The sequence below is a fragment of the Deinococcus multiflagellatus genome, assembly GCF_020166415.1.
GTDB lineage: Bacteria > Deinococcota > Deinococci > Deinococcales > Deinococcaceae > Deinococcus > Deinococcus multiflagellatus.
The window spans coordinates 1-114,927 of the sequence record NZ_JAIQXV010000006.1 but is presented as its reverse complement, the minus strand read 5'-3'; the positions used below and the strand labels follow the sequence as shown (position 1 = coordinate 114,927).

Sequence of the window (114,927 nt, the reverse complement as noted above, 5' to 3'; positions counted from 1 at the left end):
GGGCGGCGCTTCATTCCCTGGATGCTGGCCCGGGTGGCGCGCCTTGGCTCGCGCGAACTGTTTACCCTGGCGGTGCTGGGCACAGCGCTGGGGATTGCCTACACCGCCGGGACGCTGTTTGACGTGTCGTTCGCACTGGGCGCTTTTCTGGCCGGGGTGGTGGCCAGCGAGAGCAAGTTCAGTCATCAGGTGGCCCAGGACGCCCTGCCCTTTCAGGACGCTTTTGCGGTGCTGTTTTTCGTCTCGGTGGGCATGCTGTTTAATCCTGCGGTGCTGTGGCAGTCGCCGCTGCAGGTGCTGGCCACCGCCCTGATCATCATTGTGGGCAAGACGCTGGTGGCGCTCTTGACCCTGCGGCTGCTGCGGGCCTCGTGGTCCACCGCGCTCACCGTGGCCATCTCGCTGGCACAGATCGGGGAATTCTCCTTCATTCTGGCCACGCTGGGCCGCGACCTGGAGCTGCTGAGTGCCCAGGGGCAGAACCTGATTCTGGCCGGGGCCATCATCTCGATTGTGCTCAACCCCTTTCTGTTTCGCCTTCTTCCTGTGTTTGAGGCCTGGGCAGCGCGCCGCACCCCGGCCGCCCACCCGGAGCTGCCCGCGCCCGTGGGCCTACAGGGGCACGCGGTCCTGGTGGGCTACGGCCGGGTGGGCCGCCTGATCGCCAGCCGGCTGCAGGCCCAGCAGGTGCCGTTTGCCGTGATTGAAGAAGACGAGCGGCGCCTTGAGGAGATCCGCGCGCAGGGCCTGCCGGCGGTCTACGGCGACGCCGCGCGGCGCGAGGTGCTGTCGCGCGCCGGGGTGACCCAGGCGCAGGCCGTGATTCTGGCCACGCCCGACAGCCTGCAGTCGCAGTTGATTCTGGAGCAGGTGCGCGACCTGAACCCGGCCGTTCATGTCACGGCCCGCACCCACGACGAGCACAGCCAGCAGGCCCTGCTGGCCCTGGGCGCCAGCGACGTGCTGTACGGCGAATACGAACTGGGGCTGGCCATGGGCGACCATGTGCTGGCCGCGCTGCGCGCCCCAGTGACGCCCACCGCCCCCTGATAAGGATTCCGGTTGATCAGTTGTTGCATAACTGATCAACCCGACCGGAGGGACTCGCAGAGCTGCGCAGTAGAGAAGGAAAAACGGTGACGGAGAGGCGTGGGAGCACCGAAGCGACGCGGAGGGGCTGGAACGGATGATCCGGAATCCGTATGACGGCAGCGGCCTACGCCCGTAGGGGCACGGGAGGCACGTTCGGCCGGCGCCGCTGGCCTTGACCGACACGGCCGCCGTTCAAGGCAGGGGCGAAGGAGAAAAACGCTGCTGCGCTTACGCCTTTTCCGACCAGCAGCTCGCAGGCGGCAAAGAGGGCGAGGGACAGCAGCGCCGCGCGGCAAAAGAAGCAAGGCGGGGTGGCGTACCAAAACCTGGTCTGCATGACCAAAAAGCAGGGGCCAGGGCCGTGGTGCTCTGGCCTTCAGCAGATTTCGCAAGGAGTGGGGGCAGGTGGTTGAGCCAATCACGCGGCAAAGTCACGCATAGACAGGCAGGGAGGTGGGCCGGCCCAGCGCCCGCACTGGGGCGCAGCCAGTTCTGTGCGGGGTGGGCCGGGCACTGGAGGGCCACCCAGAGGCGCCCCCTGTCCCGGACCACCATGAGTGCAGGGCCCCGGGAAGTCCCCCAGGGCCCTGCACCAGCGCAGAGGGCTACAGGCCCTGGAGGTAGGCCAGCAGCGCCGTCATCTGTTCTGGGGTGGCGGGGGCGCCGTCCAGGCCGGTCTGGGCAAACCGGGGCATCACGGTGCCCAGGGTGCGGCCACTGGGGTGTTTGCCGTTCAGCACCGCCTCACGGAAAGCGCCCTCGCTCCAGGTTTTCACCTCGGCCAGCCCGGGGCCCACCCCGCCTTCGGCCTGGGCGCCGTGACAGCCGGCGCAGTTGCCCGCGTACACGGCCTGCCCATTTACCGGGGCCCCGGCTGTGGGGGGCTGCATGGCCGCGCCGTCGCCACCGCCAGACATGCGCACCCCGGTGAAGTACGACCCCACCGCAATCGCCGCGGCCAGAGCCACGAAGCCCACAGCAGCGCTGAATTCACGCCCAGCGCCCATCAGTACAGCCTCCAGCCCGGCACCAGTTGCAGGTTGCCCAGCAGCTTCCCGATCACCGGACCGTACATCATCAGCACCAGCAGCAGCGAGATGATCCACAGCACCATCAGCGGCTCGGTCAGGCGCACCAGGGGGGTGGCGGTCGCCAGCTGCTCGCCCGCCGGGCTGATGGCCTCGCTGTAGGGAATGGGCGTACTTTCGGGGTCCTGCACCCGGGGCGAGAGCAGCATGCGGAACAGCACGTAGAAAAACAGCAGGGCGCTGACGAGCAGAATCACGCCGCTGAGGCCCGTCAAGGCTTTGGGCAGCGCCAGTTCGGCGGTCTGGTAAATGTCCTGGGCGGTGGCGCTCACCTGGGCGCGCCGGGTGACGCCCAGCAGGCCCTGCCAGTGCATGCCCAGCGCAAAGACCATCATGCCCACGAACCACGTCCACACCGCCGCCGAGGCCAGGCGCATGCTGGGCATCCGCTTGCCGGTGAGGTGCGGAATCAGCCACAGCGCAATGCCCATGAAACTGAGGGTGGTGGCGGTGCCCACCGTGATGTGAAAGTGCCCGGGAATCCAGGCGGTGTTGTGCACCACGGGCGCAAACGAGGCGCTGGCATTCACGATGCCCCCCGCGCCGCCCAGGATGAACGAGATCATGGCCAGCACCTGCGCGCTGAAAATGGCGTTGCCCCAGGGCAACTTGGTGATCCAGCCCAGCAGGCCCTGGCCACCCCGGGCGCGCGCGCCGTCTTCCAGGGCCGCCGCCACCGAAAACGCGGTCAGCAGGCTGGGCACGGCGATCAGGAAGGTCAGGAACATGTGGATGGTCTTCCAGAGGTTCGAGATGTTGGGGTCGGAAAACTGGTGGTGCAGGCCCACGGGCACGCTGTTGAGCAGGAAGATCACAAACACCAGCCGGGTGAGGGGCTCAGACACAATGCGCCCACCCGCATGCCGGGGCAAAAAGGCGTACCACGAGATGTAGGCGGGCAGCACCCAGAAGTACACGATGGCGTGCCCGGTCCACCAGAACAGCGTCTTGGACAGCAGCGGGTCCACGCCCGGCGTGAGGCCCAGCGACCAGGGAATCAGCAGCCCCAGCACCTCAATCACAATCCCCAGCGAGGCCACGAACCACATCATCCAGGTGGCCACACTCATGAACGTCACCAGCGGCGTCACGCGGCCGGGGTTGGCGCGTTTCCAGGCCCACCACATCGCCACCACCTGCCCCACCACCAGCAGGCTGGAGCCCACCATGATGGCCGCCCCGATGTAAAACAGCGCGTCACCCTGCATGGGGGGGTAAAAGGTGTAGAGCAGCGTGGCGTGGTTGGTCAGCAGCGGCACGGCGGCCATCAGCAGTCCGGCGGTCATCAGCAGGTAGGTGAACCACGCAAACTTCAGGTTAATCCGGGCGCCCAGGTCACGCGCGGGCAGGTACAGCATCCAGCCACTGATGAAAAACTGGGTGAACACCAGGGCATTGAGCACGCCGTGCAGCGAGAGGCCCTGGTAATAGGATTTGAGCAGCGCCTTGATCAGCGGAAAACTGTAGACATCTATGCCCGCGTAATTCAGCGCCTGCAGCGGCCCGATCAGCACGCCAATCAGCAGGGCCAGAAAGGCGGTCACGACGTAGTACTGCGTGACCTTCTTGAGGCCCGTGAGCGAGGCCGCGTCGATGGCGGGCAGGGTCCGAACCGCCGCCGGATGCTCGGGGGCCGGGATCATGGGCGGGGCGGGCGTGGGATGGGTGGTCACAGTGGGCAGCTCCTGGGGGTCATGGTTGGGCGGCCTCGACCACGACGCGGCCGAGCATGTTGTGGTGGCCAACGCCGCAGTATTCGTTGCAGACGGTGTCGTGCGTGCCGGCCGAGCGGAAGGTGGTGGTAAAGCTGGCCACCTGCCCCGGCACCACATTCACGTTGATGTTGGTGCCCTCAATGAGGTACCCGTGCATCACGTCGGCCGAAGTCACGTGGAAGGTGACTGGCCGCCCCGCCGGCACCCGCAGCACCGCCGGCTCGAAATTAAAGGCGCGCGCCACCACGAAGGCTTCAAGACTGCCATCGGCGTTCTCGCGCAGGCCCGGGGTGGCAAAGGGCGTGGCGGCCAGATTCTTGGGATCCAGGCGGCCGTTCTTCACCCCGGCGAGGTGATGGGCGCCGTCCCCGGACAGAGACGGCGTGGTGCCACTGAGGAAACTGGTCAGGACGCTGGCAAACAGCAGCACGGCGATGACGACGGCCATGCCCAGCCAGATGGTTTCCAGACGCTCCAGGGTGTGGTGTTCCAGGCGGGGCACTGGCCCCGGGGCACGCCTGCTCATCCGGCGCGCCCCTGCTGAATGCCCAGCACCAGCATCCAGAGCCAGACAATAGACAGCAGCACGGTGGCCACCACGGTCAGCGTGCCCACAGGCACCACATGCACCGGCCGCCGGGCAGGGCGCTCAGGCGCGGGTGGGGGCCGGTGCGGGGTCACGGCGCCCCCCACAGTGCGCGCGGCGCCCCAGCCCCCTGAAGCCGGAAGCAGGGCGGCAAAGGCGCTGGACAGCATAAATTTCGCATGGGCGCACTAAACCGTATCAATTCCGACAATGTATGTGAACGGCTTCAGCAACGCTTTGGATGGCACACATGACCCGGCGCCGGGCCCAGGGACACCCGGGGGGAGGGGCCGCGCCGCCTAGCGGCCCTGTGGGGGCGCTGGACACCGGCGCGCCTGCGGCCGGCGCAGCGCCCTCAGGGCCAACAGCCCCCAGACCGTGACCACGGCGCCCATAGCGTTCAGGGCCAGCGGCGTCACGGTCTCATTCACCATGGCCACATCCAGCAGACCGTGAAAGGCGGCCAGCACCAGCAGGCTCCCCTGGGCCCAGCGCCACAGCCACGTCATGAGCAGCGCGCCCATCAGCAGGCTGGCGTACCAGCCCAGCAGCGCTGCGAGCGACATGGCGGTAAAGGTCTCGTTGCGCAGCAGCAGCGGCAGGTGCCACAGCGCCCACGGCACGCTGAGCCACACCGGCGCCCACACGGGCCCAAACACCGGCAGCAGCCGGGGCAGCGCAAATCCGCGCCACCCCACCTCCTCGCCGTAGCCGTAAAACACCACCTCGGCCAGCAGCAGGGCCAGGGGGCCCAGGTGCGGGTATTCGGCCACCCGCAGCAGCCCGGCCCACCCCGGCCACGGCTGCCCCGCACCTGCGCTGAGCGCCACCCCCAGCCCCAGCAGCGCGGCGGGTGCCCCCACCGCAAATGCCCAGGGCCCCCAGCCAACCCGCCAGCGCCCCAGGGCCTGACCCAGCGGACGCAGTGAGGGCCGGTCCAGTGCAGCGGCGGTGATGATGGCCGCCGCCGCTGGCCCCAGACTGCCCCACAGGTGCAGGGCGGCCGGGGCTGGGTGCCCGGGGGCCAGCAGGGGCCACCACACCGCCCACGAGAAACCAAAGGCCAGGGCGAAGAAAGGAAGCAGGGGCAGAAGCAGGCGTCTGGGGGACATGGGGACCGCTGAACTGGGACAGCTGGAGGCCGGGCGGCCGGCACCTGAGACGCCACACTGCTGCCCGGGTGTTACCAGTGCGTTACCTGAATTAGAGCGTTTGACATAAAGATGATGGTGGTTCTTGACCCTCTCCCCTCGTGGGAGAGGGCCTCGCGCAGCGAGGGGTGAGGGGGTTCTTTGGTCAACCGCTCTAGACACAAGGGCGCGGAGCTCGCCTGACACGACTTCCGAAACCTTCCGTCAGGCGTCACGGCAGTTTGCTGACCGGGCTGCAATACAGAGGGAAAAAGGACGGCCTTCCGGGCATTGGACTGGTACAGCGCCGAAGGCAGGGACCATCCGGCTCTTTTCTGGCTGTCCTGGACATGGACGGCAGTTCGCATGAGCACTGGTGCAGACAGTGTTCACGCGTGGCGAGTCGCTCATGGAAGAAACGTCGTCTGCCACGCTTGACTCGCTTCTCCCCCTCCCGACCTCCCCCACGAGGGGGGAGGGGGAAAAACAGCGTGTTTGCCGGGCTACCCTCTGTGAAATGTTGAACCTAGCCGAACCATTGATGAGGCAGCTTTGCACCCCCAGGCCCCGCAGAGCGCTGCCAACAGAGCAGCGAATGCCGCACCTTTGAGCACCTGCCAGGGCTGAACGGGTGGAACCTGGAATCAGCTGGGCCAAACAGGTAAAAGGCGGCTTCTCATACGGCTTCCGAAAAATTCCGTCATACCTGACGGAATTTTTTCGACCGGAGGGAGAGGGAAAAGGACGGATTTCCGGGAATTGGAGGAACATCCAGTTCTTTCCTGGATGTTACGGAAATGGACGGCAGTCCGTATCAGCCGACTGCGGCTTCCCCAACCTGCGGCCCCTCGCCGCCACTGGCCTGGGCCTGGGGCAGCGTGAAACTGAAGGTGGCGCCCTGCCCTTCCACCCCCTGCGCCCAGATGCGCCCGCCGTGGCGCGTGACAATGCGCTTGACGATGGCCAGCCCCACCCCGTGCCCTGGCACCTCGGTGTGCAGGCGCTGAAACACGGCAAACAGGCGGTGGGCGTAGGTCATGTCAAAGCCCAGCCCGTTGTCGCGCACATGAACGGTCTGTTCGTGCTCGCCTGCCTCGGTCCAGACCTCAATGTGGGGGGGCCGCGCCGGGTCGGCGTACTTCAGGGCGTTGGTAAGCAGGTTGGTCAGCACCTGCCGCACGCCCAGCAGGTCACCGCACACCGCGCCCAGGTCGCGCAGGTCCCAGGTGGCGGCCTCGGCGCCGGGCAGTTCCGCGATGATCTCGCCCAGCAGGGCCCGCAGCTCGATGGGCTGGGGCCGCAGTTCGCTGCGCCCGGTGCGGGCGAACTCCAGCAGGCCGTCAATCAGGGCTTCCATCTTCAGGGCGCCGTCCTGAATGATGCGCAAGTAGCGCTGCCCATTGTCACCCAGGTCGTCGCTGGAGCGGGCCAGCAGGTCGGCAAAGGAGCCGATGTGCCGCAGCGGGGTGCGCAGGTCGTGCGAGATGGAATAGGCGTAGGCTTCCAGCTCGCTGTTCACGTCCTCCAGTTCGGCGGTGCGTTCGCGCACCCGCGCCTCCAGCGAGGCGTTCAGGGCGTGCAGCTGGGCTTCCATCTGCTTGCGGTAGGTCACGTCCTGGCTGGTGGCCACAAAGTGCGTGACCCGCCCGGCCTCGTCGCGGATGGGCGTGATGGTCTTTTCTTCGTGGTACTCGCCGCCGTCCTTGCGCCGGTTAATAAACTCGCCCCGGAACACCTCGCCGGAAAGCAGGGTGCGCCACAGGTCATCAAAGAAGGCCGCGTCCTGGCGCCCGGAGTTCAGCAGGGCCGGCGTCTGGCCCAGGGCTTCCTCCGCGGGGTAACCCGTGACCTGTTCAAAGGCGCTGTTCACGTATTCGATCACCCCGCTCCGGGTGGTGATCATCACCGGGTCGGCCGACTGGGCAATGGCGCCCCATAGCTTGGCCAGTTCGTGCTGGGCCTGCCGGCTTTCCAGTTCGCGCAGCCGCCGCTCGTGGGCCTGCACGGTCAGGGTCTTGAGGTGCAGCTCGACAAACACGTTGACCTTGGCGCGCAGCACCTCGGAGCGCACCGGCGAGAAGATAAAGTCCACCGCGCCCAGGGTGTAGCCGCCCAGCATGTCGGCCTCGGCGCGGTCGTGGGCGGTCACGAAGATGATCGGGGTGGTTTCGGTCTGGCGGCGGCTGCGGATCAGGCGGGCGGTTTCAAAGCCGTCCATGTCCGGCATCTGCACGTCCAGCAGAATCACCGCGAACTCGCCGGTCAGCAGCTGCCGCAGGGCCTCGCGGCCCGAGGCCACCATCACCACCTCCTGGCCCAGCGGTTCCAGCGCGGCAGCCAGCCCCAGGCGCTTGGCGTCCTGGTCGTCCACAATCAGGATCCGGGCGCGCGGGGTGCCGGCTCCAGCGTCCATCAGCCCACCCGCCGGTAGAGTTTTTCGGCCAGGTTCAGCGGCTCAAAGCGCACCGCCTGCGGGCTGAAGTCCAGGCTTTCGTGGTGCCCCAGGCCCAGCACGCCAAAGGGCATCAGGCTTTCCCACAGCAGGGCCTGCACGTGGTCCTGCAGCGGCCGGGTGAAGTAGATCATCACGTTGCGGCACAGAATCAGGTGGAACTCGTTGAACGATGAATCGGTAGCGAGGTTGTGCTGACCCCAAATGATGGGCTGGCGCAGGAAGGCCTTGACCCGCGCGTGGCCGTACTGCTGGGTGAAGTAGTCCCCGAACTCGGCCTGCCCGCCCGAGAGGTGGTAATTCTCCTCATGGGCCGCCAGTTTCTCCAGCGGGTAAATGCCCTGGCGGGCCTGCTGCAGCGCCGGGGCGTGCATGTCGGTGGCGTACAGGCGGCTGCGCGAGAGCAGCCCCGCCTCGTGCAGCAGAATCGCCAGCGAATACACTTCCTCGCCCGTGGAGCAGCCCGCGTGCCACACCCGCACGAACGGGTGGGTGCGCAGCAGCGGCAGCACCTGTTCGCGCAGGGCCCGGAAGAAGGTGGGGTCGCGGAACATCTCGGTCACGTTGATGGCCAGCGTTTCGCGCAGCCGCTGCATGGCTGCCGGGTCGTGCAGCGCCCGCGCCTGCAGCGCACTGATGGTCTCCAGGCCCTCTTCGGCCACCGCGTGCAGCACCCGGCGGCGGATGGTGGCGGTGGTGTAGGCCCGGAAATCGTGCCCGGTGACGCGGTACACGGCCTCCAGCAGCAGCGACAGCTCGATGTCCTGCAGGGGTTCTCTGGGAAACTCGCCGCTCACTTCGACAGCCACACCCGCAGCAGCGACAGCAGTTGCGCGGTGTTCACCGGCTTGCTGATGTAGTCGCTGGCCCCGGATTCAATGGACTGCTCGCGGTCGCCGGGCATGGCCTTGGCGGTCAGCGAGATGATGGGCAGGCTCGCGTAGGCCGGGTTGCGGCGAATCAGGCGCGTGGTTTCGTAGCCGTCGAGTTCCGGCATCATCACGTCCATCAGCACGAGGTCAATGTCGCCCTCGGCGTCCAGGGCGGCCAGGGCTTCGCGGCCGTTCTCGGCGGTCACAATCTGCATCTGGTGGCGCTCCAGCACCGCCGTCAGCGCAAAGATGTTGCGGATATCGTCGTCCACCAGCAGCACCTTCTTGCCGTGCAGCTCGGGTTCCTGCTGCCGGGCGCCGGCCAGGATCTGGCGTTTGCCTTCGGGCAGCGTGGCCTCCACGCGGTGCAGGAAGAGGGTCACCTCGTCCAGCAGCCGCTCGGGCGAGCGCACGTCTTTCACGATGATGGACTTGGCCGCCTTGCGCAGCTGCGTCTCCTGGGCGCGCGTGAGGTCCTGGGCGGTGTACACGATGATCGGAATGGCCCGGTAGGCGGGCGTCTCATTCAGGGTGGTCATCAGGTCAAAGCCGCTCATGTCGGGCAGGTGCAGGTCCAGCACGATGCAGTCGAAGGGCGCGCCCTGCAGGGCCTCCAGCGCCGCCGCGCCCGTGGTGACCGAAATGGTTTCCACGTCGGTGTCGCCAATCAACTCTTCGAGACTCTGGCGCTGCAGTTCGTCGTCTTCCACGATCAGCACGCGCTTGACCCGGCGGGCCAGGAAGGCTTCGAGGTTGGTGAACACCTCGCTCAGCTGCTGCCGGCTCCCCGCCTTGGTGGTGTGGTCCAGCGCGCCCAGCTTGCGGCTGACGATGCTGGGCTCCTGCCCGGAGATGATGTGCACCGGAATGTGCCGGGTCTGGGGGTCGTGCTTCAGGGCGTCCAGCACGGCCCAGCCGTTGGTGTCGGGCAGCGTGAGGTCCAGGGTGACGGCCGCCGGGCGGTAGGTCTGCGCGAGGTGCAGCGCCTGATCGCCGCGCGCCGCCACCAGCGCCATGAAGCCGCGTTCGTGGGCCAGGTCCAGCAGCACGCCCGCGTAGGCCGGGTCGTCCTCCACGATCAGCAGGATGCGGTCACCGGGTTGCAGCGCGGCGCGGTCATCCTGAATGACCGTGGCCTCGGGGGCCGCCGGCTCGGCGCCGGCCTGCCCACTACCGGCCTGCCCATTGGCGGACTGCCCACTGCCGAATTGCACTGGCGCGCCTTGAAGGCCAGCAGGGGCACCCACCGGCAGCGCGCGGGGCGCGCGCAGTTCCGGCGGCGCCTGGAACCGCAGCGGCAGGTACAGGGTAAAGCGGCTGCCCTGGCCCGGCGTGCTCTCCAGGGTGATCTCGCCGCCCAGAATGCGCGCCAGCTCGCGGCTGATCGCCAGGCCCAGGCCGGTGCCGCCGTACTTGCGGCTGGTGGAGCCGTCGGCCTGCTGGAAGGCCTCGAAAATCAGGCGCTGCTTGTCAGCGGCAATGCCAATGCCGGTGTCGGTGACGCGGAAGGCCACCACGCCGGCCGCACTGTTCAGCGCCGTCTGGTCGGGGCTCCAGCCGCCTTTGACCGGCGTGGCTTCCAGGGTCACGCTGCCCTCGGCGGTGAATTTAAAGGCGTTAGACAGCAGGTTTTTCAGAATCTGCAGCAGGCGGGTGTCGTCGGTGTACAGGCTGGCGGGCAGCTGCGGGCTGAAGTCCAGGCGCAGTTCCACGCCCTTTTCCGCCGCGAGGTGCGCGAAGGTGGTTTCCACCGCCTCACGGATGCGCGCAAAGGTGACCTGCGTGGGGTCGGCGTTCACGGTGCCGGACTCGATCTTCGAGAGGTCCAAGATGTCGTTGATGAGGTTCAGCAGGTCGTTGCCGGCCGCAAAGATGGTCTTGGCGTAGGCCTTCTGCTGGTCCGACAGGTTGCCCTGCGGGTCCTCGCGCAGCTGCCCGGCCAGCAGCAGCAGGCTGTTCAGCGGCGTGCGCAGCTCGTGGCTCATGTTCGCCAGGAACTCGCTCTTGTACTTGCTGGTCAGGGCCAGCTGGGCCGCCTTTTCTTCCAGGGCGTGGCGGGCCGATTCCACCTGCCGGTTCTTGTCTTCCACCTCGCGGTTCTGGTCGGCCAGCAGGCGGGCTTTTTCCTCCAGTTCCTCGTTGGTCTGCCTCAGTTCTTCCTGCTGGCTCTGCAGTTCCTGGGCCATGCTCTGCGACTGACGCAGCAGCGTTTCTGTGCGCATGGTGGCCTGAATGGTGTTCAGCACAATGCCCACCGATTCCGTGAACTGCTCCAGGAAGCTCAGGTGGGTGGCGCTGAACGTTTCAAAGGAGGCCAGCTCAATGACCGCCTTGGTCTGCCCTTCAAACACCACCGGCAGCACCACGATGGTGCGCGGCGCGCCCGCTCCCAGCCCGGAGTTGATCTGCACGTAATCGTCGGGCACATGGGTCAGGACGATCATTTCCTGTTCCAGTGCGGCCTGCCCCACCAGCCCTTCCCCCAGCGCAAAGCGGTTGGCCAGCCCCTTGCGCTCGCGGTAGGCGTAGCTGGCCTGCAGCTGCAGGGTGGTGGTGTCCTCGTCCATGGTGTAAAAGACGCCGTGGCGGGCCTTCACCAGCGGCGCCAGCTCCGACAGAATCAGGCGGCTGACCGTCAGCAGGTCGCGCTGGCCCTGCAGCATCCGGGTAAACTTGGCGAGGTTGGTTTTCAGCCAGTCCTGCTCGGTGTTCTTCTCGGTGGTGTCGCGCAGGTTGACGATCATCTCGTTGATGTTGTCTTTCAGCGCGTCCAGCTCGCCCCGGGCGTCCAAGTTGATGGAGCGGGTCAGGTCACCGGCCGTCACGGCGGTGGCCACGTCGGCAATGGCGCGCACCTGCGTGGTGAGGTTGGCGGCCAGCTGGTTCACGTTATCGGTGAGGTCCTTCCAGGTGCCACTGGCGCCGGGCACACTGGCCTGCCCGCCCAGGCGGCCTTCCACGCCCACCTCGCGCGCCACGCCGGTGACCTGCTGGGCAAAGGTCGCCAGCGTCTCGATCATGGAGTTGATCGTTTCGGCCAGCTCGGCAATCTCGCCCTTGGCTTCCAGGGTCAGCGTCTTTTTCAGGTCGCCGTTCGCCACCGCCGTCACCACGCGGGCAATGCCGCGCACCTGCCCGGTGAGGTTCGACGCCATAGAGTTCACGTTCTCCGTGAGATCCTTCCAGGTGCCGCCCACGCCGGGCACGTTGGCCTGCCCGCCCAGCTTGCCCTCGGTACCCACCTCGCGCGCCACGCGGGTCACCTCGCTGGCAAAGGCGTTCAGCTGGTCCACCATGATGTTCACGGTGTTTTTCAGGTCCAGAATCTCGCCCTTGACGTCCACGGTGATCTTCTTGCTCAGGTCCCCGTTTGCCACCGCCGTGGTCACAAAGGCGATGTTGCGCACCTGATCCGTGAGGTTCGAGGCCATGAAGTTCACGTTGTCGGTGAGGTCTTTCCAGGTGCCCGCGACCCCGCGCACGTCGGCCTGTCCGCCCAGCTTGCCTTCGGTGCCCACCTCGCGCGCCACGCGCGTCACCTCGCTGGCAAAGGCGTTCAGCTGGTCCACCATCGTATTCACAGTGTTTTTCAGGTCCAGAATCTCGCCCTTGACGTCTACGGTGATCTTCTTGCTCAGGTCCCCGTTTGCCACCGCCGTGGTCACAAAGGCGATGTTGCGCACCTGATCCGTGAGGTTCGACGCCATGGAGTTCACGTTTTCCGTGAGGTCCTTCCAGGTGCCGCCCACGCCCACGACCTGCGCCTGGCCGCCCAGCTTGCCTTCGGTGCCCACCTCGCGGGCCACACGGGTGACCTCGCCGGCAAAGGCATTGAGCTGGTCCACCATCGTGTTGATGGTGTTCTTCAGGTCCAGAATCTCGCCCCGCGCGTCCACGGTGATCTTCTTGCTCAGATCGCCGTTCGCCACCGCTGTGGTCACGTCCGCAATGTTGCGCACCTGCCCCGTCAGGTTGGCGGCCATGAAGTTCACGTTGTCGGTCAGGTCCTTCCAGGTGCCGCCCACGCCGCGCACGTCGGCCTGCCCGCCCAGGCGCCCTTCCGTGCCCACCTCACGGGCCACGCGCGTCACTTCGCTGGCAAAGGCGTTGAGCTGATCCACCATCGTGTTGATGGTGTTTTTCAGCTCCAGAATCTCGCCCCGGGCGTCCACGGTGATCTTGCGGCTGAGGTCCCCGTTGGCCACCGCTGTGGTCACGTCGGCAATGTTCCGCACCTGCCCGGTGAGGTTGTTCGCCATGAAGTTCACGTTCTCGGTGAGGTCGCGCCACACGCCGCCCACGCCTTCCACGTTGGCCTGCCCGCCCAGTTTGCCCTCGGTGCCCACCTCGCGCGCCACGCGCGTCACCTCGCCCGCAAAGGCGTTGAGCTGCGCCACCATGGTGTTCAGGGTGGTCACGATCTGCAGGAACTGGCCCTGCATGGGGCGGCCGTTGATTTCCGTGGCCATCGTCTGGGTCAGGTCGCCGTGGGCCACGGCGGTGACCACGCGGGTCATTTCGGTGGTGGGCCAGACCAGGTCATCCACCAGATCGTTCACGTTCTCGATCAGGGCGGCCCAGCTGCCGGTGGTGGTGCCCAGCGGAATGCGCTGTTTGGTGTTGCCTTCCTTGCCCACGGCGGCGCCCACGCGCGCCACGTCCTGGGCAATGCGCGCGCTTTCTTCCACGAGGTCGTTAAAGGTTTCGGCAATGCGGCCCTCAATGCCGTCCCAGGTCAGGGGCAGCCGCACGCCAAAGTCGCCGCGGCGGTAGGCACTCAGGGCCTGCAAGATGGCGGGGGCGTCCAGGCGCTCAGGGGCAGCGGTCACAGGGGCGCCTTGCCGGAAAGAGGGTGGACGGCTACGGAAAAGAGGCGCAACTGGGCCATGTCGGCGTCAGGATAGCGGCCCAGCGCACCCACAACGAAGGCCCACCCACCCTTCATCATGCGTTTATCCGCTGGGGAGACCGGGGAAGATAAAGCGTCCCGCAACCCGTCACAAGGCTTTGGGTTCATTCGGGCTCAACCCGGCTGGAGGGGCCCGCAGAGAAGAACAGGGAAGGTGAGGCGCGAACACACCGAAGCGACGCGCACGGGCTGAGGCGGATGATCTGGAATCGGTATGAGACCGGGCTTGAGGCGTCAGAGGGCCGCCTGTCAACCTCATAGCGGTCACCACATGGTCTGAAGGTGAACCCCTCCGGTCATGTGGTGCGAGCAGACTTGAAAAGCTTCGGAGCAGAGCGAGTGACCGCCGCAAACAGCGGTGGGAGTGGACTTGAGGGGGTGCTCTCCTCCCCTGGGCGGAACGGATGGCCGCTATCAGCCCACAGCCCTGGGCCCGGGGACAGCGCCATTCGCGTCCCCGGGCCCACCTCCGCTCCCGATCTGCTCTGGACGGGCCGCGCTGCAGGCGCTGCAAACCAGCACCCGGGCGGTAGCCGCCCCTTACCTCAGGCCGCTGTCAATCGCTTTGGCCAGCGTGCCCTGGGCGTCGTCGCCGTCCAGCGCCCAGGCCATCGCGCCGCCCAGGCCCTTTTGCTTCACATAGGCCATCTTCGTGGCGATCACTTCGGGGTCGTCGTAGCTCCAGAAGTTCGTGCCGTCGTACTTCCACATCTGCTTGGTGGCAGCGTCGCGGTACACCGTGCCCGGGGCGTTCTTGAGCACCTTGTAGTCCTCGTAGCCGGCTTCGTAGGTGCCGCGCGCCGCGCCGGTCGCGCTCTGGTACAGGCCGTTGTTGGTGCCCGGCACGCCGGTCCAGCCGCGGCCGTAGAACGGAATGCCGATCACCAGCTTGTTCGCAGGCATCCCGGCGTTCAGGAAGGCGTTCACCGCCGTATCTACCGAGTACGACTTCACCACACCCGTGCCCGGATCATTGGGGCTGGGGTACAGGTTGCTGTGGAAGTTGGTGGGCCCGGTGGCGTCCCAGGCGCCGCGGAAGTCGTAGGTCATGATGTTCACCCAGTCCACGGCGTTCTTGTAGGCGGCCGGGTCCTGGTTGGCAATCTTGTCCGGGCCGCCGGGCGCGGCGATGGTCAGCAGCAGGCCCGGCTTGTAGGCGTCCAGCTGGCGGCGGAATTCCTGCAGCAGCAGCGTGAAGTTCTGCTTGTCCTGCGGGCTGACCGTGTTGGTGGGCAGCCCGCCGCCACCGGGGTATTCCCAGTCAATATCAATGCCGTCAAACACCCCGGCGGCGGCGCCTGGACCGCCCGCGCCGTCGGCCACGGGGAGGTTGCCCTTGATGTACACGTCAATGCACGAACTCACCAGGGCCCTGCGCGAAGCGTCGGTCATGGCCGCCGCGCTGAACTGCTTGCTCCAGGTCCAGCCGCCCAGCGAGATCAGGGCCTTCAGGCCGGGGTACTTGGCCTTGAGCTTCTTGAGCTGGTTGAAGTTGCCCTTCAGCGGCTGGTCCCACTTGTCGGCCACGCCGTCCACGCTGGTGGCGGCGTCAAAGGACTTGCCGTAGTCTGCGAAGCCGTCGCCGCCATCGCCATTGCCGCTCTCGGCGCGGGTGACGATGTTGCAGCGGTAGGTGCCGTTCTCGTTGTAGATGTTGCCGAAGGCGTAGTTGATGTGCGTCAGCGTGGCGGCGGTGCCGCTGGTGTCAATGTTCTTGACCTGATAGTTGCGCCCGTAAATGCCCCACTGGGTGAAGTAGGCGACCTTCTTGAAGCCAGAGGTGGGCGGAGGAGGCGGGGGCGGGGTGGTACCGGCGATGTTGACCGTGACCGAGGCCGAAGCCGACTTGGTGTTCCCCGCTGCATCAAACGCTTTGGCCGTGTACGTCCGCGTGCCATTGTTCGCACTGCTGACACTCTCACTCGCCGTATACGGCGCGCTCGTATCGGTACTCAGCAAGGTCGAGCCCTGATAGAACTCCACCTTCGTCACCCCCACGTTATCCGTGGCACTTGCACTCAGATTCACGGCACCGGCACTGGTCACCGTACTCGGGCTCGCGGTCAGACTGACCGTCGGGGCGGTGGTGTCGCCTGTTGGTGGAGGCGTGGTCGTCCCACTGCAACCCGCACCGTTCAAGGTGCAGGTGTTGACGCCGGTGAGTTGCCCGGTGCCGTCGTAGTTGATGACCACGCTGCCGCCGGCGGGGATGGTGGCGCCGCCCCAGGTGTTGGGGGTGATGGTGTACAGCCCACTGCTGTCCTTAGAAATGCTGCCCCCGGCGCCCCAGACGGACGCACCGGCCGCGGCGTTGCCATTGAACTTGAACTTGAGGGTCCAGCCCTGAATCGCGGTCGGGCCAGGGTTGCTCAGGGTGATGCGGCCGGAAAAGCCGCTGTCCCACGCCCCCGTGCTGTCAAACGTCGCGCTCGGCCCTGTCGCCTGCGCCTGCAACCTCGGCCCGCTCTGCGCGGCAGGGCCCTCGCGCCCGCAGGCCCCCAGGGCCAGTGTCAGGGCAAGCAGGGCAGTGATACGAACGGCAGTCTTGTGCATACCTCACCTCATGGGTCAAGCAGGAATGGCGGCGCGAAGGCTTCGGTTGTGTGGACAGATGCATCATGCAAATCTTTTTTCAAACTGTCAAGCCCTGGGAAGAATTTTTTTCAAATTGATGAAAAGGCCGGTCCAGGTGGTGGCCCTTAACAACCACAAAGGAGGCCACTGCTCTCATGCAACGCCCCCCCTCTTCCTGTGCCACACAGCGGCAGACAGCCCATTCCGGCGAGCCTGAAAATCTACACCCCCATTTTCGGCATCTTGACAAAAATAATTTTCAGACCCAAGATACCTTCATCAACCGCACCGCCGACCCAGGCCAAGGAGGCCCATGAGTCAGACGCTTTCACGCCCAGCCCACACCCAGGGGGCGATCAGCCGCATTCGGCTGCATGCCCACAGCCTGTCTCCCTCGCTCAAACAGGTCGCCGACCACGTGCTGCGCGACGCCGAAACCGTCATCCACCAGACCATCACCGAACTGGCCGCCTCGGCGGGCGTGGGTGAAGCCACCATCACCCGCCTGTGCCGCAAGCTGGACTTTGCGGGCTTTCACGCCTTCAAGATTGCCCTGGCCGCCGATGTGGCGGGCCGCGACAGCAGCGCCCAGGCCACCGACACCGACCTGACCGGCCACACCGCGCGCCTGGTCAAGCAGAGCACCCTAACCCTGGAAGACACCGGCCGCCTGCTGGACCCCGATGTGATTGAAGCGGTGGCCGACCAACTGGCCCGCGCGCCCCGGGTGGACATCACCGGGCAGGGCAACTCCGGACTGGTGGCGCAACTGTTCGCGCACCGCCTGCTGCGCCTGGGCATCACGGGCGTGGCCTACACCGACCCCCACGTGGCGGCGGTCAGTATTTCCACCCTGCCCCGGGGCGGCGTGGTCATCGGCCTGACCAGCTCGGGCAGCACCATTGACACGGTGCAGCACCTGCGCCTGGCGCAGAGCCACGGCCACTACACCGTGGCGATTACCCACCGGGCCAGTTCGCCCGTAACCCGCTACGCCAGCAAGGTGCTGTTTACCTCACGCCAGGAAGAACCGCTGACCGACGCCGTGCTGGACACCCTGATCTCGCAGACGCTGGTGCTGGAAGTGCTGTACGCCGCGCTGCTGGCCCGGCGCCCCGAAGCCGCCGCCGTGCTGCGGGTGACAGCCGAAAGCGTCGTCGAGAAAAAGTACTAGAGCCCCCCACGTCCCCACAAGGAGAGACGCCATGAAACGAGCCCTGAGCATTCTGACCCTGAGCCTTGGCATGACCGCCCTGTCGAGCGCGAGCGCCCAGACCACCGTGACCTTCTGGACGTGGTACCTGAGCCCCAAGTTCGACAACTACATCAAGACCACCATCGCCGCTTTTGAAAAGGCCAACCCCGGCATCAAGGTGCAGTGGTTCGACAAGCAGGACTCCATGGTGCAGGACTTTATTGCCAGCGTGAACCTGGGCAACGCCCCAGACGTGGTGAACCTGAACATTGACGAAACCCAGAAAGCCGCCCAGAACGGCTTCCTGCTGGCGGCCAGCGACCTGACGCCCCCCGCCACCCTGCAGCGCACCTTCTACGGCCAGAGCCTGAAGAACTTCACCTCCGGCGGCAAGGTCTTTGCCTACCCCTGGTACGGCTGGCTGAACGAGGGCGTGCTGCTGTACAACCCGGACCTGCTGAAAAAGGCCGGCCTGACCCGCGCGCCGCGCTCCACCAGCGAGATGCTGAATTACGCCAAGACCATCAAGGACAAGACCGGCGCCTACGGCTGGGTGCCCGCCCTGAAGGACCCCAACACCGCGTCCTTCCTGGGGTACTTCTACGCCGAGGGCCTGCCCATCTACGCGGCCGACGGCAAGGCGGCCTTTAACACCGCCCAGCACGCCGCGCTGCTCAACCAATTTGTGACGCTGTACCGCGGCGGCTACATCCCCGAAGACGCCGTGCGCCGCGAGGCTTTCCAGCTGGCCACCGAGCTGTACGCGCAAAACCGCGTGGCCATGATTGTGGGCGGCCCCCAGGCCCTCACCCGCATCAAGGACACCAACCCGGGCCTGTACGCCAAGACGGTGGTCACCGAAGCCCCGGTGGGCCGCGCCAACGTGCAAACCGGCGGCAGCATGGGCCTGGTGATTCCCAAGGCCAGCAAGAACCCCGAAGCCGCCGCCAAACTGGCCGCGTTCTTCACGAACAACGCCAACCAGCTGGCCTTTGCCAAGGTGGTGCCCATCGTGCCCACCACCCTGGGCGCGCAGACCAGCGTGCAGTTCAAGGTCACCAGCCAGGACCCCGTGGCCAAGGCCACCGGTCTGGTGGGCGCCTCGGGCCGCTTTATCAACCCCGGCTACCGCGCCCCCGGCAACAGCGACGACCTGTACAAGAACTTCAACGACAACATTGAAGCCGCGCTGCTGGGCAAAAAGACCGCGCAGCAGGCCCTGAACGATTCGGTGACCTACTGGAACGCCAACATGAAGAAGTGAGGTGAGGGGCGCGCCGGCCTGAGCACCGGGCCCCGGCGCCCCACACCCCACCGTGCCGGGGGCCTGCTCGAACTTCCGGGCGGGCCCCCGGCTGCTTCCCCCGCCCGCCGCCCCGTTCAGCCCTCTTTTCCCCGAAAGGACACCGCATGCGAGTTCCCTGGCGCACGACGCTGCTGTCGTATACCTTCCTGGCCCCGGCCCTGATCCTGCTGGCCGTGTTCACCTTCTATCCGCTGCTGTACGGCTCGTATCTGGGCTTTACGGAGTACAACGGCGCCCGGTTCGCGCAGGGGCTGGACCCCAGGTGGGTGGGCACCGCCAACTTCGAGAAGCTGCTGGCCGATCCCCTGTTTCTCACCGCCCTGAAAAACAGCGTGAAGTACCTGCTGGTGGTGCCCGCCCTGCAACTGGCGGCGCTGGCGGTGGCGGTGCTGGTGAACAAGCAGCTGCCCGGCATGGCCATTTTCCGCGCCGGGTATTACGTGCCGGTGGTGACCTCGGTCTCGCTGGCCGCCGTGATGTGGGAATGGGTGTTTAACCGCGAGGGCACCCTGAACTGGCTGCTGCGGTCGCTGGGGCTGACCTCGCCCGAAGCCCAGTTCGGCTGGCTGAACTCGGAGGCCTGGGCGTTCTGGGCGGTCATGCTGGTCACCTTCTGGCGGGGGTTCGGCTACTACATGGTGCTGTACCTGGCGGGCCTGCAGACCATTCCCGAAGAACTGGAGGAGGCAGCGGTGCTGGACGGCGCCAGCGCGTGGCAGCGCTTCTGGAAGATCACGGTGCCCCTGATGCGCCCCACCATTTTGCTGTGCACGCTGCTGTCCACCATTGCCGCGCTGCGCGTGCTGGAAGAGGTGCTGGTGCTCACCAACGGCGGGCCCCTGAACTCCACCTACACCGCCCTGATGTACGTGTATGCCAAGGCCTTCCAGGGCTTCGACTTTGATTACGGGCTGGCCAGCGCGGCCGGTCTGGTGGTGGCGGCCGTGGCCCTCATCCTGTCTTTCGTCAATTTCAAGCTCTTTAACCGCCCCGAGGAGGACCAGGCATGAGTCTGACCGCCGCTACTCCGGCGCGAGCGGCCGGGCGGACCCTGGCGTGGCGCAAACCCGCAGCCGTGGTGCTGCGCTACGCCCTGCTGATCCTGATTCTGGTGTTCGCGCTGTTTCCCTTTGTCTGGACCCTGGCGATTGCCCTGACCGACAAGACGGCCGGCACGTCCATCTACGCCTTTCCGCAGAGCCTGTTTCCGGCGCGCGTGACCATCCACAACTTCGTGGATGTCTTCCGCTCCTTTGCGCTGGGCAAGGCGCTGTGGAACTCGGTGGTGATCACGGGCCTCACCGTGGCCGGCACCCTGCTCATCTCGGCGCTGGCCGCCTACCCGCTGGCGCGCTTCCGCTTTCCGGGGCGCGGCCTGATCTTCGGGGCGATTCTGGCCACGCTGGTGCTGCCCTCGGAAACCACCTTTATCGTGAACACGCTGACCCTTAAGAAGCTGGGGCTGCTGGGCACCCACTGGGGCGTGGTGATTCCCACCATCGCCGGGGCCTTTGGCATCTTTCTGATGCGGCAGGCGTTCGTGTCGGTGCCGGTGGCGCTGCTCGAAGCCGCGCGGCTGGACGGTGCCAGCGAACTGACCATCCTGACCCGGATCATGCTGCCACTCACCAAGCCCTCGCTGGCGGCGCTGGGCATCTTTACCACGGTAACCACCTGGAACGCCTACTTCTGGCCCATGCTGGTGCTGTCCGGCGCGCCCGACAAGGCCCCGCTGGCGGTGGCCGTGCTGAAACTCAAGGGGCAATTCAACTATGACCCGTTCAATATTGCGGCCGGGGCGATCATCATGATGCTGCCTGTTCTCATTGTGTTCCTGGCGGCCCAGCGGCTGTTCCTGCGCGGCATGGAAGGAGCGGTGAAATGACGCGCCCAGAAGCGGCGGGCGAGCCCCTGATGCTGCGCGAGGCCCGCGAGGCCCCGCAGGTGGTGGCCCGGCAGGCCCAAGACCGTGACGTCACGCGCGCCGCGCAGACCATCGCCGCCTTTGCGCCCGCGTTCGTGGTCACGCTGGCCCGGGGGTCTTCGGATCACGCCGCCACCACCCTGCGCTACGGCATCGAAACGCACCTGCGCCTGCCGGTGGTGAGCGCCGCGCCCAGCGTGGCCGGCGTGTACCACGCGGACGTGAGCTACCAGGGCGCGCTGGTGCTGGCCATCAGCCAGTCGGGGGGCAGCCCCGATCTGGTCGAGACGCTGGCCCAGGCGCGCCGGGGCGGGGCCCTGACCTGTGCGCTGGTGAACACACCCGGCAGTCCGCTGGCCCACGCGGCCGACCTCGTGCTGCCGCTGCACGCCGGCGAGGAACGCGCGGTGGCCGCCACCAAAAGCTACCTGGCGGCCCTGACGCTGGGCGCCCAGCTGCTGTGCGCGTGGCGCCCGGATGAGGGCCTGAGCGCCGCCCTGAACCGCCTGCCCGAGGCCCTGGCCCTGGTGCTCGAAGGCGAGGAGCGCGCCGCGCAGGCCGCCGGGCGCCTGACCGGCGACCAGACCACGCTGGTGCTGGGGCGCGGCCTGCACGCCGGGGTCGCCGCCGAAGCCGCCCTGAAACTGCAGGAAACTGCCGGTGTGGGCGCCCTGGCCTTTTCCACCGCCGAATTTGCCCACGGCCCCGCGCGGCTGGCCGAGCCCGGCACCCCGGCGCTGTTCTTTCAGGGGCGCGACGCCACCGCGCCCTTCACCGCCGACAGCCTGGAAACCCTGCGCGGCTACGGCGCCCAGGTCACCCTGATTGGCGACGATGTGGCGGCGCAGCGGGCGGACCTGCCCACGCCCCCCACCGGGCACGCCCTGACCGACCCGGCTGTTTCCGCGCTGGCCGCGCAACTGCTGATTGCCCACGCGGCCCTGCGCCGGGGCGAGAATCCGGACGCGCCGCCCCGCCTCGCCAAAGTCACCCGGACGAGGTGAGGGCCGTGATCTCCCCTGCCCGCACCCTGATCGTGGACCTGCCCGGCGCCGCCTTGACCGCCGCCCAGGCCCACTGGCTGCGCGCCCTGAACCCGGGCGGCGTGTGCCTGTTTGCCAGGAATATCACCACGCCCGAAGCCACCGCCCGGCTGGTGGCCGACATCCGCAGCGCGCTGGAACGCGACGTGCTGATTGCCACCGACCAGGAAGGCGGGGCGGTGCTGCGCCGCCTGGACGGCCCGCAGCCCCCCACCCCCCAGGGCCTGGGCGTGCTGGGCGATGAACAGGCCGCCTTTGAAGCTGGCGCGCTGGCGGCGCGGGGCCTGCTGGAACTGGGCATCAACTGGAACTATGCCCCCAGCCTGGACGTGAATGTGGACCCGCTGAACCCGGTGATCGGTGAGCGCTCCTTTGGCGCGGACCCGGCGCTGGTGGCGCGGCTCGGCGTGGCCTGGGCCCGGGGCAGCGAGTCGGCGGGGGTGCTGAGCGCCGTGAAACATTACCCCGGCCACGGCGACACCCGTGTGGACAGCCACCTGGCCCTGCCCGTGGTGAACAAGACCCGCGCCGCACTTGAAGCCTGCGAGTGGGTGCCGTTCCGGGCCGCCGCGCAGGCGGGCGTGGGCAGTGTGATGACCGCCCACATCCTCTACCCTGCGCTGGACCCCGAGCGCCCCGCCACCCTCTCCCCCGCCCTGCTGGCCGGGGTGCTGCGCCAGGCCTGGGGCTACGACGGCGTGATCGTGACCGACGCGATGGACATGAAAGCCGTGGCCGACCGTTACCCGCACGGGCAGGGCGCGCCGCTGGCCCTGGCGGCCGGGGCCGACGCCGTGCTCGTGTGCGGCCATGGCGACCAGCGCCTGCACGACGTGCACGCGGCGGCGCTGGACGCGGCGCTGCTGAGCGGCACCCTGGACCCGGCGCGCCTGGATGAAGCCGTGGCCCGCCTGGACCGGGCGGCGGCGCGCTTTCCCGGCACCCCCCAGCCCTACAGCCCCGCCCAGCGCGGCCAGGACGAGGCCGCCACCGCCCGTTGGGCCCTGGGCGCGCTGGAACGCCGGGGCGAGGTGCCCGCGCTGGACCCGGCCGCGCCCGCGCTGCTGTTTGCGCCCGACACGGGGGAGCTGGGGGGCCCCTACGGCGACCACCTGGGCCTGGGCGCCCTGGCCGAGGCCCTGCGCCCGGCCCTGCCCGGCCTGCACGCCGCCCCGGTTGAGGACCGCGCGGCCGTGGAGAATCTGCTGTCGCGGTTTCCCGGCGCCCCCGTGCTGCTGGCCACCACGGGCCGCTGGGGGGTGCCGGAAGCCACGCGGGCCCTGGCCACCCGGCTGGCGGGCCGCCCGGCTGTTCACCTCGCGCTATGGTCCCCGGACGCCGCGGCCGAACTGCCGCTGCCCGCCCTGATCACCCACGGATTTCGCCGCGCCCAGTTGCAGGCCGCCGCCCAGGCCCTGACCGGCCGCCAGCCCGCCCCGGCCTGAAGCGCCTGTCGGCGGCCGGGGCCAGCCGGGTGGCCCTTACGCGAGGTTCAGCAGTTCAGCGTAGGGGCCAGGGCAGCGGCCATCGCTGGTCAGCGGGCAGCTGCGCAGCAGGGGCGCGGCGGCCTTCTGGCCGTGCTCGCACAGGCGCTCGCCGCGCTTGATGCGCTCGGCGAGCACCACCGTTTCGGGCATGGGCGCGTCTTTGAGGTCGTCGCGCAGAAAGCGCACGAAGCGGCGGTAGTGCTCGGTGGCCGCGTATTTGTCTTCGACCACCGACAGGCAGGTCATCAGCTTCTGGTGGTGGTTTTCCCCCAGAAAGGGGTCGCGGCGCAGGGCCGCCACGAGGTCCTGCACCGCCAGTTCGCAGTGCAGATGCTCGCAGTGCAGCACCGAGCGCTCCAGGCAGGCCCGGGTGTAGGCGGCTTGGTGCTCCTCGCGCGCGGGCAGCACCCACTCGGCCTGAAGGTGCGGCAAAAAGTCGCCGCCATATTCCGCAATGGCCCGCCCCAGCGCCAGAAACCGGGCTTCGCCCTCGCTGTGTTCGGCCTCGGCCAGCGCGGCATACAGCCGGAAGACATCGCTGGCGCGCAGCACCTCGTCCGACAGGCGGTAGGCGCCGTACGCCTCGGTGATGCAGCCCGGCGCCCCCAGGCCAGCGCGGGCCCGGTGCAGGGTCACGCGGAAACGGTTGCCGCTGCGCGCCGTCTGGTCCTCGCGCCACAGCGCACTGATGATGTCCTCGCGGGTGCGCCCCTCGGGGTGGGCCATCAGGTAGAACACGAGGTCGCGCGCGCTTTCGGCTTCCCATTTCACAGGCTGGCCGCCGCGCAGCACCTCGGCGCGGCCCAGCGAACGCAGAATCAGTTGGGTCATGGACCACCTCGGCAGGGGGCGAACAGGCGGGAGCTGCGCAGCACCGGGGGTACCCTAACGGCCTTCATGGGCCCTTAATGTCACCCAGGCCAGCATCCATCGGCGGCGGCCTGCAGGGCCAGGCGCCCGCCTTCCCGAGTCTAGATTCTGTTAAATTGGATATCAAGCTCCGGATTCCGCCGCAGCGCGAGGTGTGCCTATGTTCTCCCAGACTGCTGAATACGCGCTGCGCGCCGCCGTGACCCTGGCGCGCCAGCCCGACACGGCGCTGAACGCCGCCGAACTCGCGCGCCAGACCGAGGTGCCGGGCACCTACCTGTTCAAGGTGATGGCGCAGCTGGCCCGGGCCGGATTGGTGAGCGCGCTGCGCGGCAAGCGCGGCGGGTACCGCCTGGGGCGCCCGCCCGCGCAGATTTCCATTCTGGACGTCATCAATGCCGTTGACCCCCTGCCGCGCCTGCGCGCCTGCCCGCTGGGGCGTCCGGAACATCTGCACCGCCTGTGCCCCCTGCACCAGCAGCTGGACGACACCTATGCCCAGATTGAAGCCACCCTGCGCGCCCGGCCCCTGGCCGATCTGGTGGAAAACCCCCTGACCACGCCTGTGCCCGTTTCCCTGTGTGCGCCGCTGGCCAGCCCCAGCTGAGCCAATCCAGGGAAGCGCCGTTCAGGACACGCGGGGCCCAGCCGTGTGGGGATCAGGACGGCTTGGGTCGCCCCGGTGCTCCCGCTGCCCGGGGAACGCGGCGGGCGTCTTCAACCACGCGCTGCCAGGGGCGGCCACCCGCCGCCTGCGTGGGCGCCGGAGCGCAGGCCAGCTGCACCGGCAGGCCGCTGTTCGCCGCCAGGGCCAGGGCCAACGTGCCCTGCGCGTCGTCGGCGGCGCTGCCGTCACCGCCCACCCCCAGCACAATCAGATCGGCGCCGCTGCGCGCGGCAAACGCGGCAATGGCCGGCGCGGCCTCCTGGCTGCCGGGGGACAGCAGGGCGGTGGCCGGGGGACGGCGGGCCCCCGCTGCCAGGGCCTGCAGCTGCGCCTGGGCCTCTTCCCGGCTGGCCGCTCGGTCGCTGCTGAGCACCCACAGCAGGGTCACGCGCCCGCCCAGCGCCCGGGTCAGCCGGTAGGCCTGCTGCGCCGCGTGGGCGCTGGCCGGATGGTTGGTGGCGGGCACCAGGATGTGCCGGAACATAGGGCTCCTTTGGCAAGAAGGTGAGGCAACAGGGGACGGCGGAACGGGCGATTCGGGTCAGGGGCAGGTAGGCGCCGGACCTCCCGGTGGGCCTGCACGCGGCGGCAAGGGCATCCGGTCTCTTGCAGAGAAACGGACGTGGGCTTCAGCACCGTGCCTTCTGGCCCAGCGCCTGAAGCGCGCTGGCGCCGGGGCGGTGCGCCCGCGCGGCAGGGCGCCCATAAACGCAACTTGCTGCATGAGTCCTCCTCGGGGGGCGCGGGGCCGCATCCCCGCACCATTCGGAGGCCAGGATGCGCGCAGGGCAGTTACGGGGCCGTTACGGAGCGGCCAGGGATAAATGGCCCTGACCGGCCCGGGGGGTGCGGGCCTAAGCTGAATCCGGATAGGTTTGTCCACTTTTGGTATGCCGCTCCCCTGGAGGACCACCGATGATGACGCTCTACGACCGCGTGGGCGGCGAGGCCGCCGCGCAGCGCCTGGTGCACGGCTTTTATGCCCGCGCCCGCCTTGACCCCCAGCTCAGCCCAGTCTTTGCGCAGGCGGCCGGGGGCGACCCGGGCCGCTGGTGGGCGCAGCACCTGCCCAAGATGGTGCGGTTCTGGATCACGGTGGCCGGCGGCCCCGCCAGCTATCACGGCGCGCCGGTGGCTGCCCACGACGGATTGGGGCTGGTGGCCGCGCACTTTGACGCGTGGCTGGCGCTGTGGGCGCAGGTTCTGCAAAAGCAGCTGCCGCCCGACTGCGCCGCCGAACTGTACGGCCGCGCCGCGCGCATGCGCACCGTGATTGAGCGGCACGTGGCGGGCCAGCCTCTGCCCACGCCAGAGGCCTACCGCCGGGCAGAGGCGGGCCATGCTTGAGCAACTGAGCACCCCCGGCCCACTGCTGCGCACCCCGGGCGTGCGCGTGCTGCTCCGGGCCCTGCCACCGGGCGGCGAGATCCCGGCCCACGCCCACCCCGGCCACGAGGTGCTGGTCACGGCCTTGTCAGGTGAATTGACCCTGTGCACCCCCGGCACCACCCTGACCCTGAACCCCGGCGAACTGGCCCGGCTGGACGACACCACCCCGCTGGCCCTGCGCGCGGGCCCGGCAGGCGCCACCTTCAGCGTGACCCTGACCCGCCGGGACGCACCCCCCACCCCCTGAGCCCCGCCCCAAGGAGCCCCCAAAGTGACTGCTGCCCCCCTTGCCCCGACCCCCCAGCCCCGCCGGTTACCCCTGCGGCCCATTGCCCTGCCCGCCGAGCATGGCGGCTGGAGTCTGCTGCTTGAACCCCTGGTGCTGGCGCTGCTGCTCGTTCCCTCTGCGGGCGGCGCGCTGCTGGCGGGCGCCGCAGCCAGCCTGTTTCTGACCCGTCACCCGCTCAAACTGGCGCTGAATGACCGCCGCCGGGGCAAGCGGTATCCGCGCACCGCGTGGGCCGAGCGCTTTGCGGCGCTGTACGCCGCCCTGGCCCTGGGGTGCGGGCTGGCGGCGCTGGCGCTGGCCGGGGGCTCCTGGGGCTGGCCGCTGCTGCTGGCCGCGCCCCTGGCCCTGCTGCAACTGCGCTTTGACGCCCACAACCGTGGCCGCGACCTGCTGCCCGAGATCGCCGGGGCCGCCGCCCTGGCCGCCGCCGCCCCCGCACTGGTGCTGGCCGGGGGCGGCGACGCCCGCGTGGCCTGGGCGCTGTGGGCAGTGGCCGGCACGCGGGCAGCGGTCAGCATTCTGTACGTGCGAGCGCGGCTGCGGCTGGAACGCGGCGCGCCCGCCCCCGGACGTGGTCCGGTGCTGGCGCACGTCCTGGCGCTGGGCGGAATGCTGGCGCTGGCTGCCCTGGACCTGGTGCCCACGCTGAGCGTGCTGGCCTTTGGGGCGCTGCTGGCCCGCGCCGCCCACGGCCTGTCCAGCCAGCGCCGCCCGGCGCGCGCCACGGTGATCGGCCTGCGCGAACTGCTGTTCGGCCTGCTCACGGTGGGCAGCACCGCGCTGGGTTTTGCGCTGGGCCGCTAGGGCCGCCTTCCCCCACCCCGCTGTGTGAGCCGCCTCTCCGTGAGGGGCTGATCACGGCGGCCAGGGGACCTGCACCTTTGCCGCTGCCCGCGCCCTGGCCGCCCGAACTCGGGGTGTTGAGCTGGCGTACGGCGACCGGAGCAGCGCCCGCATAACCCGGGGCCGCTGTTCAGGAGGGGGGCGGCAGCAGTCATGCGTGGCGTCCAGGGGAGGAGAGCACCCCCTGGGCGCCACGCCACCCGCCCTCTAAGATGAACCCTTCAGCCGCGCTTCCGTCCACTTCCGGACCATCCAGCTCTTTTCTGGATGTTTCCCGCCTTCGGCGCTGTGCCAGCCCAATACCTGGACCTCTGTACCCTTTCCCTCTGCTGCGTAGCCCGGTCAGTCTGGTCGAAACAATTCCGTCACGCCTGATGGCCTGTTTCGGAAACCGTATCAGGATATGGGGTGACCGCTCTGGGAGGGGCTGGGCGAGCCGTGCTTTCCCCGCACGCGGTCACGTGACCACTGGCTGGCCCAGCCGCTGATCTTCCAGGGTAGCCTGATTGTCAGGGCCAGCACTTTTTCGCTCCCTTTGGCTGGTTCAATGGTGCGAACAGTATTCAAGCGTGGCGGGTGGCCCATGGCAGAAAGGTCGTCTGGCACGCCCCACTCGCCGCCCCCCTCCCGGCCTCCCCCACGAGGGGGGAGGGGAAAAACAGCGTGTTTGTCAAGCTGTCCTCTATGGCATGCTGAAACTGTCTGCACCATTGCTGGTCGCGCTTCGAGAGTGGCGTTACCCAGTCCAGCGACCCTGTTCGTGTGGAACGCGGTGTGGCCTGGGAACACGTTCTCTTTGTCGCCACAGGGCCCGCAGGCGGCTCTGGGGCGCGCCTAGGCGGGGGCTTCACTGCTGCTCGTCTGCGGCGCCGGGTCGCCCGCGCGCACCAGCAGCACCGGCACGGCCGCGTGGCGGGTTACTTCTTCGGCCACGCTGCCCAGCAGTAGACGGCCCAGACCGCTGCGGCCGTGGGTGCTCATCACAATCAGGTCGGCGCCCTGGGTCTGGGCACCGCGCAGCAGACTGCGGGCCACCGTGCTGGCGCGGCTGTCGAGCAGCACCGTCTGGGTGCCGGGGCGCGCCGTGGCCGCCCGGCGCAGCACACTGCGGCCCTGTTCCTGGGCCTCAGCCAGCTCCTGCACGTAGTCGCGCACGTAAGGGCCTTCGTGGCCCGCCAGCAGATCGGGCACCACGTAGGCGACCGTCAGGGCCGCGCCGCAGGTGTCGGCCAGCCCGGCCGCCAGGGGCAGCGCCGCGTCGCCGCAGGGGCTGCCGTCAGTGGTGACAAAGATGTGTTTGAACATGGGGTCCTCCGGCCGGCCACGGCGGTAGCCAGGGGCAGCGTGCGCCCGCCCTGTTACGGGGCCGTTACCGGGGCCCGGCCGGGGGGCGGCGCCCAGCTGAGGTAAGGTAAAGCCCTCAGCGCTTCTGTCCGCCCCGGAGACCGCCCTGCTGGCCCCCACCGCCGCCCTGGTGCCCGAGGTCGCCCCATGTCGTCTTCCCCACCATCTTCGCCCAGCCGCCTTCTGCCCCCGGCCCCGGGGCGCGTGACCTTTGCCCTGTGCGCGCTGCTGCTGGGGCTGCATGCCCTGTGGGTGGCCTTTCCCCAGGGCGACCCTGTGACCCGGCTGTGGATCAGCAGCCTGATCTACATTCCCACCTTCATCTTTGCGGGCCTCACCTGCCTGTGGAACGCCCGGCGCCACGGGGACGAGCGGGCGGCGTGGCGCATCCTGGGCGCGGGGCTGATCTCGTTCGGCGTGGGGCAGGCGCTGTACGCCTACCTGCTGCTGGTGCGCCAGGACCCTCCGTTTCCCTCGGTGGCGGACATCGGGTTTCTGCTGGCCCTGGCGCTGTATGCCTGGGGCTTTCTGCGCTTCCGGCACCCGCCGCTGACCCGCTGGGACACCCTGCGCCTGGGCGTGGACGTGGCGATCATCATGGCCGCCGTGGGGGTGTACGCGTGGCAGTACGTGCTGTGGGGCGTGTTGAAGGCGTATGCCGGGCAACCCGTGGCCGCCATGATCGGGCTGACCTACCCCGTGGGCGACCTGCTGCTGCTGAGCATCCTGCTGCTGATCTCGCTGCGCGGCGGCGCCCGCCCGGGGCCCCGGGAAACGCTGCTGGCGGCTGGCCTGCTGGCCCTGATCGTGGCGGATCAGGCGTTTATCGTGCTGGGCGCGGCGGGCACCTACCAGGAAGGCTCGTGGCCGGACGTGTTCTGGGCGCTGGGGGCCACCCTGTTTGCCGCCGCCTCGTTCCGGCCGCCGCAGGAGCACGCGCTGTTTGCGCCGCTGGCGGCCCTGCACCGCGCCGCGCTGTTTCTGCCCTACGTGGCGCTGGCAGCGGCCTTTGCGCTGCTGATTGCCACGCACGGGGCGCCGGGCCCAGCGGCGCGGGGGGTGCTGTGGGGCACGCTGCTGGTCACGGCGCTGGTGGTGGTGCGGCAGGTGCTGGCCTTTGTGGACAACGCCCGCCTGACCGCCCAGCTGCGCCAGCTGTCCGGCGAACTGGAAGGGCGGGTGCAGCGCCGCACCGCTGAACTGAACCGCGCCAACGCCGCCCTGCGCGAGCTGACCGACGACCTGGAGCGCAAGGTGCGCGAACGCACCGCCGAACTGGAAGCCAGTCAGGCCCGGCTGGCCCACCAGGCGCAGCACGACGTGCTGACCGGCCTGCCCAACCGCGCGCTGTTTCAGGACCGCCTGGAGCGCGGCATTGCCACCGCCGTGCGCGAGCGGCGCAAGGTGGCTGTCCTGTTTATTGACCTGGACGGCTTCAAGGCGGTGAACGACACCCTGGGCCACGCGGCGGGCGACGAACTGCTGCGCGAGGTGGCCGCGCGGCTGCAGGACAGCGTGCGCCGCAACGACACGGTGGCCCGGCTGGGCGGCGACGAATTCACGGTGATGCTGCTGGGCATTCACAGTGCCCAGGACGCCGCGCTGGTGGCCGCCAAGATTCTGGACCGGCTGCGCCAGCCTATCCCCCTGGACGGCGCCCAGGCCCATGTGACGGGCTCTATTGGCGTCAGCCTGTACCCCGACGACGGCGCCGACGCGCTGGACCTGCAGCGCTTTGCCGACCTCGCCATGTACCGCGCCAAGCAGGGCGGCAAGAACAACGTGACCTTCTACGCCCCGGAAATGAACGCGGCGGGCACGGCCCGCTCCAGCATGGAGGTGGGGCTGCGCGGCGCCCTGGAACGCGGCGAGTTGCAGGTGGTGTACCAGCCGCTGCACGACCTGTCCGGGCAGGTGCGCGGCGCCGAGGCCCTGCTGCGCTGGCACAGCGCCGCGCTGGGTCATGTCTCGCCCGCCACCTTCATTCCGGTGGCCGAGGACACGGGCCTGATCATTCCCATCGGCACCTACGTGCTGAACGAGGCCTGCCGCCAGCTGGCCGCGTGGCGCGAGGCCGGGCGGCCCATAGAGCGCATGAGCGTGAATGTCTCGCCCGCGCAGTTTGTCCGGGACGACTTTGTGGACGTGGTGCGCCGGGCGCTGCAGAGCTGGCGCCTGCAGGGCCGCGATCTGGAACTGGAACTCACCGAACGCATGATCATCCGCGATGTCGAAGGCGTGTCGCGCCGCATGGCCGAACTGCGCGCCATGGGCGTGCGCCTGAGCATTGACGATTTCGGCACTGGCAACTCGGCCCTGAATTACCTGATGACCCTGCCGGTGACCACCCTGAAGGTGGACCGCACCTTCGTGCAGGCCCTGGAGGACTCGCCGGGGGCCTACCGGATCGTGCAGGCCATCGTGGCGCTGGGGCACGCCCTGGGACTGGACGTGGTGGCCGAAGGCGTGGAAACCCCCGCCCAGTTGCTGCAGGTGCGCGACCTGGGCGTGGAGCGCACCCAGGGCTTTCTGCTGGGCCGCCCCGGCCCCCCCGAGGAACTGAACTGGGAGGGCGCCCCCGAGAGCCCGCTGAACTGAGGCAAGCAGCCTGGGCTGGGGCCCGCTCTACCCCCCGATATTCACCGTGGGGGCCCCGGCCACGATCACGCCGCCGTGGGCCGTCATGTCGCCCAGACGCGCGGCGGGCTTCTTGTTGATAAACACGGTGGCGCTGCCCCGGGCGATGGTGTCGGGCGGGCCAGAGCACACGCACATGTCGCCCACGCGGGCCGCCGGCATGCGGCCAATCATGACCGTGGGGCTGCCCATGTTGACTGGCCCGCCCACATGGGGCGATTTGCCGTCGTACAGGGGGCAGGTGTGGTTGTCACCAACGCGCGCGGCAGGGGGCATGGGGGCAGTGTACCCCGCTGCCTGGGGGCTGCCCAGCCAGGTTGCGGCGGAAGCGACGCGGCCCCGCCCTCTGCCCCCAATAAGGCTTTGCGCAGGGCCCTCATGGCCCACCCTTGAAACAGCTTCAGGGCCATTCATGGGACCCGGCGGGTCTGGGCCGGCGCCCTGCACCACACTTGCCCCTGAGCGGTACATGTCAGAAGGACTGCGCCCCGTGCGCGGCCTGGGAGGTTGTGATGCGAACGAAAGCCACGATGATTCTTCTGCCCGCCCTGCTTGCGGCCTGCGCGCCGGCCATGATGACGCCGCCCAACGCCGGCACCGTGGACGGCCTGTTTCTGCAGGCGATGACCGGCAGCAACCTGTTTGAAATCCAGTCGTCGCAGGTGGCCCTGTCCAAGAGCAACACCGCCGCCGTGCGGACCTACGCGCAGATGCTTATTAACCACCACACCGCCGCCCAGAATCAGGTGAGCACCCTGGCCGCCGCGCGGGGCGTGCCGCTGCCCACGGCCCTGCCCCCCGAACTGCAGCTGAAGGTTTCGGCGCTCTCCGGGCTGAATGCCGCCGCGTTTGACGCCGCGTACCTGCAGGAGCAGGTGGTGGCCCACCAGATGACCCTCAGCCTGATCCAGAACGAGCGCACAGCGGGCAAGGACGCCGAAGTGGTGGCGCTGGCGAACGCCCAGGCGCCCATCATTCAGCAGCATCTAGACCAGGCCCAGGCGCTGCTGCGCTCACCCGCCAGCCCTTCGCAGCCCTGAGCGAATCTGCGGCACGGGAAAGAGGCCCCCGGTCACTGGGGCCTCTTCTCTTTGGGGCAGTACGGCGCCGCTCTGCCCAGGCAAGGCCATTAGCTCCTCTGCTCCGCCTCCTCCGCCAGGAACTCGGCGATCAGGTTGTTCACCCGCAGCGGCTCGTCGCGCATCAGCCAGTGGCTGGCGTGGGGAAAGTGCACCACGCGCACCCCGGGCACCCAGCGCTCCAGGCCGTCAGCCAGTTCGGGCAGCAGGGCCACGTCCCGGTCTCCCCACAGCACCAGCGTGGGCGCGCTCACCTGCAGCGGGCCGCTGTGGCCTCGCCCGGCCAGACGCAGCGCCCGGTAGTAATTGATCATGGCGGTTGCCGCGCCCGGCTGGTGCCACGCCTGCCGGTACAGTTCGCGGTCCCGGTCGGTGTAGGCGGCCGGGTTGACGCCCTGCAGCGCCCACTGGCCAAAGCGGTCCAACAGGCGCTCGGGCAGCCAGGGCAGCTGAAAAAGGAAGATGTACCACGACCGCCGCCACTGCGCGGGCTGGCGCCTCACCCGGCGGGCAGCGCCTGGGTGAGGCGCGTTCAGAATCACCAGCCTGCGCACCACCTCTGGCTGGCGGATGGCCAGCGCCCAGGCGATGATGCCGCCCCAGTCGTGGCCCACCACATGCGCCTGCTCGTAGCCCAGGGCGCGGATCAGGCCGGCCACGTCCTGCTGCAGCGTGTGCAGCGCGTAGGCCTCCACGCCAGCCGGCTTCTCGCTGAGGTTGTAGCCTCGCAGGTCCGGCACGATCACCCGGAAGCCCGCGCGGGCCAGCGGGCCCATCTGCCGCTCCCAGGCGCGCCAGAACTCGGGGAAGCCGTGCAGCAACACGGCGGGCGGGCCGTCCACAGGGCCCGCCGCCACGTAATGCAGCCGCACGTCCCCAGCCACGATGTGGTGGTGGGTCAGGCCCGCCTGTTCGGTCTGCTGGGTCGCCACGGGCCTAGAAGGTGGCGGTGGGGCGGGTGAAGGGGGCGATGCGGTCGGTGCTGTCCAGCGAGCCGCCGTCGATGCTGGCGACCGGGCGCCCATCGTCGCGCCAGAAGGTGTTGCGCCGCTCGGACACAGGGGCGTCGGCCCAGAAGGCGAAGGTCTTGGTGCTCAGGCCGCTGGAGGTCTGCCGCTCCCAGAGCTTGTTGTCCTCGGCCACCAGAATCTGCGCCGAGCAGCCGTCCGAGCAGGTGATGCCCAGGTCCGCCAGATACGAGGTGTTGCGCCGCACCGAGGTCCCGGGGTTGGCGCCCCAGCTGCTGCGGGCGCCGCGCAGTGTCACGAAAGCGCCGCCCGTCTGCACCGGCATATACACATTGTCCTCAATGCGGTTGTTGCGGCTGGGCAGGGCCGGCGTGCCGCCCAGTTCCACAAAGGCCACGTCCTCGTGGGTTTCGTTGTGATGCACCCAGTTGTTGCTGGACTGGTAAATCTCGACACTGGCACCGTCGCGCCCGTAGTCCTCGCTGCAGGCCGAGTGGCCGGTAAAGCGGTTCGACGCAATCTCGTTGTTGCTGCTGTTCACCAGCACGCCCCAGGCGCCGGAATCGTCATCGCCGCCGGGGGTGTTCGTCTGCATCACCGAGTTATTGAAGAAGCTGCTGTTCAGCACCCTGTGAGAGCCCAGGGTGCCGTCGCCGCGCACCAGCATCACGCCCGTCATGTAGCCGCGCGCCGAGACGCGGTTGAGGGTGTTGCGGGTGCCCCAGACCTCCCAGCCCACCAGCCAGCCCACCGGCTGGGCGGTGCAGCGCACGCCGCCCCCGGCTGCGGGCAGCGGATCGGCCACCAGGGCAATATCCTGAAACACCAGCCACGAGCCCCGGATCTGCACCGTGGAATTCTGGCCGCTCTGGCGAATGACCGGCGCCGCCCCCGTGCCGTACGCCCCGAAGGTGATGGGCGCCGCGCTGGTGCCCGAGCGGCTGACCTGCAGGGCGGAAGAAGCGGTGGCCGGAAAGGTGCAGCCCCGCTGCAGCAGCACCTGATCGCCCGGGTTCAGGGCCAAGCGGCCAATGTCCTCCAGGGTGCGGGGCCCGCTGGTGGCGGTACACGAGACCCGGTAGACCTGCGCGGCCTGGGCGCTCAGGCGGGGCTGGTCGGCCGCCGGGGAGGGGTTCTGGCCGCAGGCACTGAGGGCCAGCAGGGCGGCGCCAAGCAGGGTGACGGCGGGTGTTCGAGCAGGGCTGAAGCGGTGAGGGACGCTCATGCGGCCCACCCTAAATGAATGGGGGTCAGCATGGAAACAGGGTTGAGCGACAGGAACAGGGCAGACGAGAGAAAACGGTGTTTCAGAGGGCCCAAACCCCACTTTGACTGCTGAGTTGAGGCTTCCTTTAGCGACGCTGGCCCTTCCGTTCTGCGGCCTGACCTCTCCCCTTCCCCCCTTCTTTGTGCCCTCCCCGACAGATGGCCGGCGAGTAATTGAGTTAAGACTCAGTTATGGCACGCCCCCGGCAGATTACCGATGAACAGATTGTGGCGGCGGCGCAGGAGGTCTTTCTGGAACAGGGTTTTGCGGCCACCACCGCCGCGATTGCGCGCCGCGCGGGCGTGTCCGAGGGCACCCTCTTCAACCGCTTTCCCACCAAGGAGGACCTGTTCTCGGCCGCCCTTGGCCTTACCGATTACGGCCAGTGGCGCGCGGCGCTCCTGTCGGCGGTGGGCCAGGGCGAGGTGCGGCGCAACCTGGAGCGCGCTGCACTGAGCATGCTGCGCGAAGCCGAGGCCCTGGTGCCCCGCCTGACTGTGGTGTTCTCACGCGGCCACGACCCCAGCCACAACCCCATGCTGGAGCGCCTGGACGACCCCATGCGCGCCGACGCCCAGGCCATCACGGGCTACCTGCAAGGCGAGGTGGCCCTGGGCCGCGTGCGCCCGCTGGACGCCGAGGTGACGGCCCTGACGGTGGTGGGCGCCCTGACGCATTTCATTCACCAGGAACAGGTGATGCCGCCGCCTGGGCGCACGCCCGTGGACGCCGGACGCTTTGTGCGCGGCCTGCTGGATGTCCTGTGGCCGGGCCTCGCTCCCTGATCCTTGCCCATAACTGAGTCCTGACTCGAATACGCCGAAGGGGGGATGACGCCCGCCGCTTCCCCGCCACACGCTAGAGCCGCTCCCGCTTTCCCGCCCCTCTTCTTGCCACCGAGGTGTTCATGCCTGTCCCTCCCCCACGTTCCCGGGCGCCGCTGCTGGCCCTGTGCGCCGCGCTGCTGCTTTCTGGCGCCCAGGCGCAGAGCGCGCCGCCACCGCCGCCCACGTCTCCCCCAGCTACCACGGCCCCAGCCACTGCGGCCCCGGCGGGCCTGGGCCTGCCCGACCTGCTGCTCGCCCTGCGCGCCTCGCCGGGCTGGCGCAGCGCCGACCTGAATTACCAGGCGGCGGTTCTGGCGCTGCAAAGTGCCCGCACCCGCGCCGGCCTGAGCGTGACCGCCGGCGCCGACAGTTCGCTGAGCCGCGTGCCCTGGGACGGCGGCGAGTGGAAGGGCGCGGCCACGGTGACCCTGAGCGCCAGCGTGGCCGTGCTGCCCTGGTCGCCCGCGCTGGCGGCCGTGCGCAGCGCCGAGCGGGCCCTGATTGCTGCCGCCCTGGACCTGCGCGCCGCGCGGGCGGCCCAGACGGCGGCGCTGTTTCAGGCGCTGGGTGGCCTGCGCCGCGCCCAGGCCGGGCTGGAAGCGGCCCAGGCCGGGCGCGCCCTGGCCGAGCGCCTGCTGACGGTCACTGAAGCCCAGCGCGCGGGCGGCCTGGCGACAGAGGCCGGGGTGCTGGAGCGCCGCGCGGCCCTGGAAGCGGCGGTGGCGGGGCAGGACACGGCCGCCCGCGCGGTGACCCAGGCGGCCCAGGCCCTGACCCGGCTGCTGGGCACGCCGGTGGCTGTCGCCCCCACCGTCCTGACCGCTCCGCTGCCCGACCTCACCCCGGCCGGCGACCTGGACACCCTGCTGGCCCGCGCCCTGCGCCAGCGCCCCGAGGTGGCCCGCGCCCAGGCGGCGCTGGCCGATGCCCAGGCTGGCCTCTCGGCGGCGCGCCTGGACGCCCGGCTGCCCGACGTGACCGCCAGCGTGCGGGCCGGCCAGCTGGCCGACGCCCAGGGCAACCCCGGGCGCACCGTGGGCGCCAGCCTGAACCTGAAAGCCGGGGTCCTGGGCGTGCAGGCCAGCGTGCCGCTGCGCGACACCGGCGCGGCGGTCAGTGGCGTGGCCCTGTCGCTCAATGCCTCGCTGCCCCTCCTGGGCCGCCCCCAGGACGCTGCCCTGGCCCAGGCCGAACTGGGCGCGGCACAGGCTGAACTGGGCCTTGCCAGTGCCCGGCAGGCCGCCGAACTGGACGTGCGTACCCGCTTCAGCGCCCTGGACGACGAACGCGCGGGCCTGCAGGCGGCGCGCACCCGCGTGCAGGCTGCCGAACTGGGCGTGCAGAACGCCCGCGCCCGGCTGCAGGCGGGCCTGGGCACCGCGCTGGAAGTGGCGCAGGCTGACCTGACCCTGCTGCAGGCCCGGCAGGCGCTGCAGGCCGCCCAGGACAGTGTGGCCCTGGCGGGCCTCGCGCTGGCGCAGGCCACCGCTGACCTTGATCCCTTGCTGCCCACCCTTCCCGCCCCCCTGCCCACCGGAGGCCAACCATGACCCGTTCCCCCCTGCCCGCCCTGCGCCTGCTGCTGCCCCTTCTGCTGACCCTGGGCGGCGCCTATGCCCAGAACGCCACAGTCCAGAGCGCCACGGCCCTCACGCTGCCCTCGGCGGTGGCGCGCGCGCTGGCGCAGGGCGTGGACGTGACCAGCGCCCGCGCCAGCCTGCAAAAAGCCCAGGCCAACCTGCGCGCGGTGCGCGCCGACCCCACCAGCCTGATCACCACCCTCACCCAGGCCGAGCAGGAGGTGGCGGCCCAGGCCGCCGTGCTGGACGCCGCCAAGCTGGGCGCGGCGCAAGCGGCCATCAGCGGGTATCTGTCTGCGTACGAGGGCGCCGCGCGGGTCACGCTGGCTGGCGCGCAGGTGGGCCTGAGCGAACGCAACCTGAAGATTGCCCAGGCCCGCCTTGCGGCGCGCACGGCCACCGCGCTGGACGTGAGCCGCGCGCAGAACGCCCTGAACAGTGACCGCCAGGACCTCGCCAGCGCCCGGGCCAGCCTGCCGGTGCTGGAAGCCAGCCTGGCCCGCACCCTGAACCTGCAGGGCGACCTGAACCTGAGCGCCCCGCCCGCCGCCCCCAAGCTGAGCGTGACCCTGGCCGCGCTGCAGGCGGGCCTGGAAAAACGCCTGCCCAGTCTGGTGCAGGCGGCCAACGGCGCGGCCCTGGCGGCGCTGCAGGTGCGCTTATCCGACAATGACTACACGCCGGCCCGCACCCTGGAAGACGCCCGGGTGGCGGCCCAGAATGCCCAGCGCACCCTGGACGACGCCCTGCGCGCCGCCCAGACCGGCGTGCGCGACGCCTACCGCGCCGCCCAGGACGCCCAGGAGCGCGTGGCCCTGGCGCGCGAGGCCCTGCAGAATGCCCGCACCGCCCTGACCCAGGCGCAGGCCCGCCTGAAAGCCGGCACCGCCGCCGCCGTGGAGGTGCAGCAGGCGCAGTTGCAGGTCTCGCAGGCCGAATTCAGCCTGACCCAGGCGCAGGGCGGCGTGTGGCGGGCCCTGGCGGGGCTGGGCACGGCCAGCGGCGTGGACGTGACCGGGCTGGTGAACTGAGGTGTGCGCCCGCTCCTTCGCCCTGACGCTGACGCTGCCGCTGCTGCTGGCGGCCTGCGCGGCCCCGGGCGGCACCAAGGCCGAGAACAACATTGACGCCCCGCCTGCCAAGACCACCGCCCTGCAGGTGACCACCGTCACCGCCAAAGCCGGCACCCTCAGCGCGCAGCGCAGCGCGGCGGCCACCTTGCAGGCCCAGCGCGACAGTCAGGTGGCCGCGCAGGCGGGCGGCGCCGTGAAGGCCGTGCTGGCCCAGGAAGGCGAGCGGGTGCAGGCCGGCGAGGTGGTGGTGCAGCTGGACGACCTGCCACAGCGGCAGGCCCTGGACAACGCCCGGCTGCAACTGGAACAGGCGCAGCTGAGCCTCGCCCAGACCCAGCGCACCACCCAGGGCTCGGCCACCGCCCTGCGCGCCTCGGTGCAGGCGGCCGAGGCCACGCTGGCCCAGGCCCGCAGCAACGCCCAGAGTGCCGAGCGCCTGTTTGGCCTAGGCGGGATCAGTCAGGCCGAGCTGCAGGCGGCGCGCTCGCAGTTGGCCCAGGCCGAAAGCGGGCTGGCCCAGGCGCGGACCAACCTCGCGCAGAACGGCCAGAGCGCCCAGGGCAGCGTGCCGCTGGCGCGCGTGCAGGTGGAACAGGCCCGCACCGGCGTGCAGCAGGCCGAACAAAACCTGGCCCGCACGGCGGTTCGCGCGCCCTTTGCCGGCACGGTGGCCAGCCTCAGCACCGAGGTCGGCGAGTTCGTGGCGCAGGGTTCGCCCGTGTTCCGGCTGGTGGACCCCGGCAGCCTGCGCGCGCAGTTCAGCGTGCCCGCCGATGACGCCGCCACCCTGCGCCCCGGCACGGCCCTGAACCTGGGCTACGGCGGGCAGAACTACGTGGCGACCGTGGTGGAAACCCCGGGCATTGCCGGCAGCAACCGCCTCGTGCCGGTCACGGCGCGGGTGCAGGGTGGAGACGCCCTGCCGGTGGGCGCCACCGCCCAAGCGCGCTACCGGGTCACGCTGGGCCAGGGCGTGCTGGTGCCCAGCAGCGCTGTGCAGGCCGAAGACGGGCAGAACGTGGTGTACGTGGCCGCCGCCGGCGTGGCCCAGCGCACCCCGGTGACCGTGGTGGCCGAAAGCGGCGCCCAGGTGGCCGTGCAGGGGCTGGACGCCGGGCAGGCCGTGATCTCGCCGCTGCCCGCCAGCCTGCAGGACGGCGCCCGGGTCACGGCGGCGCGCGGCGGAGCCCAGCCATGAGCACCCACGACCCGGCTGAATTCAACGCGCCCCCCGGGCAGCTGCCCGACGGCACGCCCGAACCGGCGGTGCACCCGCTGGTGCGCTTCAGCGTGCGCAACTACGTGTTTTCCATCGGCATTTTCGTGATGCTGGTGCTGGCGGGGCTGGTGGCCACCTTCCGGCTGGGGGTGGAACTGCTGCCCAACTTCGAGGTGCCGGTACTGGCAGTCAGCACCGCCTACCCCGGCGCCAACCCCGACCAGGTGGACCGCGAGGTCAGCCGCCGCATTGAAGACGCGGTGAGCACCCTGGCGGGCGTGGTGGACATCAACACCACCTCGGTCACCAACCAGTCGGCGGTGGTGATCACCTTTACCGACGACACCGACATTGACAGCGCGGCCAACAGCGTCTCGCAGGCGGTAGCGGCCATTCGCGCGGCGCTGCCGGACGGCTCGGAAGCCCCGGTGGTGCAGAAGTTCGACCCCAACGACACGCCCATTCTGACCCTGGCCCTGCTGGGCGGCAGCGCGCCCCCGGCCCAGGTGACCGCCCTGGCCGAGGACGTGCTGGTGCCGCGCCTGGAGCGCATTGACGGCGTGGCCGACGTTTCACTGACCGGCGGCCCGGAGCGGCAGGTGCAGGTGCTGCTGGACCCGGCGCGGCTGCAGGCGTACAACCTGACCCCGGCGCGGGTGACCGGGGCGATCAGCGCCAGCGCGCTGGACCTGCCCGCCGGGGCGGTGGCCCAGGGCGGCACCCAGACGCAGTTTTCCACCCGCAACACCCCGCGCAGCGCGGCCGAGGTGGCGCGCATTCCCCTGGACAGCGGCGTGCAGGTGGGGGACGTGGCCCGGGTGCGCGACACGGCGGCCGAGCCCACCTCGCTGGCCCGGGTGAACGGCCAGCCAGCGGTGTTGCTCAGCGTGCGCAAGGGCAGCGGCACGAACTCGGTGGCGGTAACCGACCGGGTGCGCGCGGCGATGGAAGCCCAGCCGCTGCCCAAGGGATACGCCCTGACCCTGGCCAGCGACACCACCCGCGAAACCCGCGCCACGGTGAAAGACACCTTCAAGGAATTCCTGATCGCCGTGGGGGCGGTGGGCGTGATCTGCCTGCTGTTCCTGGGCCGCCTGAACACCGTGTTTGCGGTGGTGCTGGCCATTCCCATCTCCATCAGCGCGGCGCCGCTGCTCTTTAGCCTGCTGGGCTTTACCTTCAACATCATCTCGCTGCTGGCGATCATCGTGGCCATCGGCATCGTGGTGGACGACTCGATTGTGGTGGCCGAGAACGTGCAGCGCTACCGCGACCTGGGCTACAGCCCGGTGCGCAGCGTGCTGCTGGGCGGCTCAGAGGTCTTCTCGGCGGTCACGGCGGCCAGCTTCTCGCTGCTGGCGGTGCTGCTGCCCCTGAGCTTCATGCCGGGCATCCTGGGTCAGTTCTTCAGCCAGTTTGGGCTGGGCATTGCAGCGGCCATCGCGCTGTCGTGGCTGGAAAGCCTGCTGTTTCTCACCGTGCGCATGGCCTACACCCAGAACCCCGAGCCGGTGACGTGGCGCGAGGTGCCCGGCATTCTGGGTCGCTTTCCGCTGCTGCTGCGCCAGAGCCTCGCGGGCGTGCGCACCCTGCCCGGCTGGCTGGGGCTGGCCCTGGCTGGCGCGGCGCTGACTGCTGGGCTGCGGGCGGCGGGGCTGGCCCTGCCCGTCGCCCTGGGCCTGGCTGTGCTGCTGGCCCCGCTGGGCCTGGCCGTGGTCCGTTACCTGCTGACCGTGCTGTACGCCGTGCTCGAAGCCCTGACCGGCACCCTGCACGGGCTCACCAACCGGGGCGTGCAGGCCACGGCGCGCGCCTACGCCCGCAGCCTGGGCGGCGCCCTGCGGCGGCCCTGGGCGGTCATGGCGGTGGCCGGGCTCTTTCTGCTGAGTGCGGGGCTGGCCCTGCGCGGCGTGGGCTTTGCCTTTACCCCCCAGACCGACAGCGGTTCCCTGACCGTGGACCTGGACCTGCCCACCGGCACCGACCTGCAAACCACCAACCGCCTTACCCGGCAGGTGGAAGAAAACCTGCTGGCCCGCCCTGAAGTGCGCCTTGTGCAGACCAGCGTGGGCGCCGGCAGCCTGACCGGGGGCAACAACCCCAACGCCGCCAGCCTGACCGTCACCCTGATTCCCAAGAGTGAGCGTCCCGGCATTGAAACCCTGGTGGCGCGCTACCTGCGCGACCTGCAGCGGGTGGCCGCCAGCGTGCCGGGCACCGAGGTGCTGGTGGCCTCGCAGCAGGGCGGCCCGGGGGGCAGCGCCGACATCACCCTGGCGCTCACTGCGCCGAACCAGGCCCTGCTGGTGCAGCGCAACCGCGAGGTGGTGCGCCTGCTCTCGCAGGACCCCAACCTGCGCACGGTGGAAAGCAGCCTTAGCGCCACCCGCCAGGAGCGCACCTTTGTGCCGGACCCCACGCGCCTGAGCGGCACCGGCCTGAGCGCCAGCGACGTGGCCCAGGCCCTGCGCACCTACAACGACGGCTCGGTGGCCGGGCGGGTGCGCGACGGCGACCGCAGCGTGGACATCGTGGTGCGGCTGGACCCCGCGCTGATCAGCGGCGAGCAGAGCCTGCTGAGCCAGACCCTGTACTCGCAGGCCCTGGGCGCCAACCTGACGCTGGGCGAACTGGGCGGCTTCGCGCTGGCGCAGGCCCCGGCCACCCTCAGCCGCTTAAATAAGGCCTACACCGCGACCCTGGATATCAACCTCGTGGACGGCGGGCCCAATCCCTTCGCCTACCAGCAGGAACTGGTGAAGCGCGTGGAAAAGGCCGGTCTGCTCTCGGGCGGCGTGACGCTGGGTAACGCCAGCGCCTTTGGCAGCGCGGGCCTGACCGGGGACCTCGTGTTCTACGGCCCCATTCTGATGCTGGTGGCCGTGCTGCTGACCTATCTGGTGCTGGGCAGCCAGTTCAACTCGTTCCGGTACCCGGTGTACCTGCTGCTGCCGGTGCCCATTGCCATTGTGGGCGCGCTGTGGACCCTGAACTTCTTTGGCGTGAACCTGGACGTGATCACGGTGCTGGGCATGGTGATCCTGCTGGGCCTGTCCACCAAGAACTCCATTCTGTACCTGGAATTCGTGACCGAGCGGGTGCGCACCCTGCCCCTGCGCGAGGCGCTGATTGAAGCCGCCGAGCTGCGCTTTCGCCCGATTATCATGACCACTCTGACAGTGCTGGTGATCAGCGTGCCGCTGATTCTGGGCCAGGGCGAGGGCGCCGAGTTCCGCCGGGGCCTGGGGATCGTGATTCTGGGCGGGGTGATCACCTCCACGCTCCTCACCTTCTACGTGGTGCCCAGCGTCTTCTGGCAGTTCGAGCGCCGCCGCCTGGCCCCGCCCGTGCCGGTCACCCCTGCCCTGACCCCGGGCGACTGAACCCGGCCGTTTCCCCTCTGGCCAAAGCCCAGAGCCGTCGCCATCAAGATGCTGTTGGCGCTTGACCCCTCCCCTCGTGGGCCCCGCACAGCGGCAACCAGATGACCTGGAGGTGAACCCTTCAGGTCATCTGGAGCGAGCGGACTTGCAAAGCTGCGGAGCAGAGCGAGTGACCGCGACAGACCGTGGTTGGCGTGGCGCCCAGAGGAGGCCGCTGGCAGAGTTGCTCAGCAGTGCGGGCCTCGCGCCGCCAGGGCTGAGGGGGGTCTTTGGTCAACCGCTCTCATCCTGGCCAGTCGGTCGTTTTTTCCATCCACCATCACCCAGCAACCCCCAGCGCCCTGCCCCCTCTTCTGGGGCAGGGCGCTTACATTTGGAATGCAAACTGTGTCTACAATGAGCAATGACCCAAGATTCTAAACCTGTGCTTCCAGCGTCCTCGAAGGCCGGGGCACCGCCCTATAGGCCCCCGCAGGTGCAGGCGCTGGGCCAGTGGCGCGCCGTGACCCTGGCGATTTCGGTGCCGGTGCTGCCGGGGAGTGTGGGGGGGCTGCTGGGCCAGGACCCGGCGCAGGGCGGCCATGACTGGTAAGGCGGCCGGGGTGCTGGCCCTGGCCCTTCTGGTGGGCTGCGCCCCGGCGCCCGCGCCGGCCCCCACCCCGCTGGCCCCTGTGGGGCTGGTGGAAATCAGTTTCGATGGCCTGGGCAGCACGCAGGCCTCGTCTCAGGTGCGGCCCCTGGCCCTCAAGGAGAACAGCGCGGGCCTGGACCTGTCGCCCCTCAGTGTCAGCGTGACCGACGTGGGGGTGCGCGGCAGCGGCGGCACGCGCTACATCACGGCCACCTACCGGGTGCGCAACGCCGCTTCCGACGGCACGCCCGCGCCCAGCGCCCGCAGCAACCTGACGCTGCTGGCCGCCGCCGTGGCGGGCAATGTGGACAGCACCGCCCTGCGCGGCATGACCACCTTCAGCGGCGCCCCGGTACCCACGGCGGTGGCCCGCACGGTGCTGCCCACCCACGCGCTGGACTACCAGCCCGCCAGCGACCGCGTGTCGCCGGTCAGCGGCGGCGAGGACCTGCAGGTCTTTCTGGAAAGCGAGGTGGTGCCGGGCAACCTCACGCGCGGGGGCGTGCCGGCGGCGGCCTACAGCGACCTGGGCGTGACCACGGTCTTTCCCTACGGCTACGTGGTGCGCACCCCGGCGGGCGGGCGCACCCTGGCCGCCAACCCGGCCGCCGGGCAGTACGACGGCCGCGTGGCCATCAGCGTGCGGGTGCCGCTGCAGGCCAATGACAACGCCCAGACACCCACGCAGGGCAGCCAGCGCGATCCCTGGGCCTTCAAGATGACCTTTCTGGTGGTCGAAGACCCCACCACCCGCGTCACGCAGAGCCCGGAAGAACAGGTCCTGCCCGACAGCCAGGTGGTGGCCCGGGGCGTTGCCGCCGGCGCCAGTGCCGTCAACATCTTGCCCGGCAGCGCCTACGCCGCGCAGGCCAGTCTGCCGTCGCGCCGCGTGTGCCAGGTGCGCGTGGCTGATCTGGCGGGCGCGGCCGGCGCCACCTACCTCGTTAACTCATGCCCCTAAGCGGAGGACCCATGCGTCACGTTCACCTGTTCCTGGGCGCCCTGCTGCTGGGCAGTTGCGCCCCCCAGCCCACCCCCCCGCAGGCCAGCGGACCAGACCCGGTTCCCGGGGCCAGCCAGCCGGCCCCCAGCGTGCCGGCGCCGGGCACGCCCGCACCCGCCCCGCAGCTCACCCCCCTGGGCCAGATCGAAATCGCTTTTTCCGGCCTGAACGACCCCGCAGGCTTCAAGGCCGAGCCGGTTGCCCAGGGTCTGACCGATATCGGCGGCATTCAGCTTGAACCGCTCGCCAACGGCTCGTTCACGGTGGGGCAGCGCGGCGCGGGCGGCGTGCGCTACCTGTACGCCTCCTTCCGGGTGCGCAACGCCACTTCGGGGGGCGTGGCCTACGGCGCGGCGCGCCAGAACCTGACCCTGGTGGCCGCCAGTACCGCCGGCACCATCGGCGAAACCGCCATCAGCAACCTGCAGCGTTTTGACGGCAGCGCCGCCAGTCCGGCCATTGCCCAGAGCATCCTGCCCACCCACGCCATGACCCTGGACCGCACCAGCGGCCTGGACCGGGTGCAGCCCAAGCTGGGCAGCGAGGACCTGCAGGTGTTCGCTGAAGACGAGGTGGCGGCGGCGCCCGCTGGCGTCACCCGCCTGTTTCCCTACGGTTTTGTGGTGCGGCGCAAGACGGTGACGAACAGCCGGCTGCTGCCCGCCAACCCCGCCGCCGGGCAGTACGACGGCGTGGTGACCATTGCCATGAAACTACCGCTGCAGGCCAACTCCGCCGACGATCCCTTCCGCTTCAACATGAATTTTGCCGTGATGGACGACAGCCGCACCCGCGTGACCGAGAGCGTGGAAGAGCAGGGCGCGGCCAGCGACGCCGCTGCGCGCGCCGCCGCCCTGGGCGCAGGCACGCCCGTCATGACCCTGTGCGGCAGCACGCTCAACACCGGCACCACGCAGTTCATCGGCTCGGCCACCACGGCGGGCAACGCGGCGCGCCTCGCCAAGATTGGCGGAAACATTGCCCTGAAGAACGTGGCCCTGGCCTACACCGTGCCCGGCAACACGCGCCTGAGTGTGCCGGCGGGGGGCGGGTTGGCGGGCGCCTACAGCACCTACGGCGGCGCGGCCCTGAGCTTTAGTGGCAACTCCACCCGCCGGGGCGGCACGGCAGCGGTGGGCGCGGCCGGGGACTTTACCTTCACGTCCAAGGTGGGCGACGGCCAGCCCGCCGTGACCGACCAGCTGATCTACCGCGTGGCCGACAACCAGGGCTGCAGCAGCACCGACACCACTGCGGATGTCAACGTGGCGGGCCGGGTGTGGTTCGTGAACAACAGCGGCGCGAACGGGGACGGGCGCCAGGGCACGCCGTTCAACACCCTGGCGGCGGCGCAGACGGCTTCGGCGGTGGGGGACGTGCTGTACGTGGCGCGCGGCACCGGCACCAGCAGCGGGCAGAACAGTGGCCTGGGCCTGAAGAACAACCAGACCCTGATCGGCGAGGGCGCGGCCCTGACCGTGGGGGGCGTCACCTACATCGCGGCGGGCGCGCAACCCGCCGTCATTGGCAACAGCGCGGGCGCCGGGGTCACGCTGGCCCAGAACAACGTGGTGCGCGGCCTGAACATCAGCGGCACCAGCAGCGCCGTGACCGGCAGCAACCTGGGCACCCTGGAGCTGAACGCGGGCACCCTGACGGCCACGGCGGGCCCCGCCCTGAACCTGAGCACCGGCAGCACGGTTACGGTGCAGGCCCAGAGCGTGAGCGGCACAGCGGGCGGCATCCTGAGCAGCGGCCTGGGCACCTTCACCCTGACCGCCGGCACCGTGGGCGCCAGCGCGGGCCCGGCCCTGAACCTCACGGGCGGCACCCTGAACGCGACCATCACGGCGCTCAATTCCAGCGCCTCGCCGGGCACCGGCAGCCTGCTGACCGGCGTGGGCGGCACCCTGAGCGTCACGGGCAGCGGCGCGGCCGGCTCTGGGGGCACGCTGCAGGGGGCCGCCGCCGAGGGCCTGCGCATCGTGCCGCAGAACCAGACCCTGACCGCCACCCTGGACCGCCTGAACGTGCAGAACAACGGCGCCGAGGGCGTGGAGGTGGTGACACAGAACACCGAAACCGGGCGCGCTGTGCTCACGGTGCGCAACAGCACCTTCGCCAACAATGGGCTGGCGGCCGTGCGGGTGGACCACGCGGCGGGCAGTGCCTCGCGGACCGTTCTGAACAACAACACCGTGAACAACACGACCTCTGTGGCGAGTGGGTTCAGTGTCAACACCACGCACACCGCCGCCCAGACCGACGAACTGCTGCTGAGTGGCAACAGTGTCACCCTGCAGCCGGTGAACGGCGGCAGTTCCATCGGCATCTCCAGCATCGTGGCGGGCACGGGCACCCTGCGGGTAAGCGCCGTGAACAACACGGTGAACAACTTTGCCAGCCAAGGGCTGCGCTTTCTCGCCCGCGACAACGGCTCACGCCTGCACGTCACCTTGACGGGCAACCAGACGAACACGACCGTCACCTCTGCCCTGGAAGGCGCGCTGCTGCAAAGCGGCGACGGCGCCGCCAGCAGCGCGCAACTGTGCGCCAGCGTGAGCAGCAACACCCTGCGCAGTGTGAGCGGCATTGAAGGGCTGTACGTCTGGAAAGTGAACGCCAACACCCTGCAGCTTCAGGGCTTCTCCGGCGGCAATGCCCAGAGCTTCCTGGCCAGCGCCAACCCCGCCACGGTGGGCATTACCGTGGACGGCGCCCCCACGGGCGGCACCTGCGAGACGCCCACCCCCTGAGCCCCGGAGGCCCCCCATGGACGAACCGTATATCGGCACCATTCAGATCTGCGCCCTGCCTTTCGCGCCGCGCGGCTGGGCCACCTGCGACGGGCAACTGCTGCCCATCAACCAGAATCAGGCGCTGTTTTCTATTCTGGGCACCACCTACGGCGGCAACGGGCAGACCAATTTCGCCCTGCCAGACCTGCGCGGGCGCGTGCCCATGCACTGGGGCGCCCAGGGCGGCCTGACCCTGAACATCGGCCAGCAGGGCGGCGAGACCGCCCACACCTTAAGCCTGGGCGAAATGCCGGCCCACAGCCACGCCCTGGTCGCCAGCAGCGCCGCTGGCAGCACCAGCCTCCCCGACAGCAGCCTGCTGGCGAGCGCGCCCATGTACGCCGCCGCCTCCACTCCCCTGAGCGCCCTGGCGAATACCTCGGTGAGCAGTGCCGGGGGTGGGCAGGCCCACAACAACCTGCCGCCCCTCTCGACCCTGAACTTCGTGATTGCGCTGGTGGGGATCTACCCCTCCATGAACTGAGCCAGGAGGCCCAGACGTGACCCCATACCTGGGTGAAATTCGGATGTTTGGAGGCAATTTTGCGCCGCTGGGCTGGGCGCTGTGCCAGGGGCAACTGCTGCCCATTTCAGAGAACGACGCCCTGTTTACCCTGATCGGCACCATCTACGGCGGCGACGGCCAGAGCACCTTCGCCCTGCCAGACCTGCGCGGGCGCCTGCCGGTCCACATGGGCACCATGCCGGGCGGAACGCCCATGGCCCTGGGGCAGCTGACCGGCACCGAAACCGTGACCCTCACCGCCGCGCAAATGCCGGCGCACGCGCACCCGCTGCAGGCCAGCACCCTCACGGCTGTCCAGGGGGGCGTCGTGAGTGCCGGGGCGTACCTCGCGCAGCCCGAGAGCGGCGAACTGTATGTGGGCACGGGGCGGCGGCCCAAGACGCTGGCCGCGCCTTCCCTGGGGCCCAGTGGCGGCGGCCAGCCCCACGAGAACCTCTCGCCGTACCTGTGCGTGAATTTCATCATCGCCCTGCAGGGCATCTACCCACCCCGGAACTAGAGGCGCAGCGCGCGGCCCAGCCGAAGGGCATGCCGCGCGCCCCCCGCACGCCTCTGCCCTTTCTCCACACCGCCACGAGGCCCACATGGAACCGTTTATTGGAGAGATTCAGATGTTTGCCGGCAACTTTCCGCCGCGCGGCTGGGCGCTGTGCAACGGACAGCTGCTGACCATTTCGCAGAATACGGCGCTGTTTTCGCTGCTGGGCACGACCTACGGCGGCAATGGCCGCACCACCTTTGCGCTGCCCAACCTGCAGGCGGCCAGTCCCATGGGCCCAGGGGCCGGCCCCGGCCTCACCCCCCGGTACCCTGGCGAGCAGGGTGGCGCCGCCAGCGTGACCCTGGTGGGCAGCGAGCTGCCAGCGCACACCCACACAGTGGGCGCTTTTGACGTTCCTGGCACCAGCGCCGTGCCCACCGACCGCGCCCTGGCCCGCAGCGTGAACTACAACGCGTACGGCCCCGGCACCCCCACCGTGACCCTGGGCGCCCAGAGCGTGGGCGCGGCCGGCGGCAGTCAGCCGCACAACAACCTGCCGCCCTATCTGGCGGTCACGTTCATCATCGCGCTGCAGGGCATCTTTCCGCAGCGCCCCTAAGCGGAGGTTTTTATGTGTATGTCTTCGTCCGGCCTCCGAGCCTGCCGCCCCATGCCGCGCTTGGGTTCGCGCCGGGCCGCCAGCCCCACGGGGCCTTCGTGAGCCCGCTCCCCTCGCGCCGCAGCCTGCTGAAAGCGGCGGCTGTGCTGCCGGCCCTGCTGGGCCCGGCCCGCGCCGCCCTGCCGGGGCCGCGCCCGCTGCGCCTCGCCGTGCTGCTGCCCGCGCACGAGAGCCTGCCGGGCTTTACGGCGGCCTTTCTGGCCGGGCTTCAGGGGCCGCTGCAGGCCGCTGGGGCCGGGCTGCAGGTCACGCGCAGTGGGCCGGGTCCGGCCCAGCTGCGCCGGGCGGCGGCCCAGGCCCTGGCCGGCGCCCCCGACGCCCTGATCACCCTGGGCGACGGCGTGCCCGAACTGCTGGGCGAGGCCCTGCCGCCCGGCCTGCCGGTGATTGCGGCGGGCCCCGGCGCGGCGCCCACCCGCCGCCCGGCGCGCGCGGGCCTGCTGGGGGCCAGCCTGCACGCCTGGGAAGCCGAGTGGCTGATGGGCGCCGAACTGGCCCGCCGCGCCCAGCCCACTTTTTTGCTGATCTCGCCGCTGGACAGCGGCTACGACCTGCCCTTTGCCTTCAGCCAGGGGCTGGCGCGCGGCGGAAAGCTGGTGGGCAGCGCGGTGCTTGACCCTGCCGCAGGCCCGCAGGCCCTGGGCACCCAGCTGCGCGCGGCGCGGGAGAGCGGCGCCCGCCACCTGCACCTGCAGGATTCAGCGCAGATGCATGCAGCCCTGGTGCGCCGGGCCGCGCAGCGTTTGGGCCTGAGCCTGAGTGTGGACAGCCTGGGCCACGGCGCCGAGCAGGTGCGCGCCCAGACCGCGCAGGGCCTGCACCCCGCCGCCGCCCTGGGCCAGGATGTGGGCCGCTGGCTGGCCCAGGCGTCGGCCGCCCTGCCGGCCCTGTCGCCGCTGGGGCTGGTGGCGGCCCTCAGCGGTGCGTCGTTCCAGGGCGCGCGCGGTCACCTGCAGGTGACGCCCGACGGCCTGCTGCGCGCGCCACTGGCGCTGGTCACGCCGGGCCGCGCTCCGCAGCCGCTGGCGCAGCGCCCCCCCGCTGGCGCCCTCCTGGACACAGCGCTGCGCAGCGGGCACCTGTACGCCTTTCCCCACGCCGCCGCGCCGAGCTAGAGCCCTCTGCTTACAACCGCAGCGGCCGCCCGCTCACCAGCAACCACGCCTCGTCACTGGCAGCCGCGGCGCGCTGGTTGACCCAGCCCAGCAGATCGCGGTAGCGCCGTGCCAGGGCGTTGTCCGGCACGATGCCGAAGCCCACCTCGTTCGTGACCAGGACAGTCAGACCGCCGCGCGCCGCCGCTGTGGCCAGCAGGGCGTCGGCGGCGCCCAGCACCGCCTCGTCGGACCAGTCGGCCAGCATCAGGTTGCTGACCCAGAGGCTCAGGCAGTCGAGCAGCACCACTGGGGTCAGGGCCGCCGCCAGCGCCCCGGGTACGGCCAGCGGCTCCTCCACGGTGGCCCAGGGGGCGGGGCGGTCCTCCCGGTGGCGGACAATGCGCGCGGCCATCTCGGTGTCGAAGGCCTGGGCGGTCGCCAGATAGGTCACGGGCTGGCCACTGGCCGCCGCGCGGCGTTCAGCAAAGGTGCTTTTGCCACTACGGGCGCCGCCCGTCACGAACACCAGCGTCACGAGCGGTTCTCCAGCGCAGCCGGGGCGGCGTGCCCGCCGGCGCACGCGCCCACCAGTCGCCGGGCCAGGGCGGGCTCGGCCGCCAGATGCAGGTGCAGGTAACTGGCCAGCACGTTTCCGGCGGCGTACCCCTCGGTCACGGGCTGCCCGTCCCCACCCGTCCAGCGGTAGGCCGGCTGGGTGGGCGCGTGCGTCAGCACCGAGTGGTGAAATTCGTGGCCGCGCAGCACGGCGCCTGCCGGGGCCAGCACAGACGGCGCCAGGGTGGTGGCCTCGTGATACCCCAGGGTGAGGCCCGGCGTCATGCGCGTGCGGTAGGGCACCACGCCGCACATCTCGAAGCGGATCCCAGAGCCGTGCTCCAGGGTCTCGCCCAGGTACATCAGGCCGCCACATTCGCCCACCACTGGGCGGCCAGAGGCCGCGAAGGCCCGCACCGCCTCACGCATGGACCGGTTGGCGCTGAGCGCCGCCGCGTGCGCCTCGGGGTAGCCGCCGCCCAGCAGCAGCCCGCCCACCCCGGGGGGCAGCCCCGCGTCCCGCAGGGGGCTAAACGGCACCAGGTCCGCGCCGGCCAGGCGCAGTTCGTCCAGGGCGTCGGGGTAATAGAAGTGAAAAGCCTCGTCCAGCGCGTAGGCCAGGCGCACGCGCGGGGCCGGGGCCGGGGGCGCAGCGGGTACCGGGAGCGCTGGGGCCTCTGCCGCGGCCAGCAGCGCCTCCAGCCGCAGGAAGCGGGCCGCCTCCAGCGCGGCCCCCTCGTCCCAGGAAGCCTGCTCGGCGCTCAGCAGCCCCAGATGCCGCGAGGGCAGATGCAGGGCCTCGGTCTGGGTCACGAAGCCCAGGACCGGCAGCCCCACCCCTGCCAGCGCCGCCTCGCACAATGCCGCGTGCCCAGGGCCCCCTACCCGGTTCAGAATCACGCCGGCCACGCGCAGGTCGCGGCGAAAGTCACGCAGGCCTGCCGCCACGGCCGCCACCGTGCGGGCCATCCCGGCCGCGTCAATGACCAGCACCACCGGGGCGCCCAGCAGCGCGGCGAGTTCGGCGGTGGAATGCTCGTCGCTGGTGGGGTCCCGGCCGTCGTACAGGCCCATCACGCCCTCCAGAACGCTGAGGTCGGCGCCCTGGGCCGCGCGGGCAAACAGCTCGCGGGTGCGCCCTGGGCCCAGCAGAAACGAATCGAGGGTGCGGGTCGCCTGGGCGGCGGCGCGGGTCAGGTGGGTGGGGTCCAGGTAATCCGGGCCCAGTTTGAAGGGCTGCACCCGCAGCCCGCGCGCCCGCAGCGCGAGGCACAGCAGCGCCGCCACCGTCGTCTTGCCGCTGCCGGAATGCGGCGCGGCGATCACCAGGCGCTTCACCGGGCGCCGCCGTGCAGATGAGCGGCCTGGGCGATGCCAGCCAGGGTGGGAGGTACCGGCCAGCAAAGGCGGTCTGTCCCGCTCGGGGAAGCAGGGCTGGGGGCACGCCGCAGGGGGGCCAGGGCAGGCAACAGCAGAGGAAGGCAGGGCATGATCAGGACTCCGGTGGACGCGTTGATGCCCACGATTCTAGCGGGGGCCGGCGTGCCCCGTTCCGGCGGACACGGCGTTGGTGGTCCAGCGGGAAGCCAGATGACGCGCCCACCGCGTGACCCGCTCCGGGCATGATGGGGCATGCCCTCTGCTGAGCCCCTCCCCCAGTCGTCGCCTACGGTCGAGCGGGTCAGCACGCTGGAACTGTTTCTGGACCTGGTGTTCGTGTTCACCGTGACCCAGCTCACGTCGCTGGTGGCCTCGGCGCGCGGGCCGGCCGATGAGATCAAGGCGGCGCTGGTCTTCCTGCCCATCTGGTGGATTTACAGTGGCTACGTCTGGCCCACGGCGCGGGCCGGGACGCCTGGCACCTGGCGCTGGGGCTGGCCCTGTACCTGCTGGGCGACACCCTGTACCGCCACCTGCTGCAGCTGGGGCCCCGGGGCGTGCGGCTGGGGGCGGCAGGTCTGGCGCTGCTGACCCTTCCCCTGGGCCACGCGGCCGGGGGTCTGGTGCAGCTGGCCGCCTGCGTGGCGCTGGTGGTGGCCACCCTGCTGGTCGAGGCGCGGCTGCCCAGCTCAAGGGGTGACCTCAAAGCGTCTTGACCTGGCCCCGCTTGACTTCGAGCGCACTCGAAGGCGTACGGTGCCCCCATGGCCCAGCCCCCGCTGCCCCTCAGCATTCAGGACGCCGCCGCGCACCTCGGCGTCAGTGCCCACACCCTGCGCTACTACGACCGCGAAGGGCTACTGGCCGTGCCGCGCGGCGGTGGGGGCGAACGCCAGTACACCAGCGCAGAACTGGGCCTGCTACGCATGCTCATTCGCCTGCGCCGCACCGGCATGGGCATGGCCGGCCTGCGCGAATTCAGCCGCCTGATCCAGCTGGGCGAGGCCGGCGTGCCCGCGCGCCGGGCGCTGCTGGTGGCCCACGAACAGGCGGTCGCCGCGCGGCTGGAAGCCATGCAGGGCGACCTGCAGGCCATCCGCGAGAAGATCGCGCTGTATGACCGCCTGCACCCGGAGGTGGCCCCTACCTCCGCCCCGCTGGCCGAGCCCGTGACGTCCTGACCCTCACCCCCTTTTTGCCCCACCCCGCCCCCAAGGAGGCCCCCCATGACCCGTCCCGCCACCCCCCTGCCTACCCGCCGCCTGCGTGACCTCACCGTGTCTGCCCTGGGTCTGGGCTGCATGGGCATGAGCGCCTTTTACGGTCCCCGCGACCAGGACGAGAACCGCCGCACCCTGGACCGCGCCCTGGACCTAGGCGTGACCTTCTACGACACCGCCGACATGTACGGCCCGCACACCAACGAAGAACTGTTAGGCGACTGGCTGCGCGGCAAGCGCGACCGGGTGGTGCTGGCGACCAAGTTCGGCATTGTGGCCGACCCCAGCGCGCCGGGCGGACGGCGCGTCAACGGCCGCCCCGAGTACGTCCGCCAGGCCGCCGAGGCCAGCCTGAAGCGCCTGCAAACCGATCACATTGACCTGTACTACCTGCACCGCGTGGACGCCGACACCCCCATTGAGGACACCGTGGGTGCGATGGCCGAACTGGTGCAGGCCGGCCTGGTGCGCGCCCTTGGCCTCAGCGAAGTCCACCCCGACACCCTGCGCCGGGCCCACGCGGTGCATCCCATCACAGCCCTGCAAAGCGAATACTCGCTCTGGACGCGCGACCCCGAACAGGGCGTGCTGGCAACCTGCCGTGAACTGGGAGTGGGGTTCGTGCCCTACAGCCCGCTGGGGCGCGGTTTCCTGACCGGGCAGATCCGGCGCCCGGAAGACCTGGCCGAGGACGATTTCCGCCGCCACAACCCCCGCTTCCAGGGCGAGGCCTTTGGGCACAACCTGGCGCTGGTGGCCGCCGTGCAGCGCCTGGCCGCCGAGAAGGGCTGCACGCCGTCGCAACTGGCGCTGGCCTGGGTGCTGGCCCAGGGCGAGGACCTGGTGCCCATTCCCGGCACCAAGCGGGTGAAGTACCTGGAAGACAACCTGGGCGCCCTGAACATCCACCTGTCGCCCGACGAGCTGGCCACTCTGGACGCCGTCTTTCCACTCGGCGCCGCGCAGGGTGACCGCTACCCGGATATGCGCACCGTCAACCGCTAAAACGCTGTTCCACAGCATGCAGCCCACTCCCTTTGACCGGAGTGGGCTGGGTTGTTTTGCTGCGGTGGGGTACCCTAGCCCGGCAGTTTCAGGCTCAGGCGGGCGCGCAGGTCACGCACCACGGTGGCCTTCTGCCCGCTGCTGATGCCCTTGATGGCCCAGGCCTTGATTTCCAGCGGATCTTCCAGGCCCTCGTCCAGGGCCAGCCGCAGGGTGTCCAGTTCCTGCAACTTCAGGTCATTGCGCAGCAGGAAGGTCAGGGTGCGCATCACTTCTTCCACCTGTTTCTCGCGGGGCTGGGCCCGCAGGCGGACATCTTCATCCACTTCCTCCTCAGAAGCCCCAGAAGGGGTCTCGAAGAGGGTGGGCTGAGGATTTCCCCGTGCCCCTTTCCGCTGGGCCTTAGAGGCCGGTTTCTGGGCCGGCATGGGCTCCTCGGGAATCAGATACTTGCCTGGGTTCTTCAGGACATCCACGAAGAAGGCAGGTTTCGAGCGGGGTTTGTAGCCAGTGCCCAGGATGACTTTGCAGCGGTCCACGGCGTCTTCCACCGCGCCCTCGCCGTGTTCGCGCACCAGTTGCAGGGCGCGGGTCTGTGTCACGCCCAGTTCGGCCAGTTCCTGCAGGAGTGCCGGGTCAGGTGGAATGAAGGCCTCGCCGAAGGTGTACTGCAGCATTTTTTTCTTGCCGCGCCCCAGGTACTCCACGCTTTTCAGGAAGCCCTTTTCCAGCAGTTCTTCGTGCGCCGCGTCCAGGGTGCGCTGGGCCATGCTGGGGCGGTCGGTCACGATCTTGCAGGCTTCGGCCCATTCCATCAGCCCCACCTGATAGGCCATCGCCACAGCGTCCGGGTTTTCGGGGTCGCGGCGCTGGGCATCCAGCAGGCGGTACAGCGCGCGGGTGGGGGGGCGGCGCAGTGTCTGCATGAACGACAAGTCCAGCGACTTCAGGTAACCCGCGCGCACACTGCGGGCAATCTCCTGCGGCAGCGTGATCTGCAGCACGCTGGTGGCGTCCAGCTTGTCCGCCTGCCCCGAGGTGAAGGCGATGCGGTCAATGTACCGGAAGTTCACGTTGGTCCAGCGCCCACGCGGGTGGTCGCGCCAGCCCTCAGAGATGAAGTAGGTCGTGGTGGTCAAACGTTTGAGGCTTTCGTCCAGGGCGCTGTAGTACCGGCCGCTGGTGTCCAGACCCGCCATCTGCAGCAACTGGTAGGGCGTGCAGGTCACCACGCCGTCAGGGGGCGAGCCCTGATCAATGTACAGGTTGACCAGGGCCGCGCTGATATCAGTGTCAATGCCGTGTGGAACGCCGTATTCGGGCAGGGCCTGGCAGGTCACCCGGTAACGGCGGTCGCCGTCTTCGAGTTCCACGCTCCAGTCGCGGTAGTCGGCGGGGATGCGTTCTTGCACGCTGATCAAGCTCAACCGGGCGATGTTGAGTTCGTCGAAGCGTTTGATTCCCTTGTCTGCCACTGCCCCCCCTGTTGTTGTTTTTCTTTTAGATCTTTTTATCTGTTTAAAAGATATATGTTGACAACAACAAGCGGCCGGGTCGCCCCCGCGCCAGGACGGCGTTTTCGGGGTAAAACGGCGCAAGTTGTCCGATAGTTTGGCGCAAGTTGTCCGATAGTTTTGACCCCTTTTCGGCGCAAGTTGTCCGATAGTACCCAGGCAAACGGCGCAAGTTGTCCGATAGTTTTGGCGCAAGTTGTCCGATAGGTCGACCTTGGAAACGGCGCAAGTTGTCCGATACCCATAGAGCAAAACGGCGCAAGTTGTCCGATAGTTGAGGCGAAAACGGCGCAAGTTGTCCGATAGGTCGAGTAACACGGCATCTACTGAAATTGCGGCCGTCCTAGACAGCTCTACCGTAAAAACGGCGCAAGTTGTCCGATAGTCGGCCCTTTGAAAACGGCGCAAGTTGTCCGATAGGTAGAATTAAGGATAGAGGCATAATTTAAACTGAATAATTTGTTATTAACAGATAAAACGCCCCTGTTTTCCTCACTCCTTGCCTGATGGTCTGTCAGCTTCACCACCTTCTGCCGCATGCCCCACCTCCTTCTCCGAAGTGACCTCCCGCCTCATTGGAAAATGGCGCAAGTTGTCCGATACCTCTCCAGTCTGCTCGTCATGTGACGAGCACCCCACCTCTAGAGGCAGCGAAAATCCAGAAAACGCGCTAGGCTGGGGCTCAATGCGCACACTGACGCTTTTCAATCATGCCGGCGGGGTTATGAAATCCAGCCTGACCCGCGATGTGGGCCACACGCTGGCGGCGGCCGGGCAGCGGGTGCTCCTGATTGACCTGGACCCGCAGGCCAACCTGACCGACTGGCTGGGCGTCAGCGGGGTAACGCGCGATCAGACGGTGTTCAACACTGCCACGCGGGGCGACGGGCTGCCCACGCCCATTCGCGTTCATGACCTGGACGTGCTGCCCAGTGATGTATCGCTGGCCCTGGCCGAAGGGCAGATGCTGGGCGTGGTGGGCGCCCACCTGCACCTGCGGCAGGCCCTGGCCGAGTGGAAGGACCGCTACGACGTGGTGCTCATTGACAGCCCCCCCAGTCTGGGGCAGCTGTCCATTCTGGGCGCGCTGGCGGCGGATCACCTGATTGTGCCGGTGCCCACCCGCCAGAAAGGCATGAATGCCCTGGCTGGTCTGGGCGAGGCGATGGCCACCTACCGCAAGCTGCGGCCCGATCTGACTGTGGCGCTGTACGTGCCCACCCTATACGACGCGCGGCGCTCGCACGACCGCGAGGCCTACGCCGCCCTGAAGGAGTTGCTGAGTCCATTGGCCAGCCCCATTGCCGACCGGGGGGCCGTCTGGAATGACAGCGCCAGCGCCGGCCAGCCAGTGGGCGTGTATGCGCCGGGCAGCCCGGTCCACCGCGACGTGCTGCGGGTAACGGCCGAAATTGCCCGGGCCACGGGCTTGAACGTGGAGATTGAAGGGGCACCAGTATGACCCGCAAAGCCCGGCCGGTCATCGGCGCGCGTCTTAGTGGGCTGGTGGCGGGGGTAGACGCCCTGGCCCAGCCGGCGGCCACCACGCTGGCGGTGGGGCAACTGCGCCCCGGGACCTTCCAGCCCCGGCTGCACTTCAGCGAACAGAGTCTGGCCGACCTGACCGCCAGCATTCAGGAACAGGGGGTGCTGCAGCCGCTGCTGGTGCGCCCGGTGGGCAGCGGCTACGAAATTGTGGCGGGGGAACGCCGCTGGCGGGCGGCGCAGCAGGCCGGCCTGGGCGAGGTGCCGGTGCTGATTCGCACGCTGGATGACCGCGAAGCCCGGCTGGCAGCGGCGGTGGAAAACCTGCAGCGCGAGGACCTGAACGTGATGGAAGAGGTGCGCGCGAAACTGCAGGTGGCCGCTGTGACCCTGGGCGTGCCCGAGGACGCCGCCGTGGCCCGCATGTTCGCCCTGGACCGTGCCCCGGACGCCGAACCAGAGCTGGTTTCTGCCCTGGACACGGCCTTCAGCGCCCTGGGCCGCGAATCCTGGCGCAGTTTTATTCGCAACCGGGCGGCACTGCTGAACCTGCCGGAGGACGTGCAGGCCGCCGTGCGGGCGGGTCTGGACTACCGCAAGGCGCTGGTAATCGGCCGCGCTGAAGTGAACGAGCGGCCAGAGCTGATTCAAGAGGCACTGGCGGGCGCCACCGTGGCCCAGTTGCGCGACCGGGTGCGCGGCCAGAGCCCGCAGGCGGCGCCGGACCTCTCGCAGGCGGTGGCCCGACAACTCCGTGACCGCCGTGCCCTGGCCCGGCTGGACGACCGGCGCCGCGCCAAGGTGCAGAAACTGCTGCACCAGCTGCAGGAACTGTTGGCCCAGGAGTAGTCCATAGGTCTTGGGGGCTGGCTGATTGGAGCAACTCCATCAGCCGGCCCCTGGACCCTTGTGCCCCTCTCCCCTACCGGCTCTGCGTATCGGCCGCGTCGCGCAGGGCGTCGCCCAGGAAATTGAAGGCCAGCACCGACACCACGATCAGCGCCCCGGGCAGCAGCAGCCACGGGTAAAGGTTCAGCGTCTCGAAATTCTGCGCGTCCTTGAGCAGCAGGCCCCAGCTGGTCATGGGCTCCTTGATGCCCAGGCCCAGAAAGCTCAGGGCGCTCTCGCCCAGGATGTAGCCGGGCAGGGCCAGGGTGGCCGTCACGATCAGAAAAGACGACAGGTTCGGCATGATGTGCCGCAGGATCACCCGCAGGTCGCTGCCGCCCAGGGCGCGGGCCGCCTGCACGTAGTCCACGCCGCGCGCGCCCATCACCTGCCCGCGCACCACCCGCGCCAGCCCCGCCCAGCCGATCAGGGCCAGCACCGCCACAATGCCCAGGTACACCCAGGTGGACGGCCACTTGGCGGGAATGACGGTGGAGAGGGCCAGCAGGATGGGCAGGCGGGGAAATGAGAGCAGCACCTCCACCAGCCGCTGAATCACGTTGTCCACCCAGCCGCCAAAGTACCCGCTGACGCCGCCCAGCACGATCCCAATGGCGAACGAGATCAGAATGCCCACCAGCCCCACGGTCAGCGACACCTGCGAGCCCACCAGCATGCGCGACAGCAGGTCGCGGCCGAATTTGTCGGTGCCCAGCAGGAAAATGGTGCCGCCCTGCACCCCGAACAGGTGCCACAGGCTGCGAAACACGCCCAGGAAGGTGTAGCCGAATTCTGCCGGGTCCTCTCCACGCACGAAGAACAGGATGGGCAGCGGGCGGCTGCGGTCCTCGCTGAAGGTGCTGGCGAAGGTGACGGGATCGCGGACCTTTTTGAAGCCGTACACAAAGGGGCGCATGAGCTGGCCGTTGTGGACCACATGCACCGCCTGGGGCCGCTGGTACGGCGCTTCTTCGTGCTGCGCGGTGATGGAATACGGCGCCAGAAAGCCGGCCAGCAGCGCCACCAGATACAGCGCCCCCAGCACCCAGGCACTGAGGACCCCGGCGCGGTTGCGGCGAAAGCGGCGCAGGGCCAGCGCCAGGGGGCTCTGGCGTTGGGCGCCCGTGGCCGTGACAGGGACCGCTGTCATCAGTCGAACCTCACGCGGGGGTCGGCCCAGGCCAGGGCCAGATCGGCCAGCAGGTTACCCAGCAGCAGCAGCAGGGCGCTGAACATCAGCAGGGTCATGGCCACGAACTGGTCCTTGTTCAGCAGGGCGTCGTACAGAAAGGGGCCGATGGTGGGCAGGTTCAGCACGATGCTGGCGATGATGGTGCCCGAAATCAGCCCTGGCAGACTCAGGCCCGCAAGGCTGATGAGCGGATTGACCGCGTTTCTGGCCGCGTGTCCCCACAGCACCCGCCGCGCGGCCAGCCCCTTGGCGTGGGCGGTGCGCACGTAGTCCTGGTGCAGCACGTCCAGCAGGGAGGCGCGCATCTGCCGCATCAGGCCCGCCACGCCCTCCAGGCCAATGGCGATCATGGGAATCCACAGGTGCGACAGCAGGTCCAGCACCTTGGCCCCGCTCCAGGGCGCGTCAATGTACTGCGGGCTGAACAGGCCGCCCACGTTCGTACCGCCCAGGTTCAGCACCAGCGCGATCAGGAGCAGCGCCACCAGAAAATCCGGCGTGGCGAGGCTGATGTAGCCCAGGAAATTCAGCACCGTGGCCCGCTTGCGGTGGTGGTGAATGGCGGTGTAGATCCCCAGCGGCACGGCAATCACCCACGACACCAGCAGCGTGAGCACCGCCAGAAAGACGGTCCAGCCCAGCCGTTCCCAGATCAGGCTGCCCACCGGGCGCCCGTTGGCAAACGAATAGCCGAAATCGCCCTCGGTGACAATGCCGCGCACCCAGTTCAGGTACTGCGCCCACAGCGGCTGGTCCAGGCCCAGCTGGCGCGTCATGGCCTGCAGCGATTCGGGCGTCACGCGCGGGTCTTCGCGGAACTGGTCCAGAAAACTGCCGGGCTGCAGCTGAATCACCGCAAAGCACACCACGCTGATCAGCAGCAGCGTGGGCACCATGCCCAGCAGGCGGCGCAGGGCGTAGGTCAGCACGGCGGGGATGTCGGATGTGGGTCGTGGGGTGTGGGAAAAAGCAAAGGCAACTCCTTGTGGGGTCAATACGGAAGGGGGGGCGGCGCGGTGGTGGGCCACTTCAGCCCACAACCCACAGCCCACCCCCTACAACCTCTACTTCTGATAGATCAGCGGCACCGGGTTGTAGCCCGGAATCACGCCCAGGTTGTACACGTAGTTGCCGTACTTGTTGCTCACGGCGCCGATGTTTTCGGGCTTGGCGATGGGGGTCACGGGGAGGTTCTGGGCGAATAGCAGCTGCCAGCGGGTGTACAGGGCCTTGCGGGCGCTGGCGCTGGGCTCTACGGCCGCCTTGTTGAAGATGTCGTAGATTTCCTTTTCCCAGGGGGCCATCTTGGCCGTGTTGGCGGGGTCGCCGTCTTTGGCTGGCTGGGGGGCGCGGTGCCAGTAGTACAGGCTGCCGCCGGGCTGCCAGATGGGGCGGCGCAGTTCGGGGTCAGGCTGGTCGCCAAAGGCGTGCAGGATCATTTCCCAGTCGCCGCTCTGGCCGGTGGCGAGCAGGCGGCTGGAGAGAATGCCCTTCAGGTTCACCTTCACGCCCACCTTGGCGAAGTCGCTTTGCAGGATGGTGGCAATGGGCGGGTACACCGCTGAATCGGTGCCGTACGTCAGGTCAATTTCGAGGGGTTGACCGTTCGGCAGCAGACGGATGCCGGCCGCGTTCTTGCGGTTCAGGCCCATTGCGTCCAGCGCCCGCCCGGCCGCCGCCAGATCAAATTCGCCCAGCTGGCGGGTGGTGTTCACATAAAAGGCCTTGTTGGCCGGCGCCACGCCGTGCCCCGGCAGGCTGGCAAGCCCGTTGTACACGCTGTCAATGATGCGCTCGCGGTTAACCGCCAGCTGCATGGCGCGGCGGAAGCGCACGTCGCTGAACACCTTGGCCAGCGCGGGATTCTTGGCGTCGAAGTTGTAGGCCACGAAGGGCGGGCTGCCAAACAGCGCGGTGGAGCGCACCACCTTGAAGGGCGCGCCCGCCACTTCCTTCTGCTTCAGGTCGGGAAACTGCGCGCCGCTGATGTTCAGCTGGTCGAGGTTCCCCGCCAGAAACTGCGCCACCTGGGCCTGGGGGTCACGGATGATCAGGAATTCCAGCTTGTCGAGGTAGGGCAGCTTGGTGCCCGCCGCGTCCACCTTCCAGTAGTTGGGGTTGCGGGTGAGGGTCACTTTCTGCCCGGCGGTGTAGTTCGCCAGTTTGAAGGGCCCGGTGCCCACCACCTCGCCCTCCGCCACGTTGGTGGGCCACGCCCCGTTGATGTCGGCAGGCTTGGCGCCGTTCTCCTGGCCGTACTTGGCCAGCTTGTGCTGCGGCATGATGAAGTAGCGCTGCTGCAGCAAGAAGGCGGGCGCTGGGCGCGGCAGGGTAAAGCGCACCGTCATGGCGTCCACCTTGGCAATGGTCACCGCCTCGCCGCCCAGTTTGAAGTTGCCCGGGTCACCAGCGCGGGCTTCAGGGTTCATGATCATGTTCTTGTAGGTGAAGATCACGTCGTCGGCGTCGAACGCCTGGCCGTCGCTCCACTTCACGCCCTGCCGCAGCTTGAAGGTGTACACCTTGCCGCCTTCGCTGATGGTCCAGCTTTCGGCCAGCGCGGGCTCGATCTTGTAGGTGGCGAGGTTAAATTCCACCAGTCCGTCGAACATCTGCTGCGAGATCAGGCCCAGGTTGTTGTCAATCACCCCGTAGTAAAAGAGGCTCTGGGGGCTGTCGCCCAGCGGCAGGGTGTACGTGCCGCCACTCTTGCCGGCGGTCACCCCAAGGGCGCCCAGGCCGGTCATCTTCTTGGGGGCGGCGTGCGCGGCGCCCAGCAGGCTGAGCGACACCAGGGTCAGGAAACGGGCAGCGCGGCTTACATGCATGGCAAACCTCCGAAGCACTTGAACGGCAGCAGGGCCAGCGGCGGCCAGGGCCCGCCGCCCACCAACTTGTCAGACACCCCAGCCTAAGACCAATCGCAGGCCACTTGCAACCTCTGGGCAAAGTGGTTCAGGAGTGGTACGGTCTGGGGCGATGCTCCTGTCTTCTCTGTCCCTGGATTCGGCGAGCGCCACCCCGGTGTATGTCCAGGTGGCGCAGGGGCTCGCGCAGCGCATCGAAAGCGGGCAGCTGCGCGCCGGCAGCGCCCTGCCTGCCGAACGGGAACTGGCCGCTGCGCTGGGGGTGTCGCGGGTCACGGTCCGTCAGGCCCTGGCGCTGCTCTCGCAGCAGGGCCTGCTGACCCGGCGCCACGGCAGCGGCACCTTTGTCACGCCGCCGCCCCGGCCGGGCGAGCTCCCCAGCCGCACCCTGGGGCTGCTGTCTTCCTTTTCCGAGGACGTGCGCTCGCGTGGGCAGGTGCCCGGGGCGCGGGTGCTGGGCTTCGAGCGCACGCGGCCCAGCGCCCAGGAAGCCATGAGCCTCGCCCTGTCGCCGGGCGAACTGGTTTACCGCCTGCGCCGGCTGCGCACCGCCGACGGCGAGCCCCTGGCGATTGAAGACTCCACCCTGCCGGCCGCCCTGGTGGGCGAGCTGCGCCCCGAAGAGGTGCAGGACGCCAGCCTGTACGCGCTGCTCTCGGCGCGGGCGCTGAGCCCGGCGCGCGCCATTCGCCACCTGCGGGCCTTGAACGCCGACCTGACCCTGGCGCCGCTGCTGGGGGTGCCGGTGGGCGCCGCGCTGCTCGCCACCGACCGGGTGTCGTGGCTCGCGGGCGGGCGGCCCATCGAGTACGCCCGCGCCCATTACCGGGGGGACCGCTACGACTTCGTGATGGAGTTGCAGGGCGGGGCATGAGTAGGCTCCTGGTGCAGCAAACGGGCGCTGGGCCCTTGCCCGGGTCCAGGGGCACGGCATGACCACCCGCCCCGCCCGCGTCCTGGGTTTAATGAGCGGCACCAGCGCCGACGGCATTGACGCGGCGCTCCTGGAACTGCCCGGCTGGCCCGCGCTGGGGGCGGGCGGGGCGGCAGCATGGCGTGGACGGCCGCCACTAACAGGCCCAGTGCCGCGTGGCCGGGTGCTGGCCCACACCTTCACGCCCTACCCGCCCGACCTGCGTGCCGCCGTGCTGCGCGCCGCGCGCAACGAGGGCACCCCCGCCGAGCTGACCCAGCTGCACTGGGCGCTGGGCGAGGCCCTGGCCCAGGCCGCTGCCCCGCTGGCCCCGGACGCCGACCTGATTGCCAGCCACGGCCAGACGGTGCAGCACCACCCCCGGCCCGATCCCGCTCGTGGCTGGGCGCGGCCCGCCACCCTGCAACTGGGCGAAGCGGCAGTGATTGCCGCCCGCACCGGCCGGCCCGTGGTGGCCGATTTCCGCCCCGCCGATCTGGCCGCCGGGGGCGTGGGGGCGCCGCTGGTGCCCCTGGCCGACTGGGCGCTGTTTGCCCAGAGTGGGGTGCGCCGGGCGCTGCACAACCTGGGCGGCATCAGCAACCTCACGTACCTGCCCGGGGTGGACCCGGCGGGGGTGCTGGCCTTTGACACCGGGCCGGCCAACTGCCTGCTGGACGAGGTGGCGGGCCGGGCCGGGCTTACGCACGACGAGGGCGGCGCGCTGGCCCGCGCGGGCACGGCGCATGGGCCCACCCTGGCCGCGTGGCTGGCCCACCCCGAGCTGGACATGCCACCGCCCAAGGCCACCGGGCGCGAGGTCTGGACCCTGGCGCGGCTGCCGCAGGCCGCCGACCTGGGCCAACCTGACCTGAGCCTGCCCGATCTGGCGGCCACCGCCGCCGCGTTCACCGCGCGCACAGTGGCCCAGGCCTACCGCCGCTGGGTACTGCCCCGGGGCCTGGACGAGGTGGTGGCCCTGGGCGGCGGCGCGCGCAACCCGGTCCTGATGGCCGCCCTGCGCGCTGAGCTGCCGGTGCCCCTGCGCACCGCCGCCGAGCTGGGCTGGACCGAACACGGCTTCACCGACGCCACCCGTGAAGCGGCGGCCTTCGCCTTCCTGGGCTACGCCCGCGCGCAGGGCTGGCCGGGCACGCTGCCGCACACCACCGGCGCGGCCCACGCGGTGGCCGCCGGCAAATGGATTCCCGCCTCGCCCACCGGAGCCTCCCCATGACCGAGCCTGCCCAGCCCCTGCGCCCCGACGCCCGCCGCACCGAAGGGGTGCACCCCGCGCACACCAATCTGGACACCCTGAGCACCTTGGAACTGGCCCAGACCCTCACCAGCGACCACGAGGTCGCGGTGCAGGCCGCCCGGCAGGCCGCGCCCCAGCTGGCCCGCGCCGCCGACGCCGCCCTGCCCCGCCTGGAACGCGGCGGGCGGCTGCTGTACGCCGGGGCCGGCACCAGTGGGCGCCTGGGGGTGCTGGACGCCTCTGAGTTACCGCCCACCTTCTCCTGGCCGCCCGAACGCGCCCTGGCCGTGATCGCCGGGGGCGAGCGGGCCATTCGCCACGCGGCCGAAGGTGCCGAGGACGATGAGGCGGCGGGCGCCCAGGCCCTGCATGCCCTGGCGCCCACCCCGGACGACGTGCTGATCGCTGTGGCGGCCAGCGGCACCACGCCCTGGGTGCTGGGGGCGGTGCGTGAGGCGCAGCGCCTGGGCGCCCTGACGGTCGGCCTGAGCAACAACCCAGATACACCTTTGCTGGCCCTCACCGATTGCCCGGTGCTGCTGGACACCGGCCCGGAACTGATCAGCGGCTCCACCCGCCTGAAAGCCGGCACCGCCCAGAAAATCGCGCTCAATACCCTGTCCAGCACGCTGATGGTGCGCCTGGGCAAGGTGTACGGCAACCTGATGGTGGACCTGCGCGCGGGCAACGCCAAGCTCGAAGGCCGCGCGCTGCGCCTGGTGATGCACGCCACCGGGGCGAGTGAGACGGCCGCCCGCGCCGCCCTGCAGGAGGCAGGCGGGCAGGTGAAACTGGCCGTGGTCTGCCTGCGCCTGGGGGTGGGTGTCCCTGAGGCGCAGCGTCGCCTGGAGGCCGCCGGGGGCCACGCCCGCGCGGCCCTGGGAGAAGCCTGAATGGCGCCCCTGATTCCAGCGCGCACGCACGCTCTGCTGGCGGCGGCGGTGCAGGCGCCCGGGGGCCCGTCGGGCGCGGCGCTGGGCGTGGTGGACCGGGCCGGGCAGCGCCAGACAGCCGTGCTGGGGCTGGCCCAGCGCGAGCCGCGGCCCGAGCCCCTGCCCGAAGACAGCTGGTGGGACCTCGCCAGCCTGACCAAGCCGCTGCTGACCGCCCGCGAGGTACTGCGCGCCGCCGAAGAGGGGCTGCTGGATCTGGACGACCCCCTGGGCCGCCACCTGCCGGACCTCGCCTGGATGCAGGACACGCCGCTGCGCACCCGCACGCTGCGCCAGCTGCTGACGCATACGGCGGGCCTGGGGCCCTGGACCAAGCTGTACACCTGGGGCGACGCGGCGACCATCCGCGCCCGCTTTCTGCAGGAACCCTGGCCGGTGGGTGAGGCCGGGCCCGTGCTGTACTCGGACCTGGGGTACGTGCTGCTGGGCCGCGTGCTGGAGCGGTTGCGGGGCCACCCGCTGCGCGCCTTTGCGCTGGACCCGGGTCTCGCCTTCACGCCGGACCCCGCCCGCACCGTGGCCACCGAGCAGTGCCTGTGGCGAGAGCGGTTGCTGCGCGGCGAAACCCACGACGAGAACGCGGCGGCCCTGGGCGGCGTGGCCGGGCACGCGGGGCTGTTTGGCACGCTGAGCGGCGTGCTGGGGCAGGCCGAAGGGCTGCTGCGCGGCGGCTGGCTTTCTCCGGCGGCGCAGGCCCTGGCCCTGCAGCCCCAGGTTCCCGAACGCACCCTGGCCTTTGTGCACGCCTGCCCCGGCTGGAGCGGCGGAAGCCTGTGCAGCCCGCAGGCGGTGGGCCACACCGGCTTTACCGGCACCGGGCTGTGGGTGGACCCTGGCCACGGCCTCGCCTGGGTGCTGCTCACCAACCGCGTGCACCCCACCCGCCACAGCGGCTTCGATATTCAGGGCCTGCGGCGGGCGGTGGGGAACACGTTGCTGGCAGGGCGGTAGGGGTTGGGGCAGAACTCCGGGACAGGTCGAGGGCGCAGAATCAAAGCAGGTCGAGCCGTCGAGGAGTCCAGCTGTCGAGGTGGGTTCTTCTCGACGGCTCGGCGCCTCCACACCTCGACCTCCCTCCAGGGCTAAGTACCTCGCCCCTCTCATTCCAACATTTCAGAAAAGCGCAGAAATGTTTCCATTCTCGGGGCGAGGCACTTTTTTCGCTTCTCGCTCCGCTCGGTTGATCAACAGCGAGCTACTTAACTGCCCCGGTACGTGCTGTAGGCCCACGGCGACACCAGCAGCGGCACGTGGTAGTGCGCGCCTGCGTCGGCCACGGTAAAGCGCAGGGTCACCACGTCCAGAAAGGGCGGCGCGTCCCCCGTCAGGTCGGCGAAATAGGGGGCCACAGCAAAGACCAGTTCGTAGGTGCCGACCTTCAGGGCGCCGCGCGCGATCAGGGGCTCGTCGGTGCGGCCATCGGCGTTGGTCACGGCCTCGCGCAGCAGTTCACGGTCCTGGCCCACGCGAAACAGCTGCACCCCAATGCCCGCGGCCGGGCGGCCCCGCGCGGTGTCCAGCACATGGGTGCTGAGCCCCGCGCCGCTCACGCGCGCTCCACCCAGCCCTCAATCACGCCGTAGGGCTCGGCGTCGGCGTGAAAGATGGTGCCGGGGTTGTCCAGGCCGTAGCGTTCCAGCGGATACAGGATGTGGTGGCGGTTGGGAAAGGAAAAGTGGATGCGCTCAATCTCGGGGCAGCGGGTTAGCACCGCCTCGCCAATCCGGTACAGGGTGTGCTGCATGCTGGGCGAGTAGTGGTCGGGAAAGGTGTCCAGCAGCGCCTCGTACACGGCCGTCCACACGGCGTCGTAGTCGCAGTCGGCCACGGCGTAGGTCCAGCGGGCACTCACCACCGTGGCCAGAATGCGGTCCTCGGTGTCGGGCAGCGTGGTGTAGGCGTCCCGGTGAAAGCCAGCCCAGCCGCTCTGCGTGGTTTTCAGGATGTACAGCTCTTCCAGACCGCTTTCCACCGTGAAGGTCTGTCCGTCGCCCCAGACCGTGGCCGTGTGCTTGGGCATCTGGCGCACGAAGGCGTGGTCGTGGGGCTGCCCGCCGCTGACCATGCGCGCCCAGGTGTGCTGGGTAAAGGTCACGCGCGCGCCCTGCACCCGGGGCCCCTGGGTCACAAAATGTGTGATCAGATGCTTGCCAAAGGCCTCAATGCTGCCCGTCAGCCCGTCGCGGGCCAGGGCGTAAACGGTGTTGCGCATGGTGTCGGTGGCGACCAGCCCGGTGTTGTCACCATCGGTATGGGCGGCGTCAAAGTCACCGGTGACCGCCACGCGCACCTGCATATCCTTGATGTCGTGGCGCGGCCCGTCCCGGAACACCTTGAACAGCCGCACATCGGCCTTGCCGTAATTGTTCTCGCCCAGCTTGACCTTCACCGTCATGGCAGGTTCCTCCTGTGAGGTGGGGGCCGGCGCGCCGCCGGGCTGAATCAGGTCCAGCACCCGCAGGCGGGCAATGCGGCCAATCTCATGCAGGGCCGCCGCCCGTTCCTGTTCGGGGCTGTGGGTCAGGCGGCGCCGGGCCCCCTCGAAAATGCTGGCCTTGGTGTGTTCGCGCACGCACACCACGTAGGGCATGGCAAAGCGCGCGTGGTACGCGGCGTTCAGCGCCTGGAACTCGGCGTATTCGTCCGGGCTCAGGCGGTCCAGGCCCGCGCTCGCCTGCTCGCGGGTGCTTTCGGGGGTCAGGTCGCCGGCCAGCGCGGCCTTGCCGGCCAGATCGGGGTGCGCGCGGATCAGGGCCAGTTGGGCCTCTGGAGAACCGGCCTGGGCCGCCTGGGCAAAGGCCTGGGCGACGGCTTCAGCACTGCGGTACGGCCGCCCCGCCGCCACCTGCGCGGCGTAGTGCGGCGAATGTTCCAGCACGCCCGCAAAGTGGGCGGCGAAGTCTTCCGGGCTCAGGGCATTCAAGGTGGAAAGGGGCAGCGCGTGGGGGGCCAGGGCAAACGCTCCAGTCGTCCGCAGGACGGGGGCAGGGAGAGGCGGGGAAGAGGAACACCTGGGGGCACGGCGCCGCCCCCCAGGCAGAGTCAATGGTGGCTGGCCCGAGCATAGCGGATGGCCCGCCGGGCACGGGGTCTCTGGACCTCTGGGCGGGGCTGCAAACTTGGCGCCCACCATTCGGGGGCCCCCGCCGCAGCGCCCGGCCCAGTGCGTATAGTGCGGCAATGACTGCCCCTCTCCCCTGCCCTGGCGCCCGCCGGGTTCGCCCCGCCTCGCGTGCCCGGCAGCGATGAACCGTCCTTTTCATGTGCTGCTGGTGGACGACAACCCGGCCGACCTGCTGCTGGCCCAGGAGGTCTTTGCCGAGCACGCCAGCGAGATGCAGGTGGACACCTGCCGCAGCGGCCCCGAGGCGCTGGACACCCTGCGCCGACAGCCCGAGTTGCCGGACGTGGTGATTCTGGACGTCAATATGCCGGGCATGTCCGGCTTTGAGGTGCTGCAGGCCATGAAGGACGACGCGCGTCTGCGCTGCATTCCGGTGGTCATGCTCTCCACCTCTTCACAGCCCGATGACATCGAGCGGGCTTACACCTTCCACGCCAGTTCGTACATGGTCAAATCCAACAGCTTTCAGGCATTTCTGGAACAGGTGGACGCCTTTGTGGGGTTCTGGCGCCAGAGCCGCACCACCAACTGGCCCAAGCGCGTCGGCCGCTAAGGACCTCGCCCCTTCCATTTCAACGTTTCAGAAGAGCGCCGAAACGTTTCCATTCTCGGTGCGAGATACTTTTTTCGCCTCTCGCTCTGCGGCGCAGCTGTTCCAGCCCGCTCGGTTGATCTCAAGATCAACAGCGAGTGACTTAGCCCAGGCCCGCGGTCAGACGTTGTGCCGGGTGTGTAGCCTTTTCGGGAGAGCACCGAACAGTCGCACTATGAGGGGCAACGTCCTTTTTTCGAGACCCGCTTCGCTCGGTTGATCTCAAGGTCAACGTCGAGGTTCTCAGCTGAGTTCGACTGTCAGGGGCTGGTCTGAATGCGTCTTGGGAACCAGCGTCACGGGATGGCCCTGCACCTTCAGGCAGGTTTTGCCCCCCAGAGTGCGTACGCTGAGGGCCACCGCCTGTCCTGGGGGCAGGCAGCGCTCATCGCTGCTGAGCACCTCTCCAGTGAGGGCGGCGGCAGAATCACGGCGAATGGCGATCATGGGGCACCTCCGACTTGGGAAGTCTGTGCGGGTCCTGTGGCCTTTCATACGGACTGCCGTCCATTTCCGGAACATCCAGGAAAGAACTGGATGTTCCTCTCCTGCGGAGCCTTCCAGGTCCAATTCCCGGAAATCCGTATTTTTTCCTTCTCCCTCTGGTCGGAAAAATTCCATAACCCGTTACGGAATTTTTCGGAAGCCGTATCAGTCCCGCTCGCCTTACGGTGCATCGCCTGCGTGACAGCGCCATGCCCGCGCCATGAACAGGGCCCAGGGACCGCGCTCATGGGCAGGTCAGCTGGGCCAAAAAAACGCGCCCAGATGGGCGCGCTCCCTGATAGAGGGGAAGTTTACAGGTTGCCCTTGAGGGTGCTGGCGACCTTGAAGGCCACCTTCTTGCCGGCCGGGATCTGGATCTTCTCGCTGGTGCCGGGGCGCACGCCGGTGCGGGCGGCGGTGGCCTTGACGCTCAGGGTGCCCAGGCCGGGCAGGCCCACGCTCTGGCCGCCACGGATGGCGCCCACAACCACGTCCAGCATGGCGCTGACGGCTTCCTCGCTCTGCTTCTTGGTCAGACCGGTGCGGTCAGCGACCATTTCCACGAGCTGGGTCTTGGCGACCTTGTTGCTCTCGCCAGCGGCGCGCTTGGGGGCGGCGGCTTTGGCGGCGGGAGCGGCCTTGGCCGCAGTCTTTTTGGCGGGGGCTTTCGCAGACTTTTTCGTCATGGTGAGCAGCATGACATATGACGCGCCGCTTGGGAAGGGGGGATGGGGGCGCGAATGCCCACCAGCACGCCCTTTTTAAAGGAAGCATTGGGAAAAACCGCGTTCTGAAGGGCCTTTTGAGGACTTGCTAAGGAATGCCGTGCAGCACGGAAGAACTTCCCCTTGCTCCGGCCGGGGGCCCAGCGGGCGCGCCAGGGCAAGACGTGACGCGGCGCTGACAATCGCCCGGCACACTGCGCGCCATGAAGAAGATGTTTGCTCTGGCCGCCGCCCTCGCCGTCACCACGGCCGCCGCGCAGTCCACCCTGACCGGCGCGGGCGCGAGCTTTCCCTTCCCCCTGTACAGCAAGATGTTTGCCGAATACAAGAAGGACAAGGGCGTCACCGTGAACTACCAGTCCGTGGGCAGCGGCGCGGGCCAGAAGCAGATTCTGGAGCGCACCGTGGACTTTGCGGGCAGCGACAACCCCATGAGCGACGACGCCATGAAGGACGCCCCCGGCAAGCTGCTGCACATCCCCACCGCCATTGGCGCCGTGGTGCCTGCCTACAACCTGCCCGGCGTCACCACGCCCCTGAAGTTCACCGGCAAGGTGCTGGCCGACATCTACCTGGGCAAGATCAAGACCTGGAACGACAAGGCGATTGCCGCCCTGAACCCCGGCGTGACCATTCCCCCGCTGCCCATCACCGTGGCCCGCCGCAGCGACGGTTCCGGCACCACCTACGTGTTCTCCGACTACCTGAGCAAGGTCAGTGGCGAGTGGAAGAGCAAGGTGGGCGTGGGTAACGCCCTGCAGTGGCCCGTGGGCACCGGCGCGCGCGGCAATGACGGCGTGGCAGGCATCGTCAAGAGCACCCCCGGGGCCATTGGCTACGTGGAACTGGTGTACGCCAAGCAGAACAAGCTGCCCTTCGGCAGTCTGCAAAACCGCGCGGGCAAGTTCGTGGTGGCCGACAACGGGCCCGCCGCCGCCGCCGCGCTGGGCGTGGTGATTCCCGCCGACACCCGCGTCAGCCTGACCAACAGCGCCAACCCCGAGGCCTACCCGATTGCCAGCTTCACCTACGTGATCTTCTACCAGGAGCAGAAGTACGCCGGGCGCACCCAGGCCCAGGCCAAGGCCCTCAAGGACCTGCTGCTGTGGATGATCAGCACCGGCCAGGGCTTCAACGAGGGGCTGGACTACGCCAAGCTGCCCACGAACGCGGCCAACAAGGCCAAGAGCATCATCGGCAAGATGACCTTCGACGGCAAGAAACTCTAAGCGGACCATCCACGTTGGCGGCGCTGCGCAGGCTTCTGTGCAGCGCCGCCCTCTGCTATGGGCGTGCGGGCTGCCCCTGCCCCTCATACGGAACTCAATGGACTGCACACCCGTTCGAGCCACGCGGTGGCCCCCTCACCCTTCCGTCGCTCCGCTCCTCCTTCCCTCTCCCACCAGGGGAGAGGGCAAGACGGCAAGCGGTCGCCAGGGAGGCACGTCCTCTTCAGCCCGTATCAGGCGGGGGGGCTGACGCTGCACTGACAAATGCCCTGTGAACTGGGCGCTACGGCCCCGGAGGGGTCATGAACCCATGAGCGAACCCACCCAGACCCGTTCCCCACGCCCCGCTGCCCTGAGCAGCGCGTCGGACCGCCTGTTCCAGGGCCTGATTCTGCTGCTGGCCAGCGTGATCGTGCTGGTGTTTGTCCTCAGCCTCTACCAGCTGGGGCGCGAATCGTGGCCGGCCCTGTCGCGCTTTGGCCTGGGCTTCTTTACCGAACGCACCTGGAACCCGGTGGAAGGAACCTTCGGCGCCGTGGCCATGATCACCGGCACCCTGGTGACCAGCCTCGTGGCCCTGGCGATCAGCGTGCCGCTGGCGGTGGCCTCGGCGCTGTTTGTGGCCGAGTACGCGCCGAAATGGCTGGCCAACCCGGTGGGGTACCTGATCGAGCTGCTGGCCGCCGTGCCCAGCGTGGTGTACGGCCTGTGGGCCCTGTTCGTGATTGCGCCGATGCTGGGCCAGTGGCAGCTGACCTTCTTCAACCCCCAGACCCACCCCGAGCGCGTGGAGCTGTACACCAAGTGCGCCGCGCTGTGGGCCGAGAACAAGACCACGCTGCAGTGCTTTTTCGTGCCCAATGCGGGCGGCGGGCGCGGGCTGGCGCTGGCCATCATCATCCTGACCGTCATGATTCTGCCCTACACCGCCTCGGTGGCGCGCGACGTGATCCGGCTGGTGCCCCAGGACCAGCGCGAAGCCATGTACGCGCTGGGGGCCACCAAGTGGGAAGTGATCTCCCGGGCCATTCTGCCCTACGCCCGCGCGGGCATTCTGGGCGGCGTGATTCTGGCGCTGGGGCGCGCGCTGGGTGAAACCCTGGCCGTGGCGATGGTGATTGGCGACAGCCAGGACATCCTCAAGAGTTTCTTTGGCAACGCCAGTACCATGGCCTCGGTGATTGCCAACCAGTTCGGGGACGCGCAGGAAACCCTCCACCGCTCCAGCGTGGTGACCCTGGGCCTGACCCTGTTTGTGCTCAGCGTGGCCGTGAACTTCGTCGCCCGCCTGATCATCGCGCGCCTGACGCCCAAGGGGATTCAATGATGAGCGCCGCTTCTTCGTCCCCGGCCCGCCGCCACGCCCTCAGCCCGGCGCGGCGCCTGCAAAACACCCTAATGGGCGGCCTGATCTTGCTGGCCACGCTGCTGGTGGTCGCGCCCCTGATCCTGATTTTTCTGTACCTGCTGCGCGAGGGCTTTGCGGCCATGTTCAACCTGGACTTTGCCCGCGCCCGTGAAGGGCTGGGGGCGGTGTTCAGCGGCGCCAACCTGGACTTTTTCACCAAGACCCCGGCCCCCGAAGGCGAGAAGGGTGGCGGCCTGGCCAACGCCATTCTGGGCAGCATCGAGATGCTGGCCATGGCCAGCGTGATCGGGGTGCTGGTGGGTGTGGCCGGCGGTATCTTCCTGGCCGAGTACCCGCGCCACCCCCTGATGCCCACCATCCGCATGGTGAGCGACGTGCTGGCGGGGATTCCCGCGATTGTGATGGGGCTGGTGGCCTACGGCCTGATCGTGCTGAAGTTCGGCTTTTCGGGGCTGGCCGGCGCCGTGGCGCTGGGCTTCCTGATGATGCCCATCGTGGTGCGCACCACCGAGGAAGTGCTGAAACTGGTGCCGCAGACGGTGCGCGAAGCGGGGCTGGCGCTGGGGCTGCCCAAGTGGCTGGTCACGCTGCGCATTGTGCTGCCCGCCGCCGCCGGGGGCATCATCACCGGCGTGATGCTGGCGCTGGCCCGCGTGGCGGGCGAGGCGGCCCCGCTGCTGTTCACGGCCTTTGGCAACAGCGCGGTCAACCTGGACCCCCGGGGGCCCATGAGCGCCCTGCCCCTGGAAATCTACCGGGGCGCCACCAGCGCCTACGACGAGAACCAGCGGCTGGCCAAGGCCGGCGCCCTGCTGCTCATCACCCTGATCTTTGTCACCAGCCTGCTGGCCCGGCGTGCCAGCCGCCGCAAATAAAAAGGAGCTGTTTCCTGTGTCCCCCATTCTCAGTGCCCAGAACGTCAACATCTACTACGGCGACAAGCAGGCCGTGCGCGGCGTGAACCTGAACGTGCAGCGCGGCACCGTCAACGCCCTGATCGGCCCGTCGGGCTGCGGCAAGACCACCTTTCTGCGGGCCATTAACCGCATGCACGACCTGACCCCCGGCGCGCGGGTGGAAGGCACCATTCTGCTGGACGGCGAGAACGTGTACGGCGCGGGCGTGGACCCGGTCGTCATGCGCCGCCGCGTGGGCATGGTGTTCCAGAAGCCCAATCCCTTTCCCACCATGAGCGTCTTTGACAACGTGGTTTCGGGCCTGAAGCTGGCCGGTATCCGCGACAGCCGGCGCCTGATGGACATCGCCGAGCGCTCCCTGCGCGGCGCGGCGCTGTGGGAAGAGGTCAAGGACCGCCTGAAGACCCCCGCCACGGGCCTCTCGGGCGGGCAGCAGCAGCGCCTGTGCATTGCCCGCGCGCTGGCCGTGGAGCCGGAAATCCTGCTGATGGACGAGCCCACCAGCGCCCTGGACCCTGCCAGCACCGCCAAGATTGAGGAACTGATGACCGGCCTGAAGCAGGTCACCACCATCATCATCGTGACCCACAACATGCACCAGGCCGCGCGTGTGTCGGACACCACCTCGTTCTTCCTGAACGGCGACCTCGTGGAGCACGGCGTGACCGACCAGATTTTCACCGCCCCGCGCGACGAGCGCACCGAAGCCTACGTGACGGGCCGCTTCGGCTGAACCAGAACAGCAACCCAGGGGCGTGGCGGGACACCTGCCACGCCTCAGCCGTTATCCTGCCTCTGTGAAAAGGGCAGTGGGCGGGCCAGCAGCGGTGGCGCGGCAGCAGCGGTGGCTGCTCGCCGCGCTGTGCCTGCTGGCCTCGTTCGCTTTTCTGGGCCGCACGACCTCGCCGGGCCTGGGGCTGCCCTCGCCCTTTCAGGCCATGCAGGTGGCAGAGCGCCAGGCCCCACAGCCGGCCCAGACCCAGGCCGCGTCTGCCCCGGCCCACGCCGGTCATCCCCCTGCCCACCGGGACATGGAGTCTGCCCCCTCGGCCCGCCCCGCGCTGACCCAGGCCGCGCCCAACGCGCCCCCGCACGGCCCAGCCCACGCGGCGGACCACGGTGCCCACTGCCCCTTTTGCTTCACGGCGGCCTTTGCCCTGGAAGCCGAAGGGGCGTTGTCGTTGGCCCGGCCAGCGGCGCAGGCCCCCGTGCAGGCGCTCGGCCCGCGTGGGCCCTGGCTGGCCCCGGTGCGCCACGCCGAAGCGCGCGCCCCACCCCAGCCCCGGTTGAGCTGAAGTCCCGCGCTGCCCAGCCCTGCGCGGCGGGCCCGGTCCACCCTTCTCCCCGCTGGGCTCTGTGATGCCCCAGTCATCAACCGAGGTGCTTTATGTTCAAGTCCCATCTGCTGGCCCTGGCCAGCGCCCTGCTGCTGTCCGTCGCCGCCGCCCACGCCACCGTCCGCACCGAAAGCGGCCTGACCGAAAGCAAGGCGGGTGCCAGCGAGACCTACCGCCTGAATGTGCCCACCGAAAAGGACATCAGCACCACGGAAATTCGCCTCGTGGTGCCAGCGGGCGTGACCATCACGCGCTTTCAGGTCACCCCTGGCTTCCTGCGCACCGTCAAGAAGAACGAGGCCGGCCTGGTCACCGAAGTGGTCTGGAAAGGCCGCGTGGCGCCCATGGAGTACGTCCGCTTCTTCTTCCAGGCGCGCAATCCGGCCGCGCCCGCCGAGCTGAGCTGGAAGGTGTACCAGACCTACAGTGACGGCTCGGTGGTGGCCTGGGACGACACCGATCCCGCGCAGGGCCCGGCCAGCAAAACCACGGTGAAATAAAGCCATTCGAGTGTCACGGGGGCAGGGGCGGGGCCACGCTGCGCGCCCCCCTGTGCCCCCCAGAGGAGAAACCATGAAACGACTGTTGCTGCTGGCCCTGCTGGCCCTGCCGGGCGCGGCCCTGGCGCACACCGCCGTCACGTCGGTGGTGCCTGCCCGGGGCGCGGTGGTCCAGGCGCCCACTGCGGTCACGCTGAACTTCAGCGAGCCGGTGGAACTGCGCTTCAGCACCGTGCGGGTGATGGCGGTGGCCGCCGGACAGACCCCCGAGGCCGCCGCCAAGCTGGCCCTGGCCGCGCGTCCGGAGACCCCCACGCTGGTCAGCCGGCCCCCGACCACGGCGGGCCTCGCCGCCCGGCTGAGCGTGCCGCTGAAAGCGGGGCTGAAACCCGGGCTGTATGTGGTCGCCTGGCGGCTGCTGTCGGAAGACGGGCACCCGGTCAGCGGCCTGAGCACCTTCCGGGTGCGCTAGGCCGTGCTGGCGCTGCTGACCGGCCTCACGCACCTGGGGCTGGTGGCGCTGCTGGGGGGCGTGCTGGCCCGGCGCCTGTGGACCCCCGGCTGGCCCCGGCTGTGGGTGCCCGCGCTGGGCGCTGGGCTGCTGCTGCTGGGCTGGGGCGGGCAACTGGCGCTGACCCTGTCGGCCCTGGGGTTCACCGCTCCGGCAGACGTGCTGGTCTACCTGACGGGCACTGGCCCTGGCCGGAGCATGCTGCTGGCCCTGCTGGGCGCCGCGCTGCTGCTGGCCGCCGAGACCGGGCGCTGGCCCTGGCTGGCCTTGCCGCTGGCGGCGGCTGTGGTGGTGTGGGGCGCGGCGGGGGTGGGCCACGGCGCCGGGCACGGTGTGGGGGTGCGGGCCCTGCACGCCGCCCACGCCGCCGCCATGTGCGTCTGGCTGGGCGGCGTGCTGACCTTGCTGCGCCGGGGCTCCCCCGAACTGGCCCGGCGCTTTTCCCCGGTGGCGGTGGCCTGCGTACTCACCCTGGCGCTGACCGGACTGGCGATGGCGGGGCAGCACCTGCGCCTGCCCTCGGCCTGGACCGGCACCCCCTACGGCCAGACCCTGCTGCTGAAGCTGGGCGCGGTGGCCGTGACGCTGGGGCTGGCCCTGGGGGTCCGCCGGGCCCTGGCACGGGGGCAGGGCCTGCGCGCGCCCCTGCGCCGCGAAGCCCTGGGGCTGCTGGCCGTGCTGGCGCTCACCGCCCTGCTGGTCACCCAACCCCCACCGGCGGGGCATGCCACGCACGCGGCGGCCCGCTTAGAATTGCCCTGATGTCCCCTTCTTTTCGTCTTCCCGGGCACCCGGCCCATGCCTGAGCGCGAGGCCCAGCTGTTTGCGGCCATGTTTCGGGGCTCGCCCATCGGCATGGCGCTGGTCTCGCTGCAGGGCGGGTTCATGACGGTCAACGAGGCGCTGTGCCGCATGCTGGGCTATGCCCAGGCCGAACTGCTGGCGCTGACCTTTCAGGACATCACCCACCCCGAGGACCTGGGCAGCGATCTGGCCCTGCTGCGGCGCGTCCTGGCGCGCGAGATTGACCAGTACGAGCTGCGCAAGCGCTACCGGCGCAAAGATGGCCAGCTGATCTGGATTGCGCTGCACGTCTCGCTCATTCTGGACGAGGACGGCGCGCCCGCCTTTTTTCTGTCGCAGATTCAGGACATCACCGCGCAGGTGGCGGCCGAAGCGCAGCTGCAGGACGTTCATGAGCGGCTGCGGCTGGCCCTGGAAGCCACCCAGGACGGCATCTGGGACTGGCGGCTGCCCGGGCGCGAGCTGTTTGTCTCGGACACGTTCCGGGCGCAGCTGGGCTTTGAGGGGGAGACGCCCGTGACCCTGGACGCGTGGCTGGCCCGGGTGCACCCAGAGGACATGCCGGCCCTGCGGGACACCTACCGCGCGCACCTCGCGGGGGGCCGCGCCCTGAACGCGCAGTACCGCGCCCGGCAGCCCAGCGGGGAGTGGCGCTACTTTCAGGTGCGCGGGCAGGTCACGGCGCGCGGCGAGCAGGGCCAGCCGCTGCGCATGACGGGCACCCAGACCGACGTGACCGAGCAGGTGCGCACCACCCAGGACCTGCAACTGCTGCTGGACAACCTGCCGGCCCTGATCGGCTACTGGGACACCACGCTGCACAACCGCTTTGGCAACCCCACCTACCTGGACTGGTTCGGGCAAACGCCGGCCCAAGTGCGCGGCCAGCACATGCGCAGCGTGATTGGAGAGGCGCTCTACGCCCAGAACCAGCCGATGATCGAGCGGGTGCTGGGCGGCGAAACGCTGCGTTTTGAGCGGCAGCTCACCGATGCCAGCGGCCACCTCCGCTTCATTGAGCTGGTGTACGTGCCCGACGTGCAGGGCGGCGAGGTGCGCGGGTTTTTCTCGCTGGGCACCGACATCACCGCCCGCAAGGCCGCCGAGCGCGCCCTGACCGAGCAGCGTGAGCTGGCGCGCGTGACCCTGGCGTCAATTGGCGACGGGGTGATCACCACCGACCCCGGCGGCCGGGTGACTTTCTTGAACCCCACCGCCGAGCGCATGACCGGCTGGACCCTGGCCGAGGCCGCCGGCCAGCCCATCGAAACGGTGATGGGGCTGCTGGACGAAGGGACCCGCACCGAACTGGCCAATCCGCTGCGCCGCGCCCTGCGCGAGCGGGTCGCGCTGGGGCTGGCGGCTAACACGGTGCTGCGCAGCCGCTCGGGGCACCACCACAGCATCGAGGACTCGGCTGCGCCCATTCTGAATGAGCAGGGCGAGCTGCTGGGCGCCGTGCTCGTCTTCCACGATGTCTCGGAGGCGCGGGCCATGGCCGTGCGCATGAGCCACCTCGCGCAGCACGACGCCCTGACGGACCTGCCCAACCGGGTGCTGCTGCGCGACCGGGTCTCGCAGGCCATCAGCCGCGCCCAGCGCCAGGGCACGCGCTTTGCGGTGCTGTTTCTGGACCTGGATCACTTCAAGAATGTCAACGACTCGCTGGGCCACCATGTGGGCGACGAACTGCTTAAAGCCGTCTCGGCGCGCCTGCGCGGGGTGCTGCGCGCCTCAGACACGGTGAGCCGCCAGGGCGGGGACGAATTTATCGTGTTGCTGCCGGATATCCGCGAGGCCGACCATGTGGAGAACGTGCTGGCCAAACTCACCGAGGCCGTTACGGCGCCCTACCACGTGGCGGGGCACCACCTGGAGGTGGGGGTCAGCGTGGGCGTGGCCCTGTACCCCGACGACGGCGAGGGCACCGACGTGCTGCTGCAACACGCCGACGCCGCCATGTACCGCGCCAAGGCCGAGGGCCGGGGGCGCCACCGCTTCTTTTCCCGCGCGCTGCACCAGGCCATCCTGGCGCGCCAGAGCCTGCAGGCCGAACTGCGCCAGGCCTTTGAGCGCCGCGAGTTCTCGCTGGTGTACCAGCCCAAGGTGAACCTCTGGACCCGCGAGGTGCTGGGCGCCGAGGCCCTGCTGCGCTGGGTGCGCCCCGACGGCCGGGCGGTGTCGCCGCTGGACTTTATTCCCCTGGCCGAGGAAAGCGGCCTGATCGTGCCGCTGGGCGCCTGGGTGCTGGAGACCGCCTGCCAGCAGAGCCGCGCCTGGGCCCAGGCCTGCGGGCACGACGTGCCGGTGTCGGTGAACATCTCGCCGCTGCAATTTACCGACCCTGGCTTTCTGGACACCGTGCAGCGCTGCTTGCAGGGGACCGGGCTCACGCCGGGCCTGCTGGAACTGGAACTCACCGAAAGCATGCTGATGGCCGATATCGAGCGGGTGCAGCAGATCCTGGGTGCGCTGCGCGCGCTGGGCGTGTGCGTGTCCATTGACGACTTTGGCACCGGCTATTCCAGCCTCAGCTACCTGCGCGCTTTTCCGGTGAACACGCTGAAAATTGACCGCTCGTTCCTGAAAACGGTGCCGGACGATCCGCAGGCGGTGGCGGTGGTGGAAGCGGTGGTGGCGCTGGGCCGCAGCCTGAACCTGGGCGTGATTGCCGAGGGAGTCGAAACGCCCGAGCAGGCCCGCAGCCTGCTGAACCTGGACTGCGCGGCCATGCAGGGCTACCTGTTTGGCCGCCCCATGCCCCCCGCCGAGTTGCTGGCGTGGCTGCGCGACTGGCACGCCCAGGAGCCGGAGGACCCAGGAATCAGCCGCCCGGGGTCGTAGGGGCCAGCAGCGCCCCCTGGGCCAGTGCCCGGTAGGCCTGCACCTGCGCGGCCTGCCACGCCTGATCATGGCCCAGTTCCTCGGCCAGCAGCTCGGCCACGCGGGGGGCGGCCTCCAGGCTGGCGCGGGCGTCCAGCAGCAGGGCGCGCAGGCGGCGCGACAGCACATCCTCCACGGTGCGGGCCTGTTCCATGCGCGCCGCCCAGCGCACCTGGGCCTCCACGTAGGGCAGGGCCGGGTGCAGCTTCACGTCGGCGCCGGGGAGGGCCTGCACCCGCGCGGCGTCGGTGCCGTACACGCGCCAGGGCTCAGGCAGGGGCTCCGGCGTGGCGCCGTGCAGCTGCAGGCCCCGGGTCAGGCTCAGGCGAGCGGGCAGCCCGGCATGCGCGGCGGCGCGGTTCACGGTGTCTTCGGCCATGTGGCGGTAGGTGGTCCACTTGCCGCCGGTCAGGGTCAGCAGCCCGCCCTCGCTGAGCTGCAGGGTGTGGTCCCGCGAGAGGCTCTTGGTCTCGCCCCCACCGGCCTTCACCAGCGGGCGCAGGCCGGCGAACACGCTCAGCACGTCGGCACGGGTAGGGGCCGGCGAGAGGTAGCGCGCGGCGGTCTCCAGAATGAAGTCAATCTCCTCGGGCAGGGCGCACGGTTCGGGGCTCACACCGGGCACGGGCGTGTCGGTGGTGCCGATCACCACGCGGTCGTGCCAGGGCACCGCGAACAGCACCCGGCCGTCGTCGGTGCGCGGCACCATCAGGGCGTGTTCGCCGGGCAGAAAGCGCCGGGGCACCACCACATGCACCCCCTGGCTGGGCGACAGCAGCGCCGGGGCGTCCGGGCGCTCCAGGCGCCGCACCTCGTCCACAAAGACCCCGGTGGCGTTTACCACCACCCGGGCGCGCACCTCGTGGGTCCCTCCGGTTTCCTCGTCACGGAAACGCGCGCCCACGACCTTGCCGCCTTCCTGCACCAGCCCCACCACGGGCGCGTGATTCAGGGCCACGCCGCCAAAGTTCTCCAGGGTGCGCAGCAGGGTCACGGCCAGCCGGGCGTCGTCAAACTGGCCGTCGAAATACAGCACGCCGCCCTTCAGGCTCTTCTGGCGCAGGGTGGGAATGCCGCGCAGGGCCTCGCCCATGCCCACTGGGCGGCTGGCGCGCAGGTTCAGGCGCCCGGCCAGCAGGTCGTACAGTTTGAGGCCTATGCCATAAAACGGCGTGGCCCACCACTGGTAGGCGGCGATCAGAAAGCCCAGGTCGTGCACCAGATGGGGCGCGTTGCGCTTGAGCAGGCCGCGTTCGTACAGGGCTTCGCGCACCAGGGCCACGTTGCCCTGCGCGAGATACCGCACCCCGCCGTGCACCAGCTTGGTGGAGCGGCTGCTGGTGCCCTGGGCGTAGTCGCGCGCTTCGAGCAGCAGCACCCGGTAACCGCGCGTGGCGGCGTCCAGTGCGGTCCCCAGCCCCGAGGCGCCCCCGCCGATCACCAGCAGGTCCCACACGTGTTCGTTCAGGGCCGCGTGAAGGCTCGCGCGGCGGGCATCGTTGCCCGGCGTCACGCGCCCTCCTCCTCGGCCCAGGCGCGGCTGCGCTCCACGGCGCGGCGCCACTGCCTCAGGCGGCGCTCCCGCTCATCGGCGGCCAGGGTGGGCTCGAAGGAGCGGTCCACCTGCCACAGCGTTTCCAGCTCGGCTTCACTCTGCCAGTACCCCACCGCCAGCCCGGCCAGAAAGGCGGCGCCCAGCGCGGTGGTTTCGGTCACCTTCGGGCGGGTGACGGTCACGCCCAGCAGGTCGGCCTGCGCCTGCATCAGCAGGTTGTTGCGGCTGGCCCCGCCGTCCACCCGCAGCTCGGAAAGGGTCACGCCGCTGTCGCGCTCCATAGCGCCCAGCAGGTCGGCGGCCTGGAACGCCACGCTGTCCAGCGCCGCGCGGGCGAGGTGCGCGCGGGTGGTCCCGCGTGTGAAGCCCACCACCGTGCCGCGCGCGTAAGGGTCCCAGTACGGCGCGCCCAGGCCCACGAACGCGGGCACCAGATACACCCCGCCGCTGTCGGGCACGGCGGTTGCCAGCGCCTCAATCTCAGCGGCGTCGCGGATCAGGCCCAGGCCGTCGCGCAGCCACTGCACCACCGCGCCCGCCACGAACACCGAGCCCTCCAGCGCGTACGTGCGCCCCTGTCCCCGGTCCCAGGCCACGGTGGTCAGCAGGCGGCTGGGGCTGTGCACCGCTTCAGGCCCGGTGTTCATCAGCATGAAACAGCCGGTGCCGTAGGTGTTCTTGGCCATGCCGGGGCGCAGGCACACCTGCCCGAAGGTGGCGGCCTGCTGGTCCCCGGCCATGCCCGCAATCTTGACCCGCGCGCCCAGCAGGCCCGGCGCCGTTTCGCCGTAGACCTCGCTGCTGGGCCGCACCTGGGGCAGCAGGGCGCGCGGCACGCGCAGCAGCGCCAGCAGTTCGTCGTCCCACTCGCCCGTGTGAATGTTCAGCAGCAGGGTGCGGCTGGCGTTCGAGACGTCCGTCAGGTGCGCCTCGCCGCCGGTCAGGCGGTACAGCAGCCAGCTGTCCACCGTGCCGCAGGCCAGTTCGCCGCGTTCGGCGCGCGCGCGGGCGCCGGGCACATGGTCCAGCAGCCACGCCAGCTTGGTGCCGCTGAAGTAGGGGTCCAGCAGCAGGCCGGTCTTTTCGCGGATCAGGGTTTCGTGCCCGGCGGCGCGCAGGGCCTCGCACTCGGCGGCGGTGCGGCGGTCCTGCCACACGATGGCCGGGGCCAGGGGCTCACCGCTGGCGCGGTCCCAGATCATCACCGTTTCGCGCTGGTTGGTGATCCCAATGGCCGCCAGATCGCCCGCGCGCAGCCCGGCGCCGGCCAGGGCTTCTTGCACCACGCCAATCTGGGTGCTCCAGATTTCGCGCGGGTCGTGTTCCACCCAGCCGGGGCGCGGAAAGTGCTGGGTGAATTCCTTCTGGGCCGAGTGGCGAATCTGGCCCTGCCGGTCAAAGACGATGGCGCGGCTGCTGGTCGTGCCCTGATCCAGGGCAAGAACGAACTGGGTCATGCGGCTCCTGTGACAGTTCTGATACGGCTTCCGAAAAATTCCGTAACGCCTTACGGAATTTTTTCGACCGGAGGGAGAAGGAAAAAGGACGGATTTCCGGGAATTGAAGGAACATCCAGTTCTTTCCTGGATGTTACGGAAATGGACGGCAGTCCGTACGAAAGGCGGGGCGGACAGCACAGGGCCCGATCACACCACCCCCTGAACAGGATGTCAATGCACGTGAACATCTGTTCACCCGGGGGCAGGCTGCCGTATGCTGCCGGGCATGAGCGACGCGCACGATGTTCAGGCGGTGCGGGTGGCGCGGCTGTACTACCACCAGGGCCTGACCACCGGGGCCATTGCGCACGAACTGGGGCTGTCGCGCCCCAAGGTGAGCCGCCTGCTGTCGCACGCGCGGCGCCGTGGGCTGGTGGAAATCCGCATTCACGACCCCCAGGGCGCCCCGCAGGCCCTGGAAGCGCAGCTGCGGGCGCGCTACCCCTTTCTGAACCCGCAGGTGGTGCCGGTGCCGCCCCAGAGCCCGGAAGCCGTGTGGCTGGAGCGGGTGGCGGTGGCCGCCGCGCGGGCGCTGAACGACACCCTGCGCCCCGGGCAGGTGTTGGGGCTCGCCTGGGGCACCACCGTGAGCGCCGTCTCGCGCGCCCTGACGCCTCGCCCCGTGCCAGAACTGCAGATTGTGCAGCTGAACGGCAGTGCCAGCGCCCTGGATTTTCACGACGGCCTGGTGACCGACACCATGACCCGCTTTGCCCGCGCGTTCGGGGCGCGCGCGTGGTTGTTTCCGGTGCCGACCTTTTTCGACGACCCCGCCACCCGCGCGGCCATGTGGCGCGAGCGCAGCGTGCGGCATGTGCTGGCGCTGCAAGAACGCGCCGACGTGCTGCTGTACTCGGTGGGCTCGCCGGGCGCACAGGTGCCCAGCCATGTCTACGCCGCCGGCGCCCTGACCGACACCGACCGCCACGAGATGCAGGCCCAGGAGGTGGCGGGCGACATCGCCACCGTGTTTTTCCGCGCGGATGGCACCTCGGCCGGGCTGCCCATCAACGCGCGCAGCAGTGGCCCGGACCTGAGCCTGATTCGCCGCGCGCCCCAGAGTCTGTGCGTGGTGAGCGGCCTGGGCAAGGTCGGGGCCCTGCGCGCCGCCCTGGCCGGGGGGCTGCTGCGCACCCTGATCGTGGACGGCCAGACCGCCCAGGCCCTGCTGCGGGAATGAAGGAATTCTGACAGACGGCTCAACCTAGATTAAGCGCCATGACCGGCCCGGCAGCAGATGACCATCACCCCCCGGCGGGCGAACAGGCCGCGCAAGACATGCTGCATCTCACCCAACTGGTGCTGGCCGCCCAGACCCTGGCGGCGGGCGTGACCCCCACCCTGGAAAAACTGGTGCGGGACACGGCGGCGCAGGGCTCGGCCTATTTTCAGCTCGAAAGCCGCGACCTGTCGTACCGGGTGCGCGCCGCCACCGGCGAGATGCCCGCCACGCCCGGGATGCAGGCCATTGCCGCCCACGGTCTGCCCGCCGAAACGCCCCTGCTGCAGGCCCTGGCCGCCAGCCGTCAGCCCCTGTTTTTTGACGACACCCGCAGCCGCCACGAAACGGCCGGCCTTCCCGAACTGGGGGTCGCCAGCGTGGCCGCCGCCCCCGTGCGGGCCAGCGACGGCCGCCTGCTGGGCGCTTTTCTGATGCACACCCTGGACCCCCACTGTTGGCAGCCGACCGAAGTGGCGCTGCTGACCCTGGTGTCCGGCACCGTGGCGGCGCTCTCCGGGCGGCTGGCGGCCGAGGAAGACGCCCGGCAGGCCCGCGAAGCCGCGCTGCGCGCCCTGGGCCTGATGCTGGAGGCGCGCGACGGTGAAACCCACGGCCACACCGACCGGGTGACCCGGCTGGCCCTGCGCGCCGGACAGGCCCTGGGCTGGGACCCGGACCGCCTGGAGGCGCTGCGCTGGGGGGCCTACCTGCACGACATTGGCAAGATCGCCATTCCCGACGCGGTGCTCCTCAAACCCGGCCGCCTGACCGAAGAGGAATGGGTCACCATGCGCTCACACGTCGAGGCCGGCGAACGTTTTGCCCGCGCCCTGGCCTTTCTGCCCCCGCTGGCCCTGAACGTGATTCAGGACCACCACGAGCATTGGAGCGGCCAGGGCTACCCCGCCGGCAAGCAGGCCGAGGGGATCAGCGTAGAAGGGCGCCTGTTTGCCCTGTGCGACGTGTACGACGCCCTGACCAGCGAGCGCCCCTACAAGCGCGCCTGGACCCACGAGGCCGCCGTGGCCGAACTGCGCGCCCAGGCCGGGCAGCAATTCGACCCGGAACTGGTGGAAGTGGTCATTCGGGCCGCCGAGGACCGGGGCGACGCCCTGCTGGCGTGAGGCGAGCGGGGAGGGACAGGCAAGGCACAGAGGGCGCTGACCTGGGCCGGTGAGGATCGGTGGTGGCCGCCTGTTTCCTGAAGGGAAGGCGCCGGTCTCTCCGGGGCTGTTCAGGGCGTGGCTGGGAACCCCTCCCACCCACGTCCAGGCTCAGCGCCGACCGGCCTCCGCCCCCCCCTATCCTCAGCCCAGGTGCCGCTCAGCGTAGCGGGCCGCCGCCTGAGCGTGATCGCGCTGCTGCACCGAGACGCCGGGCAGGGCGCGCCCCAGCGCCGCCGTGAACAGCGGAGAAATGCGCAGTGCCCCGCCCGTGGCGGTCACGGGCAGCGGCGCCGTGCGCGCCTGCACCCGCCGCGCCAGTGCAGCCAGGGCCTGCGCCGCGTCCTGCAAGAGGGCCTGGGCCACGGGGTCTCCGGCGTCGGCGGCGCGGCCCACGGCAGGGGCCAGCCGCGCCACTGCGCCCGCGCCAGGGGCCGCGTAGGCAAAGGCCCGCAGCGTGTCCCAGTCCAGGCCGCCTGTCACCGCCGCGACTTCCCGGGCCAGCGGCGAACCCGGGACCTCGCCCGCGTCCAGCTGGTCCGTGATGAACCGCAGCGCCGCGCGCCCCAGGCTGAAACCGGCGCCGTCGTCGCCAATCAGAAAGCCCCGGCCCCCCGCGCGCACAACCTGGCCGTTCCGCGTGACGTGGTAGGCCACGCTGCCGGTGCCCGCGTACAGCAGCACCCCCGCCCCCGGCGCGAGGTGCGCGCGGTAGGCGAGGTCCAGGTCGCTTTCCACACTCAGGGCGTGGCGCCCCACCCCCAGGGCGTGCGCCAGCGTATCGGCCACGGCTTCGGCGGCGGCGGTGTCCCGGCTTAAGCCAGGAAGGCCCACATGAACGGCGCTGGGCTGGCCGGGCAGGGCGCCCTGCAGGGCCTGCAGGCTGGCTGGCCCCTGTGCGGTGTGCAGCAACGGCGCGGTCAGCGGCGGCGACTGCCCGGCCGCCACAGGCACCCCCGCGCGGCACAGCGCCCATTTTGTGGCGCTGCCCCCAGCGTCCAGGCCCAGGGTCAGGGTCAAACGGGCCACCATCTGCCAGCAGTCATGCGCCCATTCTGACAGCGGCGGCGCCCGGAAGACGGGCAAGGGCCAGCATGCCCCGGTGAAGAGGGGCGGCGCACCGTCCAGGCGCTGCTGGTCCGGGCACATGGCTGGGCAAAAAAGAGGGGGCGGCTGTGCGGGCTGCGGGTGGGCCAGCTGAGAGGTGGCCTGCATTCCATCGGCCACCGGGCCATCTTGACCACAGAAGCTGAAACCACCCAGAGGTGAAGGGTCGGCATGTGGGCCAGCAAAGGGTCGCTGCCTGGTCCCAAGGGTGAACGTGCCGTCACTGTTCCCCGCCCTGGAAAGCGTGACCTCACAGGGCTTGACTGATCACGGCCTGATCACGGCGCACGTGGATGCTGTGAGGTGCATCCACAGAGGCACCCCACCGAACAGGCCGCTGCCCCAAAGTCCGCAGCGGGCGCTGTCCGCCGATGCCCCCGGGTGCGGCCGAGGTGCGCTTTCCGTCCTCTTGCGGCTCTTTTTCCTGGTTCCGGCGTCCGTGTCGCCCTGCTCTGCGCCGCTTCTGGCGGCCCGTTTCCCTGTTCCCCCGGAGGTACTGAGATGTCCCTGCGCCGCTGCGTTCTCTCTCCTGCTGGTGCCCGTATGGTCTGCCTGGGCGCCGCCCTCTTGCTCGGCCAGGACGCCGCCGCCGACGCGGTGGAATCCGCCACGCTGGCCGCCTATCTGGGCCAGCCGGTGCCCTCGCTGGGCGGGGTGTTGGAGCCCATCCCTGCCTGGGGCTGCGGCGGCTCCACCCCGCCGCTCAGCATCCTGTCTGTTCACCTGAACTGGCACTGCACCTTCGACGCCACCATCAACCCCAGCCTGGGTAGCTTTCCCAACGATGGGAACCGCTTTTTCGGCTTCCACCGGCAGTTTCTGTACGCCTACAACCTCTTCCGGCAGTCGCAGGGGCGGCCGTTTCTGCAAACCTGGATGCCCTCGCCCAGCGCCAGCATGCCCCTGGGCCACGCCACGCGCCCGGATCTGGCGGCCTGCACCAACTGCACCTCGCTGCCCGCCAACTTCCGGCTGCCCGCAGCGGGCGGCACCCTGAATCCGGCCACCACCACGCTGGAGGATTACGGCAGCTCCCTGGTGCCGTGGCACAACAACACGCATGTGGCCATGGCGCAGGCGGGGGGAACCCCGGGCAACACCTGCTTTGACTCCACCAGTCCGCTGCACTTCCGCGACATCATGTGCGTGACCACCGCGCCGCGCGACCCCATGTTCTTCCGCTTTCACAACTTCGTGAACGACTTGCAAGATGAACTGCTGACCTTTCAGGACACCGACGTGATGATCGTGTTCGACAAGTCGGGCAGCATGACCCTGCCCAACGGCACGGGCAGCGACAACCGCCTGAACAGCGCCAAGAACGCCGCCCGCCTGTTTGCCGACCTGCTGCGCGACAGTTCCAACAACCGCGTGGGCCTGATCAGTTTCTCCACCGCTGCTGCCCCCAGCCCGGAACTGCCCCTGACCATCGCCAGCAGTGCCCCGGCCGCCATGAACACAGCCCTGACCAGCGTGAATGCCGGCGGCGCCACCAGCATCGGCGGGGGCCTGCGCGCGGCGGTCACGGCCCTGAACGCCAGCAGCAACCCCAACAAGGCCATCTTGCTGCTGACCGACGGCGTGGAGAACACCGCGCCCATGATTGCCGAGGTCCAGGGCCGCGCCCCCAACCAGCTGCGCGACACGCACCTGTGCGCCGTGGGCTTTGGCACCCCCGGCAGTCTGGACGGCCCGAAACTGCGCGACCTCGCCGAGCGGCAGGGCGGCGCCTACCGGGCCGACGCCGATCCGCTGACCCTGAACAAATATTTCGTGGAGTGCTTCGCGGATATCTTCGACACCTTCGTGGGCAAAGACCCCATTGGGGTGCTGCGGGCCGGCGCCCACGCCAGCGCCCCCACCGTGCATGTGGCCAGCAGCGACACCGAAGTGGTGTTCGTGCTGTCCTGGGAACAGAACCTGCCCAAGGGGGCCCTGCGTCTGGCTGTGACCACCCCCACGGGCGTGCCGCTGAACCTGAATGACGCCAACGTGGAAAGCCGCTTTGGGGCCACCTACCACATCGTGCGCGTGAAATTGCCCTACGGCACGCAGCGCGATGGCCGCTGGACCGCCCGCGCCGTGCGGCCCCTGCGCTCGTTCCTGAATGGCTTTGCGCCCGGGGCGTTCAAAACCCCGGCGATTGGCACGGCCATCGTGGGGCAGCAACTCGCGCAGCTGTGTGAACCCGGTGCGTGCAACCGTGTGCTGTATTACGAGGATTTCACCTTCAACCTCATGCACGGGGCCAATGACGTCGCGTATTACCAGGCGCTGCTGGCGGCGAAACTGGGGCGGCACCTGGGCACAGTCGAGCGGGTTTCAGACCCTAAACGCTTTGCAGCGGCCCTGGCCGAAGGGCGCTACGACCTGATCGTGAGCAGCACGACCACCGCCGAAGGGCGCCAGCCGTACGACGATGTGCTGAGCAAGCTGGCCTGCGCCGAGCGGGGCCCTAAGCTGATCGTGACCGACCTGCGCAAGGAGGGCAATGAAAGCCTGCTGCGCTGCCTGGGCGCCCAGGCCACCAGCGAGCGCGACTTTGACGTGATGAAGGGCGACGGTCAGGTGCTCACCGGCAGCGTGGGTCTAAGCATGCCGGGCCACGCCGGCATGGGGGGCGCGCACACCCACGGCGCGTTCAGCGCGGCGTACAAGTCCACGGGCGCCGCTGGCAGCAGTGTGGCCGCCCTGTCCCCGGGTGGCGGCGCGGCGATCCTGGCCCGGACGGTCACCTCGCCCAATGTCCCCATCACCGACCAGCGCTTCTTTATCGAGTCGCTCGCCAGCGGCAGCGCCCGGGTGCGGCCCCACACCTACATCAGCCCCAATTACACCGGAGAGCGGCTGCACCCCACCTTCCACATTCCCGAGATCTACATTCCGGTGGGCGGTTTCGACAAGGTCACGGCCAGGGTGGAGGTCACGCGGCCCCTACAGAGCCAGAGCGAGGTGCTGGCCCGCACCGGCAGCCAGGAGGTGGGCAAACGCGAGGGCGACACGCTGAATGTGCGCCAGACGGCTGACCTGCGCGCCAACCCCAAGCAGAGCAGCGGCTTTCTAAAGACTGAAACCCTGACCTTCCCCCTGAATGACGACGGCAAGGACGGCGACACCAGCGCGGGCGACCGTTACTGGGAGGTGGCCCTGCCGCCCGAAGTCAGCCGCTTTGACGGCGAATACACCCTGCACGCCTACTTCACCATCTGCCAGGGCACGCTGTGCTTCGAGCGCGAGGCCCAGCACACTGTGGTGGTGGATGCCAAGCCCGACCCCAGGGCCAGCAAGGTGGAGCGGGTGCAAACGCCCAACACGGGGCCCGGCCTCGCCACGGTGCGCTACACCCCGCTGAACGCCGAGGGGCTCCCCCTGGGCCCCGACCGCCAGTCCCTGCTGCGCTTTGAAGGCAGTAAGGGCGTGACGGTGCAGCGCGTGACCAGTCTGAACGCCCAGGGCACCTACGAGATCACCGCCCGCTACGACCCCAACAACACCAACCCGTCGCTGGTGGTGACCCCCTTCGGCCGCCCCGAAGACAAGCTGACGATTCCGTTGCGGTGAACTGGCTTCTAAGGAAGCTCCGTGACGTTTTGCGGAGCTTCCTCAGGGGGGAGGGGCTCACAGCGCTGGTCAAGGAAACAGCGTGAGAGGCCGCTCGGGAAAGCACCGGCCGGTTTTGGAGAGAGGGCTTCGCGGATCGCGGGGTGAAGGGTCTTCCCCACCCTGCCCAGCCCACCTCAGCCGGCTCCCTTGGCCCAGTTCTTGGCCTGAGAGGGTCGGCCAGTGCCGGGCAATGACCTGATCCAGCCCACCAGCGGGGCTTTTCAGTCGTCGGCGTGAAGGATGCAGGTGTGCTAGGGCTGGTGGTCGCGCACCCATCAAGACCGTCGGACTGACGTTCGGTGGTTGGTCCAAGGGCCGCCGCTGTCCGGCCGCCTTCGAGAGCGGGCTTCAGGACCATCCAGACCCTGGTTTCACAACCGTGGGCACGGGGCTTCTGGACGCGAAAGCGGGCCTTAAAGCCGTTGCCACCAAGATGATGATGGGTCTCGACCCTCTCCCCTCGTGGGACTTGCAGAGCGGCGCAGCAGCGAGGGGTAAGGGGGGTCGTTGGTCAACCGCTCAAAGTCCGTCCGCGCCACTTTTTTTGCTAGGCCCACTCGGGTGATTGCCCCCAGGGTGCCTCTGGGTTCTGTGACCAGAGCGGCGTTCAGTCAACAGCTTGGCTTGGAGGGATGTAAAACAGCGCCGCCTCGCTGGGCCTCAGCCCACATCTGGAACGTCGTCCCAGTCGAGCGTGAGGGTGGCAAAGGGGGTCACGCGCAGTTCCTGCACCGCCGCGCGCAGCTCCTGCAGCGTGCGGCCGACAGCGCCCTTGTCGGTGTGCAGCGGGGCGTCGTCCTGGCCCCGGCGAAACAGGCGCCCCAGCCCAGACGCCGCCTTGGGGGCCGGGGCGCGGGCGGCGCTGTCAATGGCGGCGGCCAGCGCCATGGTGGCGCTGCTGATGCGGCCGGGGTCCCCCAGCGATTCCAGCTGCACTTCCAGCACCTGGTTGTCGCGCACCAGCAATTCCAGCGGTGTGGGGTCAGCGCCCAGCGGGGCCGCGCAGCGCGCCTGCAGGTGCTGCTGGTGGCGCAGCTCGGCCTTCAGGCCCAGGGTGGCACTGGGCCGCATCAGGCGGTCGCCGTGCAGCGCCAGAGGATTGAAGGGGTCGTCTTTCAGCAGCAGGATGCGCACCCGGGCGCCCGTCCCCTGCTGGGCGTGCAGCACCGTCAGCGACTGCCCCAGGCGGTACAAATGCTCGTCGTTGTGCAGGAGGGCCGGGCAGGCGTCAGACAGGCTGGACGTCCTGTAGTGGGCGGAAGAAGAGGAGGCCGGCACCACCTGGGTCATGCCCCCAGCTTACGGCCTGATTCGCACAGCTTTCTTTCAGGGTCACCCCCAAGGGGGGGCTCAGGGGACGTTCATGGCCAGTGGGCCCGGGCGAGGGGGCCAGCCTGCGGGGCGCCGGGGCAGAGAGACCACCTCTGTCACCCGGACTGCCGTCTATGTCTGCAATGGTACGGAGAGTTTTCAAGTGTGGCGAGGGGCCGATGGAAGAAACGTTGTCTGGGACGCTCGACTCGCTGCCCCCCTCCCGACCTCCCCCACGAGGGGGGAGGGGAGAAAACAGCGTGTTTGCCGGACTGTCCTCTGTAGAATGCTGAAACTGTCCGCACCATTGATCCGGAAGATTCGGAACAGAGGTGGATGTGCCTCCCGTGCGGCGCCTTCCGGGCTCAATTCCCGGGAATCCATTTCCCCCCTCTCTCTCTGCGGCGCAGCCCAGGCAGTCCAGAAGGATGTCCATAGGGTCCTCCTCTCCTGAGCACTGTCCTCAAAACTCACGCTGGATCTCGGCGCCCGGTGGGCGCAGCGCCAGCAGGGTGGCCAGCGGCTGGGGCCGCGCGATGTGGTAGCCCTGGGCATAGGTGCACTGCAGTTCGCGCAGCCGCTCCAGCATGGCCTGATCTTCCACGCCCTCGGCTACCACCCGCAGCCCCAGATCGGTCGCCAGGCGGATGGCGCCGTGCAGCAGCGCCGCCTGCCGCGAGCCCGTAAGGGTGGCGCGCAGAAAGGAGCGGTCCAGTTTCACCACGTCCAGCGGCAGTTCGGTCAGCACCCCCAGGCTGGAGTGCCCGCTGCCAAAGTCGTCCAGGGCCACGCGCACCCCGGCTTCGCGCAGGCGGCGCAGGTGGGTGCAGGCCAGCGACACGTTCTGCATGACGGTGGATTCCGTGACCTCCACCGTCAGCAGTTCGGCCGGTGCCTGCAGGGCGTCCAGGGCGGCGAGCACCCGCGCAGCGAAATCCGGCATCAGCAGCTGGGCGGGGCTGACGTTCACGTTCACGCGCGCCTGCGGCCACAGGGCGCGCGCCTGCAGCACCTCGCGCACCGCCGCGCGCAGCACCCAGTCGCCCAGCGCGTAGATTTGCCCACTGCGCTCGGCAATCGGCACGAAGGTGGCGGGCGACACTGGCCCAAACACCGGGTGGGTCCAGCGCAGCAGGGCTTCGAGGGTCACCCAGGCCCCGGTGTTCACCTCAATAACCGGCTGGTAGGCCACGAACAGTTCGCCGCGCGCCGCTGCGCCGGGCAGCTGCGTTTCGAGCAGGTGCGCTTCCTGGCTGCGCCGCAGCAAGGTTTCGGTAAACAGCCCCAGGTGCTCGTGGTGGTCCAGGGCGTGCTGCAGCGCAATGCCCGCGTGGCGCAGCAGAATCTGGGCGCTCAGGCCCTCCGGGGCTTCGGCGTACCCGGCGGTGAATTTCACCATGACCTCGCCCTCGCTCAGCCGGAAAGGCTGTTCGAGCTGCTCCAGCAGCGCCGCCGGGTCCAGTTGGCCGGGGGCCCGGGTGACCAGGGCCAGGGTGCTGGTGGACAGCCGGGCATTCAGGTGCGGCGGGCCGGCGGCGCGCATGCGGGCGGCCAGGGCCGCGATCAGGGTGTCCACGAAATGTTCGCCGTACAGCCCGGTCCATTCCTGCAGGCGCGGCACCTCCACCACCAGGGCGCTGCGCACCGTCTGGTCGCCGTCCAGGCGCTCCAGCAGCCCAGCCAGGGTATAGGCGCCCGTGAGTTCATCGTGCTGAGCGCGCTGGCGCAGCTGCGCTTCACGGGTCTGCAGGTGGTCCAGCAGGTCATTGATGGTGCCGGCCAGCAGCCCCAGTTCGGTGCGGTCGCGGCTGTCCAGGCGGTGGGCGGGGTCCTGGGCGATGCGCTGCACGTCCCGCTTGTAGCCTTCGAGCACCCGCAGCACGCGGCGGTTCAGAAACCACAGCAGCCCCGCGCCGGTCAGCAGGCCCGCCAGAATCACGGCGAGGCGCAGCTGCTGCGTGGTGGCGGCGCCCGCCTGCGAGACCGCCCGGGTCTGGCGCACCTCCAGGGCCAGTTGCGCCGGGCCGCTGGGCGCGCGCAGTGGCAGTCGCTCGGTGCTTTCGTCAGGGCCAAAGCGGGTGTCTGGGGTCAGGGGGGCGTCGCGGCTCAGGCGCACGCCAAAGGCCCGCTGCCCGTACATCAGGTGGCTGAGCACAGCGGGGGTCAGTTCGCGGGCCAGCAGCATCACGCCGCCGCGCCCCTGGCCGTCGTCACGGGTGATCACCCGCGCGGCGACCACCAGCGGCCGGCCGTCCAGCGCCACCACGCCGCTGGCCCCCTGGGGCGGCAAGGGGCGCGGCAACTGGGCAAACAGCGCCTCAAGGGTGGCTGTGGCCGGCGCCACCCGCTCGGCCCGCAAGGTGGCCGCCGACAGCAGGCGGCCGTCCGGGGCTTCTATACCCCAGTAGTCCACCCGCCCGCCCTTGAACGTGCCGGGCACCAGATTGGCCGCCAGATACCCGGGGTTGCGCCCGGCCGCGTAGTCAAAGGTTTCGCTCCAGAGGCTGAAATTCAGCACGAACAGCCCCACCCGGTCTTGCTCAGCCAGCAGGTTGGCCTGGGCAATCTGCGCGGCCTGTTCCAGTTGCGCGCGTTCAATGGCCCAGAAGCGGGCTTTCATCAGTTCGGGAATCACCAGCAGGGCGCTGACCCCCAGCGGCACGAACAGGGCCAGCAGCAGCGCCAGAATCTGCAGGCGCAGCGACTGGGGACTGCGCGGCGGGGTCAGCGGCGGCACAGGGCTGGTCATGGGCGTGCGGGCCAGGGCGCCGCAGGGGCAGGCAACGGGCGAAGCACGGAAAGAAGACACCGTCCTTTGGCCGCACCCGGCACAGCGGGCGCGCGGCGAGGGAAGCAAAACGGAAAGAAGGGTCAGGGGCCTCTTGAGAGCGCCGGACCCTCCGCAGAAGACGACGGACAGGGCACGCTACAGACGAAGACTCGCAGAAGAGAACTGTGAAAAGGGGAACAACCAGCGCTATGGTGCCGCGCCCCAAGCTCGACTGGGTGAGGACCATGAGCACCGGGCTTTAGGCAAGGGCACCGCCCGTCAGGGGGGACCGGGCGGCCTACCGCACCGTGGGGGGCTGCTCCAGCAGGGCCTGCAGCGGGCCGCTGTCGGGCAGGGCAGCGCTGGGGGCCGCAATCCGCACGCCGTTGCGCCCCGACTGCTTGACCCGGTACAGCGCTTCGTCGGCCTGCCACAGCGTGCGGGTGCTGGACCACGGGCCAAACGAGGCCCCCCCAATGGACACGGTGATGCCGTCCAGGGGCGCGGCAAAGCGCAGCCCCCCCACCGCCTCGCGCAGGCGCTGGGCCACCTGGGGCAGTTGCTCGGCGGGCACGCGGCGCAGAATCACGGCGAATTCCTCGCCGCCGTAGCGGTAGGCGCGGTCACGGCTGCGCAGGGTGTCGGCCAGCACCCGGCCCACGGCGGCCAGCACCTCGTCGCCCACCGGGTGCCCGAACTCGTCGTTCACGCGCTTGAAATGGTCCAGGTCAATCAGCAGCAGGGCGTCCCCCGGGGCTGTCAGGGGCAGATCCTGCTCGAACTGGCGCCGGTTGGGCAGGCCGCACAGGGCGTCTTGCAGCGCCTGCAACCGGAACTGGTCGGTGCTTTGCAGCAGGGCCACCCGGCTGGTGATCATCACCGCCACGGCCCAGAACCCCAGCACATTGAAGGCCAGGGCCGGCAGGTACACCCGCAGCAGGGTTTCGCTGTCGCCCAGCAGCCACAGCGGCAATTCATTGGGCAAAAACACCAGGCTGCCTGCCCAGCCGTAGCGGCGCAGCGAGCCCTGCGCGTCTTCCATGTTCAGGGTCCAGCGCAGCGAATGGGCCAGGCCCGCCACCGCCAGCAGGTTTAACACGCTGATCAGCGCGTCGCTGGCGTGCCCGGCCAGGGGAAGCAGCGCGGCCGGCAGCCCGCACAGGACCCCCAGCCAGCCGCCGTAGCGCAGCGTCATGATGGCAATGGGCACCAGCCCCAGATCAATGCGGGTGCCCGAAGGCTCGGCGCTGGCCATCAGGTAGAGCGCCATGGTGGTCAGGACCGTCAGGCCCAGGCGCAGGGCAGGCAGGCGCAGACCCGGTGGAGGCGGCCAGCGCCGGTAGGTCAGGCTGAGCACAAACGAGAACGTGATCAGCACGCTCAGGTTGACAAATAGACTGTGCAGCAAGGCGTTCAAGGCAGGGCAGGCAACGAGGCTCCATCACGGGAAGCCGCCGGGCGTGGGGCGGGGAGAAACAGACACCAAAGGTCAGGTTTACTCTGACAGATTCCACCCCTGATCCCGCCCCACAGCCGCATGCCCCCGGCAGGGGGGTGGGGTGCAGAAGCCGCGCTTGGGCCTGACATGGGGGCGGTCTGGACATCAGTGCCCGTTCGGCGGCTGGCGTCTGGTGCTGTTGTGGTGGGCATATCTGGCTGCAGGTTCACCGGTGAAAAGGCGGACGCCCCGACGGATACAGGACGGCAGGTGACTTCCCGCACCGGACCAGCCTCCCCATCAGCTTTCTAATGAAGAAAGGTCAAGATTCCTCATGTTCCAGTCAGTTCCAAGGGCCTTACCTGCGCGGCCCAGGGCGCATTTCTTAACACCAGGCCGCCCTGCAGCGCCCACCCACCTGCACCTTGCAGAAAGAAGGTGGGCACCTCATCTGAGGGCGGTGTGGTCGCGTCTATCATGGAAAGTGCCCTTACAACCTGCACGCCTTTTGGGCCACTGGCACAGCCTGTTCTGGCGCGCGCCGCATGTTGTCGAGGCCGCATCTTCTCCAGGAGGTTCACCATGAACGCACGTCTTCCTTCCGTCCTCCTCGCGCTCACTGTGGTTCTGGCGGCCTGCGGTTCGCCGGGTGCCCCCTCCAGCGACAGCAGCGCAAATCTGCGCGGCGGCGCCCCGCTGCTGGGCACGGGCAACCCCGACGCCATTCCCGGGCAGTACATCGTGGTGCTGAAAGACAGCGCGCCTAACCTGACCGCCCAGGACAGCGCCGGGCTGGTCCGGGCCCTGAACCTGGACCCCCAGGGCGTGAGCATTCAGCACATCTACGGTGCGGCCCTGAACGGCTTTGCCGCCAAGCTGAGCGCCCAGAACCTGGAAACGCTGCTGAATGACCCCAACGTGGCGTACATCGAGCAGGATGGCGAGATGCACATGACCGCCACGCAGACGGGCGCCACCTGGGGCCTGGACCGCATTGACCAGCGCAGCCTCCCCCTGAACGGCACGTACGTGTACAACTCCACGGCCAGTGGGGTCCGCGCGTACATCATTGACACGGGCATTCGCACCTCGCACACGCAGTTTGGCGGGCGCGCCGTGTGGGGCACGAACACCACGGGCGACGGCAACAACACCGATTGCCAGGGCCACGGTACGCACGTGGCTGGGACCGTGGGCAGCGCCACCTACGGCGTCGCCAAGGGCGTGACCCTGATCGCCGTGAAGGTGCTCAACTGTCAGGGTTCGGGCAGTTACTCGGGCATCATTGCGGGCATCAACTGGTCGCTGAACAACAAGGGCAGCGCCCCTGCAGTCGCCAACATGAGCCTGGGCGGCGGCTTTAGCCAGTCGGTGAACAGCGCCGTGAACAATGCGTCGGCCCAGAATCTGGTCATGGTCGTGGCGGCCGGCAACTCCAATGCCAACGCCTGCAACTACAGCCCGGCCAGTGCCGCGAGCGCCATTACCGTGGGCAGCACCACGAACACCGACGCCCGCAGCAGCTTCTCGAACTACGGCAGCTGCGTGGACCTCTTCGCGCCGGGCTCGGGGATCACCTCGGCCTGGAACAGCAGCGACACGGCCACCAACACCATTTCTGGCACCTCCATGGCTTCGCCGCATGTGGCCGGGGCCGTCGCCCTGCGCATTGCCAGCGGCCTGGGCACCACCGGCAGCGTGACCAACGCCATTCTCAGCAGCGCCACCACCGGCAAAGTCACGAACCCCGGTGCCGGCAGCCCCAACCGCCTGCTGTACACCGGCCCCTGAGCCCAGGCTGGGTGGGAAGGACGAGGGGCGTGGCCCCTCCTCTCCCCCGCCGATGTGATGGTCTCTGACTGGCCCGCTTATGGGCCGGCCGGGGGCCTTTTGTTGGCGTGGTGGGAGAGACCGGGAGGTCTGTTGACCGTGGGCAAGTGCGATCAAGGGATCACCAGAAGCCCGCTGAGGTGGGGCCAGGACGAAGCGACGCCCATGCCGCCGGGGGATCACCGCCACAGCTCGCAGGCATGGAGCCCATACGGACGGCCGTCCATTTCCGCAACAGCCAGAGAAGAACTGAATGTTCCTCGCTTGCGGCGCGTTCAAAGTCCAGCGCCCGGACAGCCGTCTTTGTTCCCTCTCTGCGGCGCCCCTCAGTGAGTCCATCCGGTCGGAAAAAGCCCGTCACGCCTGACAAATGTTTCGGGAGCCGTGTCAGCCAAAGCGGTGTGCCTTCTCTGTGACCTTGGTGGCCCTAACGCTTCCCCCAGCCAGCACGCCGAAGCCGCGGCCCCCTGGAGTGCCCTTCAGGTAGACCTAAACCGTGAAGGAAATAAAGCCCGGCTCATCTGACCTCTGAACCAGAGACAAATGTCCCACAATAAAAGACGACAAAAATGATCGTTTTGGTGCGTAAAAACTTGACATTTGAACGTTTGACCCAACGTTTCTGAGGCCCAAATGATGGTCTCTCATCTTTGGCTGACCGTGCGCTGACTATCATTCGTGACGTTCCTACAGCTGATCGACCTCAATGCTTCTGTCCAGGCGCATGTTTTTGCCGTTGGACCAGACATGGCTGTGCGAGGCCGAGGAATATCCCAGGAGGTTCACCATGAACGCACGTCTTGCCAGCTCTGTCTTTGCGCTCACCCTTCTCCTCGCCGCGTGCGGCACCAGCACAACCACCCCCCAGGCGACCGACCCGACGGCCAGTGCAGGTGCGCCCGTGCTGGGCATGGGCAACCCGGAGGCGATTCCCGGCCAGTACATCGTGGTCTTCAAGGACGGCGCGGCCAGCGACCTGACCGCCCAGGACGCCAGCGGTCTGATTCAGAGCCTGAACCTCGATCCCCAGGGCGTGAGCGTCCAGCACGTCTACGGCGCCGCCCTCAGTGGCTTTGCCGCCAAGCTGAATCCCGAGAACCTGCAGAAGCTGCAGGCCGATCCCCGCGTCAAGTACATCGAGCAGGACGGCGTTATGCACGCCACGGCCACCCAGACGGGCGCCACCTGGGGCCTGGACCGCATTGACCAGCGCAACCTGCCGCTGAACGGCACGTACGTGTACAACGCCACGGCCAGCGGGGTTCGCGCCTACATCATCGACACTGGGATCAACACGGCGCACACGAACTTCGGTGGCCGCGCGATCTGGGGCACGAACACCACGGGCGACGGCAACAACTCTGATTGCCAGGGGCACGGCACGCACGTCGCCGGGACCGTGGGCAGCGCCACCTACGGCGTGGCCAAGGGCGTGACCCTGGTGGCTGTGAAGGTGCTGAACTGCCAGGGTTCGGGCAGCAACTCCGGCGTGATTGCCGGCGTGAACTGGGCCGTGACCAACAAGGGTAGCGCGGCGGCCGTGGCGAACATGAGCCTGGGCGGGGGCTTTAGCCAGGCCGTGAACGACGCCGTGAACAACGCCGCCAGCCGCAACCTGGTGATGGTCGTGGCGGCCGGCAACGAGAACCAGAACGCCTGCAACGTTTCGCCCGCCAGCGCGGCGAACGCGATCACCGTGGGCAGCACCACGAACACCGACGCCCGCAGCAGCTTCTCGAACTACGGCACCTGCGTGGATATTTTCGCGCCCGGCAGCAACATCACCTCCACCTGGATCGGCTCCACCAGCGCCACGAACACCATTTCCGGCACCTCAATGGCCACCCCCCACGTGACGGGCGCCGCTGCGCTGAAACTGGCCGCCGGCAACAGCAGCACCAGCGCCGTGACCAGTGCGCTGGTCAGCAGCGCGACCACCGGCAAGGTGACAGGCGCGGGCACCGGCAGCCCCAACCGCCTGCTGTACACCGGCAACTAAGCTTCGGCTGTCCCTGGTCCCCGGCCCATGTGGCTGGGGGCCTTTGTTGTAGGGCCAGCCCCGGAATCATGTACCCTTGGGCCAACATGAGAGGGCCGTGCGCTGAGGACCCGGGCCGCCACTGGCTGGCGCCCCGGGGCTGGTCACGCCAGCGGCTGGTGCCCAACGGGCGCGGGCGTGCCGTGGCCAACGCCATCGCCTGCGCGCTGCATGCGTGGTGGTGCGCGCACCTGGGCCGGCCCATGCGCGCAGGCGCCGCGCGGCCCTGAGCCGCCCCCCTGGTTCTGTCCCACCCCCCACCAACCCCCAAAGGAGTATGCCCATGCCCACCCAGACGGTCCTGGCCGACCTGACGACCCTGCCCGTTCCCGCCGATGTGCTGGCCCTGGACGCCCGCGACCCCCTGGCCCACAAACGCGACGAATTTCTGCTGCCGGACGGCGTGATTTACCTGGACGGCAACAGCCTGGGGGCCCTGAGCCGCCGGGTGGTTCAGCGCGTGCGCCACGTCACGGAAGAAGAGTGGGGCCGCGCCCTGATCGGCTCGTGGACCCTGGGCGCGCAGGAGGGACGCGACTGGATGGCCCTGCCTGACCGCGTGGCGGCCAAGATTGCCCGCCTGATCGGCGCGCAGCCCGACGAGGTGGCGGTGGGCGACAGCACCAGCGTCAACACCTTTAAAGTGCTGGCGGCGGCCCTGGGCGTGGCGGCCCCCGAACGGCGTGTCCTGCTGACCGACGCCGACAATTTCCCCACCGACCTGTACGTGGCGCAGGGGTTAACGGCGCTGCTGGGCGGCGGCTACGAGCTGCGCCGGGTGCCAGCCGACGAGGTGGCCGCCCACCTGCGCCCCGACGTGGCGGCCGTGCTGCTGACTCAGGTGGACTACCGCACCGGGCGCTGCCTGGACCTCGCGGCGATCAGCGCGCAGGCCCGCGCCGCCGGGGTGCTGACCATCTGGGATCTGGCGCACTCGGCGGGTGCCTTTCCGGTGGACCTGAACGGGGCGGGGGCCGACTTTGCGGTGGGCTGCGGCTACAAATACCTGAACGGTGGGCCCGGCGCGCCGGCCTTTCTGTTCGCGGCGCGGCGCTGGCACGCGGCGGCGCCGGTGGCCCTGAGCGGCTGGATGGGCCACGCCGACCCCTTTGAAATGGCCCGCGACTACGTGCCTGCGCCCGGCGCTCGCCGTTTCGTGACCGGCACGCCGATGGTGCTGAGCCTCAGTGCCCTGGACGCGGCCCTGGACGCCTTTGCGGACGTGGACCTGCACGCGCTGCGCGTCAAGTCCCTGGCCCTGACCGACATGTTCATGGCCCTGCTGGACCCGGTGGCCGAGCGCCTCGCCCTGACGCTGGTGACGCCGCGCGAGCCCGCCCAGCGTGGGTCGCAGGTCAGCTACCGCCACCCCCAGGCGCGCGAGGTGATGGCCGACCTGATCGCGGCCGGCCTTGTGGGTGATTTCCGCACCCCGGACATCCTGCGCTTTGGCTTTACCCCGCTATACCACTCGTTTGCCGATGTGTACCGCGCGGCCCGTGGCGTGCAGGCCATGCTGGAGGCCCGCGCATGAGCCGCCCCGAGCATCACCCCGACGCCCCCGAGCAGGCCTACACCGACTTTACCCGCAGCCTCAGCTACGGCGACTACCTGCAGCTGGACACCCTGAAAAGTGCCCACCGTCCCGTGACCGAGGCCCACGACGAACACCTCTTCATCGCGGTGCACCATGTCAGCGAGGTGTGGCTGGAACTGATTATCCGCGAACTGCGCGCGGCGATGGCCCAGCTGGAGGCCGGGATTACCGACGCGCCCCTCAAGGGCCTGACCCGGGTGGTCCGCGCCCAGGAACAGCTGACCAACGCCTGGGAAGTGCTGAAAACCATGACCCCGGCGGATTACCTGCAGTTTCGCCACGCCTTTGGGCAGGCCTCTGGCTTTCAGAGTGCCGCCTACCGCATGGTGGAATTCCTGCTGGGCAACCGCTTTGAAGCCCTGCTGCGCCCCCATGAACACCGCCCCGACCTGCACGGGCCGCTGCAAACCGCCATGCAGGCCCCCAGCGTGTATGACCTGACCTTGCGGCTGGTGGCGGCACGCGGCCTGCCGGTGCCGCAGGAGGTTCTGGGGCGTGACCTGAGCCAGCCCCCGGTGCTGAACGAGGCCGTGCTTGACGCGTGGCTGCAGGTCTACCGCGACCCGGAGCGCTACTGGGACCTGTACGAGCTGGCCGAAAAGCTGCTGGACGTGGAAGACAACTTCCGCCGCTGGCGCTTTAACCACATGACCACGGTGGAGCGCACCATCGGCTTCAAACGGGGCTCTGGGGGCACCAGCGGCGCCGCCTACCTGCGCCGCGCCTTGGAAACCGTGCTGTTCCCCGAACTGTGGGAGATTCGGACACGGTTGTGATGGACAGTGGCAGCGGCCGGGGGTGGTGAACCCTTGGCCGCTGCTGAGTTTCAATGCTCAGCCCAAGCGGAGGCGAGTCGTGACGTAACGGAAAGCGCACGCTACAGATTCGCGCCGTGTTTCAACCTCGGCCCACTCGAAGGCGGGCCGTGACCGGGGGCCACAGCGCGGTAGCTGTCGGTGGCGCGGCGTTTCAATCCTCGGCCCACCCGAAGGCGGGCCGTGACACGCAGGCACCCAGCTTTACCAGCATGTGCCGCTGGTTTCAATCCTCGGCCCACCCGAAGGCGGGCCGTGACGGGCAACGTGACCCGTACACAGACGAGCTTCACGCAGTTTCAATCCTCGGCCCACCCGAAGGCGGGCCGTGACCAGGCGGGGACATTGCCGCGCCGACTATGGCTCAGGTTTCAATCCTCGGCCCACCCGAAGGCGGGCCGTGACGGCTTGACTGCAAATTCTGGGTTGTCTTTCAGGTTTCAATCCTCGGCCCACCCGAAGGCGGGCCGTGACTTTAGGCCCAGGTCGCCGTCTTTCCAGTTGTTAGAGTTTCAATCCTCGGCCCACCCGAAGGCGGGCCGTGACAGTTATGGTACTTGACCCGCACCAGGACGGCGTCAAATCGTCCCTCTGTGCGAACCCCCTCCTGGCTTTCCAGCTCCAGAGACTTGTTACATGCTCAAGTTGTCATATAACCTGTCCCAGACGCGAGTCGGGAACAACGCGAACCCCCCGGCGTTTCTTCGTCGCGGAGGGTTCGCGCAGGGCAAAGCTACAGAATCAAGGGGTCAGAGAAATTCACGTACCGGTCCCGTCCGTACGCTTCGACAAATTTGTCGCGCGGCTGGCGCAGGCGGTACAGCCGAATGCTGTCTTCGGTGGGGTCCATCTCGGCCAGCAGCCGCTCGCGCAGGGCCAGGAGTGCACGTCGGTCACGCTGACCTCAAAGACGCTGTTCTGCACCCGCTGCCCGTGCGAGGTGCAGACTTTCGCCACCCGGCGCAGGCGGCGGCGCCCGGCGGACGTTTCTGTGTTCACGTCGTAGCACACCAGGAAATCCAGCATCAGCGGTGCAGGTACGGCGGGTAATGGGCGCGGTCGCCGCGCAGATGCTGGGCCAGCAGCCGCGCCTGCACATGCGGCACCAGGCCCAGCGGCGTTTTCCGGGCGGTCAGGGGATGCGTCACCTCCTCCTTGCGCCGTTCGGTCAGGTGGGTCAGGATCAGCTTGCGCGCCTCATCTTTAATCGTCACGGTGTTGCCCTCGTGCAGGACGAAGTCGCGCGGCGTGAGCTGCTGGCGGTTGATCAGGGTGATGATTGCCCGGTCCGCCACCACTGCCCGCAGTTCTTCCATCAGGTCCAGCGCGAGGCTGCTGCGCCCCGGACGCAGGGCGTGTAAAAAGCCCACCTGCGGGTCCAGGCCCACCGCCTGGCAGGCGCTGGCGCAGTCGTTGGCCAGCACGGTGTACGCGAAGTTGAGGGTGGCGTTGATGGCGTCGCGGGCCGGGCGGCGGGTGCGCTCGGTCAGCCAGAAGAAGTCGCGGTTGGCGCGCAGCATCAGCGGAAAGACCTCCCAGTAGGCGCGCGCCGCCGTGCCCTCAATGCCACGCACCTCGTCCACCGTCTTTGCCAGCGGCAGGCAGCCAATCTGGCCGTTGATGTCGCGGGCAGCCTGCCGCAGCAGCTCGGGGTCGTCGCCCAGCGCCTCGCGGGCCGAGCGCAGCAGGGTGGTCTTCTGGTTTTGCAGCTTGCCCGCCGCGATAAAGCGCGCCACCGCCAGCGTGCGCGCTCCGTCACACGCGCAGCCGTGCTGGGCCACCCGCAGCAGGACGTTGCCGCTGACGGGCGTTTCGGCGCGGGCCATGAAGCGGCCGTATTCGGTCAGCCACGTCACCGGCTTGTGCTCGCGCGCCAGGCGGTGAATCAGGAAGGGCGAGAGCAGCACGTTGCCAAAGACCACCACGCTCTCGACATGGTGCAGCGGAATCATGGCCTTGTGCTCGCGTTCCACCTCCACGCGGATGTTGTCGGTGTCCAGGTGCAGGTAGGTGCCCTGGGTCTGGATATAGAGGGTGTTGAGCAGGGTCCGCATCACTCCTCCAGGGCGGTGCTGAACGGGTCAAAGCCGCGCGGAAACTCGCGGGCGGCAAAGGGTTCGCAGAGGTCCAGCAGGCTGCATTGCAGGCAACGGTCATCAGCGGCAGGTGGAGGCAGGGTTTGACGACGCAGCAACTCGCGCACGCCGTCGCGGGCCTCCAGCACCGCCTGACGCAGGGCAGGCGTGAACGCCACCACCCGCCGTTTGTGGCTGGCGGCGTGGTAGATGAAGCCCTCGGGGATGGAGACGCCGAACATCTCTTCCAGGCACAGGGCCTGCGCGCACAGCTGCACCTCGTCGGCCAGGCGCGGCCTGGCCCGCCCCGACTTGTATTCCACCGGGCGCGGCGAGCCGCCAGGTAATACCTCGACCACATCGGCCACGCCCGCCAGCCCGTGCTGGCGCGAGACGAGCGGCAGGGCACGCAGGGTGCGCACGCCGCCGCGTTCCTCGGTGCCGCCGCCATGCGCCCGGTCGTGGTGCTGCTGGCCGCGTGCCGTGAACTCGTTTTCGGCCCACACCTGCTCGACATGAATCAGGGCGCACTGGCGCGGGCAGAACACGAAATGCTGCAACGCCGAGAGCATCACCTCTTCCATAGGCCCCTCCGGCAAGGGAAGCGGGCCGGGCGTTCAACCCGGCCTCAAGAGTTAGCCTTCCGCCAAGACAGTCAGCATGACACCGGGGTAAGCGTCCAGAGGTCCTTCGGCTGGCCGAGCAACGCTGTATTCCTCAAAGCGGCGCGGTGCTGCGCCGTCCCCCAACGAGGGCACTTCAATGAGCTTGAACAGTTTGTGCGCCGGTGCCTTACCCAGAGCGTTTTCGTGGCTGAAAACGTATAAACCCCGTACAGCCATTTCGCCCCGGCTGGCGCTGCGGTCCAGATTAAACAGGTTGGTCAGCGCTTCCCAGAACAGGTTGAGATCGTCTGTCGTTACGCCTGTGCCACCTTCGGTCACGGCGCGGCCCAAAAGAGGGTTGAAAAACCCATGCGCCCGGTAAAGCCCGTACGGCAGCACACTTTTCCGACCTATCTCGGTGCTGCCCGTCTCCATGCGTTCCTCGGTGGTGCGGGCCTGCCGGGTGATGGTGACGTCAATGGGCAGGACGCGGTCAATACTGCGGGCGAAGGTGATCTGCACGGGGCCGCGCACCTGCCCAGCATTCAGCTTGCCGGTGGACAGTACCGCGCCGAACATGCGGATGTCGTAGAACTGCGCGCACATGGCGTCGCGCAGGCGCGGGATGGATTTTTTGCCGCCCTTCTCATCGCTGGACAATTCCGGGGTGAGCGTTTTGGATGTCGCCTCAATGGCCGAGTTCAATGCCGTTTTACTCTGGATGAAGACCTCAATAGGATTGTTGCGCTGCGAGTTTGAGAGCAGCAGGTAATCACGGACTTTGCGCTTAAGGGCCACATCCGTCACGAAGCCCAATTGCGTTTCCGGATCGGTGCGCGGTGCATTTGCGGCGTCCGGATCGCCGTTGGGGTTGCCGTTGGTCACGTCGAACAGCAGGACAAATTCGTGGCGGACGGTGGGGTCACTGATGGCAGCGGTCTTCACTTCGGTCGTCATGCTTCATCTCCTTCGGGAGCGTTCTCGGCCTGCTCGTCGGCGGTCTTCTGTTCGGGCGTCCAATTGGCACGGATATCGCCGCGCTGGTGCCAGTAACCCAGCCCAAAGCGGCCCTGACCCTCCACATTCAGGGACATGGGGTAGCCCCCCCGCTCCACCAGCGTCCGCACCAGCCCCTCCATCTCTTCGTTCAGGTAGCGGCCCGCTTTGGGCAGGTGTGCCACAGTCGCCAGCTTCACCAGTTTTGGGAAGATCCCCGCAGGGGATGCCGACGCCGCGCCGAAGCTCCGTTGTACGCCCGTGGTTTTGAGGCGCTTCTTGTTCTGGCGGTAGCTGTACACCTGCTGGGCTTCCTCCAGCACGGCCAGCAGCCGCCCGCACAGATATGCGGGGTCAGATTCCAGTCTTTCCAGTCCGGTCATGAACTTCGCTCCTCCTTCTGCCGCCGTCTTGGCGTAATACAGCGAAAATTTCAGGGCTGCTGCTAGCGTCTTCAGGTGCCGCTGACGCTCCCATTCGTCCTTCTTCCTGTCCTGCGCCCCCTTCACCGTCAGTGTTCTGAACCGTTGTACCGCCTGCGCCAGCATCTCTAGCGGCGGCTTTACCCCCTCATAAGCTGTGCGGATCAGGTCGCGGGTCAGGTTGGCGTTCTTGCTGCCCAGCGCCTCCATCAGCGCGTTGATGTGATGTGGGTCGCCGGGCTTCCCCCATGCGTCGTTGATCGTGGTGGCGTTCAGATAGGCCCGCACATGCGGCAGCATTCGGCCCAGGTCGAGGTAGAGCCAATCCCGTAGGGCTGTGCGCCCCACATTCGGACTGAAAATCGCCAGAGCGAATTTGCTGCCGTCCAGGAAGGTGAGGTGCTGCCTAGCGGCGTTTTGGACATTCAGTAGACTGGAGAGCTGACTGAGCCGCGCCTCCGGTTTAGGTGGCGCAGGGGCGCTGGCTGCTGCTTTCGTGCCTTTCTTGACCTTTGGCTTGGGCTGTTCGTCATTGTCGCTGTCCGAGTCGCTGTCACCGGCCACAGGCGGACGCATCAGGTCGCCCAGCGCGCTCTCAAAATCAAATGCTTCTGACGCCTTGGTTTCTGTTGCACCTTCGCCGTATGAATTGCCGAGAGCGCTTTGAAAACTGAAGTCCTCTGCTGAGTGCAGGGGCCTTCCCTTCTCCACCCAGAAAAGCGCGACCTGATTGCGCAGGGTATCCAGTTTGACCTGCTTGCCCACCTTGTCCATGACGATGATGCGGCGGTGTTGCTTGTCGCTTGCCAGGGCATTGAAGACGCGCGAAGCTGTATCGGCACACTCGTAGCAAAGGTTGTTGTGCCCGCTCGTATCAGTGCGGCCCGATACAAAGGCATTGCTATTCAGTGAGTGCAGTGGCCCTGGCTTGCTGATAAGCTTCACGCCAACCGGAATGCGGCTGATAAGTGGTTTGACCTCGCCACAAACAGCACATTCACCCGTGATCATTTCTTTCTTGTCGTCTCTGACAGCAATACGCTCCTGTGCCTCTGCCACCCAGAAAGCTTGTACGGCAGGCAACTGAAAGAGCTTCTTTCCGGCCAGTGGGCCGCTCTGCACCTGGAAGGCCACCCAGTCCTTCGATTTCACCTCGGCCCAGCGGGCGTCGTCCACCAGCCATTCGCCTGCCACTGCCTTCTTCACCTGGGCAATGGCCTGTCTGATGTCGGCGTCCAGTTGCGGGGCATCCTCCATCTTGTCGAGGAGGGCCAAAAATTTGGCATGCTTCTCAGCGGCGCGATCATCCACCTTGCCTTTGTCATCCACGCTGACGCCTAGCGCGTAACACGCCTCATCGGCCAGTGGATGTGGGTCTATGCCACTCGTTCGTCCCGTGTAGGGCCGCGCGAATAGAAGGCCTGACAGGTCAGCCTCCTCCAGGCGCGCGCCCCTCTCGCTGATCTGCACCACCCAGCGAATCGGCTGGGAGTAGTTGTAGAAGCCCGTCGGGGGCAACGATTTACTGAACTCCTCGTCTCGGGCGTGCTTCACCAGGGCATCAAGCATGGCGGCCCTCCAGGGCATCCAAGCGGGCGTAGGGATTTGCCGTATCGGTCACGACATCCACCCAGCCGTCCTTAAGGTCCGCGTTGAAGTAAACGGCCTCCATATACCCGTCGGCCACGTCCCACTTTTTGCCGTCATGGCGCTTGAACTGCATCTCCTTGCGCGTCTTACTGGGCACAAAGGCGATGTCCAGCAGCATATTCCCCAAGCGCTGATTGAGGCCTCTGTCCGGCTGTTCGTCCGGGGTGGCCGCCTCGAACTCAGCGCTGAACTCGCGGGTGCCCAGATAGGGCTGGTGGCGACATTGCCCGCTCTGCGCCCGACGTTTGAAACATTCTGTGTGCTTGATCAGCAGATTGACGCCGTTCGCCTGCGCATGGGCGTGCGGCTGTACCACGATGTCGGCGTGAATCAGGTACTCCACATCCTTGAGCAGCAGGCTGGAACGCTGCTGCCGGTCATCCTCAATGAACACAGGCGTCTTGCCCTGGCGGGTGCCCAGTTCATTTCGCAAGACAGTGGCCGTGGACCCGATCTTCACCACGCCGATGCGCCGGATGCGGTACTTGAATTCCGGTTTCCAGTACACCGCCTCCAGCGCCCCCCGCGCTGCGCTGGGTGTGATGATCGGGTAAGAAACGCGCTCCACTTTGAATTCCGGCCTGCTGAACAGGGCGTAATCACCCCGCACGCGCAGGCAAACCGACGGATCATGCATATTGACCTCCTCTGTCAGAGCACATTGCTTCCGCCCGCCATGTAAATCAGGTCGGCGGGGTCGCGGTCTATGGGCAGCCCCACCAGGGAGTCGTAGCTCCCTGTCGCCTCAAGCAGGTAGATGTTTTCCTCCAGTTCACGAATGGCGTGCGCCTTTTCCAACTGACGGGCCTCGTGGGTGTAAATACTGACCACATACGGTTGTAGGGCACGCCAGCTCTTGCGGCTGGGGAACCGCTGCCACTGCTCCAGTGCGCGCTGAAAATCGCGGTATGGCACGATGACGCTCACGGTGTCGTTCTCAATCAGGCGGTAAGCCTGGGCCACTTTCCTGAACTCCTGCTGTCTGCGGAGCGATTGCACCCCCGGTTGGTCGGGCAGAACGTCCGCATAAAGATCGCTGAAATAACGCCGGAGAATATCCGTGCCGTTCAGCTCGTGGTCTATGTCCTTCACGGTTTCCAAGATGGTTCGGGCTTTCTCGATGCCCTGCTGGTAGGGGCCGCGCGGGGCTTTGCCACTCACGGTCTGGAAGAGGACGAGGCGGCCCTTGTGCGGGCCGTTGCCATTGCGGTTGCAGCGGCCCGCCGCCTGGATGATGCGGTCAAGAGGCGCGAGGGCGCGGTAGACCACGGGAAAATCCAGGTCTACGCCGGCCTCGACCACCTGCGTGCTTACCAGTCGGACTTCGTCTTTCTGCTTCAGGCGCTCATTGATGGTGTTGAGGACGTCCTTGCGGTGTGCACCGCACATCAGCGTGCTGAGGTGGAAGAGGTGTTTGGCCTTTTCCTTCTGAAGCGAGCGCAGCAGGCTCAGGGCGTCCCGCCGGGTGTTGAGGATGGTCAGGATTCGTGGCTCAGCCTTCAATTCCTGGGTTAGGGCTTCCCAGGGAACGGGCTGCGGATAGTGCGAATGAAGGCTGTACTCTACCCTCTTCAGCTTCTCAAAATGGTCGGCATACTGCGGCACGATCTCCGTCTGCAACGAGCCCTTGAAAGCATCGGTCAGCGCATCGGCCTCAAAAGCCGGCTGCGTTGCGGTGCAGAGCACCACGCTCACGCCGTAGTCGTCCACCAGCGTTCGCAGCACATCCAGGGTTGGCCCTCGCAGTTCCGGCGGGAGGGTCTGCACCTCATCCAGCACCAGCACACTGCGGGCGACGCGGTGCAACTTGCGGAGCTTGCTGGTCTTGCGGGCGAACAGCGACTCGAACAGTTGCACAAAAGTCGTGCAAACAAGCGGTACGTCCCAGTTCTCTGCAGCCAGCTGCAGGCGTAGCGTGTGGGCATCTTGCCTCTCGGCCCTGTTGTCAGCCGGTTGCACGGCGCTGTGGTGCTCCAGCACGGCATCCACACCCAGTACATCGCGGTAGACCTCTGCATTCTGGTCAATGATGCTCGTAAAGGGAATGGCGACGATGACGCGCCGCAACTCATTGTGCAAAGCATGCTTGAGGGCGAAAGCCAGCCCACTGAGCGTCTTGCCACCGCCTGTCGGGACAGTCAGTCGATAGATACCGGGCGCACCTGTTGCCGCCTTCAGACACTCGGCGTACACCTCGTCCCTCACCGCCTGCACTTCGGCAGCGGTCTCTTTCCCCGAAAGGCGCTGCTTCTCTAGCAGTCGTTTCCGCCCTGCATCAAAGCGTTCCCAGAGGGCAGGGATGTCGAGGTCATACTGTCTGGCCCTTGGCCGCTCCTCTCCGAAGTGAAATTCGGTGTCGAGAAAGTCCGCGTCTACCAGGGCTGAAGTCACCATGCGCGTGAACAATTCCTGCTTGAGTGGTGCTTCTGGCACCTTTTCCGGCGCGCCTGCTGGGTAGAGACTGAAGGTTTTGATGGCCTGCGCCATAGCGTCCATCCGCTCAGCAAAATCAGGCTCGGCGGCAATCTTTTCCTCGCCTTCTCCCGCATCTTCCAGCCCAGCATGGTGACCGAGCACGGGCAGCATGAACGTCGTGCGCTGCGGATGCTCAGCTAATCTGGACAAGAGTAAGGTCGCGCCCCAAATGGCATGAGGGGGCCCTTTGCGGCCCAAGTCTTCTCCTCTCTCCTCGGCAGCCTGGGCGTCTCGCAGATACTGCTGAAACTCTGGGTTGTATTTGCCCAGGTCATGCCAGATCCCCAGCAGATATGCCAGATTGCCCGCCCCAAAAACTTCTGCATAAGTCCTGGCACGTTGAGCGGTGTCAAGCAGATGCTTTTTCAGGTCATGGGGCTTCCCGCCACTCCCTTCACTTGGCGTGTGCGCCCAGTAGTCACCGGTCCAGGTCATGCCGAAACGTCCTTGACGGTCTGCCACTGGGGGTTTTCCGGGCTGGGGCTGTGGCCCATGTAGGTGCTCATGCTCTTTCGCCTCCCTGGCCTGCGGCTTCCCGCAGTTCATTCAGCCAGTGCGCGCGCAGGTGCGGCGGGCTCAGCACCTCCACGCGGGGGCCAAAGCTGTAGATCCACGGCAATACTTCGCGCGGCAGGCCGCTGCTGTCCAGGGGGGCGCGGAGCGTGGCCACCACGCTGCCGTCCTCGGCACGGGGGTTCACCTTCAGGTGGGCGTAACCGCCTTCCAGAATCCGGTAGGCGGCGTCGGCACGGAAGCGCAGGGTCACCGGCTCCGTGGCATTGCCCTGCGCCCCCACCACGCCCCAGGCCGACTGAAAAAAGGCCAGCGGGTCAAAGTCGGGCGGGATGGTGTACTGCTGGTCGGTCAGCACCTGCAACTGGCTGAGGCGCGAGAGCTTGAAGGTCCGCACGTCCCGGTGAAAGGACGTTTCCCGGCCAATGATGTACAGGTCCAGGTTCTGGGGATGGGCTTCGACCAGATAGATTTCCAGAATATTCGTGCGCCACGCGCCGCTGCCGCCGGGCTTCTGGTACTCAAAGCGCAGCGGATGGGCGCCAATCCAGGCCGCCGCCACCTTTTCCATATTCAGGTCCTCGCGGCTGGGCCGCCGCCCCATGTCCCGCACGCTGCGCTGCGCCACGTCCTGAACGTGCGCCGGCAGCCAGGAGGTGAGCTTCTTCAGCGCCGAGAGATGGTGGGTCTGCTGGCCTGCCGCGCGGTGATACATCAGGCGCGCCGCCGCGTGCAGCGCCAGCACCTCCACTGGGTGCAGCTTGCTGCGGTGGGTCTCGATGACGTGGCGGGGGGGGCGGCCCTTCCCGCGCTTGAAGTCCGGTTCCAGGCGTTCCAGATCATTCAGGTCGCGCTGCAGGGCCCGCTCAGCAGCCGAATAGCCGGGGCTGTCTGGGCCCAGCAGTGGATACAACTGCCGCATCAGGTCTTTCACGCTGCGCGGGCCTTCACGCAGCAGCGCGGCGATCCGGAACAGGCGCTCGGCCTTGGCCAGACCTTCGGGGGCAGTGTCGGGGCTCACCGGGTCATCGTGCCTCACCCCTGTCTCTGGTGTGTCGCAGCCCTGTCAGGGCCTTAATCCCAGTCAACCCATCTGAGTGGCCCATGCTCATCCCGCCACTCGGTGATCCAGGGATCGTAGCGCCCCTCGCAGAACAGCTCGGCCTGGGCGGGCGCTGGCCGGTGTAGGTGCCAGCGCAGGTCCGGCGACAGCACCAGCACCCCCTGGTCGTAGCGCACCGCGTCGGGCCAGCCCAGGGCTTCGCCCAGCACCCCCACCACCCGGCTCAGCGTTTTGCGGCGGGCGCGCTCATCGCGGCCCGGCAGGTCCAGGGCGGCCAGGGCCTTTTCCACCGCCACCCGGCCCCCCTGCACCACCAGCAGGGCCAGCAGCGCGGCTTCGGGGCGGGTGGGTTTGAGCAGCACCTCCAGGCCCCCCACCACCGCGCGAATGGGGCCAGCGGTGAGCAGTTCGCCGGTCCAGTCCGGCTGATGCGGCTCTATGCCGGCGGCCCGGAACAGGTCGGGAAAGGCGCGGGCTTCCTGCCCGGCCCAGGCGTCGGCCAGCCCGGCGGCCCGCAGGTGGTCGGCGGCCTCTGCCGGCGACGTCGTCAGCAGACAGGCCGCCTCGACCACGGCCACGCGCCAGCGGTCTTCCGTATTGCCGCCCGCGACCAGGGCCAGGGCCTGCTGGGCCCCCACCACGTCGCCCAGCAGGACCCGCAGGGCGGCCAGGTCGGTGTACAGGGCGTGTGGCTGGTCGTCTGGCAGCTGTGCGTGGTGGCGGGCGTCGTGCAGCAGTGTCAGGGCCTCGTTCAGGCGGCCGGTGTCGCGCAGCACCCGGGCACGCGACCGCATAGCGGCCACCCGGTCCTGGGGATTGTCCGCCTTGGCTTCGGCCATTCGGAAGGCGTGCTCGGCACGGGCGGGCTGGTTCTGGGTATGGTACACGCTGCCCATGCCGCGCCACGCGGTAGAGAGCTGCGGTTGCCCCGCCGGCCGGGCCCCCACCTGCAGCGCCCGGCGCAGGGCCCGCTCTGCCTCGACCAGTTCGCCCAGCCGCTGACAGCTGATGCCCAGATTCGCCAGCGTGAGGGTCATGGCCCAGTCGTCGTGCTGGAAGTCGGCGGTGGCGGCGGCCAGCATGTCGCGCGCCGCTGGCTCCTGCCCGTGGCGAATCAGGTAGTACTGGAAATCCAGCCGCACCAGCCCCCGGTCGCGCCCGCGCGTGTGCCGCAGGGCGGTTTCAAACGCCTGTGCCCAGTCGGCGTGCCCCAGTTCCGCCTGCGCGCAGGCCCGGTAGCGCGCGGCGATGGCGCCCTCCGGGCCCGGGAGCCCGGCGCCCTGCTCGGCCCAGTCCAGGGTGGTGGCCCAGTCCAGGCGCAGGGAGGCGGCGAAGGCCTCGAACGCAGGCCAGACGGTGGGGGCGGCCTTGAGGGCGGCCTGAAGCAGCGCCTCGTCGGCGGTGCGGTACGCCACCCAGGCCAGCGCGTGCGGCCAGGCGCCGCTGGTCCGCACCGGGGCGGGCACGACCTCGACCACCCGGCGCAGCAGGTGGGCCTCGGCCCGGGTCTGCAGCTGTTGTGCCGCGTGCCGCGCGTGGAGGGCCCCTGCCTCCCACGTTGCCGTGGCCAGCAACTGCTCCAGATGCGCCAGCAGATCGGCAAATGGCATGGTCCTGCCAGTGTACGGGTTGGGGCGGGGCCCTCGGCTGGGTGGTGCCGCTGCGCCTGATCACAGCGCCATGAGGAAGCGGGGCCTGCCTGTATCTTCTTCGGCAAGCCCCGCCCAGACCCCTGCTCAGCCCCCGATGGGCCGGGTGGGGTCCTCCAGGGGCACGACGGGCGCTGCTGGGCCCCCTGGATGGATTGGTGTGGGGCGCGCGGCGCTTGGTGGCACCTGCAAGGCAAGAAGGGTTACAAAGGCGGCCAGGGTCAACTTGAGCATGAACTCTCCCCTCCAGAGCAGTCCTCTCTGGATCAGCGCTCACGCGTCTTGCGCGGCGCAGGGGCAGAGTGCGGGGGCAGCCCGACACTGGCTGTCGAGTTCAAATCGCGCCTATGACCTCCGCGCGAACCCCGGGCGACGGAAAAACGCCGTGGGGTTCGCGCGGGACTATGGGTGCCGTTCAGGACGAAGATTTCAGTGCTGTTGAGGTTGCTGGGCAGAACGCGGCAACGGGCCGGGCCCTGGGTTCGCGCAGCGGCCTGCAAAACTTGCGTCAGGGACGCTGGCGCGGCACACTACTGTTGCAGCCCGCCTTCGGGTGGGCTGAGGATTGAAACCATCTCGACCGGCTATGGGGATGCCCAGAGCGTTGCAGCCCGCCTTCGGGTGGGCTGAGGATTGAAACGCCTGTGCGCGTGTGGGGGCGGTCGCATGAGTGCGGTTGCAGCCCGCCTTCGGGTGGGCTGAGGATTGAAACATAAGGCCATTTTCCCCCCGACCCCTGAGCCCGCGTTGCAGCCCGCCTTCGGGTGGGCTGAGGATTGAAACTGCGCGGCGTGCGCGTGGCCCCCGCCGCCTAAAAGTTGCAGCCCGCCTTCGGGTGGGCTGAGGATTGAAACCAGTATTCGAGGGCGGTGCCGGGCAGAGCGAGCCCGGTTGCAGCCCGCCTTCGGGTGGGCTGAGGATTGAAACGGACGCGCTGCACTCGCAACGCTCGCGCCGGTAGTTGCAGCCCGCCTTCGGGTGGGCTGAGGATTGAAACCGCAAGGTTAGCTAACGTGGACGCGGCTCAGGCGGGTTGCAGCCCGCCTTCGGGTGGGCTGAGGATTGAAACGCGCGGGCGTGGCGGAGTGGCGTCAGATCAACGCCGTTGCAGCCCGCCTTCGGGTGGGCTGAGGATTGAAACATAGGCATTGAGCAGTGAGGTCAGGGCATCTGCCGCGTTGCAGCCCGCCTTCGGGTGGGCTGAGGATTGAAACATGTGGGTGACTCCTTTTAGCGGGGGCCGCGCGGTTGCAGCCCGCCTTCGGGTGGGCTGAGGATTGAAACCGGTGGCGGACTTCGCCCGCGTGCTGTGGGCCCACCTGCCCGGCGTGAGTTGCAGCCCGCCTTCGGGTGGGCTGAGGATTGAAACCCATGAGGGTGCCCGGCTCGACGCCTGCAGGCCAGCGTTGCAGCCCGCCTTCGGGTGGGCTGAGGATTGAAACCCCGCGAAGGCTACTACGGCGTCTATACCGTACGTTGCAGCCCGCCTTCGGGTGGGCTGAGGATTGAAACATTGCACCGCCGCGACGGCCGCTGCGCGTTCTGAGGTTGCAGCCCGCCTTCGGGTGGGCTGAGGATTGAAACGTGGACCATGGGGATGGGACGGCCGCCCTGCACGTCGTTGCAGCCCGCCTTCGGGTGGGCTGAGGATTGAAACCAGCGCCATCATACGGGTGTCTGCGTCATTCAGGGGTTGCAGCCCGCCTTCGGGTGGGCTGAGGATTGAAACATATCCACTTTGCTCGATCGCCATGCGTTCAGGGTGTTGCAGCCCGCCTTCGGGTGGGCTGAGGATTGAAAC

90 protein-coding genes, 3 pseudogenes and 1 CRISPR repeat array (1 of these 94 only partly in view) are annotated in these 114,927 nt (G+C 68.8%); of the genes and pseudogenes, 53 read left to right on the top strand and 40 right to left on the bottom strand.

Going from position 1 to position 114,927, the window contains the following annotated elements:
* Positions 1 to 1,050 carry the 3' portion of a YbaL family putative K(+) efflux transporter gene (gene ybaL, locus K7W41_RS09910; RefSeq protein ID WP_224607486.1) on the top strand. 624 nt of this gene lie to the left of the window's left edge, so only the last 1,050 of its 1,674 coding nucleotides appear in the window; its start codon lies off the left edge, out of view; it ends in the stop codon at positions 1,048 to 1,050.
* A gap of 647 nt (positions 1,051 to 1,697) precedes the next feature.
* Here ybaL and K7W41_RS09905 read toward each other — a convergent pair.
* From K7W41_RS09905 to K7W41_RS09865, 9 genes are all read right to left on the bottom strand, one after another.
* The gene (locus tag K7W41_RS09905; protein ID WP_224607484.1) at positions 1,698 to 2,099 is read right to left on the bottom strand and encodes a c-type cytochrome; all 402 of its coding nucleotides are present in this window, start codon (positions 2,097 to 2,099) and stop codon (positions 1,698 to 1,700) included.
* On the bottom strand, positions 2,099 to 3,853 hold the full coding sequence (locus tag K7W41_RS09900) for a b(o/a)3-type cytochrome-c oxidase subunit 1 (protein WP_224607482.1): 1,755 nt from the start codon (positions 3,851 to 3,853) through the stop codon (positions 2,099 to 2,101). The genes K7W41_RS09905 and K7W41_RS09900 overlap by 1 nt, the downstream gene beginning before the upstream one ends.
* Before the next feature lie 19 nt (positions 3,854 to 3,872).
* The gene (locus tag K7W41_RS09895) at positions 3,873 to 4,421 is read right to left on the bottom strand and encodes a cytochrome c oxidase subunit II (RefSeq protein ID WP_224607481.1); all 549 of its coding nucleotides are present in this window, start codon (positions 4,419 to 4,421) and stop codon (positions 3,873 to 3,875) included.
* Positions 4,418 to 4,651 carry a hypothetical protein gene (locus K7W41_RS09890; protein WP_224607479.1) on the bottom strand — a complete coding sequence of 78 codons (234 nt, stop codon included), beginning with the start codon at positions 4,649 to 4,651 and terminating at the stop codon, positions 4,418 to 4,420. The genes K7W41_RS09895 and K7W41_RS09890 overlap by 4 nt, the downstream gene beginning before the upstream one ends.
* A gap of 129 nt (positions 4,652 to 4,780) precedes the next feature.
* Positions 4,781 to 5,593: a CPBP family intramembrane glutamic endopeptidase gene (locus tag K7W41_RS09885; protein WP_224607477.1), complete on the bottom strand. Its 813-nt coding sequence runs from the start codon at positions 5,591 to 5,593 to the stop codon at positions 4,781 to 4,783.
* Between the two features lie 832 nt (positions 5,594 to 6,425).
* Positions 6,426 to 8,024: a sensor histidine kinase gene (locus tag K7W41_RS09880; protein ID WP_224607475.1), complete on the bottom strand. Its 1,599-nt coding sequence runs from the start codon at positions 8,022 to 8,024 to the stop codon at positions 6,426 to 6,428.
* Positions 8,024 to 8,872: a CheR family methyltransferase gene (locus K7W41_RS09875; protein WP_224607474.1), complete on the bottom strand. Its 849-nt coding sequence runs from the start codon at positions 8,870 to 8,872 to the stop codon at positions 8,024 to 8,026. Before K7W41_RS09875 ends, K7W41_RS09880 begins: the two co-directional genes overlap by 1 nt.
* The gene (locus tag K7W41_RS09870; RefSeq protein ID WP_224607473.1) at positions 8,857 to 13,764 is read right to left on the bottom strand and encodes a response regulator; all 4,908 of its coding nucleotides are present in this window, start codon (positions 13,762 to 13,764) and stop codon (positions 8,857 to 8,859) included. The genes K7W41_RS09875 and K7W41_RS09870 overlap by 16 nt, the downstream gene beginning before the upstream one ends.
* Before the next feature lie 620 nt (positions 13,765 to 14,384).
* Positions 14,385 to 16,397, bottom strand: coding sequence for a glycosyl hydrolase family 18 protein (locus K7W41_RS09865; protein WP_224607472.1), 2,013 nt, complete (start codon positions 16,395 to 16,397; stop codon positions 14,385 to 14,387).
* Between the two features lie 334 nt (positions 16,398 to 16,731).
* Between K7W41_RS09865 and K7W41_RS09860 the strand changes: the two genes are divergently transcribed.
* The 6 genes from K7W41_RS09860 to nagZ all read left to right on the top strand — a co-directional run bounded on the left by K7W41_RS09860 (position 16,732) and on the right by nagZ (position 23,331).
* Positions 16,732 to 17,592: a MurR/RpiR family transcriptional regulator gene (locus K7W41_RS09860; RefSeq protein WP_224607471.1), complete on the top strand. Its 861-nt coding sequence runs from the start codon at positions 16,732 to 16,734 to the stop codon at positions 17,590 to 17,592.
* 31 nt (positions 17,593 to 17,623) lie between these two features.
* A complete protein-coding gene (locus K7W41_RS09855; protein WP_224607470.1) occupies positions 17,624 to 18,877 on the top strand; it encodes an ABC transporter substrate-binding protein in 1,254 nt (417 codons plus the stop codon).
* Between the two features lie 146 nt (positions 18,878 to 19,023).
* A complete protein-coding gene (locus tag K7W41_RS09850) occupies positions 19,024 to 19,929 on the top strand; it encodes a carbohydrate ABC transporter permease (RefSeq protein WP_224607469.1) in 906 nt (301 codons plus the stop codon).
* Positions 19,926 to 20,804 (top strand): carbohydrate ABC transporter permease, encoded by an 879-nt coding sequence (locus K7W41_RS09845; RefSeq protein WP_224607468.1) that lies wholly within the window; start codon positions 19,926 to 19,928, stop codon positions 20,802 to 20,804. The genes K7W41_RS09850 and K7W41_RS09845 overlap by 4 nt, the downstream gene beginning before the upstream one ends.
* On the top strand, positions 20,801 to 21,847 hold the full coding sequence (locus K7W41_RS09840) for an SIS domain-containing protein (RefSeq protein WP_224607467.1): 1,047 nt from the start codon (positions 20,801 to 20,803) through the stop codon (positions 21,845 to 21,847). Before K7W41_RS09845 ends, K7W41_RS09840 begins: the two co-directional genes overlap by 4 nt.
* A gap of 5 nt (positions 21,848 to 21,852) precedes the next feature.
* Positions 21,853 to 23,331: a beta-N-acetylhexosaminidase gene (gene nagZ / locus K7W41_RS09835; RefSeq protein WP_224607466.1), complete on the top strand. Its 1,479-nt coding sequence runs from the start codon at positions 21,853 to 21,855 to the stop codon at positions 23,329 to 23,331.
* A 36-nt stretch (positions 23,332 to 23,367) separates the two neighbouring features.
* Here nagZ and K7W41_RS09830 read toward each other — a convergent pair whose 3' ends face one another.
* Positions 23,368 to 24,204 (bottom strand): AfsR/SARP family transcriptional regulator, encoded by an 837-nt coding sequence (locus K7W41_RS09830; RefSeq protein WP_224607465.1) that lies wholly within the window; start codon positions 24,202 to 24,204, stop codon positions 23,368 to 23,370.
* A gap of 199 nt (positions 24,205 to 24,403) precedes the next feature.
* Between K7W41_RS09830 and K7W41_RS09825 the strand changes: the two genes are divergently transcribed.
* A complete protein-coding gene (locus K7W41_RS09825; RefSeq protein WP_224607462.1) occupies positions 24,404 to 24,850 on the top strand; it encodes an Rrf2 family transcriptional regulator in 447 nt (148 codons plus the stop codon).
* Between the two features lie 52 nt (positions 24,851 to 24,902).
* Here the strand turns inward: K7W41_RS09825 and K7W41_RS09820 are convergent, their stop codons facing one another.
* Positions 24,903 to 25,394, bottom strand: coding sequence for a universal stress protein (locus K7W41_RS09820; RefSeq protein WP_224607460.1), 492 nt, complete (start codon positions 25,392 to 25,394; stop codon positions 24,903 to 24,905).
* A 431-nt stretch (positions 25,395 to 25,825) separates the two neighbouring features.
* Here K7W41_RS09820 and K7W41_RS09815 point away from each other — a divergent pair, with 431 nt between their 5' ends.
* Genes K7W41_RS09815 through K7W41_RS09805 form a run of 3 tightly spaced genes read left to right on the top strand, consistent with a single transcriptional unit; the run spans position 25,826 to position 27,392 of the window.
* Positions 25,826 to 26,257: a truncated hemoglobin gene (locus K7W41_RS09815; protein WP_224607458.1), complete on the top strand. Its 432-nt coding sequence runs from the start codon at positions 25,826 to 25,828 to the stop codon at positions 26,255 to 26,257.
* The gene (locus K7W41_RS09810) at positions 26,250 to 26,546 is read left to right on the top strand and encodes a cupin domain-containing protein (RefSeq protein WP_224607456.1); all 297 of its coding nucleotides are present in this window, start codon (positions 26,250 to 26,252) and stop codon (positions 26,544 to 26,546) included. The genes K7W41_RS09815 and K7W41_RS09810 overlap by 8 nt, the downstream gene beginning before the upstream one ends.
* 24 nt (positions 26,547 to 26,570) lie before the next feature.
* Positions 26,571 to 27,392 (top strand): YwiC-like family protein, encoded by an 822-nt coding sequence (locus K7W41_RS09805; protein WP_224607454.1) that lies wholly within the window; start codon positions 26,571 to 26,573, stop codon positions 27,390 to 27,392.
* A gap of 873 nt (positions 27,393 to 28,265) precedes the next feature.
* Here the strand turns inward: K7W41_RS09805 and K7W41_RS09800 are convergent.
* Positions 28,266 to 28,736 (bottom strand): universal stress protein, encoded by a 471-nt coding sequence (locus K7W41_RS09800; RefSeq protein ID WP_224607452.1) that lies wholly within the window; start codon positions 28,734 to 28,736, stop codon positions 28,266 to 28,268.
* A gap of 186 nt (positions 28,737 to 28,922) precedes the next feature.
* Between K7W41_RS09800 and K7W41_RS09795 the strand changes: the two genes are divergently transcribed.
* Positions 28,923 to 31,373, top strand: a complete 2,451-nt coding sequence (locus K7W41_RS09795) for a putative bifunctional diguanylate cyclase/phosphodiesterase (protein ID WP_224607450.1) — start codon at positions 28,923 to 28,925, stop codon at positions 31,371 to 31,373.
* Between the two features lie 27 nt (positions 31,374 to 31,400).
* Here the strand turns inward: K7W41_RS09795 and K7W41_RS09790 are convergent, their stop codons facing one another.
* Positions 31,401 to 31,688: a PAAR domain-containing protein gene (locus tag K7W41_RS09790; RefSeq protein WP_107137390.1), complete on the bottom strand. Its 288-nt coding sequence runs from the start codon at positions 31,686 to 31,688 to the stop codon at positions 31,401 to 31,403.
* A gap of 236 nt (positions 31,689 to 31,924) precedes the next feature.
* Between K7W41_RS09790 and K7W41_RS09785 the strand changes: the two genes are divergently transcribed.
* Complete coding sequence (locus tag K7W41_RS09785; RefSeq protein ID WP_224607448.1) at positions 31,925 to 32,452, top strand: DUF4142 domain-containing protein; 528 nt, start codon at positions 31,925 to 31,927, stop codon at positions 32,450 to 32,452.
* Between the two features lie 89 nt (positions 32,453 to 32,541).
* On the opposite strand, the gene K7W41_RS09780 is transcribed toward K7W41_RS09785, so the two are convergent.
* Entirely contained in the window at positions 32,542 to 33,423 is an 882-nt protein-coding gene (locus tag K7W41_RS09780; RefSeq protein WP_224607446.1) for an alpha/beta fold hydrolase, read from the bottom strand.
* 4 nt (positions 33,424 to 33,427) lie between these two features.
* Entirely contained in the window at positions 33,428 to 34,684 is a 1,257-nt protein-coding gene (locus K7W41_RS09775) for a polysaccharide lyase domain-containing protein (protein ID WP_224607443.1), read from the bottom strand.
* Positions 34,685 to 34,917: 233 nt separating this feature from the next.
* Between K7W41_RS09775 and K7W41_RS09770 the strand changes: the two genes are divergently transcribed.
* The 12 genes from K7W41_RS09770 to K7W41_RS09715 all read left to right on the top strand — a co-directional run bounded on the left by K7W41_RS09770 (position 34,918) and on the right by K7W41_RS09715 (position 50,041).
* Positions 34,918 to 35,511 carry a TetR/AcrR family transcriptional regulator gene (locus K7W41_RS09770; protein ID WP_224607439.1) on the top strand — a complete coding sequence of 198 codons (594 nt, stop codon included), beginning with the start codon at positions 34,918 to 34,920 and terminating at the stop codon, positions 35,509 to 35,511.
* A gap of 122 nt (positions 35,512 to 35,633) precedes the next feature.
* The gene (locus K7W41_RS09765; RefSeq protein WP_224607436.1) at positions 35,634 to 37,103 is read left to right on the top strand and encodes a TolC family protein; all 1,470 of its coding nucleotides are present in this window, start codon (positions 35,634 to 35,636) and stop codon (positions 37,101 to 37,103) included.
* Positions 37,100 to 38,164, top strand: a complete 1,065-nt coding sequence (locus K7W41_RS09760; RefSeq protein WP_224607434.1) for a TolC family protein — start codon at positions 37,100 to 37,102, stop codon at positions 38,162 to 38,164. The genes K7W41_RS09765 and K7W41_RS09760 overlap by 4 nt, the downstream gene beginning before the upstream one ends.
* A 1-nt stretch (position 38,165) precedes the next feature.
* The gene (locus K7W41_RS09755; RefSeq protein WP_224607432.1) at positions 38,166 to 39,404 is read left to right on the top strand and encodes an efflux RND transporter periplasmic adaptor subunit; all 1,239 of its coding nucleotides are present in this window, start codon (positions 38,166 to 38,168) and stop codon (positions 39,402 to 39,404) included.
* Complete coding sequence (locus K7W41_RS09750) at positions 39,401 to 42,808, top strand: efflux RND transporter permease subunit (protein ID WP_224607431.1); 3,408 nt, start codon at positions 39,401 to 39,403, stop codon at positions 42,806 to 42,808. Before K7W41_RS09755 ends, K7W41_RS09750 begins: the two co-directional genes overlap by 4 nt.
* Before the next feature lie 403 nt (positions 42,809 to 43,211).
* The gene (locus tag K7W41_RS09745) at positions 43,212 to 43,400 is read left to right on the top strand and encodes a hypothetical protein (protein ID WP_224607429.1); all 189 of its coding nucleotides are present in this window, start codon (positions 43,212 to 43,214) and stop codon (positions 43,398 to 43,400) included.
* Entirely contained in the window at positions 43,390 to 44,400 is a 1,011-nt protein-coding gene (locus K7W41_RS09740) for a hypothetical protein (RefSeq protein WP_224607427.1), read from the top strand. The genes K7W41_RS09745 and K7W41_RS09740 overlap by 11 nt, the downstream gene beginning before the upstream one ends.
* A gap of 11 nt (positions 44,401 to 44,411) precedes the next feature.
* A complete protein-coding gene (locus K7W41_RS09735) occupies positions 44,412 to 47,198 on the top strand; it encodes a beta strand repeat-containing protein (RefSeq protein WP_224607425.1) in 2,787 nt (928 codons plus the stop codon).
* A 16-nt stretch (positions 47,199 to 47,214) separates the two neighbouring features.
* Positions 47,215 to 47,724 carry a phage tail protein gene (locus K7W41_RS09730; protein ID WP_224607423.1) on the top strand — a complete coding sequence of 170 codons (510 nt, stop codon included), beginning with the start codon at positions 47,215 to 47,217 and terminating at the stop codon, positions 47,722 to 47,724.
* Between the two features lie 16 nt (positions 47,725 to 47,740).
* On the top strand, positions 47,741 to 48,265 hold the full coding sequence (locus K7W41_RS09725; protein WP_224607421.1) for a phage tail protein: 525 nt from the start codon (positions 47,741 to 47,743) through the stop codon (positions 48,263 to 48,265).
* A gap of 85 nt (positions 48,266 to 48,350) precedes the next feature.
* The gene (locus K7W41_RS09720) at positions 48,351 to 48,866 is read left to right on the top strand and encodes a phage tail protein (RefSeq protein WP_224607418.1); all 516 of its coding nucleotides are present in this window, start codon (positions 48,351 to 48,353) and stop codon (positions 48,864 to 48,866) included.
* Positions 48,867 to 48,964: 98 nt separating this feature from the next.
* Positions 48,965 to 50,041 (top strand): hypothetical protein, encoded by a 1,077-nt coding sequence (locus K7W41_RS09715; RefSeq protein ID WP_224607415.1) that lies wholly within the window; start codon positions 48,965 to 48,967, stop codon positions 50,039 to 50,041.
* Positions 50,042 to 50,051: 10 nt separating this feature from the next.
* On the opposite strand, the gene cobU is transcribed toward K7W41_RS09715, so the two are convergent.
* The gene (gene cobU / locus K7W41_RS09710; protein WP_224607412.1) at positions 50,052 to 50,558 is read right to left on the bottom strand and encodes a bifunctional adenosylcobinamide kinase/adenosylcobinamide-phosphate guanylyltransferase; all 507 of its coding nucleotides are present in this window, start codon (positions 50,556 to 50,558) and stop codon (positions 50,052 to 50,054) included.
* Positions 50,555 to 51,916 carry a cobyrinate a,c-diamide synthase gene (locus K7W41_RS09705; protein WP_224607410.1) on the bottom strand — a complete coding sequence of 454 codons (1,362 nt, stop codon included), beginning with the start codon at positions 51,914 to 51,916 and terminating at the stop codon, positions 50,555 to 50,557. The genes cobU and K7W41_RS09705 overlap by 4 nt, the downstream gene beginning before the upstream one ends.
* A 294-nt stretch (positions 51,917 to 52,210) precedes the next feature.
* Here K7W41_RS09705 and K7W41_RS23785 point away from each other — a divergent pair.
* The 4 genes and pseudogenes from K7W41_RS23785 to K7W41_RS09685 form a co-directional block, all read left to right on the top strand.
* Positions 52,211 to 52,372 (top strand): annotated as a pseudogene (locus K7W41_RS23785) (low temperature requirement protein A); the annotation flags it as partial.
* A gap of 14 nt (positions 52,373 to 52,386) precedes the next feature.
* A complete protein-coding gene (locus tag K7W41_RS09695) occupies positions 52,387 to 52,674 on the top strand; it encodes a hypothetical protein (protein WP_224607616.1) in 288 nt (95 codons plus the stop codon).
* Between the two features lie 48 nt (positions 52,675 to 52,722).
* Positions 52,723 to 53,139 carry a MerR family transcriptional regulator gene (locus tag K7W41_RS09690; protein ID WP_224607407.1) on the top strand — a complete coding sequence of 139 codons (417 nt, stop codon included), beginning with the start codon at positions 52,723 to 52,725 and terminating at the stop codon, positions 53,137 to 53,139.
* Between the two features lie 45 nt (positions 53,140 to 53,184).
* Positions 53,185 to 54,183, top strand: coding sequence for an aldo/keto reductase (locus K7W41_RS09685; RefSeq protein WP_224607404.1), 999 nt, complete (start codon positions 53,185 to 53,187; stop codon positions 54,181 to 54,183).
* 74 nt (positions 54,184 to 54,257) lie between these two features.
* Here K7W41_RS09685 and K7W41_RS09680 read toward each other — a convergent pair whose 3' ends face one another.
* Positions 54,258 to 55,658: a replication initiator protein A gene (locus K7W41_RS09680; protein WP_224607401.1), complete on the bottom strand. Its 1,401-nt coding sequence runs from the start codon at positions 55,656 to 55,658 to the stop codon at positions 54,258 to 54,260.
* Between the two features lie 724 nt (positions 55,659 to 56,382).
* Here K7W41_RS09680 and K7W41_RS09675 point away from each other — a divergent pair.
* Positions 56,383 to 57,159: a ParA family protein gene (locus tag K7W41_RS09675; RefSeq protein ID WP_224607398.1), complete on the top strand. Its 777-nt coding sequence runs from the start codon at positions 56,383 to 56,385 to the stop codon at positions 57,157 to 57,159.
* A complete protein-coding gene (locus K7W41_RS09670) occupies positions 57,156 to 58,031 on the top strand; it encodes a ParB/RepB/Spo0J family partition protein (protein ID WP_224607396.1) in 876 nt (291 codons plus the stop codon). Before K7W41_RS09675 ends, K7W41_RS09670 begins: the two co-directional genes overlap by 4 nt.
* Positions 58,032 to 58,104: 73 nt before the next feature.
* Here K7W41_RS09670 and K7W41_RS09665 read toward each other — a convergent pair whose 3' ends face one another.
* The 3 genes from K7W41_RS09665 to K7W41_RS09655 all read right to left on the bottom strand — a co-directional run bounded on the left by K7W41_RS09665 (position 58,105) and on the right by K7W41_RS09655 (position 62,090).
* Entirely contained in the window at positions 58,105 to 59,220 is a 1,116-nt protein-coding gene (locus tag K7W41_RS09665) for an ABC transporter permease (protein ID WP_224607394.1), read from the bottom strand.
* Positions 59,220 to 60,191, bottom strand: coding sequence for an ABC transporter permease (locus K7W41_RS09660; RefSeq protein ID WP_224607392.1), 972 nt, complete (start codon positions 60,189 to 60,191; stop codon positions 59,220 to 59,222). The genes K7W41_RS09665 and K7W41_RS09660 overlap by 1 nt, the downstream gene beginning before the upstream one ends.
* A gap of 135 nt (positions 60,192 to 60,326) precedes the next feature.
* Entirely contained in the window at positions 60,327 to 62,090 is a 1,764-nt protein-coding gene (locus K7W41_RS09655) for an ABC transporter substrate-binding protein (RefSeq protein ID WP_224607390.1), read from the bottom strand.
* A 151-nt stretch (positions 62,091 to 62,241) separates the two neighbouring features.
* Between K7W41_RS09655 and K7W41_RS09650 the strand changes: the two genes are divergently transcribed.
* From K7W41_RS09650 to K7W41_RS09635, 4 genes are read left to right on the top strand one after another with little or no spacing between them, the layout of a single operon-like run.
* The gene (locus K7W41_RS09650) at positions 62,242 to 63,003 is read left to right on the top strand and encodes a GntR family transcriptional regulator (protein ID WP_224607388.1); all 762 of its coding nucleotides are present in this window, start codon (positions 62,242 to 62,244) and stop codon (positions 63,001 to 63,003) included.
* A 58-nt stretch (positions 63,004 to 63,061) separates the two neighbouring features.
* Positions 63,062 to 64,279: an anhydro-N-acetylmuramic acid kinase gene (locus K7W41_RS09645; RefSeq protein WP_224607386.1), complete on the top strand. Its 1,218-nt coding sequence runs from the start codon at positions 63,062 to 63,064 to the stop codon at positions 64,277 to 64,279.
* Complete coding sequence (gene murQ / locus K7W41_RS09640; protein WP_224607384.1) at positions 64,276 to 65,193, top strand: N-acetylmuramic acid 6-phosphate etherase; 918 nt, start codon at positions 64,276 to 64,278, stop codon at positions 65,191 to 65,193. Before K7W41_RS09645 ends, murQ begins: the two co-directional genes overlap by 4 nt.
* The gene (locus K7W41_RS09635) at positions 65,194 to 66,204 is read left to right on the top strand and encodes a serine hydrolase domain-containing protein (RefSeq protein WP_224607382.1); all 1,011 of its coding nucleotides are present in this window, start codon (positions 65,194 to 65,196) and stop codon (positions 66,202 to 66,204) included. It abuts the gene before it with no gap.
* Positions 66,205 to 66,452: 248 nt separating this feature from the next.
* On the opposite strand, the gene uraH is transcribed toward K7W41_RS09635, so the two are convergent.
* A complete protein-coding gene (gene uraH, locus K7W41_RS09630) occupies positions 66,453 to 66,803 on the bottom strand; it encodes a hydroxyisourate hydrolase (RefSeq protein WP_224607379.1) in 351 nt (116 codons plus the stop codon).
* Positions 66,800 to 68,176, bottom strand: a complete 1,377-nt coding sequence (gene pucL, locus K7W41_RS09625; RefSeq protein WP_224607376.1) for a factor-independent urate hydroxylase — start codon at positions 68,174 to 68,176, stop codon at positions 66,800 to 66,802. The genes uraH and pucL overlap by 4 nt, the downstream gene beginning before the upstream one ends.
* 322 nt (positions 68,177 to 68,498) lie before the next feature.
* Between pucL and K7W41_RS09620 the strand changes: the two genes are divergently transcribed.
* Positions 68,499 to 68,930, top strand: coding sequence for a response regulator (locus K7W41_RS09620; protein ID WP_224607373.1), 432 nt, complete (start codon positions 68,499 to 68,501; stop codon positions 68,928 to 68,930).
* A 282-nt stretch (positions 68,931 to 69,212) separates the two neighbouring features.
* Here the strand turns inward: K7W41_RS09620 and K7W41_RS09615 are convergent, their stop codons facing one another.
* The gene (locus K7W41_RS09615) at positions 69,213 to 69,416 is read right to left on the bottom strand and encodes a hypothetical protein (protein ID WP_224607371.1); all 204 of its coding nucleotides are present in this window, start codon (positions 69,414 to 69,416) and stop codon (positions 69,213 to 69,215) included.
* Between the two features lie 350 nt (positions 69,417 to 69,766).
* A complete protein-coding gene (locus tag K7W41_RS09610; protein ID WP_224607368.1) occupies positions 69,767 to 70,153 on the bottom strand; it encodes an HU family DNA-binding protein in 387 nt (128 codons plus the stop codon).
* Between the two features lie 230 nt (positions 70,154 to 70,383).
* Here K7W41_RS09610 and pstS point away from each other — a divergent pair, with 230 nt between their 5' ends.
* From pstS to K7W41_RS09565, 9 genes are all read left to right on the top strand, one after another.
* Positions 70,384 to 71,409, top strand: a complete 1,026-nt coding sequence (pstS, locus tag K7W41_RS09605; protein WP_224607366.1) for a phosphate ABC transporter substrate-binding protein PstS — start codon at positions 70,384 to 70,386, stop codon at positions 71,407 to 71,409.
* Between the two features lie 310 nt (positions 71,410 to 71,719).
* On the top strand, positions 71,720 to 72,736 hold the full coding sequence (pstC, locus tag K7W41_RS09600) for a phosphate ABC transporter permease subunit PstC (protein ID WP_224607364.1): 1,017 nt from the start codon (positions 71,720 to 71,722) through the stop codon (positions 72,734 to 72,736).
* Positions 72,736 to 73,653 carry a phosphate ABC transporter permease PstA gene (gene pstA, locus K7W41_RS09595; protein ID WP_396115427.1) on the top strand — a complete coding sequence of 306 codons (918 nt, stop codon included), beginning with the start codon at positions 72,736 to 72,738 and terminating at the stop codon, positions 73,651 to 73,653. The genes pstC and pstA overlap by 1 nt, the downstream gene beginning before the upstream one ends.
* A 16-nt stretch (positions 73,654 to 73,669) precedes the next feature.
* Positions 73,670 to 74,428, top strand: coding sequence for a phosphate ABC transporter ATP-binding protein PstB (pstB, locus tag K7W41_RS09590; RefSeq protein WP_224607360.1), 759 nt, complete (start codon positions 73,670 to 73,672; stop codon positions 74,426 to 74,428).
* Between the two features lie 64 nt (positions 74,429 to 74,492).
* Positions 74,493 to 74,990 carry a hypothetical protein gene (locus tag K7W41_RS09585; RefSeq protein ID WP_224607358.1) on the top strand — a complete coding sequence of 166 codons (498 nt, stop codon included), beginning with the start codon at positions 74,493 to 74,495 and terminating at the stop codon, positions 74,988 to 74,990.
* A gap of 92 nt (positions 74,991 to 75,082) precedes the next feature.
* The gene (locus tag K7W41_RS09580) at positions 75,083 to 75,532 is read left to right on the top strand and encodes a DUF1775 domain-containing protein (protein WP_224607357.1); all 450 of its coding nucleotides are present in this window, start codon (positions 75,083 to 75,085) and stop codon (positions 75,530 to 75,532) included.
* A gap of 73 nt (positions 75,533 to 75,605) precedes the next feature.
* Positions 75,606 to 76,004, top strand: coding sequence for a copper resistance CopC family protein (locus K7W41_RS09575; protein WP_224607355.1), 399 nt, complete (start codon positions 75,606 to 75,608; stop codon positions 76,002 to 76,004).
* 3 nt (positions 76,005 to 76,007) lie between these two features.
* Complete coding sequence (locus K7W41_RS09570) at positions 76,008 to 76,805, top strand: CopD family protein (protein ID WP_224607353.1); 798 nt, start codon at positions 76,008 to 76,010, stop codon at positions 76,803 to 76,805.
* A gap of 36 nt (positions 76,806 to 76,841) precedes the next feature.
* Positions 76,842 to 79,691 carry a sensor domain-containing protein gene (locus K7W41_RS09565; RefSeq protein ID WP_224607351.1) on the top strand — a complete coding sequence of 950 codons (2,850 nt, stop codon included), beginning with the start codon at positions 76,842 to 76,844 and terminating at the stop codon, positions 79,689 to 79,691.
* Here K7W41_RS09565 and K7W41_RS09560 read toward each other — a convergent pair.
* Both K7W41_RS09560 and glpK read right to left on the bottom strand, forming a co-directional pair.
* On the bottom strand, positions 79,672 to 81,243 hold the full coding sequence (locus K7W41_RS09560; protein ID WP_224607348.1) for a glycerol-3-phosphate dehydrogenase/oxidase: 1,572 nt from the start codon (positions 81,241 to 81,243) through the stop codon (positions 79,672 to 79,674). The genes K7W41_RS09565 and K7W41_RS09560 overlap by 20 nt on opposite strands.
* Positions 81,240 to 82,742, bottom strand: a complete 1,503-nt coding sequence (gene glpK / locus K7W41_RS09555) for a glycerol kinase GlpK (RefSeq protein ID WP_224607345.1) — start codon at positions 82,740 to 82,742, stop codon at positions 81,240 to 81,242. The genes K7W41_RS09560 and glpK overlap by 4 nt, the downstream gene beginning before the upstream one ends.
* A 268-nt stretch (positions 82,743 to 83,010) precedes the next feature.
* Here glpK and K7W41_RS09550 point away from each other — a divergent pair, with 268 nt between their 5' ends.
* The gene (locus K7W41_RS09550; RefSeq protein WP_224607342.1) at positions 83,011 to 83,964 is read left to right on the top strand and encodes a sugar-binding transcriptional regulator; all 954 of its coding nucleotides are present in this window, start codon (positions 83,011 to 83,013) and stop codon (positions 83,962 to 83,964) included.
* Between the two features lie 38 nt (positions 83,965 to 84,002).
* Entirely contained in the window at positions 84,003 to 85,130 is a 1,128-nt protein-coding gene (locus K7W41_RS09545; protein WP_224607340.1) for an HD domain-containing phosphohydrolase, read from the top strand.
* 183 nt (positions 85,131 to 85,313) lie between these two features.
* Here K7W41_RS09545 and K7W41_RS09540 read toward each other — a convergent pair whose 3' ends face one another.
* Positions 85,314 to 86,198: an N-acetylglucosamine kinase gene (locus K7W41_RS09540; protein WP_224607608.1), complete on the bottom strand. Its 885-nt coding sequence runs from the start codon at positions 86,196 to 86,198 to the stop codon at positions 85,314 to 85,316.
* Between the two features lie 579 nt (positions 86,199 to 86,777).
* Between K7W41_RS09540 and K7W41_RS09535 the strand changes: the two genes are divergently transcribed.
* On the top strand, positions 86,778 to 89,837 hold the full coding sequence (locus tag K7W41_RS09535; protein ID WP_224607338.1) for a vWA domain-containing protein: 3,060 nt from the start codon (positions 86,778 to 86,780) through the stop codon (positions 89,835 to 89,837).
* 702 nt (positions 89,838 to 90,539) lie between these two features.
* Here the strand turns inward: K7W41_RS09535 and K7W41_RS09530 are convergent.
* The 3 genes from K7W41_RS09530 to K7W41_RS09520 form a co-directional block, all read right to left on the bottom strand.
* Entirely contained in the window at positions 90,540 to 91,169 is a 630-nt protein-coding gene (locus tag K7W41_RS09530) for a hypothetical protein (RefSeq protein WP_224607336.1), read from the bottom strand.
* 484 nt (positions 91,170 to 91,653) lie between these two features.
* Positions 91,654 to 93,939 (bottom strand): putative bifunctional diguanylate cyclase/phosphodiesterase, encoded by a 2,286-nt coding sequence (locus K7W41_RS09525; protein ID WP_224607334.1) that lies wholly within the window; start codon positions 93,937 to 93,939, stop codon positions 91,654 to 91,656.
* A gap of 319 nt (positions 93,940 to 94,258) precedes the next feature.
* On the bottom strand, positions 94,259 to 95,377 hold the full coding sequence (locus K7W41_RS09520) for a GGDEF domain-containing protein (RefSeq protein WP_224607332.1): 1,119 nt from the start codon (positions 95,375 to 95,377) through the stop codon (positions 94,259 to 94,261).
* A 603-nt stretch (positions 95,378 to 95,980) separates the two neighbouring features.
* On the opposite strand from K7W41_RS09520, the gene K7W41_RS09515 reads away from it, so the two are divergent.
* From K7W41_RS09515 to kynA, 5 genes and pseudogenes are all read left to right on the top strand, one after another.
* A complete protein-coding gene (locus tag K7W41_RS09515; protein WP_224607329.1) occupies positions 95,981 to 97,189 on the top strand; it encodes a S8 family peptidase in 1,209 nt (402 codons plus the stop codon).
* A gap of 826 nt (positions 97,190 to 98,015) precedes the next feature.
* Positions 98,016 to 99,224: pseudogene (locus K7W41_RS09510) on the top strand (S8 family peptidase); the annotation flags it as partial.
* An 89-nt stretch (positions 99,225 to 99,313) separates the two neighbouring features.
* Positions 99,314 to 99,496, top strand: a complete 183-nt coding sequence (locus K7W41_RS09505; RefSeq protein ID WP_224607327.1) for a hypothetical protein — start codon at positions 99,314 to 99,316, stop codon at positions 99,494 to 99,496.
* A 53-nt stretch (positions 99,497 to 99,549) separates the two neighbouring features.
* The gene (gene kynU / locus K7W41_RS09500) at positions 99,550 to 100,800 is read left to right on the top strand and encodes a kynureninase (RefSeq protein WP_224607326.1); all 1,251 of its coding nucleotides are present in this window, start codon (positions 99,550 to 99,552) and stop codon (positions 100,798 to 100,800) included.
* A complete protein-coding gene (kynA, locus tag K7W41_RS09495; protein WP_224607324.1) occupies positions 100,797 to 101,639 on the top strand; it encodes a tryptophan 2,3-dioxygenase in 843 nt (280 codons plus the stop codon). Before kynU ends, kynA begins: the two co-directional genes overlap by 4 nt.
* Before the next feature lie 981 nt (positions 101,640 to 102,620).
* Here the strand turns inward: kynA and K7W41_RS23685 are convergent.
* From K7W41_RS23685 to K7W41_RS09450, 9 genes and pseudogenes are all read right to left on the bottom strand, one after another.
* A pseudogene (locus K7W41_RS23685) lies at positions 102,621 to 102,704 on the bottom strand (CRISPR-associated endonuclease Cas2); the annotation flags it as partial.
* Positions 102,704 to 103,732, bottom strand: coding sequence for a type I-C CRISPR-associated endonuclease Cas1c (gene cas1c, locus K7W41_RS09485; protein ID WP_224607322.1), 1,029 nt, complete (start codon positions 103,730 to 103,732; stop codon positions 102,704 to 102,706). The gene cas1c and the pseudogene K7W41_RS23685, both read right to left, overlap by 1 nt.
* Entirely contained in the window at positions 103,732 to 104,337 is a 606-nt protein-coding gene (cas4, locus tag K7W41_RS09480; protein ID WP_224607320.1) for a CRISPR-associated protein Cas4, read from the bottom strand. Before cas4 ends, cas1c begins: the two co-directional genes overlap by 1 nt.
* A 51-nt stretch (positions 104,338 to 104,388) precedes the next feature.
* The gene (cas7c, locus tag K7W41_RS09475) at positions 104,389 to 105,315 is read right to left on the bottom strand and encodes a type I-C CRISPR-associated protein Cas7/Csd2 (protein WP_224607318.1); all 927 of its coding nucleotides are present in this window, start codon (positions 105,313 to 105,315) and stop codon (positions 104,389 to 104,391) included.
* Positions 105,312 to 107,345: a type I-C CRISPR-associated protein Cas8c/Csd1 gene (locus K7W41_RS09470; protein ID WP_224607316.1), complete on the bottom strand. Its 2,034-nt coding sequence runs from the start codon at positions 107,343 to 107,345 to the stop codon at positions 105,312 to 105,314. The genes cas7c and K7W41_RS09470 overlap by 4 nt, the downstream gene beginning before the upstream one ends.
* Positions 107,338 to 108,063, bottom strand: a complete 726-nt coding sequence (gene cas5c / locus K7W41_RS09465; RefSeq protein WP_224607314.1) for a type I-C CRISPR-associated protein Cas5c — start codon at positions 108,061 to 108,063, stop codon at positions 107,338 to 107,340. The genes K7W41_RS09470 and cas5c overlap by 8 nt, the downstream gene beginning before the upstream one ends.
* Positions 108,064 to 108,077: 14 nt before the next feature.
* The gene (cas3, locus tag K7W41_RS09460; protein WP_224607311.1) at positions 108,078 to 110,336 is read right to left on the bottom strand and encodes a CRISPR-associated helicase Cas3'; all 2,259 of its coding nucleotides are present in this window, start codon (positions 110,334 to 110,336) and stop codon (positions 108,078 to 108,080) included.
* 67 nt (positions 110,337 to 110,403) lie between these two features.
* Positions 110,404 to 111,435 carry a helix-turn-helix transcriptional regulator gene (locus K7W41_RS23680; RefSeq protein ID WP_224607308.1) on the bottom strand — a complete coding sequence of 344 codons (1,032 nt, stop codon included), beginning with the start codon at positions 111,433 to 111,435 and terminating at the stop codon, positions 110,404 to 110,406.
* Between the two features lie 53 nt (positions 111,436 to 111,488).
* Complete coding sequence (locus K7W41_RS09450; RefSeq protein WP_224607305.1) at positions 111,489 to 113,087, bottom strand: tetratricopeptide repeat protein; 1,599 nt, start codon at positions 113,085 to 113,087, stop codon at positions 111,489 to 111,491.
* A 574-nt stretch (positions 113,088 to 113,661) separates the two neighbouring features.
* Positions 113,662 to 114,927: a CRISPR direct-repeat array (repeat unit 37 nt; unit sequence GTTGCAGCCCGCCTTCGGGTGGGCTGAGGATTGAAAC).

What these genes read in the sequence shown, in the direction of transcription:
- K7W41_RS09905 (WP_224607484.1), bottom strand. Translation starts at nt 2,099, where the DNA reads ATGGGCGCTGGGCGTGAATTCAGCGCTGCTGTGGGCTTCGTGGCTCTG.
- K7W41_RS09895 (WP_224607481.1), bottom strand. Translation starts at nt 4,421, where the DNA reads ATGAGCAGGCGTGCCCCGGGGCCAGTGCCCCGCCTGGAACACCACACC.
- K7W41_RS09890 (WP_224607479.1), bottom strand. Translation starts at nt 4,651, where the DNA reads ATGCTGTCCAGCGCCTTTGCCGCCCTGCTTCCGGCTTCAGGGGGCTGG.
- K7W41_RS09885 (WP_224607477.1), bottom strand. Translation starts at nt 5,593, where the DNA reads ATGTCCCCCAGACGCCTGCTTCTGCCCCTGCTTCCTTTCTTCGCCCTG.
- K7W41_RS09880 (WP_224607475.1), bottom strand. Translation starts at nt 8,024, where the DNA reads ATGGACGCTGGAGCCGGCACCCCGCGCGCCCGGATCCTGATTGTGGAC.
- K7W41_RS09865 (WP_224607472.1), bottom strand. Translation starts at nt 16,397, where the DNA reads ATGCACAAGACTGCCGTTCGTATCACTGCCCTGCTTGCCCTGACACTG.
- K7W41_RS09860 (WP_224607471.1), top strand. Translation starts at nt 16,732, where the DNA reads ATGAGTCAGACGCTTTCACGCCCAGCCCACACCCAGGGGGCGATCAGC.
- K7W41_RS09855 (WP_224607470.1), top strand. Translation starts at nt 17,624, where the DNA reads ATGAAACGAGCCCTGAGCATTCTGACCCTGAGCCTTGGCATGACCGCC.
- K7W41_RS09850 (WP_224607469.1), top strand. Translation starts at nt 19,024, where the DNA reads ATGCGAGTTCCCTGGCGCACGACGCTGCTGTCGTATACCTTCCTGGCC.
- K7W41_RS09845 (WP_224607468.1), top strand. Translation starts at nt 19,926, where the DNA reads ATGAGTCTGACCGCCGCTACTCCGGCGCGAGCGGCCGGGCGGACCCTG.
- K7W41_RS09840 (WP_224607467.1), top strand. Translation starts at nt 20,801, where the DNA reads ATGACGCGCCCAGAAGCGGCGGGCGAGCCCCTGATGCTGCGCGAGGCC.
- K7W41_RS09830 (WP_224607465.1), bottom strand. Translation starts at nt 24,204, where the DNA reads ATGACCCAACTGATTCTGCGTTCGCTGGGCCGCGCCGAGGTGCTGCGC.
- K7W41_RS09825 (WP_224607462.1), top strand. Translation starts at nt 24,404, where the DNA reads ATGTTCTCCCAGACTGCTGAATACGCGCTGCGCGCCGCCGTGACCCTG.
- K7W41_RS09820 (WP_224607460.1), bottom strand. Translation starts at nt 25,394, where the DNA reads ATGTTCCGGCACATCCTGGTGCCCGCCACCAACCATCCGGCCAGCGCC.
- K7W41_RS09815 (WP_224607458.1), top strand. Translation starts at nt 25,826, where the DNA reads ATGATGACGCTCTACGACCGCGTGGGCGGCGAGGCCGCCGCGCAGCGC.
- K7W41_RS09810 (WP_224607456.1), top strand. Translation starts at nt 26,250, where the DNA reads ATGCTTGAGCAACTGAGCACCCCCGGCCCACTGCTGCGCACCCCGGGC.
- K7W41_RS09800 (WP_224607452.1), bottom strand. Translation starts at nt 28,736, where the DNA reads ATGTTCAAACACATCTTTGTCACCACTGACGGCAGCCCCTGCGGCGAC.
- K7W41_RS09795 (WP_224607450.1), top strand. Translation starts at nt 28,923, where the DNA reads ATGTCGTCTTCCCCACCATCTTCGCCCAGCCGCCTTCTGCCCCCGGCC.
- K7W41_RS09790 (WP_107137390.1), bottom strand. Translation starts at nt 31,688, where the DNA reads ATGCCCCCTGCCGCGCGCGTTGGTGACAACCACACCTGCCCCCTGTAC.
- K7W41_RS09785 (WP_224607448.1), top strand. Translation starts at nt 31,925, where the DNA reads ATGCGAACGAAAGCCACGATGATTCTTCTGCCCGCCCTGCTTGCGGCC.
- K7W41_RS09775 (WP_224607443.1), bottom strand. Translation starts at nt 34,684, where the DNA reads ATGAGCGTCCCTCACCGCTTCAGCCCTGCTCGAACACCCGCCGTCACC.
- K7W41_RS09770 (WP_224607439.1), top strand. Translation starts at nt 34,918, where the DNA reads ATGGCACGCCCCCGGCAGATTACCGATGAACAGATTGTGGCGGCGGCG.
- K7W41_RS09765 (WP_224607436.1), top strand. Translation starts at nt 35,634, where the DNA reads ATGCCTGTCCCTCCCCCACGTTCCCGGGCGCCGCTGCTGGCCCTGTGC.
- K7W41_RS09760 (WP_224607434.1), top strand. Translation starts at nt 37,100, where the DNA reads ATGACCCGTTCCCCCCTGCCCGCCCTGCGCCTGCTGCTGCCCCTTCTG.
- K7W41_RS09750 (WP_224607431.1), top strand. Translation starts at nt 39,401, where the DNA reads ATGAGCACCCACGACCCGGCTGAATTCAACGCGCCCCCCGGGCAGCTG.
- K7W41_RS09745 (WP_224607429.1), top strand. Translation starts at nt 43,212, where the DNA reads ATGACCCAAGATTCTAAACCTGTGCTTCCAGCGTCCTCGAAGGCCGGG.
- K7W41_RS09740 (WP_224607427.1), top strand. Translation starts at nt 43,390, where the DNA reads ATGACTGGTAAGGCGGCCGGGGTGCTGGCCCTGGCCCTTCTGGTGGGC.
- K7W41_RS09735 (WP_224607425.1), top strand. Translation starts at nt 44,412, where the DNA reads ATGCGTCACGTTCACCTGTTCCTGGGCGCCCTGCTGCTGGGCAGTTGC.
- K7W41_RS09730 (WP_224607423.1), top strand. Translation starts at nt 47,215, where the DNA reads ATGGACGAACCGTATATCGGCACCATTCAGATCTGCGCCCTGCCTTTC.
- K7W41_RS09720 (WP_224607418.1), top strand. Translation starts at nt 48,351, where the DNA reads ATGGAACCGTTTATTGGAGAGATTCAGATGTTTGCCGGCAACTTTCCG.
- K7W41_RS09690 (WP_224607407.1), top strand. Translation starts at nt 52,723, where the DNA reads ATGGCCCAGCCCCCGCTGCCCCTCAGCATTCAGGACGCCGCCGCGCAC.
- K7W41_RS09685 (WP_224607404.1), top strand. Translation starts at nt 53,185, where the DNA reads ATGACCCGTCCCGCCACCCCCCTGCCTACCCGCCGCCTGCGTGACCTC.
- K7W41_RS09675 (WP_224607398.1), top strand. Translation starts at nt 56,383, where the DNA reads ATGCGCACACTGACGCTTTTCAATCATGCCGGCGGGGTTATGAAATCC.
- K7W41_RS09670 (WP_224607396.1), top strand. Translation starts at nt 57,156, where the DNA reads ATGACCCGCAAAGCCCGGCCGGTCATCGGCGCGCGTCTTAGTGGGCTG.
- K7W41_RS09665 (WP_224607394.1), bottom strand. Translation starts at nt 59,220, where the DNA reads ATGACAGCGGTCCCTGTCACGGCCACGGGCGCCCAACGCCAGAGCCCC.
- K7W41_RS09655 (WP_224607390.1), bottom strand. Translation starts at nt 62,090, where the DNA reads ATGCATGTAAGCCGCGCTGCCCGTTTCCTGACCCTGGTGTCGCTCAGC.
- K7W41_RS09650 (WP_224607388.1), top strand. Translation starts at nt 62,242, where the DNA reads ATGCTCCTGTCTTCTCTGTCCCTGGATTCGGCGAGCGCCACCCCGGTG.
- K7W41_RS09645 (WP_224607386.1), top strand. Translation starts at nt 63,062, where the DNA reads ATGACCACCCGCCCCGCCCGCGTCCTGGGTTTAATGAGCGGCACCAGC.
- murQ (WP_224607384.1), top strand. Translation starts at nt 64,276, where the DNA reads ATGACCGAGCCTGCCCAGCCCCTGCGCCCCGACGCCCGCCGCACCGAA.
- K7W41_RS09635 (WP_224607382.1), top strand. Translation starts at nt 65,194, where the DNA reads ATGGCGCCCCTGATTCCAGCGCGCACGCACGCTCTGCTGGCGGCGGCG.
- K7W41_RS09620 (WP_224607373.1), top strand. Translation starts at nt 68,499, where the DNA reads ATGAACCGTCCTTTTCATGTGCTGCTGGTGGACGACAACCCGGCCGAC.
- K7W41_RS09615 (WP_224607371.1), bottom strand. Translation starts at nt 69,416, where the DNA reads ATGATCGCCATTCGCCGTGATTCTGCCGCCGCCCTCACTGGAGAGGTG.
- K7W41_RS09610 (WP_224607368.1), bottom strand. Translation starts at nt 70,153, where the DNA reads ATGCTGCTCACCATGACGAAAAAGTCTGCGAAAGCCCCCGCCAAAAAG.
- pstS (WP_224607366.1), top strand. Translation starts at nt 70,384, where the DNA reads ATGAAGAAGATGTTTGCTCTGGCCGCCGCCCTCGCCGTCACCACGGCC.
- pstC (WP_224607364.1), top strand. Translation starts at nt 71,720, where the DNA reads ATGAGCGAACCCACCCAGACCCGTTCCCCACGCCCCGCTGCCCTGAGC.
- pstA (WP_396115427.1), top strand. Translation starts at nt 72,736, where the DNA reads ATGAGCGCCGCTTCTTCGTCCCCGGCCCGCCGCCACGCCCTCAGCCCG.
- K7W41_RS09580 (WP_224607357.1), top strand. Translation starts at nt 75,083, where the DNA reads ATGTTCAAGTCCCATCTGCTGGCCCTGGCCAGCGCCCTGCTGCTGTCC.
- K7W41_RS09575 (WP_224607355.1), top strand. Translation starts at nt 75,606, where the DNA reads ATGAAACGACTGTTGCTGCTGGCCCTGCTGGCCCTGCCGGGCGCGGCC.
- K7W41_RS09565 (WP_224607351.1), top strand. Translation starts at nt 76,842, where the DNA reads ATGCCTGAGCGCGAGGCCCAGCTGTTTGCGGCCATGTTTCGGGGCTCG.
- glpK (WP_224607345.1), bottom strand. Translation starts at nt 82,742, where the DNA reads ATGACCCAGTTCGTTCTTGCCCTGGATCAGGGCACGACCAGCAGCCGC.
- K7W41_RS09550 (WP_224607342.1), top strand. Translation starts at nt 83,011, where the DNA reads ATGAGCGACGCGCACGATGTTCAGGCGGTGCGGGTGGCGCGGCTGTAC.
- K7W41_RS09545 (WP_224607340.1), top strand. Translation starts at nt 84,003, where the DNA reads ATGACCGGCCCGGCAGCAGATGACCATCACCCCCCGGCGGGCGAACAG.
- K7W41_RS09535 (WP_224607338.1), top strand. Translation starts at nt 86,778, where the DNA reads ATGTCCCTGCGCCGCTGCGTTCTCTCTCCTGCTGGTGCCCGTATGGTC.
- K7W41_RS09530 (WP_224607336.1), bottom strand. Translation starts at nt 91,169, where the DNA reads ATGACCCAGGTGGTGCCGGCCTCCTCTTCTTCCGCCCACTACAGGACG.
- K7W41_RS09525 (WP_224607334.1), bottom strand. Translation starts at nt 93,939, where the DNA reads ATGACCAGCCCTGTGCCGCCGCTGACCCCGCCGCGCAGTCCCCAGTCG.
- K7W41_RS09515 (WP_224607329.1), top strand. Translation starts at nt 95,981, where the DNA reads ATGAACGCACGTCTTCCTTCCGTCCTCCTCGCGCTCACTGTGGTTCTG.
- K7W41_RS09505 (WP_224607327.1), top strand. Translation starts at nt 99,314, where the DNA reads ATGAGAGGGCCGTGCGCTGAGGACCCGGGCCGCCACTGGCTGGCGCCC.
- kynU (WP_224607326.1), top strand. Translation starts at nt 99,550, where the DNA reads ATGCCCACCCAGACGGTCCTGGCCGACCTGACGACCCTGCCCGTTCCC.
- kynA (WP_224607324.1), top strand. Translation starts at nt 100,797, where the DNA reads ATGAGCCGCCCCGAGCATCACCCCGACGCCCCCGAGCAGGCCTACACC.
- cas1c (WP_224607322.1), bottom strand. Translation starts at nt 103,732, where the DNA reads ATGCGGACCCTGCTCAACACCCTCTATATCCAGACCCAGGGCACCTAC.
- cas4 (WP_224607320.1), bottom strand. Translation starts at nt 104,337, where the DNA reads ATGGAAGAGGTGATGCTCTCGGCGTTGCAGCATTTCGTGTTCTGCCCG.
- cas7c (WP_224607318.1), bottom strand. Translation starts at nt 105,315, where the DNA reads ATGACGACCGAAGTGAAGACCGCTGCCATCAGTGACCCCACCGTCCGC.
- K7W41_RS09470 (WP_224607316.1), bottom strand. Translation starts at nt 107,345, where the DNA reads ATGCTTGATGCCCTGGTGAAGCACGCCCGAGACGAGGAGTTCAGTAAA.
- cas5c (WP_224607314.1), bottom strand. Translation starts at nt 108,063, where the DNA reads ATGCATGATCCGTCGGTTTGCCTGCGCGTGCGGGGTGATTACGCCCTG.
- cas3 (WP_224607311.1), bottom strand. Translation starts at nt 110,336, where the DNA reads ATGACCTGGACCGGTGACTACTGGGCGCACACGCCAAGTGAAGGGAGT.
- K7W41_RS09450 (WP_224607305.1), bottom strand. Translation starts at nt 113,087, where the DNA reads ATGCCATTTGCCGATCTGCTGGCGCATCTGGAGCAGTTGCTGGCCACG.